This window comes from Raoultibacter massiliensis (assembly GCF_900199545.1).
Classification (GTDB): Bacteria; Actinomycetota; Coriobacteriia; order Coriobacteriales; family Eggerthellaceae; genus Raoultibacter; species Raoultibacter massiliensis.
Genome location: NZ_LT962670.1, coordinates 392,874 through 508,216 on the forward strand (window position 1 = coordinate 392,874; position 115,343 = coordinate 508,216).

Annotated in this window: 89 protein-coding genes, 1 pseudogene and 1 riboswitch (1 of these 91 only partly in view); of the genes and pseudogenes, 56 read left to right on the forward strand and 34 right to left on the reverse strand. The window is 59.7% G+C overall.

Annotation, left to right across the window (positions count from 1 at the left end):
• The 5 genes from C1719_RS01640 to C1719_RS01660 all read right to left on the reverse strand — a co-directional run.
• Positions 1 to 806 (reverse strand): ATP-binding protein (locus C1719_RS01640; protein WP_281255961.1); only part of this gene is annotated, 806 nt, incomplete at its 3' end.
• 22 nt (positions 807 to 828) lie between these two features.
• The gene (accB, locus tag C1719_RS01645; RefSeq protein ID WP_102373502.1) at positions 829 to 1,302 is read right to left on the reverse strand and encodes an acetyl-CoA carboxylase biotin carboxyl carrier protein; all 474 of its coding nucleotides are present in this window, start codon (positions 1,300 to 1,302) and stop codon (positions 829 to 831) included.
• A gap of 33 nt (positions 1,303 to 1,335) precedes the next feature.
• Entirely contained in the window at positions 1,336 to 2,403 is a 1,068-nt protein-coding gene (locus C1719_RS01650) for a 5-oxoprolinase subunit C family protein (RefSeq protein WP_102373503.1), read from the reverse strand.
• A 1-nt stretch (position 2,404) separates the two neighbouring features.
• Positions 2,405 to 3,133, reverse strand: a complete 729-nt coding sequence (gene pxpB, locus C1719_RS01655) for a 5-oxoprolinase subunit PxpB (RefSeq protein WP_102373504.1) — start codon at positions 3,131 to 3,133, stop codon at positions 2,405 to 2,407.
• A 203-nt stretch (positions 3,134 to 3,336) separates the two neighbouring features.
• Complete coding sequence (locus C1719_RS01660) at positions 3,337 to 4,800, reverse strand: response regulator transcription factor (protein WP_180963415.1); 1,464 nt, start codon at positions 4,798 to 4,800, stop codon at positions 3,337 to 3,339.
• Positions 4,801 to 5,009: 209 nt separating this feature from the next.
• On the opposite strand from C1719_RS01660, the gene C1719_RS01665 reads away from it, so the two are divergent.
• Positions 5,010 to 6,683, forward strand: a complete 1,674-nt coding sequence (locus C1719_RS01665) for an FAD-dependent oxidoreductase (RefSeq protein ID WP_102373506.1) — start codon at positions 5,010 to 5,012, stop codon at positions 6,681 to 6,683.
• Positions 6,684 to 6,764: 81 nt separating this feature from the next.
• Here the strand turns inward: C1719_RS01665 and C1719_RS01670 are convergent, their stop codons facing one another.
• Complete coding sequence (locus C1719_RS01670) at positions 6,765 to 8,288, reverse strand: response regulator transcription factor (protein WP_102373507.1); 1,524 nt, start codon at positions 8,286 to 8,288, stop codon at positions 6,765 to 6,767.
• Positions 8,289 to 8,448: 160 nt separating this feature from the next.
• On the opposite strand from C1719_RS01670, the gene C1719_RS01675 reads away from it, so the two are divergent.
• Both C1719_RS01675 and C1719_RS01680 read left to right on the forward strand, forming a co-directional pair.
• Positions 8,449 to 10,131: an FAD-dependent oxidoreductase gene (locus tag C1719_RS01675; protein WP_102373508.1), complete on the forward strand. Its 1,683-nt coding sequence runs from the start codon at positions 8,449 to 8,451 to the stop codon at positions 10,129 to 10,131.
• 206 nt (positions 10,132 to 10,337) lie between these two features.
• On the forward strand, positions 10,338 to 11,051 hold the full coding sequence (locus C1719_RS01680; RefSeq protein WP_102373509.1) for a sulfite exporter TauE/SafE family protein: 714 nt from the start codon (positions 10,338 to 10,340) through the stop codon (positions 11,049 to 11,051).
• Between the two features lie 400 nt (positions 11,052 to 11,451).
• Here C1719_RS01680 and C1719_RS01685 read toward each other — a convergent pair whose 3' ends face one another.
• Positions 11,452 to 12,903, reverse strand: a complete 1,452-nt coding sequence (locus tag C1719_RS01685) for a helix-turn-helix domain-containing protein (RefSeq protein WP_102373510.1) — start codon at positions 12,901 to 12,903, stop codon at positions 11,452 to 11,454.
• A 218-nt stretch (positions 12,904 to 13,121) separates the two neighbouring features.
• On the opposite strand from C1719_RS01685, the gene C1719_RS01690 reads away from it, so the two are divergent.
• Both C1719_RS01690 and C1719_RS01695 read left to right on the forward strand, forming a co-directional pair.
• Positions 13,122 to 14,876 (forward strand): FAD-dependent oxidoreductase, encoded by a 1,755-nt coding sequence (locus C1719_RS01690; RefSeq protein WP_102373511.1) that lies wholly within the window; start codon positions 13,122 to 13,124, stop codon positions 14,874 to 14,876.
• A gap of 30 nt (positions 14,877 to 14,906) precedes the next feature.
• On the forward strand, positions 14,907 to 15,404 hold the full coding sequence (locus C1719_RS01695; protein WP_146007819.1) for a cytochrome c3 family protein: 498 nt from the start codon (positions 14,907 to 14,909) through the stop codon (positions 15,402 to 15,404).
• Positions 15,405 to 15,529: 125 nt separating this feature from the next.
• On the opposite strand, the gene C1719_RS01700 is transcribed toward C1719_RS01695, so the two are convergent.
• The 4 genes from C1719_RS01700 to C1719_RS01715 all read right to left on the reverse strand — a co-directional run bounded on the left by C1719_RS01700 (position 15,530) and on the right by C1719_RS01715 (position 21,099).
• Complete coding sequence (locus C1719_RS01700) at positions 15,530 to 16,834, reverse strand: sensor histidine kinase (RefSeq protein ID WP_102373513.1); 1,305 nt, start codon at positions 16,832 to 16,834, stop codon at positions 15,530 to 15,532.
• A 51-nt stretch (positions 16,835 to 16,885) separates the two neighbouring features.
• Positions 16,886 to 17,617: a response regulator gene (locus tag C1719_RS01705; protein ID WP_180963416.1), complete on the reverse strand. Its 732-nt coding sequence runs from the start codon at positions 17,615 to 17,617 to the stop codon at positions 16,886 to 16,888.
• A 191-nt stretch (positions 17,618 to 17,808) separates the two neighbouring features.
• Complete coding sequence (locus C1719_RS01710; RefSeq protein WP_180963417.1) at positions 17,809 to 18,933, reverse strand: ammonia-forming cytochrome c nitrite reductase subunit c552; 1,125 nt, start codon at positions 18,931 to 18,933, stop codon at positions 17,809 to 17,811.
• Between the two features lie 390 nt (positions 18,934 to 19,323).
• Positions 19,324 to 21,099 (reverse strand): FAD-dependent oxidoreductase, encoded by a 1,776-nt coding sequence (locus C1719_RS01715; protein ID WP_102373954.1) that lies wholly within the window; start codon positions 21,097 to 21,099, stop codon positions 19,324 to 19,326.
• A gap of 235 nt (positions 21,100 to 21,334) precedes the next feature.
• On the opposite strand from C1719_RS01715, the gene C1719_RS01720 reads away from it, so the two are divergent.
• A complete protein-coding gene (locus tag C1719_RS01720) occupies positions 21,335 to 22,882 on the forward strand; it encodes a helix-turn-helix transcriptional regulator (RefSeq protein WP_102373516.1) in 1,548 nt (515 codons plus the stop codon).
• 292 nt (positions 22,883 to 23,174) lie between these two features.
• On the opposite strand, the gene C1719_RS01725 is transcribed toward C1719_RS01720, so the two are convergent.
• The 3 genes from C1719_RS01725 to C1719_RS01735 form a co-directional block, all read right to left on the reverse strand.
• Positions 23,175 to 23,618: a universal stress protein gene (locus tag C1719_RS01725; protein ID WP_102373517.1), complete on the reverse strand. Its 444-nt coding sequence runs from the start codon at positions 23,616 to 23,618 to the stop codon at positions 23,175 to 23,177.
• A gap of 83 nt (positions 23,619 to 23,701) precedes the next feature.
• On the reverse strand, positions 23,702 to 23,911 hold the full coding sequence (locus C1719_RS15620; protein WP_180963418.1) for a response regulator transcription factor: 210 nt from the start codon (positions 23,909 to 23,911) through the stop codon (positions 23,702 to 23,704).
• Positions 23,912 to 25,229: 1,318 nt separating this feature from the next.
• A complete protein-coding gene (locus C1719_RS01735) occupies positions 25,230 to 26,759 on the reverse strand; it encodes a helix-turn-helix transcriptional regulator (protein WP_102373518.1) in 1,530 nt (509 codons plus the stop codon).
• Positions 26,760 to 26,983: 224 nt separating this feature from the next.
• On the opposite strand from C1719_RS01735, the gene C1719_RS01740 reads away from it, so the two are divergent.
• The 4 genes from C1719_RS01740 to C1719_RS01755 all read left to right on the forward strand — a co-directional run bounded on the left by C1719_RS01740 (position 26,984) and on the right by C1719_RS01755 (position 33,015).
• Positions 26,984 to 28,738 (forward strand): FAD-dependent oxidoreductase, encoded by a 1,755-nt coding sequence (locus C1719_RS01740; RefSeq protein WP_102373519.1) that lies wholly within the window; start codon positions 26,984 to 26,986, stop codon positions 28,736 to 28,738.
• Positions 28,739 to 29,275: 537 nt separating this feature from the next.
• Positions 29,276 to 30,178, forward strand: coding sequence for an acetamidase/formamidase family protein (locus tag C1719_RS01745; RefSeq protein WP_102373520.1), 903 nt, complete (start codon positions 29,276 to 29,278; stop codon positions 30,176 to 30,178).
• Positions 30,179 to 30,209: 31 nt separating this feature from the next.
• On the forward strand, positions 30,210 to 31,625 hold the full coding sequence (locus C1719_RS01750) for an APC family permease (RefSeq protein ID WP_102373521.1): 1,416 nt from the start codon (positions 30,210 to 30,212) through the stop codon (positions 31,623 to 31,625).
• A 205-nt stretch (positions 31,626 to 31,830) separates the two neighbouring features.
• On the forward strand, positions 31,831 to 33,015 hold the full coding sequence (locus tag C1719_RS01755) for a pyridoxal phosphate-dependent aminotransferase (RefSeq protein ID WP_102373522.1): 1,185 nt from the start codon (positions 31,831 to 31,833) through the stop codon (positions 33,013 to 33,015).
• A 70-nt stretch (positions 33,016 to 33,085) separates the two neighbouring features.
• On the opposite strand, the gene C1719_RS01760 is transcribed toward C1719_RS01755, so the two are convergent.
• The gene (locus C1719_RS01760) at positions 33,086 to 34,111 is read right to left on the reverse strand and encodes a threonine aldolase family protein (RefSeq protein ID WP_102373523.1); all 1,026 of its coding nucleotides are present in this window, start codon (positions 34,109 to 34,111) and stop codon (positions 33,086 to 33,088) included.
• Between the two features lie 114 nt (positions 34,112 to 34,225).
• Positions 34,226 to 35,770, reverse strand: a complete 1,545-nt coding sequence (locus C1719_RS01765; RefSeq protein WP_245874246.1) for a helix-turn-helix transcriptional regulator — start codon at positions 35,768 to 35,770, stop codon at positions 34,226 to 34,228.
• 245 nt (positions 35,771 to 36,015) lie between these two features.
• On the opposite strand from C1719_RS01765, the gene C1719_RS01770 reads away from it, so the two are divergent.
• The 3 genes from C1719_RS01770 to C1719_RS01780 all read left to right on the forward strand — a co-directional run bounded on the left by C1719_RS01770 (position 36,016) and on the right by C1719_RS01780 (position 38,613).
• Positions 36,016 to 36,609: an iron-sulfur cluster assembly scaffold protein gene (locus C1719_RS01770; RefSeq protein WP_245874247.1), complete on the forward strand. Its 594-nt coding sequence runs from the start codon at positions 36,016 to 36,018 to the stop codon at positions 36,607 to 36,609.
• A gap of 6 nt (positions 36,610 to 36,615) precedes the next feature.
• On the forward strand, positions 36,616 to 37,650 hold the full coding sequence (locus C1719_RS01775) for a hypothetical protein (RefSeq protein WP_102373526.1): 1,035 nt from the start codon (positions 36,616 to 36,618) through the stop codon (positions 37,648 to 37,650).
• Positions 37,651 to 37,773: 123 nt separating this feature from the next.
• Positions 37,774 to 38,613, forward strand: a complete 840-nt coding sequence (locus tag C1719_RS01780) for an ADP-ribosylglycohydrolase family protein (RefSeq protein ID WP_102373527.1) — start codon at positions 37,774 to 37,776, stop codon at positions 38,611 to 38,613.
• Positions 38,614 to 38,671: 58 nt separating this feature from the next.
• Here C1719_RS01780 and C1719_RS01785 read toward each other — a convergent pair whose 3' ends face one another.
• Positions 38,672 to 40,801, reverse strand: a complete 2,130-nt coding sequence (locus C1719_RS01785) for an aldehyde ferredoxin oxidoreductase (RefSeq protein WP_102373528.1) — start codon at positions 40,799 to 40,801, stop codon at positions 38,672 to 38,674.
• A 312-nt stretch (positions 40,802 to 41,113) separates the two neighbouring features.
• Between C1719_RS01785 and C1719_RS01790 the strand changes: the two genes are divergently transcribed.
• The 7 genes from C1719_RS01790 to C1719_RS15625 all read left to right on the forward strand — a co-directional run bounded on the left by C1719_RS01790 (position 41,114) and on the right by C1719_RS15625 (position 47,519).
• Positions 41,114 to 41,842 carry a ferredoxin-like protein gene (locus C1719_RS01790; RefSeq protein ID WP_102373529.1) on the forward strand — a complete coding sequence of 243 codons (729 nt, stop codon included), beginning with the start codon at positions 41,114 to 41,116 and terminating at the stop codon, positions 41,840 to 41,842.
• A gap of 185 nt (positions 41,843 to 42,027) precedes the next feature.
• Positions 42,028 to 42,711: a molecular chaperone TorD family protein gene (locus tag C1719_RS01795; protein ID WP_180963420.1), complete on the forward strand. Its 684-nt coding sequence runs from the start codon at positions 42,028 to 42,030 to the stop codon at positions 42,709 to 42,711.
• Positions 42,712 to 42,809: 98 nt separating this feature from the next.
• Positions 42,810 to 45,011: a molybdopterin-containing oxidoreductase family protein gene (locus C1719_RS01800; protein WP_102373530.1), complete on the forward strand. Its 2,202-nt coding sequence runs from the start codon at positions 42,810 to 42,812 to the stop codon at positions 45,009 to 45,011.
• On the forward strand, positions 45,011 to 45,553 hold the full coding sequence (locus C1719_RS01805) for a 4Fe-4S dicluster domain-containing protein (RefSeq protein ID WP_102373957.1): 543 nt from the start codon (positions 45,011 to 45,013) through the stop codon (positions 45,551 to 45,553). Before C1719_RS01800 ends, C1719_RS01805 begins: the two co-directional genes overlap by 1 nt.
• Positions 45,554 to 45,559: 6 nt before the next feature.
• The gene (gene nrfD, locus C1719_RS01810; RefSeq protein WP_102373531.1) at positions 45,560 to 46,453 is read left to right on the forward strand and encodes an NrfD/PsrC family molybdoenzyme membrane anchor subunit; all 894 of its coding nucleotides are present in this window, start codon (positions 45,560 to 45,562) and stop codon (positions 46,451 to 46,453) included.
• A gap of 308 nt (positions 46,454 to 46,761) precedes the next feature.
• A complete protein-coding gene (locus tag C1719_RS01815) occupies positions 46,762 to 47,364 on the forward strand; it encodes a hypothetical protein (RefSeq protein ID WP_102373532.1) in 603 nt (200 codons plus the stop codon).
• On the forward strand, positions 47,361 to 47,519 hold the full coding sequence (locus C1719_RS15625) for a hypothetical protein (RefSeq protein ID WP_180963421.1): 159 nt from the start codon (positions 47,361 to 47,363) through the stop codon (positions 47,517 to 47,519). The genes C1719_RS01815 and C1719_RS15625 overlap by 4 nt, the downstream gene beginning before the upstream one ends.
• 1 nt (position 47,520) lies before the next feature.
• Here C1719_RS15625 and C1719_RS01820 read toward each other — a convergent pair.
• Positions 47,521 to 47,820, reverse strand: a pseudogene (locus tag C1719_RS01820) (peptide chain release factor-like protein); the annotation flags it as partial.
• Between the two features lie 119 nt (positions 47,821 to 47,939).
• Positions 47,940 to 49,994, reverse strand: a complete 2,055-nt coding sequence (locus C1719_RS01825; RefSeq protein WP_102373534.1) for an alkyl/aryl-sulfatase — start codon at positions 49,992 to 49,994, stop codon at positions 47,940 to 47,942.
• A 535-nt stretch (positions 49,995 to 50,529) separates the two neighbouring features.
• On the opposite strand from C1719_RS01825, the gene C1719_RS01830 reads away from it, so the two are divergent.
• A complete protein-coding gene (locus C1719_RS01830; protein WP_102373535.1) occupies positions 50,530 to 51,048 on the forward strand; it encodes a ferritin in 519 nt (172 codons plus the stop codon).
• A 66-nt stretch (positions 51,049 to 51,114) separates the two neighbouring features.
• Here the strand turns inward: C1719_RS01830 and C1719_RS01835 are convergent, their stop codons facing one another.
• The 3 genes from C1719_RS01835 to C1719_RS01845 form a co-directional block, all read right to left on the reverse strand.
• Positions 51,115 to 52,035, reverse strand: coding sequence for a MarR family winged helix-turn-helix transcriptional regulator (locus C1719_RS01835; protein WP_102373536.1), 921 nt, complete (start codon positions 52,033 to 52,035; stop codon positions 51,115 to 51,117).
• 98 nt (positions 52,036 to 52,133) lie between these two features.
• Entirely contained in the window at positions 52,134 to 53,765 is a 1,632-nt protein-coding gene (locus C1719_RS01840; RefSeq protein WP_102373537.1) for an FAD-dependent oxidoreductase, read from the reverse strand.
• A gap of 334 nt (positions 53,766 to 54,099) precedes the next feature.
• Complete coding sequence (locus C1719_RS01845; RefSeq protein WP_102373538.1) at positions 54,100 to 57,258, reverse strand: ABC transporter ATP-binding protein/permease; 3,159 nt, start codon at positions 57,256 to 57,258, stop codon at positions 54,100 to 54,102.
• Positions 57,259 to 57,851: 593 nt separating this feature from the next.
• On the opposite strand from C1719_RS01845, the gene C1719_RS01850 reads away from it, so the two are divergent.
• From C1719_RS01850 to C1719_RS01865, 4 genes are all read left to right on the forward strand, one after another.
• Entirely contained in the window at positions 57,852 to 58,628 is a 777-nt protein-coding gene (locus C1719_RS01850) for a tyrosine-protein phosphatase (protein WP_146007821.1), read from the forward strand.
• A 130-nt stretch (positions 58,629 to 58,758) separates the two neighbouring features.
• Positions 58,759 to 59,553, forward strand: coding sequence for a ZIP family metal transporter (locus C1719_RS01855; RefSeq protein WP_102373540.1), 795 nt, complete (start codon positions 58,759 to 58,761; stop codon positions 59,551 to 59,553).
• Positions 59,554 to 59,586: 33 nt separating this feature from the next.
• Positions 59,587 to 60,759, forward strand: coding sequence for an iron-containing alcohol dehydrogenase (locus C1719_RS01860; RefSeq protein WP_102373541.1), 1,173 nt, complete (start codon positions 59,587 to 59,589; stop codon positions 60,757 to 60,759).
• A gap of 9 nt (positions 60,760 to 60,768) precedes the next feature.
• On the forward strand, positions 60,769 to 61,383 hold the full coding sequence (locus tag C1719_RS01865) for a DivIVA domain-containing protein (protein WP_102373542.1): 615 nt from the start codon (positions 60,769 to 60,771) through the stop codon (positions 61,381 to 61,383).
• Positions 61,384 to 61,990: 607 nt separating this feature from the next.
• On the opposite strand, the gene C1719_RS01870 is transcribed toward C1719_RS01865, so the two are convergent.
• Positions 61,991 to 62,365 (reverse strand): phage holin family protein, encoded by a 375-nt coding sequence (locus C1719_RS01870; RefSeq protein ID WP_102373543.1) that lies wholly within the window; start codon positions 62,363 to 62,365, stop codon positions 61,991 to 61,993.
• Between the two features lie 288 nt (positions 62,366 to 62,653).
• Here C1719_RS01870 and rlmD point away from each other — a divergent pair, with 288 nt between their 5' ends.
• From rlmD to C1719_RS01925, 11 genes are all read left to right on the forward strand, one after another.
• Positions 62,654 to 63,916, forward strand: coding sequence for a 23S rRNA (uracil(1939)-C(5))-methyltransferase RlmD (rlmD, locus tag C1719_RS01875; protein WP_245874248.1), 1,263 nt, complete (start codon positions 62,654 to 62,656; stop codon positions 63,914 to 63,916).
• A 39-nt stretch (positions 63,917 to 63,955) separates the two neighbouring features.
• A complete protein-coding gene (locus C1719_RS01880) occupies positions 63,956 to 66,556 on the forward strand; it encodes an EAL domain-containing protein (RefSeq protein WP_102373545.1) in 2,601 nt (866 codons plus the stop codon).
• 136 nt (positions 66,557 to 66,692) lie between these two features.
• Positions 66,693 to 67,637: a cysteine synthase A gene (gene cysK, locus C1719_RS01885; protein ID WP_102373546.1), complete on the forward strand. Its 945-nt coding sequence runs from the start codon at positions 66,693 to 66,695 to the stop codon at positions 67,635 to 67,637.
• 67 nt (positions 67,638 to 67,704) lie between these two features.
• Positions 67,705 to 68,823, forward strand: a complete 1,119-nt coding sequence (tilS, locus tag C1719_RS01890) for a tRNA lysidine(34) synthetase TilS (protein WP_102373547.1) — start codon at positions 67,705 to 67,707, stop codon at positions 68,821 to 68,823.
• Positions 68,824 to 68,845: 22 nt separating this feature from the next.
• Positions 68,846 to 69,595, forward strand: coding sequence for a Maf family protein (locus C1719_RS01895; protein WP_102373548.1), 750 nt, complete (start codon positions 68,846 to 68,848; stop codon positions 69,593 to 69,595).
• A 217-nt stretch (positions 69,596 to 69,812) separates the two neighbouring features.
• Positions 69,813 to 70,364 carry a hypoxanthine phosphoribosyltransferase gene (hpt, locus tag C1719_RS01900; protein ID WP_102373549.1) on the forward strand — a complete coding sequence of 184 codons (552 nt, stop codon included), beginning with the start codon at positions 69,813 to 69,815 and terminating at the stop codon, positions 70,362 to 70,364.
• A 54-nt stretch (positions 70,365 to 70,418) separates the two neighbouring features.
• Entirely contained in the window at positions 70,419 to 72,803 is a 2,385-nt protein-coding gene (gene ftsH, locus C1719_RS01905; RefSeq protein WP_245874250.1) for an ATP-dependent zinc metalloprotease FtsH, read from the forward strand.
• Positions 72,804 to 72,806: 3 nt separating this feature from the next.
• Positions 72,807 to 74,126 carry a dihydropteroate synthase gene (gene folP, locus C1719_RS01910; RefSeq protein WP_102373550.1) on the forward strand — a complete coding sequence of 440 codons (1,320 nt, stop codon included), beginning with the start codon at positions 72,807 to 72,809 and terminating at the stop codon, positions 74,124 to 74,126.
• A 9-nt stretch (positions 74,127 to 74,135) separates the two neighbouring features.
• Positions 74,136 to 75,035, forward strand: coding sequence for a biotin--[acetyl-CoA-carboxylase] ligase (locus C1719_RS01915; RefSeq protein ID WP_245874252.1), 900 nt, complete (start codon positions 74,136 to 74,138; stop codon positions 75,033 to 75,035).
• Between the two features lie 267 nt (positions 75,036 to 75,302).
• Positions 75,303 to 76,760, forward strand: coding sequence for an MATE family efflux transporter (locus C1719_RS01920; RefSeq protein WP_425439799.1), 1,458 nt, complete (start codon positions 75,303 to 75,305; stop codon positions 76,758 to 76,760).
• Between the two features lie 81 nt (positions 76,761 to 76,841).
• Positions 76,842 to 77,465 (forward strand): biotin transporter BioY, encoded by a 624-nt coding sequence (locus C1719_RS01925; protein ID WP_102373551.1) that lies wholly within the window; start codon positions 76,842 to 76,844, stop codon positions 77,463 to 77,465.
• 134 nt (positions 77,466 to 77,599) lie between these two features.
• On the opposite strand, the gene C1719_RS01930 is transcribed toward C1719_RS01925, so the two are convergent.
• Entirely contained in the window at positions 77,600 to 78,376 is a 777-nt protein-coding gene (locus C1719_RS01930; protein ID WP_102373552.1) for a 4Fe-4S binding protein, read from the reverse strand.
• A 146-nt stretch (positions 78,377 to 78,522) separates the two neighbouring features.
• Between C1719_RS01930 and C1719_RS01935 the strand changes: the two genes are divergently transcribed.
• From C1719_RS01935 to C1719_RS01950, 4 genes are all read left to right on the forward strand, one after another.
• Entirely contained in the window at positions 78,523 to 78,966 is a 444-nt protein-coding gene (locus C1719_RS01935) for a rhodanese-like domain-containing protein (protein ID WP_245874256.1), read from the forward strand.
• Between the two features lie 187 nt (positions 78,967 to 79,153).
• Positions 79,154 to 81,394, forward strand: coding sequence for a molybdopterin-dependent oxidoreductase (locus C1719_RS01940; RefSeq protein ID WP_102373553.1), 2,241 nt, complete (start codon positions 79,154 to 79,156; stop codon positions 81,392 to 81,394).
• A gap of 4 nt (positions 81,395 to 81,398) precedes the next feature.
• Positions 81,399 to 81,734, forward strand: coding sequence for a 4Fe-4S binding protein (locus C1719_RS01945; protein WP_102373554.1), 336 nt, complete (start codon positions 81,399 to 81,401; stop codon positions 81,732 to 81,734).
• Positions 81,735 to 81,801: 67 nt separating this feature from the next.
• Positions 81,802 to 82,536 carry a hypothetical protein gene (locus C1719_RS01950; RefSeq protein ID WP_102373555.1) on the forward strand — a complete coding sequence of 245 codons (735 nt, stop codon included), beginning with the start codon at positions 81,802 to 81,804 and terminating at the stop codon, positions 82,534 to 82,536.
• A gap of 382 nt (positions 82,537 to 82,918) precedes the next feature.
• Here C1719_RS01950 and C1719_RS01955 read toward each other — a convergent pair whose 3' ends face one another.
• Positions 82,919 to 84,355: an SLC13 family permease gene (locus C1719_RS01955; protein WP_146007823.1), complete on the reverse strand. Its 1,437-nt coding sequence runs from the start codon at positions 84,353 to 84,355 to the stop codon at positions 82,919 to 82,921.
• 718 nt (positions 84,356 to 85,073) lie between these two features.
• Between C1719_RS01955 and C1719_RS01960 the strand changes: the two genes are divergently transcribed.
• A complete protein-coding gene (locus C1719_RS01960) occupies positions 85,074 to 86,498 on the forward strand; it encodes an SLC13 family permease (protein WP_102373557.1) in 1,425 nt (474 codons plus the stop codon).
• Positions 86,499 to 86,627: 129 nt separating this feature from the next.
• Here the strand turns inward: C1719_RS01960 and C1719_RS01965 are convergent, their stop codons facing one another.
• From C1719_RS01965 to C1719_RS01980, 3 genes are all read right to left on the reverse strand, one after another.
• Positions 86,628 to 87,989, reverse strand: coding sequence for a helix-turn-helix transcriptional regulator (locus C1719_RS01965; protein WP_180963422.1), 1,362 nt, complete (start codon positions 87,987 to 87,989; stop codon positions 86,628 to 86,630).
• 738 nt (positions 87,990 to 88,727) lie between these two features.
• Positions 88,728 to 89,714, reverse strand: a complete 987-nt coding sequence (locus C1719_RS01975) for a sensor histidine kinase (protein ID WP_245874257.1) — start codon at positions 89,712 to 89,714, stop codon at positions 88,728 to 88,730.
• A 75-nt stretch (positions 89,715 to 89,789) separates the two neighbouring features.
• The gene (locus tag C1719_RS01980) at positions 89,790 to 90,485 is read right to left on the reverse strand and encodes a response regulator transcription factor (RefSeq protein ID WP_102373560.1); all 696 of its coding nucleotides are present in this window, start codon (positions 90,483 to 90,485) and stop codon (positions 89,790 to 89,792) included.
• A gap of 102 nt (positions 90,486 to 90,587) precedes the next feature.
• On the opposite strand from C1719_RS01980, the gene C1719_RS01985 reads away from it, so the two are divergent.
• The 14 genes from C1719_RS01985 (at position 90,588) to C1719_RS02050 (ending at position 106,773) form a co-directional block, all read left to right on the forward strand.
• Positions 90,588 to 91,355: a type III pantothenate kinase gene (locus C1719_RS01985; RefSeq protein ID WP_102373561.1), complete on the forward strand. Its 768-nt coding sequence runs from the start codon at positions 90,588 to 90,590 to the stop codon at positions 91,353 to 91,355.
• A gap of 224 nt (positions 91,356 to 91,579) precedes the next feature.
• The gene (locus tag C1719_RS01990) at positions 91,580 to 91,825 is read left to right on the forward strand and encodes a hypothetical protein (protein ID WP_102373562.1); all 246 of its coding nucleotides are present in this window, start codon (positions 91,580 to 91,582) and stop codon (positions 91,823 to 91,825) included.
• A gap of 266 nt (positions 91,826 to 92,091) precedes the next feature.
• Positions 92,092 to 93,759, forward strand: coding sequence for a formate--tetrahydrofolate ligase (locus tag C1719_RS01995; RefSeq protein WP_102373563.1), 1,668 nt, complete (start codon positions 92,092 to 92,094; stop codon positions 93,757 to 93,759).
• Positions 93,760 to 93,845: 86 nt separating this feature from the next.
• Positions 93,846 to 94,460 carry a cyclodeaminase/cyclohydrolase family protein gene (locus C1719_RS02000; RefSeq protein ID WP_102373564.1) on the forward strand — a complete coding sequence of 205 codons (615 nt, stop codon included), beginning with the start codon at positions 93,846 to 93,848 and terminating at the stop codon, positions 94,458 to 94,460.
• Positions 94,461 to 94,467: 7 nt separating this feature from the next.
• Complete coding sequence (locus C1719_RS02005) at positions 94,468 to 95,322, forward strand: bifunctional 5,10-methylenetetrahydrofolate dehydrogenase/5,10-methenyltetrahydrofolate cyclohydrolase (protein ID WP_102373565.1); 855 nt, start codon at positions 94,468 to 94,470, stop codon at positions 95,320 to 95,322.
• A gap of 1 nt (position 95,323) precedes the next feature.
• Positions 95,324 to 95,905, forward strand: coding sequence for a 4Fe-4S dicluster domain-containing protein (locus C1719_RS02010; protein WP_219717779.1), 582 nt, complete (start codon positions 95,324 to 95,326; stop codon positions 95,903 to 95,905).
• Positions 95,906 to 95,908: 3 nt separating this feature from the next.
• Positions 95,909 to 98,260, forward strand: a complete 2,352-nt coding sequence (fdhF, locus tag C1719_RS02015) for a formate dehydrogenase subunit alpha (protein WP_102373566.1) — start codon at positions 95,909 to 95,911, stop codon at positions 98,258 to 98,260.
• Between the two features lie 60 nt (positions 98,261 to 98,320).
• Positions 98,321 to 98,917: a 4Fe-4S dicluster domain-containing protein gene (locus tag C1719_RS02020; protein WP_102373567.1), complete on the forward strand. Its 597-nt coding sequence runs from the start codon at positions 98,321 to 98,323 to the stop codon at positions 98,915 to 98,917.
• Positions 98,907 to 99,410 carry a 4Fe-4S dicluster domain-containing protein gene (locus tag C1719_RS02025; protein WP_102373568.1) on the forward strand — a complete coding sequence of 168 codons (504 nt, stop codon included), beginning with the start codon at positions 98,907 to 98,909 and terminating at the stop codon, positions 99,408 to 99,410. The genes C1719_RS02020 and C1719_RS02025 overlap by 11 nt, the downstream gene beginning before the upstream one ends.
• Before the next feature lie 152 nt (positions 99,411 to 99,562).
• Positions 99,563 to 100,045 carry a tRNA (adenosine(37)-N6)-threonylcarbamoyltransferase complex ATPase subunit type 1 TsaE gene (tsaE, locus tag C1719_RS02030; RefSeq protein ID WP_102373963.1) on the forward strand — a complete coding sequence of 161 codons (483 nt, stop codon included), beginning with the start codon at positions 99,563 to 99,565 and terminating at the stop codon, positions 100,043 to 100,045.
• Between the two features lie 72 nt (positions 100,046 to 100,117).
• Positions 100,118 to 102,688: a tRNA (adenosine(37)-N6)-threonylcarbamoyltransferase complex transferase subunit TsaD gene (gene tsaD, locus C1719_RS02035; RefSeq protein WP_102373964.1), complete on the forward strand. Its 2,571-nt coding sequence runs from the start codon at positions 100,118 to 100,120 to the stop codon at positions 102,686 to 102,688.
• A gap of 98 nt (positions 102,689 to 102,786) precedes the next feature.
• Positions 102,787 to 104,247 carry a helix-turn-helix transcriptional regulator gene (locus C1719_RS02040; protein WP_146007824.1) on the forward strand — a complete coding sequence of 487 codons (1,461 nt, stop codon included), beginning with the start codon at positions 102,787 to 102,789 and terminating at the stop codon, positions 104,245 to 104,247.
• A 138-nt stretch (positions 104,248 to 104,385) separates the two neighbouring features.
• The gene (locus tag C1719_RS02045) at positions 104,386 to 106,131 is read left to right on the forward strand and encodes an FAD-binding protein (RefSeq protein ID WP_219717780.1); all 1,746 of its coding nucleotides are present in this window, start codon (positions 104,386 to 104,388) and stop codon (positions 106,129 to 106,131) included.
• A gap of 105 nt (positions 106,132 to 106,236) precedes the next feature.
• Positions 106,237 to 106,773, forward strand: coding sequence for a GNAT family N-acetyltransferase (locus C1719_RS02050; RefSeq protein WP_102373571.1), 537 nt, complete (start codon positions 106,237 to 106,239; stop codon positions 106,771 to 106,773).
• A 12-nt stretch (positions 106,774 to 106,785) separates the two neighbouring features.
• Here C1719_RS02050 and lpdA read toward each other — a convergent pair whose 3' ends face one another.
• The 6 genes from lpdA to gcvT all read right to left on the reverse strand — a co-directional run bounded on the left by lpdA (position 106,786) and on the right by gcvT (position 113,794).
• Positions 106,786 to 108,192, reverse strand: coding sequence for a dihydrolipoyl dehydrogenase (lpdA, locus tag C1719_RS02055; RefSeq protein WP_180963424.1), 1,407 nt, complete (start codon positions 108,190 to 108,192; stop codon positions 106,786 to 106,788).
• 94 nt (positions 108,193 to 108,286) lie between these two features.
• Positions 108,287 to 109,333 (reverse strand): lipoate--protein ligase, encoded by a 1,047-nt coding sequence (gene lplA / locus C1719_RS02060; protein ID WP_102373573.1) that lies wholly within the window; start codon positions 109,331 to 109,333, stop codon positions 108,287 to 108,289.
• On the reverse strand, positions 109,330 to 110,799 hold the full coding sequence (gene gcvPB / locus C1719_RS02065) for an aminomethyl-transferring glycine dehydrogenase subunit GcvPB (protein WP_102373574.1): 1,470 nt from the start codon (positions 110,797 to 110,799) through the stop codon (positions 109,330 to 109,332). Before gcvPB ends, lplA begins: the two co-directional genes overlap by 4 nt.
• Positions 110,796 to 112,109 carry an aminomethyl-transferring glycine dehydrogenase subunit GcvPA gene (gene gcvPA, locus C1719_RS02070; protein ID WP_102373575.1) on the reverse strand — a complete coding sequence of 438 codons (1,314 nt, stop codon included), beginning with the start codon at positions 112,107 to 112,109 and terminating at the stop codon, positions 110,796 to 110,798. Before gcvPA ends, gcvPB begins: the two co-directional genes overlap by 4 nt.
• A gap of 105 nt (positions 112,110 to 112,214) precedes the next feature.
• Entirely contained in the window at positions 112,215 to 112,586 is a 372-nt protein-coding gene (gene gcvH / locus C1719_RS02075) for a glycine cleavage system protein GcvH (protein ID WP_102373576.1), read from the reverse strand.
• A 119-nt stretch (positions 112,587 to 112,705) separates the two neighbouring features.
• Positions 112,706 to 113,794: a glycine cleavage system aminomethyltransferase GcvT gene (gcvT, locus tag C1719_RS02080; protein ID WP_102373577.1), complete on the reverse strand. Its 1,089-nt coding sequence runs from the start codon at positions 113,792 to 113,794 to the stop codon at positions 112,706 to 112,708.
• Positions 113,795 to 113,950: 156 nt separating this feature from the next.
• A riboswitch (glycine riboswitch) is annotated at positions 113,951 to 114,029 on the reverse strand.
• Positions 114,030 to 114,388: 359 nt separating this feature from the next.
• Between gcvT and kdpA the strand changes: the two genes are divergently transcribed.
• A protein-coding gene (kdpA, locus tag C1719_RS02085; RefSeq protein ID WP_245874258.1) for a potassium-transporting ATPase subunit KdpA crosses the window boundary here: on the forward strand, positions 114,389 to 115,343 show its 5' portion. The gene runs 818 nt beyond the window's last position; the window shows 955 of its 1,773 coding nt (coding positions 1–955); it begins with the start codon at positions 114,389 to 114,391; the stop codon falls past the right edge of the window.

Sequence of the window (115,343 nt, forward strand, 5' to 3'; positions counted from 1 at the left end):
GTGTAGCCGACCGCCTGTGCGGCGCGGATGGCGGCTTCGTTCATGGCGGCTCGAATCTCATCGTCAACGAACGGAGACGGGCTTTCCTCCACCATTTTCTGATGATTGCGCTGCACCGAGCAATCGCGTTCGCCAAGCGAAACGATATTGCCGAAGGTGTCGCCGACGATCTGCACCTCCACGTGGCGTGGATTCAGGATGCACCGCTCGAGGTACATGCTGTTGTCGCCGAACGCGTTCATGCTTTCGCGCTGGGCGATGCTGAACATTTCGATGAAATCGTCCTCGCACGAACTGACGCGCATGCCCTTTCCACCGCCTCCGGCGCTCGCCTTTATCATGATGGGCCAACCTATTTCACGGGCTTTTGCAAGGCCGTCTTCAGCGGAGTGGATCGGGTTGCGCGTGCCCGGAACGACGGGCACGCCTGCATCCATCATGGTCTTGCGCGCTTGGCTTTTGTTGCCCATGCGGTCGATGACCTCGGGGGAGGGGCCGATGAATACGATGCCGTTGTCGCGGCAAAGCTTGGCGAACGTCGAGTTCTCGGATAAGAATCCGTATCCCGGATGGATGGCCTCGGCATGCGTCCCCTTTGCCGCGGATATGATCGAGGCGATGTTGAGGTAGCTGTCGCGCGCGAGCGGAGGTCCGATGCAGACGCTCTCGTCGGCGAGGTAGGTGTGCAGCGCGTGGTTGTCCGCCGTCGAATACACCGCGACCGTTTTGATGCCCATGGCTCGGCAGGCGCGGATGATGCGGACGGCTATTTCGCCGCGGTTCGCTATGAGGATTTTCTCGAACATAGGCTCTCGCTATCCTGCTCGGCTACTGGGCCAAGTTGCTGGTGGCTATGCGGAACAGGGGCTGGTCGTACTCCACCTGGGTTCCGTTTCCGGCGAGAACCTCGGTTATGATGCCCGGTACCGGTGCGGTGATCTCGTTCATCATCTTCATGGCCTCCACGACGGCGAGCGTCTGTCCCGAAAGAACCTCTTGGCCCGTCGTGACGAACGGGTCCTCGTCGGGGCTCGGCGATATGTAGAACATGCCGACGGTGGGGCTGCGTACGAGAATCGACGAATCGTCTTCCGTCTGGTCGGCGGCTGCGGCGTCGTTGCTCTGGTCTTTTCCCGCTAAAAGCGCGCTCACCCGTTCAGCCATGAGCGGAAGCGTTGTGGGGGAGAACGAGCTGTGGCTGCGCTCGAGTTCGATTTTCGTGTCGCCGTCATCGATGCGCAGGGCGGTGAGCTCTGCCTTGTCCATGATCGCGATCAGTTCTTCGATGGTCTTGGTATCCACGCTGGTCTCCTTAAACTTGCTTTGGTCCTGCTGCTAAGAACGGTCTATCCAGAGCTTCTCAGCCTGATTGCGGCGAGCCTGCTCCTCGAGGATCGGCTTGAGCCGCCGTGCGGTGCGTCGAGGTGAGATGCCGTCGGCGCATGGTCTTCTTACTATTTTGGCAAGGCCTTTGAAGTACTTGTACTCCTCGCGGTATAGCGCTTGGGCCTCTTGCACGGTGATGGGGGCGAACCGAATCTTGCTTCCCGGGCGGCACTGCACGAGCTTGGGTATATCGACCGAGGCGATGGTTCCGATTTTCGCATAGCCGCCGGTGGTTTGGCGGTCGGCGAGCATGATGATGGGCCGGCCGTGCGAAGGAACCTGGATGGCTCCGAATGCGATGCCGTCGGATATGATATCCGAGCCGTGTTTCGTCTCGATTTCGGGTCCGTCGAGGCGGTAGCCCATACGGTCGCATTTTGCGGTGGCCTCATAGGGTTGGCTGTAGAATGTTTCGATGCCCCGTTCGGTGAACATATCCTCTTGGGGGCCCGGCACGACGCGCACGATGGTTTCCTCGTTGCCGAACCCGTACGTTGCGTCGTACTCGATGCGGTGCGACCCGAGGTTTGGCAAAAAATCGAGATTCTTAGTCATGAACGGCAGATAGTCGCCCATCTGGAGGCTTCGACCGTGCCAGCCGCCGATACCGAGCTTGAGGCTGGTTGAGCGACTTCCCATCACTTCGGGTACGCGCACCGATCCTCCCGCGATGGCCACGTAGCCGTAGGCGCCGGTTCTCGGCGTCGCGAAATGAAGAATCGACCCGCGTTTGACCATGAGAGCCGAATACATCGGCACGGGCTCGCCGTCGATCGTCGGCGAGAAATCGCCGCCGGTGATGGCGATGAATGTGCTCGTGGTGAATCGCAGCGTGGGGCCGGCGAGCGCGAACTCGATGGCGCAGGTGTTGGGATCGTTCTCGACGAGCAGGTTCGCGATGATGAACGCGCGCCGATCCATGACGCCGCTCGGCGCAAAGCCGCTCCCCATGTATCCGATGCGGCCCGAGTCCTGGATGGTTGTCAGCACGCCGGGCTTTTTGACGACGAGGCCCATGCTACATTCCCTCCCAGATGATCTGGTATTCGTATGCGTTCGCCGAGAGCTGCGTTTCTATGGCGCTGTATTCATCGGCGGAGATCGGCACGAACCTCAGATATTCGCCCGCCGCGTACAGGATCGGCTCTTCCCGATCGGGGTCGTAGGGGCGAAGCGGAGTGCGGCCGATGATCTGCCAGCCGCCCGGCGAGGGCAGCGGGTAGATGCCCGTCTGAGTGCCGCCGATGCCGACCGAGCCCGCCTCGATGAGCGTGCGCGGCGTAGCGAGGCGCGGTGTGCAGATGCGCTCGTCGAGCCCGCCGAGATAAGCGAATCCCGGCAGGAACCCGAGCATGTCGATGAGGTAATCCTTCGAAGAATGGATGTCGATGACCTCTTGGACGCTCAGATGAGCATGGTTGGCTACCGTTTGGATGTCGGGACCGTATTCTCCGCCGTAGCATACCGGTATCTGCACTATCTTTTTCACGAATACATCGGCCGAGTCGAGTCCGCGCAGCTTTCCTCGCAGTCGGTACGACAGCTCGTCGAACGTGACTTCGAGCGGGTTGTAATACACCATGAGCGAGCAGAACGTCGGTACCAGTTCGACGATTCCCTCGATAGGGTCTTCGGTGAGATTCTGGGCGGCAATGCGGATCATGGTGCTGGTTTCGGGCGTGACGGTGTCGGCGAACTCAAGGTTGAGCGCCGAATCTCCTGCTATGGTTATGCTGAAGCCAGCCATGTATGTGCTCCCAGTGTGTCTCCTTGCATGAAAACGGTTGTTTGCCCAGAAAAACCGCATACCCGAAGTACTGTACCACCGTCTCGTTGCCAAAACGCCAGCCGTACTAGAATGGTAACCTTCATGCGTCGAACGGCCGAGGCATGCCGATGCGGCGCCCGACTCCGAATGATTCCGTGAGGGAATTTTAACATATAGGTTTTCTACAGGGGCTGTTCCTTGGCTCGAGCGGCTTCGACGATGTCTATCAGCTCCTGTTTCGAATGGATATCCAGTTTCGAATAGATTCGCTTAACGTGTCCTTTGACCGTGTTGCGCGACAGATAGAGGTTTTCGCACATGTAGTTGATGTCGCGCCCCTTGGAGTAGAGGCCCAGTATTTCGGTTTCCCGTCGGGTAAGGCCGTATTGCTGAGCGATCGAGAAGAACGCCTCGGATTTGTCGGCGGGCGATTCCTTCGCTTCGCCGCCCGTGTTTTCCGCTGCAATGTCGGCATCGGGTATGTCGGTGGACACAGATTGGTCCACCTTCCGATCTCTCCAGGTCAGAATAAGAGCAACGGCGAACACCAGGTATATCAGGAACATGAGGAGAGAGGTCGATTCGAAGTAGCTGCTATAGGAAGGAACGCCGAACATTCCGGGAACGTACAAACCGACGAGGAAGAGCATTCGCATGCATGCGTAGCCGAGCGACACGAGCACCATGGCCACCCGTCGTTGGCTTGACAGCTCGTCGAGGAGCAGCGAGCAGAGCAGGAGAAGGCTCAGTTGAAACCCAGCGCTCAGCACCAAGACGATGGCGTCGAACGCGGGAATCCAGAATACGGTGAGCAGAATCAGGAATATGGACTTGATGGTCAGGCCGTAGTTCCTGCTTTTGCTCGCGTAAGTCCATACGAGGAACACCGCTGAGCCGATGGGCGCCCCAAGGTAGGAGACGACCTCTCCGTAAGGGGAACCGTCGTGGCCCATGGCGATCGCTTCGGCTATCCCGTATATGAACACGATGAGGCAGAATCCGACGGCGGGGCCGAAGAGAACGCGGGAGAGCACTTTCCGATGACGCAGCACCTCGATACCCGAGCGAAACGAGGCGAGCGCCACGTTCGCATTCGATTGCGAAGGCGCTGTGCGGAGAGCCAGGTAAAGCACTGCCGAAACAAGGCACAGGGCCAAGGCGGCTTCGTTGGTGAATGCCTTGTTCAGAAGGGCGACGATTGCGAAAACGGATGATCCGAGGAAGGCTTGCCACCCGAAGACCAGCGCGCCCTTCCTCTCTTGAAAGCCGCTTATCGTTTCGAACCACGATACGAGTGAAAGGGAGAGTCCGGATCCGCATCCGATGCCTGCGCATATCGTAAGCGGCTCGGCGTGCGTTCCCAGCTGCATCCCCGTTGCGGCCAGTCCCGCAGATAAAGCCGCGTAGCCAAACAGGGCGATTCCCGAAGTCGTCCTCTCGCTGCATCGTGCGGCGGCGACCGCGTAGGCGAAGGCGGCGATTGCCGACGATAGGTACAGTGCTTGATTGAAGAGACGGTAGGTCGATTGGTCGGCGTCGGGCATGAGGGTGAGGGGGAAGAAGCATGCAACGAATATGACGTACAGGCATCCGAATCCGATGACGGAGCAAGCAGATGCGTATGTTCGAGATCGAACGATGTCCATGGTCCCTCTTGTGCGTCTGATCGTGCAAAGTTTTCTCACCATAGCACACAAGACAACGGCAATGAAATGGCAAAACCGCAATACCACCCTTCGTGGGTCTATCCGAAAACCGGCATGTTTTGAACAATGGGCCCAAGCGGCGCCGGCGAATCGACGCCGCCAAGGGATGCGTGCGGAAACGGATCGCATGCAGGAAGAGAGGATGAGCTATGAAAAACGGAAGGATATCCCGTCGTGCGTTTCTCGCAGGATCCGCAACGATGGGAGCTGCAACGGTTTTGGGCTTGAGCGGCTGCGCTGCACAAGGCGCCTCTGCCGAGAAAGCCGAATCGGGAAGCGAGAGCGTGCAGGATTGGGCCCGGTCTCTCAACGTCGACATTGCTTCGACGCTGCCGGGCAACACGTCTGAAGACATTGCGGTCGAAGAGACGAAGGAGTGCGACATCCTCGTAATCGGAGGCGGATGCTCGGGTGCCAATACCGCGATCAGGGCGGGCGAGCTCGGCAAGCGCGTCATTCTGGTCGAGAAGACGCAGACGATCGGCGGCGCCAGCAACAAATCGTCGGGGCCGGTTGCCTACAACAGCAAGTACGCCAAGGAGGCCGGCGTCGAAACCGACATCCTTCCCATCGTTAACGAGTGGGTGAAGGATTCTCATTGGCGCGTCGACGCGGCTTCGATCCAGCAGCTCTTGGGCACGGTAGGCGAAGCCATCGACTGGATGAGCGGCAACGGCTGGGAGTTCCAGCCGTGGATGGGGCCGACTATGGTAAAGCTTCCCGACTACGATGCTCGCGAGGACCTGTTCCTTGCGGCGCTTGAGAAGTTCGTAGCGCCGAGCGGAGAGGTTTTGACCGAGACGACCGGCAAGCAGCTCGTTGTTGACGAGAACGGAGTCGTCACCGGCGCCATCGTCGTAGACAAAGATGGCAAGGGCATCCAGATCAATGCTGGATCTGTCGTAATCGCTACGGGCGGATATGCGGGCAATCGGGAGATGGTGAAGACGGTCTTTCGTTTCGATGGCGTGCTCGGGGGGCTCCCCCAGAATATCGGCGAGGGGCTCGAAATGGCCTGGAAGGCAGGTGCCCAGAAACCGCAGAACTTCGGCGGCCAGATGCTGCATCAAACGCTCGCCCGTGCAACGGATGAGATCAAAGACGATTTCGATGACTTCCCTGCGAAGTACCCCATGATCCTCTGCTATGTTGCGCAGGTGCTTAACGTTGGGGCGACGGGCGCACGGTTTCGCAACGAGGAACTGGTTTTAAGCGCCTGCGACTCGGCAAACTCGAGCGCATACCAAGGGTCTTTCCATTACGTGGTCGTTTCGAAGTCGATCATGGACACTCTCGAGAGCCAAGGTCTTGCGGGGCTCGGCGTGGAAAAGAGCCCTGGTCTTCCTCCGGCGTACAAGCCCAAGTTCGAGCTCGACACCCCCTGGGAGGGCATCGCCGAGGTGCTGGACAAGATGGTCGAGAAGGGAGCCGGCTACAAGGGCGACACTCCGCAAGAACTGGCCGAGGCCGCTGGCATGGATCCCGATATCTTCCTGGATCAGATGGCCCGCTACGATGAGTACTGCGAAACCGGCATCGATTCGCAATTTGGAAAATCGGCTGCGAATCTCATCGCTTACGGGGAGGGCCCGTACTACATCATCATTTCGGAAGAGAACAGCCTTGGTTCGTGGGGAGGTTTGCTGACCAACACCGACTATCAGGTGCTGGACTACGATCGCTTGCCTGTGAAGGGTCTGTACGCCGTCGGAAACGAAGCGGGTTCTTGCCTGTACAACGACACGTACGTCGGATCGGGCGTTGCCATGGCCAACACGATCACCTCTGGTTATATCTGCGGTACGAAACTCGGAGAAAATTAAACATCCATTGCGGATGGGCCGCTGCGATCCTTGCCGGTTCGCAGCGGCCGAAATTCGCATGCGCACGTTTTGGCAGAGCCTTCACGAGAGGGATTCAACGAGATCGATGAGCTCTTGGTGGGTGTGCACATCGAGCTTCGTGTAAATATGCTTGACGTGAGCTTTGATGGTGTTGTAAGAAACGCAGAGTTCAGACTGGATGAAGACGCCTGTTCGCCCGCGCGCCAGCAGTTTGAGGACCTCTTCTTCCCGCTTGGTGAGCGAGTATTCGCGTACCAGCGTTTCGCACCGTTCGTAGATCGTGCTTTCAGTAACGCTGTCGGCTTCAAGCGTTGTTTTCGGGGCAACGCTTTCATGCACTTCGGAAATCGCCTTGTCGAAGCTGAAATCTCTGAGAACCGCAATGACGTAGGCGACGAGCGCGAATGTTATTGCGGCGACGACGATGATGACGACCTGGGAATCGTCGTGCCAATACTGGTTCGTGAACCGTCCCGCGTTGGCGCCGATGATCACGCCGATGGCATTGAGCGCGAAACCCCAGGCGAATACCGAGACCGCTCCGTGGGTGTTGCGGCGGGCGAGGGAGCAGAGCACGATCCAGTTGAAGACCTCGAATACCGCTATTCCGGAACTGATGAGGCCGTTGGGTACCGAGAAGCGAACGAGCTGCGAGGCGGGAACCAGGAGAAACCCTGCGATGGAAAGCAGCAGAGCGATGCGGAAGAGGCGATCGGCGGTAATCCATCCCGCCTTCCCCACGATAAACGCGAAGGCTATGGCGAATACGACAAGACTCCACAGCGAGTTCGCGGGTATGCCGCCTATTTCGCCGAACGTGAGCATGAAGCCGTATACGATTCTGAAGAGAAGAAAGCACATGAATATCTGGTGATTGAACGGCACGTACGAAGATGGTTGCGTAATGGCCTCGTCATGCGGGGATGGTTTCTCTCCGAGCTTGACGAGTACGTGCTGGGCCGCGGGATACGAAAGACCTATGATGGCGATGAGGCATGCTGCGTGCATCACGAGCATGATCGTGGAATAACCCGTTGGAAAAACAAGGCTCGCTGCCGTGGCTCCGAGTTCCGCTAAAACAATGCACGCGAGGGCTCTTTTGTCACTCAGTTTGCAGAGCAACAGCCCGACGAAGATCGTGCAGATGCCCCTTGCGATAGACGTGGCGCATGCTCCGGCGGTCAAAACGGGCAGCGATCCGAATACGTTTCCGGCATAGATCGTTATCGGCCCAAGCGCCGATCCTGCTATAGCGGCAAAGAGGAAAAAGCGGGCCTTCAGTATGCGGGGTCGCCATACCGAGGTGATGGCGATGAAAACGAGCGCAATGCCGTTTGCCGAGGTGCATAATTCCCGAATCGACGAGAGATGGACATCGTAGAGGGGGAAGAGGTGGTTGTTGAGCGACCAGTTGCTGAACACGAGCAGACCGAGGGCGCAGAGGCATTGAGCGAAAGTCCGCGTATCTTCGGTCGGGCCTCTTTTAAGGGCGTGTGCTATGTTCGACGGTGATTTCCCCATAACAACAGTGTACTTGATTACTTGGTTGCGCAAAAGGATGGTGGCCTCACATGATATAGGCATTGAACTGGGATTTTCTAAAAATTACCCACTGAGGGTGATGAAGGCGATCCGTTTCATCCGTAGTATCCGCTGCGTTCGGCACCTGCATCGAGCCTGGTTTCGGGCACGCGATGGCTGGTTGTCGTTTTGGATGGAGCCATAGCAGAGGAAGGGATGGGATATGGAATCATTGGGCAAAACGCCGTTTTCGAGGCGAGGGTTTTTGGCAGGCGTTGCGCTTGCCGGCGTTGGGGGAGCATTGGGGTTGTCCGGGTGCTCCCCGCAGGAGCAGAAGGGCCAAGGCGAGACGGCTTCGGCTGAATCGGCAGAGAGCTCGGCGAGCGATTGGCTTGGGTCTGAGCCTGAAATTCAGGAAGCCGACATCGTCGAGACGCTTGATACGGAGATCCTTGTCATCGGAGCGGGTACGGGCGGCCTGTTTGCCGCCTGCGCAGCCGGCGAGCTTGGCGCCGATACCGTTGTTTTGGAAAAGTTCGAAGGCGGGGTTGTGCGCGACGATGTCGGGGGAGTCAATTCTCGCTTGCAGCAGGAGAACGGGTACAGCATCGATAAGCAGGCGTTCGTGCGGGACATGTATCGATATGCGGCGGGCCAGTGCGATCTCTCGCTGTTCGACATCTGGTTCGAGAACTCGGGAAGCGTTGTCGATTGGTATGAAGAGGTTCTCGGTCAATACGGTGTGACGTTATGGCACGAGATGGCCGAAGAGAAGAACACCCCCAACTATCCTCATTGGGCAACGGGGCATTCGCCTGCATGGCCCCAGGATGGATCGCTTAGCGGCTTTTCCGTGCTGAGCGAGTATGCTGAGAAGACCGGGCACGTTACGTTTCGATATAACACCCCCATGGTCAAGCTGATCGTTGAGGACGGCAAGGTTGTCGGTGCTTACGGTAAAGGGGAACAGGGGTATGTGCGCGTAAACGCATCGAAGGGAACGCTGGTTTGCACGGGCGGATACGGGTCGAACGTTGCGATGCAGAAAATACTGCAGCCTCATACCACAACGATATACGGAAGGAACACCTCGCAACCCGGATGCGATGGCGATGGAATCAGGGCCTGCCTTTGGGCTGGGGCGAAGATGGACGAAACGCACACGAGCATGCTGTTTGATCGAACAGTTGTTCCCGTTGGCACCGAGGGCGGGTGCGATTGTACGGAAGGAACGCTGTTCTGGATGGGAAGCCAGCCATGGCTTAAGGTCAACCTGAATGGCGAGAGGTTCTGCAACGAGTCGGGAACATATGATTTCATCTTGCATGCAGATGCGTACCAGCCTTCTCATATGCACGTGACTTTATGGGATTCCGATTACGAAAGCTATGCGGAGCAGTTCGATATGCATGGCTGCTCTCGTCTGTTCCCCTTTGACAACGGAGCGGCACCTAATATCCCGCTCCAAGTCGTTCAAGGGATGAATGCTGATTTGCTTGAGAAGGGCTATATCCAACAGGCGGATACGATCGAAGAGCTTGCCGAGAAGCTCAAGCTTCCCATAGACGCGCTGGTGGCGACTGTCGAGCGAAACAACGAGAACTACGATAACCAATCTGATCCCGATTTCGGGAAAGAGGCGTTCAGGCTCTCTCCGCTCCGAAAGCCTCCGTTTTTCGGGGTTTACAACACGGGCACGTTGCTCTGCACTCTTGATGGCATCGTCATCAACACCGAGGGGCAGGCGCTGCGCGATGATGGGAGCATTATCGAAGGGCTCTATGTGGCGGGCAACGATTCGGGCGGTTTCTATTCCATGACGTATCCTAACCTGACGACGGGAAATGCCTGCGGTCGAACGGTAACGTTTGCGCGTATGATCGCCCAAAAACTCGCCTCATCGTAGAGCCCCGGGTGCTCTTCGCTTTTCTTTCCATGGCTGGATGCCGGAGCGATCTTGGCATCCAGCCGTTTCTGCTCGGACTTCGATCCCGACAGCGCATCAGGGCTTTCGCCTCGAACGATTCCTCTGGTCGTCCACCGAGAAAGGGAGAAACCGATCGAGTCCGATGGTACACTGGATGAATTCGATTTCAGTGGAACATGGAGACAATGGAAAAAGCCCTCTTTATAGCTGCATTCTTCTTTGCGTATACGGTGCAGGCGATCACCGGGTTTGCCGGCAATGTTTTCGCCATGCCCGTGGGCACGCAGCTGCTGGGGCTTTCGAGCTCGGTCGCCATCCTCAATGCGATGGGCTTTTTCGCCTGCGGTCTTCTGACGATCATGAACTTCAAAAGCGTCAACTGGCGAGAACTGGCAAAAATCGTCCTAACGATGCTTCCGTTCGTGCTCATCGGCATTTGGCTCGATACGGTGCTGCCCCTCCATATCCTGTTGCGTATTTACGGCGTGATCATCGTTGCAATCGGTTTGAAGAATTTGCTGCAGAAAAGGCAGAAGTTCCTTCCCGAATGGGCCTTGTGGACCATTCTCGCTTTGGCGGGGCTCGTCCAGGGGATGTTCGTGTCGGGGGGTGCGCTGCTTGTGATCTATACCGTGCAGAAGCTCCAGGATAAACAGCAGTTCCGCATGACGCTTTCTGCGACTTGGGCGATTCTCAACCTCATTTATGCAGTGATAGCGTTCGGCCAGGGGAGTTTCACAGGTGAAGTCGTTCAGATTGTGCTCATGTGCGTTCCCGTTGCCGTGCTGGCCACGTGGATCGGAAACCGCTTGCAGAAAAAGATCAGCCAGGAGAAGTTCCTGAAGCTCACGTACGTGCTGCTGCTGTTCGTGGGCGTCATGCTGCTTGTGAGCGCGTAGGCTGGCCAGCATTTTCGATCATCGATGAAGTTACGGCAGTGGGCGGAGGCGTGCCGCATGGTGCTTGCGTGCCACTCGGATGGGCACCGATCGAAAACAGGTAACTTCTTAATGTGCACACTTTTCCACGATGTGTTGCGTTTGCCGCCTGCTTGCGCTCGCTTGCGGCCCTCAGTTGTTGTCGCAAAGAAAATCGATCTGGGCAAACGCGGTGCATTCTGGACGATAGGGCGTTGTGCCGTCTTTCGAGCGCAACACATCGTGGAAAAGTGTGCGTTGGCCGTCCGCTCGTCGATCGAGGCTTCGGGCCGCTGCCATCGATAAGCTCTGGCTGTCTCTGCGGATCTTTCCCTGAACTAGGTTGGCGTTGGCGTTGCCCGAGCAAGGCGGGGCAATTCGGCTAGCCTTCCCTCGGCGTTTCGAACTGCGGGTCGATATCGCGCATGAGGTCGAAGAGCTCCTCGCGGTCGTGCACGTCGAGCTTCCGGTAGATGTGGCGTATGTGCGCCTTTGCGGTGCCCCGCGCGATGAACATGCCGTCGGCGACACCGCTTGCCGTCTTTCCTTCGAGCAGCAGCGAAAGGGCTTCCCGCTCGCGCGCTCCCAGACCTTGTTCCGCTGCGAACGAGGTGATGAACGAAGAAGATACGACGTCTTGTTCGCCCGGTTTGCCCTGTTGCTTGAAGCGGTATTTTGAATACAGCTGAATGGTTCTGTTGTTGAGCCCGATGAACGTACAGGCGATGATACCGACGATTAGACATATCGATAGCAATGTTCTGAGCGTGCCGCTCTGGTCGAGCGCGCTCATTGCCAACGCGACGGGGCGGCCGAGCAGGCATCCGCCGAATATCGAGAGAAGCAGTAGCGCGGCAAGCTTATGCGGGTCGAGCGCGAAGCGGCTTCCGAGGCTGCAGAATAAAATGATGAGATACGAGATGTTCACAGCGCATCCCATGGTTGCCAAAGAAAAGATGAACGACTCGTCGATATGGAGAAACGAGGCGAAGAGCATGCCTGCAACCACGAGCGTCAGCGCGATGTAGAGCAGCGAGGCGATGTTCACGCGCTTGGAGAACAATGCGACGATGCCGAGCACGAGCGCTGCGGGCCACAGCATGCTCCATCCTGTATCCGTGTGCCACGACTCCAATCCCACGAACGATACTGAAAGCATGAAGGCGAAGCTGAAGAGAAATGCGGTGAGCAGCGGTCCGGCAAGAAACGCGAACGAGGGCTTTTCGGCAGATTCCTTTCTTACAGCAGATTTCGGTCGTTTGTCGAGGGCGCGTGATAGCGTCCAGCCCGAGAGCAGTACCACGGCGGCGTATCCGACGAAGAGTCGATCCCACAGCATGCCGAGGAGAAACCACGATATAAGGCAGCCGATCACGATCGAAACGAGAAGAGAGAACGCGACGGTCTCGACGGCCTGCCCCACGAAAAGCCCGAACCAGAAGATAGCTACTGTTCCGATCAAAAATCCGACCGAGATGGCGGAGGCGATGAGGGCTATGCTGTAGAGGCCCGAAGAGATGGGCGTTGCGGTCATCAGGAACACGAAGCCGAGGGCGGCGAACAGCGAAGATGCTATCAGAATCGGCTTGCGGGCCTTGTCGAGGGCGTGAGGATTTCCGATCACCAAGGCTATCGCCGCTACGACGATGCTCGTGATGCAGATGACGTCGGCATAGGAAAGGCCGAGGGCGGTCGTCTTGTAGCCGTTCGCGTAGTGCGTGAGCGTTACGATCGCCACAAGAAGCGATGAGCCGAAATAGTACCATTTCGTTTCCGCCGCGCATGATTTCAAGGCGTCTTTTGCGGTCGACCACGCCCGATCGATTTTGTTCATAGCGATCCCCCAATGCTCTGCATTGTCCCTGCTTGTATTGTCCCACAGGCTTTCGATTCGCGACAGGAGCGATTGATTAACCTAGGGGGGTTAGCGGGTGGGGTTAGTCGCTTCGGCGAGATCGGCGTTGCTTGGGTCTGGGTTAACCAAGCGGGGTATTCCCACAATGATCGCTGTGAGGCACGAGGGGTGCCTCCCGATCACGGAGGGAGAGTCACATGTTGAAGGAAAGCGAGAACAAGGTGTCGTTGTCGAGGCGCAGTTTCCTTACGGGCGCGGCAGTGCTTGGTGCCGGTGCGGCGATGGCGGGTCTTGCAGGCTGCTCGTCGGGGGGAGATGCCGCCAAACCTGCGGCCGACGATGTGGCTGCGGAACCCGCTGCAAAATCTGCGGCGACCGAGGACGCTGCTGTATTGGGCCAGCAGCCGTGGGAGATTGCTCCCGAACCGATAACCGACGATCAGATTGTCGAGACGATCGACTGCGATATCGCCGTTTGCGGCGCGGGCATCGCCGGGCTGCCGGGTGTGGCTCTTGCTGCCGAGAACGGTGCCAACGTGCATGTGCTCGAAAAGGCTGGCACATACAGCACGGCGCGCTTGTGCACGTGCGGCTTCAACGCCAAGTGCCAAACCGATAACGGTATTACCTACGATCGCGACAAGTTCATTACCGATGTATGGAAGATCACCAACGGCAGCCAGGGTCGTATGTCCTCGTACGGCAAGTGGTTCGACAACAGCGCTCCGTACATCGATTGGCTGCAAGGCGTATGCCAGTCAGTCGGATGCGACATTGTCCCTCAGCAGGTGACGGGGTTCAAGGTTACCAACGACGGTGTCGGGCAGGTTGGCGCGAACGAGTTTTGGGCGACGTACGCCGCGATGATCTACTTCGTCGACAAGGACGGAAAGACGCTTGCCGACGGCGTGAACGTCGACTGGACTGGCATTCTTGCCGATTACGCCACCGACAAGGGTGCGACGATTCACTACAACACGCCTGCCGTACAGCTCGTTCGCGATGAGTCCGGACGCGTGACCTCGGTTATCGGCGAAAACGAAGTAGGCGAATACATCAAGATCAACGCCACGAAGGGTATTCTGCTCGCATGTGGAGATATGGGCGGTAACCGCGAGATGATGGGCTATTACAACACTTCGCTTCTGAAAACGCGCAGCGTAGCCGAAACCAAGAACACCGGCGACGGTCAGATGATGGGCATGTGGATCGGTGCCGACATGGACGATTTCGCCGCTGGTGACCTTTTCCCGTTCGTGGCGGTCGATCAAACCGGTGAGCGCCCGACCTCACCCGATGCGAAATCCTATGCGGCCGTTGCGAACCTGCCGGTGTTCATGGTGGACAACACGGGTCGCCGGCTCATGCCCGAGGACCTGCCGTTCCAGGCGTGTTCGGTCCCCAAGATCACCGCGACCGCAGACGGCTCGGCGTGGAGCGTGTGGGACAGCGCATGGCAGGAGAAGTTCCCCGAGGGCTTCCCTGCGGGCGACTACCTTTCCGAGAACTCGCCCGAGCAGATCGAGATCGACATCAAGAACGGTGTGACCATCCAAGCGGACACCATCGACGAGCTCGCCGACAAGATGGGTGTCGATCCTGACATCTTCAAAGAGCAGCTTGACCGCTACCACGGATTCTGCGAAGCCGGCAAAGACCTCGACTTCTACAAGAACCCGCTATGGCTCACCACCATCGACACGCCGCCGTTCTATGCATCGCGCCACGTTGTGAGCATCACAAGCACGCGCGGCGGTCTGCGCAACGACGAGCGCTGCCGTGTGCTCGACAAGGAGGGCATGCCGATCCCCGGCTTGTACGTGGCGGGCAATACGGCGGGCTCCTTCTACGGCAACGTGTACCCGCCCAACGTGATGGGCTCGGGCATCGGCCATGGCCAGTGCTTCGCATGGCTCGCCGTGAAGGACATGCTCGGCATGGAATACATCTAGTCGCATCGAGTGGACGGCGAGGAGCTAACCATGGATAAGAAGAAACGCGTTTCGCTGACGATAAAACTCGGGCTTGCCGCTGCGCTCGTCGTCGCCCTGATCGCCCTCTGCGCATGCGGCGGCTCAGGCGGCGAAAGCGGCGAGGGGGCTTCGCCTGATGCTGCGGCAAACGCCGATGCGCAGCCTAGCAGCATGATGGCGGTTCACACGCCCGACCAGCTGAAGCTTATCAACGGCGATTGGTCGAAGAAGAACTGCCTCGGTTGCCACTCACGTGATACGATCACGGCACTGACCGAGAACTACGGCGGGGCGGAGGGGTACAACCCCCACGCTGCCCATACCGAGGCGTACGATTGCGGCGTATGCCATTCGATTGAGGGAACGTCGGTTCTCGTGTGCAACACGGCGTGTCACGGCGGCTACCACGGTGAAGGCAATGGGTGGCCGGTTCCAGACGACTGGCAGGAGCCGACCGCCGAAGTACCGAGCGCCGACGGGTCGCCGATAGACACCTCGAAGGTGTAGGTCCGCGAAGCCGATCTTTGTACGAACGACCAACCAGGCAACACGCTGAATGCAGGGAGCCCCGCTGCTGCGCGGGGCTCCCTGTGCGGTTCCTCATACTTCTTGGCAGGGGCCGGGGGCAGACCCTAATCGTTCTTGAGGGGCAGCCAAACGCGGACGGTGGTTCCCTCGTCCTTCCTGCTTTCGATATCGATGCGACCCCCATGGCGCCCGGCGATCCATTGGGCAATGGGAAGTCCAAGCCCCGTGCCCTGCGGATTGACCTGTTGCGCCCGTTCGGAGCGGTAGAAACGGTCGAAGGCGTGGGCGATGGTTTCCGAATCCATGCCGATGCCCGTGTCTGCGATGACCAGTACAGCGTACTTGCCTTCGGGAGCGCACTCGATCGAGATCGTGCCCCCTGGTTGGGTGTAATGGATGGCGTTCTCGACGAAGACGGTTGCCAGCTCCTCGAGCCGATCGCGGTCGCCGAGGACCAACGCGCCCTTCTCGGTGCTAACTTTGAGCTCGACCTTTTGCTGGATGGCAAGCTGCTCGAAACCCTCGTGCATCTGCTCTACCACATCGCCCATATCCACAACCGAATACATGTGGTCCACCACGCTTTCCTCCACCTGGGTGAGCGTCAGTAGATCCGAAAGCGTGTTGCGCATCTTGTACGCATGATCCAGGCTCGTTTGGAGCGCGAGGGTTTCGTCGGCTACGCGGTGCTCGGGATGGCGAAGCACCATCTCTATGTTGGCGAGCATCACGGCAAGAGGGGTTTTGAGCTTATGGGAAGCGTCGGCAGAGAACTGCCGCTGGCGTTCCCAGGCATCGCGAATGGGCGCCACGGCGCGCTTTGCCATGAAATATCCTGCGGGAATCATCGCAACGAGGCTTAGCAGATACGTCACGATGCTGGCGACGATCAAACGATGGCGCGGCACTATCTCTTTGGTGATATCGCGAAACAACAGTATTTCCTCTACGTGGTAGGTTTGGTCCCCTTCGGTGATGGGGACGTCGCAGAGCGTATGGTGCACGCGGTAGAACCGACCGTCGATCTCGGCGGTCGAGTCGCCGAACGGCATATCGCGCGCCAGCAGCGTATCGATATCGTTCTGAGGTATCTCGTCGGTAGGGTGCAGGTTCAGAAGCTCTCCGTCGGCTGTTTTGATGTACAGCACGGGAATAAACGACGTCGACAGGCCGTAGGCGTGATCATCCGGCGACTGATGCTCGTCGATGAAGACTTGCGTCTGATAGTCGGAACGCGAGTCGATGGGAGCGAGTCCGAACACGTAGAACAGCACGTTGAGGATGAGGAGAACCGCGAACAAGACCACAGCCATAACGAGGCAGTTGGAAATCGTCAGCTTACGCGCTGTTTTGCGGGCAAGCGCCTCAGTCAGCCTTACCTGCACGCTAGAAGCGACCGTTGTGCCCATCGAGCAGCGCCTTTCCCCTCGGGTCTTTGGATCTTGCAACTCTTGATGCCGCTAAGCACTCGCAAACTTGTAGCCAACGCGCCACACTGTCAAGAGGTAGCGGGGCTCGGAAGGTACGGGCTCCATCTTCTCACGTATCTTGCGAACGAGCACCGTAATGTTGCGCAGGTCCATGCCGATGCTCTCTCCCCAGATATGATCGAGGATCTGCTCGCGCGTAAAAACCTTGCCGGGCGAGGAAACGAGCAACGCGACGATCTCGAACTCTTTGGATGTGAGCTTGACGGGCTGGCCCTTGAGCTTGACCTCGTATCCATCCAGATCGATTTCGAGGTCGCCGATGCGGATAATTTCTTGGGGCCCCTTTGCGCCGACGGCATGAGCGGTTTCGGCATCGCTCAAAACAGGCGCATCGGTATTGGAAGCGCAACGCCTGATCAGGGCCTCTGCGCGCAAGGAAAGCTCCAAAGGGCTGAACGGCTTGGTGAGGTAGTCATCGCAGCCTGCTCTGAAGCCCACGCTCTTGTCGACGATATCGCTTCTCGCCGACAAGAAGATGATGGGGGTGCGCACGCCGCGTTCGCGCAAGCGCAAGCAGGTCTCGAAACCGTCCATGTAGGGCATGGAAATGTCCAGGATGATAACGTCAGGGCGCTCCGCATCAATGCGATCGAGAACCTCGAGGCCGTCTTTTGCGCCGCAAAACTCGAATCCGTCTTCCAGCATGACGCGCTCGACAACTTTGCGCAGGTCGCCGTCGTCGTCTGCGAACATGACCTTCATGATGCGACCTCCCGTTCAAACATCGGTACCGCTCCGCGTCGTTTACGACGTCCCCCCGTCACGCCACGGTGTATTTCAGAGTATATCAGTTCCAAGGATTCTGATTGAAGAGGGGTCCAAACGAAAACCGGCGGTTCGCTCTGACAGCGAACCGCCGGAACCGCACGCGCTACCGTGCCTGTCCGTAAAGCTTAGGACAGCAGGTCGATGCCGTGTTGAGCGAGTTCGGCGGCCTGGGCGACGATCCCGTGCTGCTCTTCGGGATCATGGGCGACCTTGTTGCCGAGCTTGTGCTTGCCCTCGACGTAGGTCAGGTTGTAGCTGGCACGAGAGTAGTCCTCGCGCGCCTGATCCAGGGCTTCGGACTCCTCGCCGGCGGCCGTAGCCTCCTTGAGCATGTCGCCCAGCTGGTTGATCAGGGCACGTGCTTCTTCGCCCTCGGCGTAGAGCTCGGCCTGGGCGTTGCGTACGAAGTCGCGCATCTGAGCGGCATCTTCGACGCCCTGGGCAGTATGGCAGTCAAGGCAGGTTTCGAGCGCCTCGAGGTTGTCGGTCAGGCGTCCAGAGGCGTTGTGGTTGGTCATCGGCTGGCCGTTGGCGTTCTCGATGGTGGGCATGTGACAGTCGATGCAGGCGAGACCCAAATTGGCATGCGTGCTGTCGTAGAAGATCTCCACATCGGGATGGCCTGCGCTGATCTTCAGGGCACCCGTAGCCTCGTCGGGACCCTTTTCCGCGCTTTCGGCACCTCGCTCGGCGTAGATGGTGTCGATATCGAAGCCGGGGGTGTAGCCGGTATGGCACTGGCCGCACAGAACCGTACCTACGGGAGCATCGGGAATGTAGGTCTCGCGCTTGGTGTCGAACGAGCGGATGCCAGGATTGATCTCGAGGGTCTCGGGATCGGTGTGGCAGACGTAGCAATCGAAGAAGGCATTGATTTCGGGCACGAGATCGGCCAGCGGCGTCGAGCCATCATATACCTGAGACAGCTCGTCCCATTGCGTGGTCTTGCAGGACATGCAGTCGAGATTGGCATGGTCCCACTGCTGCATGTTCTGGAACATGTAATAGTGGCCGGCGCGGACGCCTTTGTCGACGTTCCACCCTGTGGTGGCGTACGAAGCGTACTGGTCGGGGTACATCTGCCTCCATTCCTCGATGGTCGCCCTCTCGTTGGTAGCAGCTGCGGTGCTGGCGTTGTCGGCGGCGGCCTTCCCGGTGCCGCTTGGCGCGCACGCGCTGATGCATGTAAGCGCGAGTAAAGACGCGGCGACGGCAGAAACGATCAGAACTTTCCCCTTGGGCTTAGCCATGTGAACTCCTCCTTTGTATCCCATGGTGCATTACATTTTGGAACTACAGACATTTTAGGAAGCGGGGGAGGTAATACTGATACCTGCTTTATTGAGTATAAGTTGCTTTTTTATTTCCCAATTATTGACACCGCCAAACGGACGGCGGAACCCTTTTTGGTTGCAGGGATTTGTTTCGATTCGCGTGATGGGAAGGGGCCTGGCGAACAAGGGGCGACCCGCGCTGGATGATGCGCGGGTCGCCTTGATGCCGTTTCGGCATGTGCAGGCTGAGGGAGGAGGGAGACAGCCCGCAAGAAATGGTGGTGTTCGTCTGCTCGGCGATGAGCTTCGAACGTGGTGCCCGGAAGCGTGCGGCTGGCAGGTGAGCAGCCGCACGCCGCAGCGATCTTACAGTCCGGCGAGCACGCGGCCGACGAGCATGCCGTGGGTGATGGCCATGCCGTGGCTGATGCCGGGGGCGGGCAAGGGGTAGTCCACGAGGAAGCGACCGCCCTGCGTGTTGCCGACCGCATAAAGGCCCTCGATCGGCTCGTCTTCGGTGTCGAGCACGTTGAAATCGACGTCGGTTTCAAGACCGCCCATGTTCACGAGGATTACCGTGTCGGTCAGCGGGTAGGCGTAGAACGGGCCTTCCTCGATGGGGAACAGGCGATCGGCGCGCTTGCCGAAATCGTCGTCGTGGCCTTTTGCGGCAAGCTCGTTGTAGCGATCGATGGTCGCCTGCAGCGTGGCGGCGTCGACGCCCATCTGCTCTGCAAGCTCGGCGATGCTGTCTGCGGTCTTGCCGAGTGCGTTGGCGCCTTCGAAGTAGCTCGTGAAGCCGGGGGTGTTGCCGTCCTCGTTGTTCTCGAGCGAGATGTAGGCGTTCTTGCCGTACGAGCCGTTCGGAACCTCGGAGCCGCTCTCGACATACCAGTTCACGTTACCGTGGCCGGTGTCCATGTAGCCGATCTGCTCGGTCCACTTCGAGTCGAAGATCTGCCACACCTGTTTCTTGGGGGCGCGGGAGATCTGGTTTTGCAGCGGTTGGCCGCCCACGTCTTCGTTCATGATGCGGTTGCCGTAAACGTCGGTGAGCAAAAACGCGTCCACACCGAGCGGTCCGCCTAAATGGTGGGTCATCGGGGCGTGGGGTCCGTCTTCCATCTTGGCGCCGATCCACATGCCCATCTGCTGGCCGTCGCCGGTGTTGGTCATCTCGCCCTTCGCATCGGTGTTGGGGAAAATGCTCATGAAGCGCGCAGCCCACGGCACGTAGTGCTCCATCATCTCGAGGTTCGAGGCGTAGTCGCCCGTTGCGAGCAGCACGGCCTTCGATGCGTTGATCCTCTTGTAATTGCCGTCCATGTCTTCGACGATGACGCCTTCGACGCGACCGGTGTTGTCGGGGCGTACGAGTTGGCGGGCGAACGTGGAGTACATGAAGGTGACGCCGGCATCTTCGCAGATTTTCACCATGGCCTCGATGTAGGGGCCGTTGTCGGGCAGGCAGATCTGGCAATCGTCGAAAATGGGGTAGTAATCATCGGCGACGTTTGCGGTGTCGGGGTGCGGCCAGTGCATCTTGCGCACGCTCATGCTCTCGCCGTCGTAGGGGTCGGATTCCGCTTCGACGACGTACTTGCCTTCGCTCGGCGCGAGGAACCAGTCGAACGCTTCCCCGGAGTTTTCGGCCCAGAGATTCAGGATGCGCTGGTTGGGGCGGTAGCCGCACTCCTTCATAAGCTGCGCGACGACGGCGTTCTTGTCGATTTCGATGCCGAGGTCTTTCTGGATCTTTCCTCCGATGCAGCCGACTTGGTTCGAACGGTACTGCCATGTCGTGCCCTTTTCGACGACCACGATGTTTTTGGCGCCGTTTTCAACCGCCGAGCGAACGGCGCTGATGCCCGAGATGCCTGCGCCTACCACGACGATCTCGGCATCGATGGTTTCGGCGATGTCGCTGTCGGCAATAGGATCGGGGGCGACGAGGAAGCTTGCGGTTCCAGTAGAGGCGGCAGCCGATCCGGCAGAAGCAGAGCCGCCCGAAGCGCTGCCGGTTTCCTTGGCTGCGGGCGAGCAGCCTGCAAGGCCTGCGCCGGCGATGACTGCCGCCGTGGCGCCGAGGCCGAGAAACGAGCGACGGCTGATGCCGTGCTTGGTCAAGGGGGTTTCTTTCATGGTCTCCTCTTTCTCTTGAACATCCCTCAATGCAACGATCGCACTGTATCCGCCTTTCGCGCCCTCCCGCACCGACTAAAAAGGTTGATTCATCGCCTTTCGATCAACATCAACTGAAAGGGTTGATGCCCGACCTCGGGAAACGCTGCAACTGTTGAAAGGCGGTTTCCGATTTGGCCTGAAAAATCCATTACAATAGGCAGGTTGGATATGCCGGACGGCATCAGGGAGGAACATGCGCGGCTTCTTCGATACGAGTCGAACGTTCACGGTGCGGTATGCGGGCCTGAGTTTTTATTGGGCTTGGGTATTTTTGTCCTTCAACTCATCCGATCTGACGGTGCAGGGCGGCTCCCACGAGATTCTTTCCGTTGTGCACATCGTATCGTCGGCAGCGGCTATGGTGACGTTTGCGATTGCGTTGGTTCTGTACCGCAGGATCATGGCATGCGACTCCAAGCGCATCGGGGTCGGGCTCGTGGCCGGTTCGCTCGTTTCCTGTGCGGGAACCGTGCTTTACACGTTTCCGGGGCTGGCGGGAAACGATGCCCTGTCGGTGCTCGGTGCGGTGATATCGGGCCTTACGTGCTCGGCAATCGTTCTGGGTTGGGGCGTTGCCTATCGCGATCTGGCTGCTCGAAACGCCGTTCTGTTTACTTCGATGACGTTTTTCGGCGCGGCTATCCTGTACTTTGCCGTTTCGCATATGAGTCCAGCTGCTTCGTCCATCGCCGTATCGCTGTTTCCGGTGCTCGCCGCGTCGTCGCTGGCTTACAGCCTGGCTAAACAGGGGATGAATCGGAGCGGCGAGCCTTTGGCGGCCGTTCGGCCCTCTTGGACGGGCGAGCTTGCAAACCTGTTGCGAACGGGGCTGTCGTGGCGCATCGTGGTCGGGCTTGTAGCCGCCTTGTTCGTATGCGGGGGCATGCGCGTCTATTTCGGCGATATCGCACCGGTGGTATATCGCGATCCGGTGCTCATGAGCCTGCCGATTGCGTTCGGTGCGGCGGTGTTCTTTGTTTACGGCATGTTCGTTTCCCGCGTAAGCCTCAATCTTGGGACGCTGTACCGCGTGGCGATGCCGCTGTTCGCGCTGGCCCTTGTGCTGATCGCGCTGTTCGGCGGAGATAACGCGTCGCTTGCGTTCTTCATGATGTCAACGGCGTCGGTGCTGTTCGAGATTCTTACCTGGGCGCTGCTCGTCGAGATAACGCGGACGACGCACTATCCGCCGCTGCTCATCTTCGCGGTCGGGCGGCTTGCGGTGCATGTTGGCATCGTTGCAGGCGAGCTGACGGCCTTTGCGATGATCGGCGATCTGATGGTCTTCGCCATTCTGGCCATCGGAATCCTTTTCGTATCGGCTGGATTTACGTTCGCCGATCGCGATACGACGTTTCTGTTCGAGCCGCCCACGCCCGAGGAGCTTGAGCGTCTTGGCGTCCCGGTCGGCGACGGTGCTTCGGCGTCGGGCCGCCCCAAAGCCGAACCCGCGGTGGAAGCGGATGTGCTTGGCCAGTGCGAAAGCATTGTCGACGAAGACCTTCTGATCCGTAGCAATCTAACCAGCCGCATCGATGCGATGGCGAGGGAGTATGGCTTTTCGCCTCGTGAGAAAGAGGTGTTCGCGCTATGGGTGACCGGACGCGGATCGAAGTACATCCAGGAGACATTCGTGATCTCGGAGGCTACGGTCAAAACGCACGTGCGCCACATCTACGAGAAATGCGACGTGCATAATCGCGCCGAACTCATGAGCAAGCTCGAGAATATTCCCGTATAGCCGCGCGCGGCCGCTGCATACGGGGCTATGCCAATGATGGCCTTGACGGGTAAAAGCACTTCAAATTGCACAATTTTCGCCAGATTCATACGTTCAAGATCTTTGTTTCGCTTGATGCGAGATCTAGGGCTTTGTTGAACTGGGAAAACGTCTCGCTGTTTCCGCGATTTCGAAAAAACTTAGGTTTCAGGGCCTTTCGCATGTATGAATCTGGCGAAAAACGTGCATATGAACCCATAGCCGCCGCCAAACCACCAAACCGCCGTGCGCTCCCATCGCGCGATCGCTTGCGCTAGTTCTGTTTTACGACCAGCACGTCGCAGCGCATGTTCCTGATGAGGAACGTCGAGACGCTTCCGACGAACGCGTACTTGATGTTCGAAAGGCCGCGCTCACCGCATACGATGAGGTCGGGATCGAACGGTTCGATCATCTGCTCGGCAAGCGTGTCTGTGATGCGACCGGCGCGCACGATGAGTTCGAACGAGGGGATGTCGGGGTTGTTGCGCGCCTCTTCCAGGGTGTCGGCGATGTCGTGTTCGAGCCGAGCGGAAACGTCTTCGCACAGAGCCTTGAAATCGGTGCCCGATGCTTCGTAGGGAACCGAGTCGATCACATGGCCGAACGCAAGGTGCGCATGGTTGTCTTCGGCCAGCGCGATGGCCCGAGCGGTCACGGCTTCTTGGGTTGATCCGCCGTCGAGCGCTGCGAAGATGCGGGTGTAATGTTGAGCCATGGGTCATCCTTCCTCGGGCATCTGTCCTGAGCCGGCGATCGCCTGTCGTTCGACCGCCGAAAACGGTTGGGAATATTGTAGCGCTAGTGCTCGCCCGTCTCTATCTCGCGGCACATTTCGATGATGTCTTGTTTCGAATGCACTTCGAGTTTACGGTAGACGTTCTTGATGTGCGTCTTGGCGGTGTTCTCGGAGACGCCGAGCGAGGAAGCGATGTCGGCGACCGAGCGGCCCTTCGATAGAAGGCCGAGCACATCGTGCTCGCGGTCGGTCAGATCGTGCTGCTCGGCCAATGCTGCGCAGGTGGCCTCGCGAGCTGCGTCGAGGGAGGTATCGGGCGGGGAAGCGAGCGGGGCGGCGGACGGATTGCCGGCTGCATCGACGGGCGCGACGGCACGTGCAGGCCCGCTGGTTGCGGGCGCCGCAGGCGGGGATGCGGAAACGACCGATCGGCGCGCGGCGCCCGCTTTCCGTTCGGGGTTCCTTCGGAACACGCACAGAGCGATAATCGAAAGCNGATCATCGAAAGCAGGTAGAGCGAGACAAGCGAAATCGCCGTGATGGAAAGATCGCCCTCGGTGAGCGTTCTGCCACCGAAGTATCCGAACGCTTTGCCGAGCGCTCCGGCAAGCGATGTCGTGCCGAGAGCAAGGCCGAAGCTTGTCGTTGCGCTCAGATCGTGTCGTCGCGAGGTGTCGGCGGCGAGGCACCACAGCACGATGCCCGCAGCATAGGAGCCCGCCCCCACAAATGCGTTCACGATTCCGCCGAAACCGTTCCATATGATGGGCAGCAGCAGAAAGCCCGTCGCCACGATGGGCAGGATCAGCTTGTAGATGTTCTCCAGGCGCATGTTCTGCTTGAGTACGGCTACAGGGGCGACGAGCAGCAGAAGCACGACGGCGCTGCTTGCGAGCGAGAACAGGCGCATGGTTTCGATAGACCCGTCGTATTGACCCGATATCCAGGGCATGAGGCCGGTGAGGAATGCGAATACCGAGGTGCCGAAGATCGGGCGCCACAGCTCGCTGAACGCTGATCGCAGGCGGGGACTGTCGAAGGCGACCGACGACCGATCGGGCAGTTTGATCAGGATGATTGCAACGGCGAGGATCGAGGCGATCACGGCGAAGACGAGGGCGATGCTGGGAATCACGAACGTCACCGCGTACAGGACGAGCGCGGCGGTCTGGCTTCCGAGCACGAACAGATATGCCGTGCGAAGCGGCAGCGCGGCGCATAGCCTGCCCCATGAGATGCTCATGAGCGCGTCTCCCACGCCGAGAAGCGTGCCCGCGGCGATGAGCTCGATAAGCGTTGCGAACGAGATGTCGCCGAAGCTTGTTGTCGAACCAAGTCCGGGCATGGCCAGGATGCCGACGATGAACAGCACGGCGCCCACCTTGCCGAATTGACGCTGCTTTGAGGTGCTCACCAGGGAAAAGAAGAAGCATCCGAAGTAGCCGAAGCCTTTGCTGAGCAGGCTTACCGTCATTACGGCGACGGCTATTTCCTGCGAGGCTCCCAAAAGGCCGGGAAACAGGATGGTGCCGTGGAAACAGATGAGCTCTGCGAAGAGAAACAGCGAAAACCCGAGCAGTCTCAATGCCATCATGCTCGCATGCCCCGCCTGTTCTTTACCGCGGAAACGAGCTCTGCGCGCGAATGGACGTCGAGGTGGCGGTAGATCTTCTGGGTGTGGTACTTCACCGTGCTCGCAGACAGGTAGAGATCCTGGGCGATGCGCGGGATCGTGCGTCCTTCGATGAGCTGTATGAATATCTGGCGTTCCTGATCGGTGAAGCCAAGCTCGTCGGCGATGTCGTCGAGGGTTGCGGGCTTCTCGCTCGCGGATGCGGTCGCTCCGTCTGCGGGAAGAGGCGTTTCGGCATCGGGTTGCTGCGCGTCGCGGCTCGCCCGCTGTCGCCCCAGAAACGATGATGCGGCGATGGCGATGAGGTAGAGGCTTCCCAGCCCGATGAGGGCAACGCCCGCACCTGCTTCGGAAAGCCGGGTGGCGAATACCGAGCCGATGCCCGTTCCAGCCAAAAGGCAGGAAAGCGTCAAGGTGTCGCTTCCCGCGAAAAGCGGCGCCGAAGGCACGTCGGCCGCCCGTGCGATTTCTGCGATCGTGCACGACAGTATGATGCCGGTAAGCATGTAGCCGGTCGTTGCCAAAACTCCGGCCACGGGGGTCGGTATGGCGGAAACGAGTCCGGGCAGAATGAGAAAGCCAAGAGCCGAGAGGGGGAGCGCTATCTTGTAGCCGTTTTCCAGCTTGAGGGGCTGATGAAACGCGAGCGCCGGAATCAGCATGATGACGATGACGGCGGCAGATATGCCCAACACGAAGAACTGCATGCCTACAGGATCGAGCGGATCGGAAGCATGGCTCGCAACCGAACTGACGAAACCGCTGAGGAATGCGAAAACGCCGACGGCCAGCACGCCCTTCCAGAGAAAAGGCGCAATTCCTTTGATTTGGGAACGGGCCGTATGCGCATGGGCTCTAAGCGGCGGGAGCATAACCGCGCAGATGTTGCCTCCGATCATGCATACGGCGAGTGCGGGTATGAGCAGCGAAGACGGCAAAAGCAGCACGAGTGCGCAGAGCACCGTTGCCGCGGCATGGCTTGCGAGCAGGTACAGATAGCTCGTGCGGTAGGTGAGCGAGGGGAGCGTGGTCAGCCATATGAGCCCCATGATTCCCTGAGCACCTCCGAACAGCATGCCTGCCAGGACGGTCGGTGCAGGCGACGCTTCGCTTGCGCTTCCGATGGCAAGCGCAAGACCGATGCAGGCGACTGCAGTGGCGATAGCAGGTGCGAGGCGGCGCGGCAGGGGATTGCGCAGCAGCCGCGAGGCGAACAGCGCGAAGGCAAGGAAGACGATTATGCGCGAAGCGATAGAGGCGTAGGAAAACGCTTCTGCAGCGGATTCGCCGAGGGCTCCGCCTCCGATGAGGGCCGTGTTCGAATGGAACGCCAGTATGTCGGCGAACAGGTAGAGCGAAAACCCTGCGTATGGGGCCGTGATCGTCTGCTTCATGGTGTTGCTCGTTTGCTGCGGCTCATGGTGCAGCGTACTCTTCCTCCCGTGGATGATCATCCCATGATACAGGTGAAGCGGTTTTTTCGCCATAAAGCGCCTCTCACCTGATCAGCCGTTTTGAAATTTAGCCGTTTCGGGTGAGGTGAACGAGCGCTTTTCGAGGCTTTGGATCCTTCGGGTGATGACGGTTTCGGTGCTCGTTCGTAAGCTAGGGGTCGTTATCGGGCAGGCAGACGGAAGGGCTGCGGATCGCTTGAACGGAGAAGGCGGTCGGATGCCCGATTGTGAGAACCGATCATCGAAAGGGGATCATTATGGAAGAAAAGAAACTATCGCGTCGAGCATTCCTGGGACTCGGAGCGACGGCAGCCGTTGTGGCGGGTGCCGGCATCGCCGGGTGCGCGCCGGCGGCCAAAGAGGGCGCGAGCGCTGCTGCCGGTTCGGGCGATGCCGCAGCATCGGCCGCTGCGACCAGCAACCCGACCGAGTTCGTGCCTTCGTTCATGAACGCTCCCGAACCGATCGACGAGTCGAAAGTCACCGAGACGATCGATGTCGACGTGTGCGTCGTGGGCCTTGGCCTTGCGGGCGTTTGCGCTCTGCGCGAAGCAGCCGACAGCGGCGCTAAGGTCATCGGCATCGATAAGGGTCCCGATGTGGGATATCGCTCGGGCGAGTTCGGCACGTTCGGCAGCGAGATCCACAAGCAGCTCGGCATCGAACAGCCCGAGACGCAGGAAGTCGTGAACGAGCTCATGAAGGTCATGGGCAACCGTCCCAACGCGCAGCTTCTGAACTACTGGATCGGCAACTCGGGAGCCGACCTCGACTGGTATATCGGCACCGCAGAGCACGAGCTGCTCACGAGCGATTCCGATACGCCGACCGACCCCGAGAAGCCCTACGTGTTTCCTGAGCGCTGCCCGGTGAACGAGAACTACAACTGGCGTGAGGAGAACTACCCCTGCTTCCCCGGTATGGTGCATCTGCTTCCCGATCACGGATGGGCCATGCACGGTACGCTCGAAGCCGCTCAGGCCTCCGGCGCCGAAGCGCGTTTCAACACCAAGGGCGAGCAGCTCATCAAAGAGGGCGACAAAGTAGTCGGCGTGTATGCGTCCGACGAAGACGGCAACATCATTCGCATCAACGCTTCGAAGGGCGTCGTGCTTTCCACGGGCGACATCTCAAGCGATACCGAGATGCTCACCTACTACGCGCCGCAAGCAACGAAGTACGGCGTGTTCTTCAGCTCGATGGATAAAAACGGCAAGCCCGTCAATACCGGCGACGGCCATAAGATGGCCATGTGGGCAGGCGCTGTCATGGAGGACGGCCCGTACGCCCCGATGACCCACAGCCTCGGCACCAATTCCATCGGCATCGATCCGTTCCTCATGGTGAACAAGCTGGGCCAGCGCTTTGCAAACGAAGACGTGGGAGCCCAGGAGCTTCAGAACCAGATCAAGCGCCAGAAGGATGGCATGACTTACCAGATCTTCGACAGCAAGTGGAAAGAGCAGCTTTCCGTTATGCCCCAGTGCTTCGGCGGCGTGACCCACTACATTCCGCCTGAGGAAGAAGAGCAGTACGCGCACGCCATCAACCATTTCGCTGCCGGATATGCTTCCGACGGCTACTTCCAGGGCGAGATCGAGGCCGGTTCGATCATCCCGGCAGATTCGATCGAAGAGCTTGCCGGCAAGATCGAGGTACCCGCCGACGCGCTCAAGGCGACGGTCGAACGCTACAACGAGCTTGCGCACAAGGGCGTCGACGAGGACTTCTCGAAGGTGTCGACGCGTCTGTTCCCGGTCGAGAACCCGCCGTTCTACGCGGTGCCGTTCGGCGATTCGGGCATGCTCGTGCTCATCGGCGGCATCGATTGCGATCCCGATTTGCATGCGCTCGATGCCGAGAAGAACCCGGTTCCCGGTCTTTACGTTGCGGGCAACACGATGGGCGGCCGCTTCCTGGTCGACTACCCTGTCACCGTTGCGGGCGCGAGCCATTCGATGGCCATGTCGTTCGGCCGCCTCGCCGGACGCAATGCAGCAGCAGGGAAGTAGGTTTCGCCTGCTGCGATAGCCGCAATGCCCGAGGCCGACGGGTGTAACGGCAGATGGATTTCAAAGCCCCGCTGCCAAAAGAGGCGGCGGGGCTTTGCGCTGTTTTGGGACCGGCCGCAACGCTTCGGGTTTGCGGAGGCGGCTTTTCGTCCTCATCCCTCCCTCGGGGGTGGTGGTGCACGCTTTTTGCCGATGTGTTGCGTTTGGCATCGCGTCCTACCGACTAATGGAGCATATTATATATTTTGAACTGGGGAAACGCTTCATGCTGACAGGAAGCAAGCCGGTTGTGGGGCGTCGATGGCCTTCAAAACGTAACACTTCGATGATTTTTGCTCAGTTTGGACCCCCGCCCATTTCTGCGAGGCGAAGATCCCCTCGTCGGCTGTTGCGCGCAAGGAGGCGCCGCTTTTTTGCGCTGCATCCACGCATTTCCGCGGATGGGCGAATCGGATTGACTTTCTTGTTGTCCCAAACTTCTCTGCGAGGGTAGAATATGTCCGGCATAGTAATAGATAAGCAAGGAGGTGAGGTACCATGAAGACGATCGAAAACCAGGTGTACGCGTTCTCGAAGGACAACGAGCCGTGCGAGACCGTGCAGCCAGGCGAAGTGCTGAAGTTCAAAACGCTCGATTGCTTCTCCAACAAGATAACCGGGGAAGATATCACCATGAACGATTTGGATTACGGTTACGACGTTGCGAACCCGGCTGCCGGTCCGGTGTTCATCGAAGGTGCCGAGGCAGGCGATGTGCTCGTCGTGGACATCTACGATATTCAGGTCGCCGATGAGGGCACCGTGGCGACCGACGACCATTGCGGACCGTTGTTCGAGACAACGGGCTACCGTACCAAGAAGATCAAGATCTCTGATGGCATGGCGGATTTCAACGGTGTGAAATTCCCCATAGATCCGATGATCGGGGTCATCGGCACGGCACCCGACGGCGAAGACGTCATCGACGGCTACGTGGGAAGCCACGGTGGCAATATGGACAACAAGCTCATCACGAAAGGCGTGCGCCTGTATTTTCCCGTACGGGTTCCCGGCGCGCTTCTGCAGATGGGCGATGTGCATGCCGCAATGGGCGACGCCGAGCTGTGCGGCACGGGTATCGAGATTCCAGCGGAAATCACGGTCAAGGTATCGCTCGTTAAGGGATTCGAGCTCAACTGGCCCGTACTCGAAACGCGTGACAGCTGGTATGTAAACGCGAGCGCGCAGGAGTACAACGAGGCGCTCGTCAACGCGAGCAAGGAAATGCAGCGGCTTTTGATGGGCGTCACCGGTTGGGATCCCGTCGAAACGTACATGTACATGTCGATCCAAAGCGACGTGGAGATCAACCAGGGATGCAAGCCATGCGAGGTGCAGCTGAGCTTGCGGCTCGGCACGCCGAAGCTGCCGCAGTTCCCGCCGCTGGTTCCGCAGCCGTAAACCATTCCGATCAATGAAGGAAGAAAAGACAATGGAAGAAAAGAAATCATCGGCGACTTCGACTCAAGCAGCCGGTGCGGCGCGCGGTGAGAACATAGAGCAATTCGGCTACAAGCAAGAGCTTCGCCGCGGCATGGGCCTGTGGGACGTCGTGTTGTACGGCGTTTTGTTCATGGTCATCATAGCCCCGCAGTCGATTTTCGGCGCCATTCAGCAGAACAGCCATGGCATGACGCCGCTTGTGTACATCATCGGCTTCATCGCCATTTTGTTCACGGCTATGAGCTACATGCGCATGAGCAAGCGATTCCCCATCGCGGGTTCCGTGTACTCCTACGTACAACGCGGCATCAACCCGCATGTGGGCTTCATCGCCGGTTGGCTCATCCTGCTCGACTATATTTTGGTGCCGGGACTGCTCATCGTCATGGTGATGAACTGGGGCGTGGCGCTTGTTCCCGGCAGCCCGGCATGGCTGTGGGGCGTCGCCTTCATCGCGTTCAACACGTTTGCGAACATTCGCGGCATCCAGATGAGCCGTGGCGTCGACTGGGTTATCTTCGTGGTCGAGATCCTTGCCGTCATCGCATTCGTTGCGCTCGGTTCCATGTTTCTTATGAACGGCGGTGCGAACGGCTTCACGATGGCTCCTATCTATCAGCCCGGCGAGGTCGATGCGCACTTTGTAGCCGCAGGCATCTCCATCGCGGCGCTGTCGTTTCTCGGCTTCGACGGCATGTCGACGCTTGCCGAAGAGACGCACGAGCCCGAGAAGAACATCGGCCGCGGCATCCTGATCGCGCTGTCCATCATCATCGTGGTGTTCGTGGCGCAAACCTATATCGCCGCCGCCGTCCAGCCCGACTGGGCGAGCACTGATCCTGACATGGGATTTTTCGACTCCGTCATGATCGTTGGCGGTGAGCCGTTCTACAAGATCATGCTCGTTGTGAACATCGTGGCTGTCGGTATCGCGAACATTATGAATGCGCAGATGGCGTCTTCGCGCCTTTTGTACTCCATGGGTCGCGACGGCGTGATCCCGCGCGTGTTCGGCAAGGTGCACCCGAAGTACCAAACGCCGTGGTTTTCCGCTGTGTTCCTCGGCGTAGTTACGCTCTGCCTCGCGCTGCCGCTCATGGACCGCATGAGCGATCTCGCCGAGTTCGTGAACTTCGGCGCGCTTTCGTCGTTCATCCTCATCAATATCGCCGTAATCGTGTTCTTCTTCGTTCGCGAGAAGCAGCGTAAGACGTTCGGCGATGTGATGAAGTATCTTATCTGCCCAGCTATCGGCATTGCCATTCTCGTGTACGTGTTCACGGGCTTTGCGTTCATGACCTATGTGGTGGGCATCGCCTGGCTTGTCATCGGGCTCATCATAGGAGCGATCAAATCGAAGGGCTACAAAGAAGTGCCCGATGCCTTCAAGAACCTGGAAGTGTAGGATTTCCGGGGCAACGGGGCAACGGGGCAACGGGGCTTGCGAGCGCGAGGGGGAAGGCGCATGCGATCGAGGACCAAAGCAGCCTACCCTAGCCCAAAAGCCCGCCTCTTCGAATCGAATACCGGTTGCACGAGTCGCCCGTCTTGTTGCGGGCGACTCGCTTGTGTATTCTATCGAGTGCATGAAACGAGCAGAGGAGCAGCGCATGGTGAACGAGAAGATGTACGATCTGGGAAGCGAACCGTCGGCTATACGCGAGCTATTCGCCTACGGGTTGGCGCGCAAAGCCGAGATCGGTGCCGACAAGGTATTCGATTTCAGCTTAGGAAACCCGAGCATTCCTGCTCCCGATGCCGTTAAACAGGCGATCGTCGAGCTGCTTGACGAGCCTCCCATCTCCCTTCACGGCTACACTCCCGCACAGGGAACGCCAGGCGTTCGCTCGGCGATTGCCGATTCGATCAACCGTCGCTTCGGCATGAAGGCGACCTCCTCCAACATTTACATGACAGCGGGAGCCGCGGCTTCGCTCGCCATTTCCATCAACGCCGTTGCCGACGCAGGTGACGAGTTCATCGTGGTTGCGCCGTACTTTCCCGAATACCGCATTTGGATCGAGGCGGCGGATTGCACGTGCGTCGAGGTCATGGCGCGCGAGCTTGATTTCCAGCTGGATCTCGCCGCCATCGAGGCAGCCGTCACACCCAAGACGAAGGGCATCATCGTCAATTCGCCTAACAATCCGGTGGGCTCGGTGTATTCCGAGGAAAACCTGCGCGGTTTGGCCGATGTTCTGCGGGTCAAGCAGGAGGAATTCGGCAGCGTCATCTACCTGATCTGCGACGAGCCGTATCGCGAGATCGTCTACGAGGGTGTAAACGTACCCTATGTTCCTGCGCTCTACGACAACACGATCGTATGCTATTCGTATTCGAAATCGCTCAGCCTGCCCGGTGAGCGCATCGGCTACATATACGTTTCGGAGCGGATGCCCGAATGGAACCGCGCGTACGCTGCCATATGCGGTGCGGGTCGCGCGCTTGGGTTCGTGTGCGCGCCGTCGCTTTTCCAGGGGGTCATCGAGAAGTGCGTGGACGTGCCGACCGACGTTGCGGCATATGCCGAGAACCGCGAGCTTCTGTGCCAAGGACTCGCCGGCCTCGGCTACGAATACGTTGAGCCGCAAGGGGCGTTTTACCTGTGGGTAAAGGCTCTCGAGCCCGACGAGCAGGCATTCGCTGCTCGTGCTAAAGAGCACGAGCTTCTACTGGTGCCGTCGACGAGCTTCGGGTGCACAGGCTACGTGCGCATCGGTTATTGCGTGAGCAAAGAGACCATCGCCAATTCCATGCCCGCGTTCAAGGCGCTCATGGAGGAGTATCGGGGCTAGCGGTTTGGCTGCGTGGCGAAGCTTTCCGATACGTTTTTCCCTGCCGCGTTTCGCGTGATCAGCGGATGTTCTACAGAAGCTCGATGAGCGCATCGACGTCCTCTTCGCGCGTTGCCCAGCTCGTGGCGAACCGGACGACGGTTCGGTTGGCATCGAGCGCCTCCCAGAAGCCGAACGACACCTGCTTCGACAGTTCATCCATTTTTGCATTGTCGAGCACGACGAACTGCTGATTGGTCGGTGAGTCGATATGGAGCGCGTACCCCGCATCGATGAGCGCCGCCTTGAGTTTCATCGCCATGTCGATGGCGTGTCGCGAAATGTCGAGATAGCGGTTTTCGGTGAACAGGGTCTCGAACTGGATGCCGAGCAGCCGCCCTTTCGCAAGCAGCGCGCCATGCTGCTTCATGAGCGTGAAGAAGCCTTTTGCAAGCTCGGGCTTGGTGAAGACGACCGCTTCGCCGAACAGTGCGCCAACCTTCGTACCGCCGATGTAGAATACGTCGCAAAGGCGGGCGATGTCGGCAAGCGCGAGATCGGCGCCTTCTGCAGCGAGTCCGTAGCCGAGCCGCGCGCCGTCCATAAACAGCGGGAGCTTGAATTTGCGGGCAACGTCCGAGACCGCTTTGAGTTCCGAGAGCGAATAGATCGTGCCGTATTCGGTAGGATGGGAGATGTACACGAGGCCCGGTTCCACCATATGCTCGTAGTTGGCGTCGGCGTAAAACGTCGTGCAGAACGAATCGATCGCTTCCGCATCGATTTTGCCGAGCGTATGGGGGATCGTGATCACCTTGTGGCCGCTCGCCTCGATGGCGCCGGCTTCGTGGGTTGCGATATGCCCCGTATCCGCCGCTAAAGCACCCTGGGTCGAGCGAAGCAGCGCATCGATGATCGTTGCGTTGGTCTGCGTACCTCCTACGAGGAAGAACACCTCGGCTTCGGGGCACCCGCATGCTTCCCGAATCAGCGCACGGGCTCGTGCGCAATAGGCGTCGGTGCCGTAGCCCGGCGTTTTCTCCTCGTTGGTTTCCATGAGCTTTTCGAGGATCGCGGGGTGCGCGCCCTCCATGTAATCGCTGTCGAAGTGCTGCATGATGGCCTTTTCTCGTTCATTGCATTTCGGCCGATCTCTTCGGCCGCTGCGTTTCGGATGCGTTCTCGCGTACACAGGACCAGTATACTCGAGTACCGCATGACGGTGGGTTCTCTACGATGTGTACTGCTTCATATAGTCGAGGATTTCCTGGCGCGAATGGAGGCCCGTCTTCGCGTAGATGCGCTTGATGTGGGCGTGCGCAGTTCCCTGACTGATGTAGAGCTCGTCGGCCACGCGCTTCTGCGTGAAGCCGAGCGCATAGAGGGAAAGCACTTCGATCTCGCGTTCGGAAAGCAGGAACTGCCTGCCCATCTCCTCGGCGTTGTGCTGCATGGTTGCCTGGCGCATGCCCGAAAGGCTTTCGTTGCTATCGAGTCCCATGATCTTGACGAGGGCGCTTTGGCGCGAGGTGATCTTCTCGTGCTCGTCTTCGTTTTCGCGTTTCGCAATGTAGATGAACTGGACGAATACCGATTGGGCGGAAATTACCACCAGCACGCCCATAAGCGTGCCGACGAGCATGTCGTTTGCCGAGAGAGGGTAGATCTCAAGCAGGACGATGCGCGCGACGGCCCTGCTGCCAAGCCACACAAGCCAGCAGGCGATGGCGTAGTAGTACGGATCTCGCCATCCGTAGCTCATGAATGCGACGACGGCATACCAGGTGAAGCCGACCATCATGGCGTTGAGCGTAGTGGTGAACACCGCACCGATATCGAGGCTTTCGGGAAACGCTGCATATGCGACCAAGGCCAGGCAGGCAAGCGTTTGCATGATAATCCAAATGCCGACGGTCATCACCTGCCCCTTGCCCTTTACCGCGAACACGATGATCGCTGCGGATAGGGCCATGGTCAACAGCATGTAAGCGACCCGCGTCGCGGTCGAAAATGCGATGGGGGCTCCGTCGGGATAACCGCGCAGCAGGCCGATCACAATCGAGAGCAGTCCGATGCCGATTCCGGTGACTGCGAGAAACTGCTTGTTGGATACGAGCGATTTTGCAAATCCGAAGTAGTCGTGCGCTTTCGTATCGGGCGGAGCGAGAAGAAGCTTGCTCCGATTGCGCGATGCCACGATGCAGGGATACTGCGCGACGACGAACAGGGCGCCGACGGTGTAGGCGATCGCGTGGGGCAAAAGAGCGCAGATGTAGATGATTATCTCGCTGAGGAACAGCGCGGCGAACACGTATACGGCGGTGATGGTGGTTGTCGAGCCGCGCGCCCTGCGAAGCCAGTAGTACAGGGCAAGGGAGCCGAACAGCGTGCACCCGGCGCACAGCGCGAGCTTGATCCCGTCATGCTGGATGCCGAGCACCTCCATGGCGGTCAGCCCGACAAGCGTCGCCGCTTCGAGCGCCGTGCTTGCGGCCATGAGCGCGCCGACCTGCTTTCTGCTGCACTTGGTTTTGCGCACCGCCGAGATGATCCAGGAGATTCCCAGAAAGGCGAGCGCGATGAGCATGCCGCCATCGGTGAATACGCCTTCGTCGGTTTGCGTATAGCTGCCGTAGCTGGCTACGATGAGGCCCGAACGCGCGAATGCCAATCCGAGCACGAAGGGCCAAAGCGGAAGATAGGCTTTGAAGACGTCGGCGAATCCGCTTTTGCCCGGAATCTGATGAATGGTTTCTTCCTGCTCTCGTTCTGCCAAAATTCCTCCCGTTTCATTTGGCACAGCGGGCCGATGCTCATCCCCAAAAGGCTCGGCAGACATCCATTGTAGTGCGCTTTCGGTTTTATACCAGACGCGCATCCACGTTGTGGCTGAACTGTTTATACAGGTAGTTGCCGCTTTAGTAAACGGGCAAACGTGAAAATATCCTCAAAGAGGGGATGGTGGTTTTTGGCGTTCGGACATCATGGGAACATCGAAACGAGCGGAGAAACGAGGAGCACGTGTCGGAAAGAAACGTCTATATCGAACCCGAGGAGCGGGCGGTCATTCGCACCGCCGACGTCTATCAAACCGAAAGCGAAATAGGGACGACGGGGTATTCGGACAAGCTCCTGTCGGTTGTCGCGACGTTCAGCAACAGCGGCGCGCCGGAAGGGTTCAACGCGCAATGCATGGTGGGAAAATCGAAGCGCGGAGAAGTTGCCATGCGCCTGTTCGCCATCGTCGATCCCGCCGAGGATCGGTTTGTGCGCGTTGGGTTCAAATCGCGCGGATGCCTTGCCATGACGGCATGCGCGAGCACGGTGTGCTCGATGCTCGAGGGAAAGACGCTCGACGAGGCGCTTTTCGTGACAGGCGACGATATCAAAGAGGCCCTCGACGGCGTTCCGTGGGATCGCATTCATACCGTGTACTTCGCCGTTGAGGGGATACGGGCTCTGGTCGGCGATTATCTGATGCGCCAGGGTGCGGATGTCGACGAGCTCGACCGCCGCGTGCCATGCGATACCTGCGGCGTCGGATGCATCATGACAGAGCATTGCTCGTTGCGCGACGGGCGCATCGAATTGCAATTCGGACGAGCAGCAGGGTAGGTTGCCATGGAAGAAGAGTTTGCAGTGCTGCAGGAAGGCGCGGATGCGGCAGGTGTGGAGCAGGTTCGCGAAGAGGATTTCACCCCTGAGGAAATCGCCGCCTTTGAAGAGTCCGATCTGCATCATGCCCTCGCGTCGCTTTTCGAAGCGGTGCGCATCTGTTCGGCCGACGGGCGTCTGTCGGCGCCTGACGAGTGGGAAGAGGCCGGCGTCGTTCCCCCTCACCTGAGCGCCGAGGATTTCGAGATGTACGTGTACGACTACCTTGAGGAGCGCAGTGCTTCGCCTAAGGATGAAGCGTCGGCAGAAGAGCCTGCGACGACGTATCGGACGGCGACCCGTGCCGTCGGCGTGCCCCAGCCCATCGCCGCCGCTTCATGCGAGCGCGCTGCGGGCGAGGATGGCGAAGATGCTCCTGAAAGCGAAGACGGCGAAGATTCGGTTCGGTTTGACGAGGCTGGTGCCGAGAGCAGGGGGGAAGGCCTCGACGGCGACTTAGGCGGCCGCGGCGAATGCGAGCACGGCGAAAGCGACTGCAGCGGCGATAGCGGCGACGATCTCGGGTTCGATGTTCCCGAGGGTTTCGAGCTCGTTGAACTCGAAGGGGAGTTGACGCTCGTGCCGATCGAAGGCGCGGACGAAACCGATGAAATCGCATGCGACGACATGGCCGTGCTCGTTGGCAAGCGCAGCTACTATCTGTACTCGAGAGACGTGATGACCGACCGCTACGCGCATTGGGCGTTTCTCGCACGGGAGGACGATCGCATCGTCACGTTCGTCGAATGCGTTCGGGACGAGTCGAGAACCTACCCGCGCCCCATGTCGATCGACGGATTGAAAAACGAACCGTTCAGTATGACCGACGAGGAGATTGTCGAGACATGGGAGGCGATCAAGGAATCGGGCGCTTATCCCGATATCGAAACCACTGCGGCATCGAACGGCGATGTGTTCTTCTATTCGACGGAATACCTCAACCCCGCGTATGCCGCATCGCTGGCTGAATGGCATGCGGTCGAGCGGGGGATGTACCTCTGATCGCCCGGCCGGCGAAAGGGCTTTTTGCGAAACGCCCGACAATGATATGATCTTGGATGCACGGCCCGCTGCGCCCGCGCGGAGCCGGTGCTGCGTTGCCGGCGAGCGAACGGGAGGCGGGACATGTCTTTGGGCAGGCGAACGGTTCGGGATGCGGTGTACGGCGTTGCCGTGGGCGATGCGCTCGGCGTGCCGGCTGAGTTCAAGGCGCGCGATACGTATCGCATCGAGGGAATGACGGGGCGCGGAACCTACGATAAGCCCGTGGGAACGTTTTCGGACGATACGAGCCTGACGCTGGCCACATCGAACAGCATTCGCATCTGCAAGGGAATCGACATCGACGATATGCGCGAGCGGTACCGTGCTTGGCTGCGCGATGGCGCATACGTGCCCGACGGTGAATCGTTCGGCGTCGGGCGCACGACGGCCGCCGCGCTCGATCGCGGACGCGGTCTCGATGGCGAACGCGATAACGGAAACGGCTCGCTTATGCGCATCGTGCCGCTCGCCTTCGTAGACGGGGTGACCGACGGCCAGATCGAAGCGGTATCCGCCATCACGCATGCTCATGCAATCTCGAAACGAGCCTGCGTCATCTACGTGCGAATCGCACAAAGGCTGCTTGCAGGTGCATCCGTCGCCGAGGCGATCGAAAGCGTTGTCGAACCCGAGGCAAAGCCCCCGTTCGATCGCCTGTCGTGCATCGCCTGTCTTTCGCGCGACGAGATCAGGTCGAGCGGCTACGTGGTCGATACGCTCGAGGCGGCGCTGTGGTGTTTGGCTGTCACGGATCGATTCGAGGATGCGGTGCTCGCCGCGGTCAATCTCGGCGATGACTCCGATACGGTGGGCGCCGTTGCGGGTGGTCTTGCGGGCATCGCATACGGATACGATGCCATACCGAGCGAATGGGTTCGGGCGCTGCGCGGGCGCGGGATGCTCGAGGCAAGCCTGTTCTAAGGGAAAAGCCCCCGTTCAACGGGGGCTTTTCACAAGAAGGGGATTTCGGCGGGTCGCTTTACGGCAGCAGCCCGAGCGATTCGAGGTCTTCCTTCACGTCGGTCATGCCGTAGCCTTCAAGGCATTCGGCCGTGGGGCAGCCAAGCGTTTCGTCCCAGCCGAATTTGCCGTACACCATGGTGAGCGCGGTCTGGAAATCGTCGCGATCGATTTTGATCGTGCCCTCGGTGAAGGGTTCGAAATCGGGGTCGTGATCGAATACCCAATCGGTGATGCGATCGTGGTCGTTGCGCAGGTCGTTGTTGCCTATCGAGCCGTCGGCCTTCGTCATGCCGCGCACGGTGTTGGCGCGTTGCAGCGTCATGATGCGGGCGCCGGCCTTGTACAGATCGTCGGTCGTCACCTCTTCGCCGGTGACAGCCTTGTAGAATTTCGCTTCAAGATCGAGGTCGCCGCGGTAATCGCGCTGCTTGGTGGGACTCATGGTCATCGGCCATACCCAGTTGCACAGCGTGAGCGAGTCGTGCAGCACGTCGGTTACGATCGACCACCAGCAGAAGTTCGCCTTGCTATCGTTCATGGGCGTGTAGTTCTTGTCGGGGTCGATTGCGTCGGCGCCGCCCCAGACCTCTTCGGCTATCTGCTGTTTGAGCTCGAAGGGCAGGCCGCATCCCTGGAAGTTCACGGCGGAGTGGATCATGTCATCGCGGTTGAACATCATGTTGTAAACGCCGCCCACTTGGCCGAAACATTCGGTTGCGTGGTGCACGGGCCAGCCGCGGTAGTTGATGAGCGCGCTCGGCTTCTGGTTGAACCAGTCGGTATCGTCCCAGCGCTCGGCCCAGACGTAGGGTCCGTAGGCGAGATAGGCGATCTCGGAATCGTTCTGCGCGATCTTGTTGAGAACCTCGACCATGATGGTGGGATCATCCTCGTAGATGCGGTTCCAATCGAACAGAGCCTTCTCTTCCTCGGGCAGCACGCGGTCGAACACGCCCGCCTTGATGCAGTGGGCGAAATCGCGCCAAAGCTGCGCGTAGTTGCACCAGAGGCCCAGTTCGTCGATGGTCGTGCCGATGATGGTGTTCCAGAGGATGCCCGACTCGGTGTCCTCTTTGATGTCGGTTGCGAGGATGCCGTTCATGTATTTGAAGGGGAAGTTTGCCGCACATGTGTTGCCGGCGGTCGCCTTGCCGCCGAGTTCGCCCGTGCGGTCGATGCGCAGATCGGAGTAGCAATGAATCGGGCAGCTGTGGCAGCCGTTCATCTTGACCGTGTACTTTTCGGCGACCTCCCCGAGGTCGTAAACCGATTTCATGCAGCGGTAGCCCACGGTGTTGAGTTCGCCGGGCTTCGGCTCTCCCACATCGATGGCGCCGCCTTCGGCGATGCCCCATGTAAGGCCTTTGCGGGCGGACCAGCGTGAGCCTTTGTCGTAGTATTCCGCCCATTCCTGCTGGGTCTGGGGTACGACGTGGTTGTTGTTCGATCCGATGATTTCGCGCAGCATGTAATCGGAAAGATCGGCAACCGCTTGCGGGTCGGCAACGTTCACCGAGCCATCTCCTTCGACGACGAGCGCTTTGCACATCTTCGACCCCATCACCGCGCCGACGCCCGCTCCACCGGAGTGGTTGCGCGAGTTGATGATGCAGGAGTAGGGGAGGAGATTCTCTCCTGCGGGTCCGATGGCTGCCACGCATGCCTTGGTGCTCTCCTTGCGGCAGAGCGCCTCGGTGGCTTCGCGGGTTCCCATGCCCCACACGTCGCGTGCATCTTTGATCTCTACCTTTTCATTCACTATGTTGAGGTAGACCGGGTGATCCGATGCCCCCTCCACGACGATCGCGTCGTATCCGGCGAGCTTGATCTTTGCGCCGATCATACCGCCGCAGTGCGCGTCGACGATCAGGTGGTCTTTGGTGAACGTGGAGAGCGAGCAGATGGTCGTGCGACCCGCCAGCGGCACGCCTGATGCCGTTAGGGGTCCCACGGCGAATACGATCTTGTTTTCCGGGGACAAGGGATCGGTGCCCGCGGGCACTTCGTCGTACATGATCTTGTTGGCGAGGCCCATACCCCCGATATAGAGCTTATACGGATCGGTCGGCTCGGTGGTGATGGATCCCGTGCTCAGGTTCACGCGCAGGATCTTCCCGGCCCATCCATACGATTTCTGGTCAGCCATGTTGATATCTCCAAATCTCTTGAGTCCTTGGTTGTGTGAGGAGCAAACGAGATATTGGGCAGCATGGACGAAAAATCGTCGCTTGCGAGTATGCGACCGGGGATGCCCGGCACATCCCCTCTTTGAGGGTAATTCCTCTGATCTGCGACTTTACTCCTAAAGAGGGTAATGCCGTTTTGCACGGGCAGGCACAATCTGCAGTGTTGTGTGAGAAGGCGGACGGGTTTTAAGGGAGGAAAAGGACCCGCGGACGCGGGTTGAACCAACGAAAACGACACTCACAGACGAGTACGTGAGGGGGAGTAAGAGACTATGTCAGATAGCAATCTGCACGATCAGGTTTCACCGCAGCAGGCACCTGAGCCCGAGACGGTTACCGAAACCGAGGCCGCGGAGAAGCGCGCGCGGAAAACGGTGACGCGCCGTCAGGTTCTCGCCATGGCCGGATGCGGCGTTGCGGGCCTCGTTGTCGGAGGCGTTCTTGCAACATGGGGGGTAACCTCCGAGTCGATCGCTTCGGGCCGCATCACCATCCGCACCACGCCCACCAAGATGATCGTGACCGATCGCGCCCGCTGCTCGGGCTGCCAGCGCTGCGAGATGATGTGCACGCTTAAAAACGACGGTCGCGTGTGCCAGAGCATCGCGCGCGTTCGCGTGTGGCCGAACTATAACTACGGTCACGGCGTCGACACCAAAGACGGCGTTTTCGACAACTGCCAGTTCACCATCGAGAGCTGCAAGCAATGCGAAGATCCCCAGTGCATGAACTACTGCCCGGTCCACGCGATCTACTGCGATGAGGAATCGGGCGCGCGCGTGGTCGACGCGGACGTATGCATCGGCTGCGGCATGTGCCACGCGGCCTGTCCGTGGAACATGCCGGTCGTCGATTCCGAAACGGGCGTTTCGACGAAGTGCATTTCGTGCGGCCGCTGCGCAGAGCAGTGCCCCAATGGAGCCATCAAGTTCATCGACTGGAAAGATATCGCCGACCAAGTCATCGCGCAGGGCGTGGTGTCCACGGCGACCATCGTATAGGCGTGCGCGAAGCGTCGACGCGGTGTCGAAGCAGCAGCGGGATGCGCTTGCATGCAACATGGGAATGCTGCAGGTCAAGGCGAGCGAATCCGCACTGCTTTGCATCAAAGACGCATCGGTACGGGTAAGCGCTACATTACGTTGATACAGCGATACACTGCAGGGTTTGGAAGGAGAAAAGGGCGATGATTGAGGACGAGGCCATCTTTTCGATCATGTCGAAATGCTTCGCTCCAATCGATGAGCGCGAGTGGCAAGCGCTCGCGAAAGGCGCGACCTGGTCGGGCTTTCTCGATGGAGTGCGCCGCGCCATGCAGGACGAGAAGACGTTCGGTTGTTCGACCGGCGCGTTTCAGCGCGCAGCCCGGCGCTGCCCGCTGCAGGATTTTCTCTCTGCCGGCGAGGTGAGGGCCCTGTTCGCTCCTCCGAGTTTCGATGAGAAGCGGCAGTTTGCAGCACGCCATTTCGCAGGCGGGTTGCCCGAGTCTGCCGTTCCGGTCGAATCGCTTTACGTTCGATGGTCTCAAAGCGTTTCGAACCAGGCTCCCTTTTCGCATGCGAAAGGTTTGTACCGCGGCGATTCGGCTCTTTACATGAGCGAGTTGATCGAGCGGCTCGGCCTGACGCTGCCCGAGCCATTCGCTTCGTGCCCCGATCATCTTGCCATCGAGCTCGATCTCGTGGCGGTGCTTTTGCGATCGGGCATGCGCGAAGAGGCGCGCTGCTATTTGGCCGAGCGTTTCGAATGGCTGACGGCTTACCGGATGCGCCTCTTGGCCCTGGGAGAAGAGGCGAGCTTTTACGTCGGCTTGGTGGATGTCATTTTGGGCATTCGCGCTCAGCAGGGCGTTCGGCAGGCGAGCGCATAGCGAAAGCGATGGGAGGCCGTTCGGGAGATGGGCGGCGCGGAAGAGAGCCTACGAAAACACGCGACCAAACGCGTGCAGTGTATAGAAGGGAAACAGTTATGTCAGAAAACGCAGTAACCAGGCGAAGCTTCCTGGCCGGCAGCGCGGGCGCGGCGGCGCTCGTCGCGGGTGCCGGGTACCTGAGCTTCGATGCCTGGGAGCAGGCGCATGCTGACGAGCAGGATGCGCAAGGTCAAACGACGACCGCGCATTCGCTCTGCAACGCCTGTTCCACAAAATGCGGGTTCACGGCTTATGTATCGGACGGGCGGTTGTCGAAGTTGATCGGCGACCGGGATCATCCTTATGCGCAGGGCAAGCTGTGCGCTCGCGGGTACGGATATTCCCAAATCGCCTATTCCGAAGACCGCCTGACCGACCCGCTCAAGAAAATGGAAGACGGAAAATTCGAAGCCATCTCGTGGGAACAAGCGTACAGCGAGATCGCCGACAAGCTCATGTCGCTTATCGATGCGAACGGCCCCGAGGCCGTTGCGCTCGTGCAGGATCCGAGGCCGTCGGGCAAGTACTACACGAAGCGCTTCATGGATGCGATTGGGAGCCCGAATTTCTACACGCACGGCGCCGCGTGCAATCTGTCGAAGGAAAGCGGGTTCACGCAGGTTATCGGCAAGGGCAACTACGAATCGGATATAGAGAACGCCAAGATGGTCATGTTCATCGGGCGCAGCTACGCCGACGCGATCCGCCCGAGCTCGGTGATCGCGCTGCAGAAAGCGCATGAAAACGGCGCCAAGGTGGTCATCGTCGATCCCCGGTGCAACAACACGCGCATATTCGCCGACGAATGGGTGCCTATCAATCCGGGCACCGACCTTGCGCTCGTGCTTGCGATGTCTCAGGTACTCGTAAGGGAAGGCCGCTACGACAAGGAGTACGTGGCCGAGAACGTGAGCGGCTTCGACGAGTGGGCCGCCCAGGTTGTCGAATACACTCCCGAATGGGCTGAAAAGCAGACGGGAATACCCGCCAACACCATCACGAGGCTCGCCCTCGAGTTCGCCGATGCCGCACCGGCTGCCTCGATCGAGCCGAGCTGGCGCGGGGCTTTCGGCTGCGCATACCAGAACTCCGGCGAGACGGCGCGCGCCATCTGCGTGTTCAACACGCTTTTGGGCTGCTGGAATCAGAAGGGCGGCGCTCTGTTCACGCCGAGCGTTTCGGCGGGAAAGGTCGACGAGGAAAAGTTCCCGCCCGTTCCCAAACCCGAGGGCAAGCAGCTCGGCGCCGCGGAATATCCGCTCGCCCTTGCAGGCATGGGATCGAACGTCTACGCTGCCCAACAGGCGAAAGAGGGCGCGATCAAGGCCATGATCTTCTACAACTCGAACATGGCCGCCGGGTATTCCAACACGCGCTATCTTGCCGAAGCGCTCAAAAACCTCGAGCTTTGCGTGGCGATTGACGTGCAGATGTCCGAGACGGCGATGCTCGCCGATTACGTGCTGCCGGAGTGCAGCTACCTCGAGCGCATGGAGCTTCCCGAGTTCATCGGCGGCATCGTGCCCGCCGTTGCCCTGCGCGATCAGGTGATAAAGAAGGTGCATCCCAACACGAAATCGGTCGATGAGATATTCTGCGAGCTCGCAGAAGCATGCGGCGTGGGCCAGTACTTCGGCTTCACGGTTGAGGAGTTGGCCGATGCGCAGCTCCAAAGCGTGGGCCTTTCGCTCGATGCGCTCAAGACGACGGGCGTCGCGTATTTCTCCGATAAGGAGTTTTCCTACGGCAAGACGCCCGAATGGAAGACCCCGACCGGAAAGATCCAGTTCACAAGCGAAGCCGTCGAGGCGGCGGGCCTGCCTGCTGCGCCGATGTGGATGGAGCCGGCCGTTATGCCGATTGGATTGCAGCTGCGCCTTGTGGGCGGCAAGCAAGCCATTCACAGCCACACCCAGACGGCGAACATCGAAGACCTCATGCAGATCACCAAGGATTACGATCTTACCCGCGTGTGGATAAACGCCGACGTTGCCGAGCAGCTGGGCATCGCGGATGGCGATGAGGTAGAGGTTTCCAACGAGGAGCATACGGGACGATGCCGTGCGAAGGTGACCCAGCGCATCAACCCGACGGCGCTCTACATGCCGAGCCACTACGGTTGCTCGTCGCCCGATCAGCACACCGCTTACGAAGTCGGGCTTCGCCAGATGGATTTCGTTCCGTTTAGGATCGAACCCGGATACGGGGCGGCGTGCACGCAAGAGGCGCTCGTCTCGGTGAAGAAAGTAGGTGCATGATGGCCCGCTACGGAATGCTGATCAATACCAAGAAGTGCATCGGGTGCTATGCATGCCGAGTTGCGTGCCAGCGGCAGAACAAGCTGGGTCCCGACGAGCCGTTCATCCGCTACGAAGAACATGAAACGGGGGCCTATCCCGAGGTGGGCATCGAGACGGTGCCGCTGCAGTGCATGCACTGCGAAGACGCCCCGTGCGTATCGGTCTGCCCGACAGGCGCCGCCTACAAGGGCCCCGACGGCATCGTAGGCGTCGATCATGGACGCTGCATCGGGTGCAAGTACTGCATGGCGGCATGCCCCTACCAGGTGCGTGTGCATAGTCACGAGACAGGGACGGTTGACAAGTGCCGCTTCTGCGTCGTGAGCTCGGCTGAATCGGGAACAAAGATGTCGACCTGCGTCGATGCGTGTCTCACCGATGCGCGCATGTTCGGCGATCTCGATGATCCCGAAAGCGATATATCCAAGGCAATCGTGAAGGAGAACGCCCAGCCGATCGCGGGCGACCTCACGAAGGCCAAGATCTTCTATGTGAGGTGATGAGCGATGTCTTTCGAACCTGTATGGGGTGCCATCATCGCGTGGTATCTGTTCTTGGCGGGTCTCGGCGGCGGCGCTTTCGCCACCTCGGCCTTCTTGGGGTGGAAGCACCCCGAAGCGGTGAACATGCGCAAGATCGCGCATATCATAGCGCCCGTCGTCGTGATCATCGGCTTGCTGCTTTTGATGGTGGATGCCGAGGGCGGCCTGCATAACCCGCTGCGCTTTGCCTTGCTGCTCACGAACTTCGGATCGGTCATGACATGGGGCGTGGTGTTCCTCGCCGGATTCGTCGTGATCTCGCTTGTGGCGGTTGTGCTCGACTTCCTCAAGCGCTCGATCCCGGTGTGGCTCGACATCGTGGGTACGGTGTTCGCGGTGTGCGTGGCCATCTACACCGGTGTGCTTCTGGGCGTATGCAAGACGTTCCCGCTGTGGAACAACGCGCTTCTGCCCATCCTGTTTCTCGTGTCGGCGATGTCGGCGGGTGCGGCGGCCGTGCTGCTCGTGTCGGTGTTTCGCCATGCCGACGAGTTCAACATGGTGGGCGTGCTCAAGAAATTTCACTTCTGCTTCCCGATCATCGAGCTCGTGCTGCTCGCGTCGCTCATGTTCATCACGTCGTTCAATTCGGAAGCGGGCTGGAATTCGGTCATGAGCCTGCTCATCGGCGAACATGCGCTGCTGTTCTGGATCGGGCTTGTGGCAGTGGGCCTTGTGATTCCGACTGCCCTCGAGACGTGGTTGCTGTTCTTCAGCCCGCGTGAATTCGAGGAGAGCCGTAAAGCGCACTACCTGTCCGCCGCGTCCGATGTGGGCGTGCTCGTGGGTGGTTTCCTATTGCGCTATCTGATCGTGATCGCCGCGTTGCCGGTGACGATTGTGGTGCCGATGCTGTAGGCGTTGGCAAGCTTCGGGCTGCCCGGTTCGTCCGGGCAGCCCGGGTGCGTTCGGCCGGGTTGGGCACGTTCGGACACGGCTGGCTGAGTTGGGCGCATCCGGGCAGTCCGGGTGGCCTCGGGCAGGGCCAGGCGCCCTCGGCGCTCCCACGCACTCCCGTGCCCTACGGGTTTGGCGCCCCGGACGACCCGGCTGTCTGGACCTGTCGGTTTGACCCCGTTTGCCGCGTTTCCGAGGCCATGCTGGCACAAAAATGAGTTTTGGCATGGTTTTTGTTGTTTGGAAAATAATTGACCTGCGGTTATGGTATGGGTAAGTACCGAGGATCATCGAGGTTTTTGATTGCCCATAGGGTGAAGCCCAATCTGCCTCAAAACGCCATTCTCGATACGATGAACGGCTTTTGCGTGTGTTCCCCCGAATTCACTTTTGTTCAGGCGGCTGCGATCTGCGAGCTGCCGAAGCTCATCGAGATCGGCTACGAGCTGTGCGGGACGTACGACTTGTCAGAAGGAAGGTATCGCGAATGCGCACCGCTCACAACCGTCGAAAGGCTGACGGCGTTCGCAGGTGCGGCGGATGGGGTGCACGGGGTGAGGAAGGCGCGCCGCGCTTTGAGGTATGTCGCGGAACGATCGGCATCGCCGCGGGAAACCGTTCTGACCATGCTGCTCTGCCTGCCGTATGGATTCGGTGGCTATGGGATCGAGATGCCGCTTTTGAACCATCGGGTCGATGTCGTCGGCGATGCCCTCAAAATGACTTCCAAGAAGTACTGCGTTTGCGATCTTTTCTGGCCCAAGGCGAATCTCGTTATCGAGTACGGGGGGAGGAGTCGCACACCGGGATCGAGCGCGTATCGAAAGATTCGATGCGCCGCGACGCGGTGGCGGCGATGGGGTACACGGTGATAACTGTAACGAAATGGCAGATCAACAGTGGAAAAGACATCAACGGGATAGCGCATGTGGTGGCAGGGCGCTTAGGCAAGCGATTGCGCTATAAAGATCCGGAGTTCACGCACAAGTGCCTTGAGCTGCGCCGGTTGCTGCTCGGCAGGGAATAGCTCAGTCCACCTTCTTCCGTGCGGCTTTCTTTTCGCTCGTCATACGCTTGTCTTGCAGCCGACGCTCTTTGGCGCGGCGGGGGATGCGCGTCTTCTTGCGGATTTTCGGCGGTTGGGCTTTGCGCTCGAAGATCATCCGCAGCTTCTGAAGGCAAAGCTGGCGGTTCCGAAACTGGCTGCGCGATTCGCGCGCGGTAACCGTGATGCCCGTGGGCAGGTGCTTCATGCGCACGGCGGAATCGGTGGTGTTCACCCCTTGGCCGCCGGGCCCTGTGGCGCGAAAAACCGACACCTCGCAATCACGGGCGACGTCATCGAGCGATTGCGAGGCGAAGCGGGCGAAATCGCGATATGTCGGGCTCTCGTTGTCCATTCTCCTATGGTAGCAGGTTGCGGGGTGCCATCGCCAAGCTGCTACGGTTACGGCTCTACGATATTGAAGAAGAAATCGTAGGTTACCAGATGCTCGGTGAGCTTTTCGATTACGGTGGGATCGCCTTTTATCTGGACGCTCTTTGCGATCGAGTCCTCGTCGTTTGTCAGGATGGCGAACATTCCGAGGCGCGGCAAGGTGAGCGTCGCGTCGGCATCGTCGGACTGTACGCCGCGCTGATACAGGACAACTCCAAAGCGCATGGTGAGCAGATAGGGGTCGTCATCGGTGAAGGCAAGGTTCACGGTGAGATCCGTGCTTGCAGCGGCGTTGGCGTCGATAAGAATGCCCAGATAGTCGAGCATCATGGCCACGGGCATTGCGCGCTGAACGTCGGCCGAGCCTTTTGCGCGATAGGCGTCGTCTTGCGTGGTGCCTTCGCGAAGCTCCTTGGCGCCCGAGAGATACACGTTTCTCCAGGTGCCCGATTCCGCTCGGTAGGCAAGCTGTTCGAGCGCGTCGGCGCACAGCAGGCGAGCGCTTGTGTTGGATGGATCGGCGAATACGAGCGTGTTGGTAATTTGAGCAACCCATTGGTATTCGCCTGCGTCGAAATCCTTTTGGGCGCGTGCGAGAACGGCATCCGTGTCGCCGAGGTACTCCACCAGCTTCTTGGCTGCGTCTTCGGGTGCGAGCGGGTGGAGGTTCACGGGGTTCGCGTCGTAGAAGCCCATGTATTTCTGATAGACGGCGCGTGCGTTGTGCGCAACCGTGCCATAGTACTGTCGCGTGTACCATGTACGCGCAAGCGCGTCGGGCAGCTCGATCATGTTCGCTATTTCGGTGGAAGTGTAGCCTTGGTTCAGATACATGAGCGCCTGGTCGGCGATGAACTTATAGACGGCGGCGGTGTTTTCGAGGTACTCGTTCACGACGTCGTTGCCGAAATGGGGCCAGTTGTGCGATTGGAAGGTGAGTTCGGCTTGCGATCCGTACCGGGCCTTCGTTTCCATGAGGTAGTTCGCCCAGGCGTTTCCGTCGCGAACCTCGGCGCCGCGCAGCGTGTACAGGTTGTGCAAAGTGCCCGTGCAGTTTTCGGCAACCCACAGCGCGCGGCGGCCGGGAAACCACGTGTTCATTTCGGCAGGGGCCTCGGTGCCGGGCGTCATCTGGAATTCCATTTCGATGCCGTCGATCGTGCGCGTCTCGCCCGTGTAGGTAATCGTATCGTTCGGCGACAGGTAGGAGACGGTGCCCGTTGACTGCCCGAGTCCGATGCCGATGGAAAGCGCGCCCTGTTCCCCGCGGTCAAGGAACGCTCCGTACTGATAGCCTGCGCGGCGCCCCATCGCGTTTCCCGCGTACACGTTTTCCGCAACCGCATGCTCTTCGAATCCAGATGGCACGATGATGGGAATCGCACGTTCGGCCACTTCTTCTTCGGTGACGATGCCCTTGATACCGCCGTAGTGGTCGACATGCGGGTGGCTCATCACAATGCCCATGATCGGGCGCTCGCCCAGGTTTTCGGTAACAAGCGCGAAGGCGGCTTTGGAGCACTCGACGCTCATGAGCGGATCGAACACGATCCAGCCGGTTTCGCCGGCGATGAACGTGATGTTCGTCATGTCGTAGCCGCGTACCTGGTAGATTCCGTCCATCACTTCGAAGAGGCCGTACAGGTGGTTGAGCTGGGCGTTGCGCCAAAGACTCGGGTTTGCCGTATCGGGCGCGCCTGCGGGGGATCCGTCCTCGGCATCGAGGAAGGCGTACGCCTTTTGGCTCCAAACAACCTTGCCGCTCTCGTCGACGATTTCCAGTTCGGCGGGGGCGGCGATGAGGCCCTGGGTGGCGAAATCGCGTTCGCGCTCGTCAGAGAAATCGAGCAGCGCGTAAACGGCGGCGTTGGCTTCGGCCGTGGTGTCGGTGGCGCCTTTGGCATCGGCTGTGAGCTCAAGCGGGGAAGCTTGCGTCGGTTTTCCATCCGCGTTTTTGCTTTCGCCGTCCGCGCAGCCGCATAAAGCGGCGCCCGAGGCGACAAGGGCCCCGGTTGCGAAGGCTCCGGTTACGAATGTGCGTCGATCGATGGCTGTACGGGTCATAGCTGCTCGCTTTCGTTCGGTGCGGTTGCGCAGATGCCGCTTGGCGGTTTTCCTGCCCAACGCTTGCCGGCCCTGTCCTTGTGCTTGGAGTATCGCACGGCTGCAAGGCCCGAGATCGTGAGGCCCAAGGCAGTGACACCAAGGAAGAAGGCGAGCGGCGGCGTTCGTGTAGGCGGCAAGGCGGGCTAGGGGTTGCTTCTTTATACGAACATTCCTTTGGGAGGTCCTGGCTGAACGCGGTCCTCAGCTCGAGGCGGCGGCGCTTGCCGATGCGCTCGGCGTGCACAGCGCCATGGATGCGGTGCTTAAGGCTCGCGATTTGGGGCTGATCGAGTAGGGGTGCGCTCGGGCGTTTCCGCATATTCTGCGAGCCGTTCGCTGCGCATGCGGCTCAACTATTTGCTGCAATTGTGAGAATCGGCGCAGAGTCCTTTCTTTCTAAACGATAATAGGTATCATTAAGAAATACGCAACAGATAACCTGAGTGCAGCCGATGCAAGGTAGCTGCACGCCAACGAAAGGAAGGGATTGACGATGGACGAGAAAGTCTACGAGCTTTTGAACGACCAGATCAACAAGGAGCTGTATTCGGCGTACCTCTACATGTCTTTCGCAGATTACTACGAGGACGAGGGGCTGTCCGGGTTTGCCAACTGGTACATGATCCAGGCTGCCGAAGAGCGCGACCATGCGCTGATCTTCCGCAACTACCTGCTCGACAACAGCTGCAAGGTTCAGCTCAAGGCCATCGATCAGCCCGACAAGACCTTTTCCGCCTACATCGAGCCGCTCGAGGCTGCGCTCGAGCACGAGAAGTACGTTACTTCGCTCATCAACGACATCTACGAAGCTGCCCATGACGTGAAAGACTATCGCACCATGAAGTTCCTCGATTGGTTCATCGACGAGCAGCTTGAGGAAGAGGCGACCGCCGACGACATGATCACGCGCATGAAGCTGTTCGGCCAGGATGCGAAGGCACTCTACGAGCTCGATCAGGAATACGCTGCTCGCACCTACACCACTCCGAGTCCGCTTGCGAGCGAGGAATAGCTTCAAAGCAATTCGACATCGCACTTCGAGGGCGGGAGACGCAGTCTGCGTCTCCCGTTTTTCTAGCTACTTCACAGCTTTGCTCTGTTTGCGCCGATGCTTGCGCATATTGCTGAACATGCGGGCGTACCACGCGCTGACGACACCGGAATCCTCCTCAGCCATTCCTGAATGGATATCGCGCGTGAGGGCATCGAGCTTTTCGAACATCTGCTTGGCGAGGTGCTTTCCTTGCGGCGTGCATGAGAGTACGACCTTGCGTCCGTCGCCTTCCTCCTCCTGCTCGCTTACCAGCGTGCTCTCAAGAAGATGGCTCTTGCAGAGCGAAAGGGCGCTGCGAGGGAGGAGGAGCGCATCAGCGATCTCGCTGGATATCAGCTTCTCGCATTCAGACAGATAATAGAGCACGCAAAAGTCATTCAGCGAAAGATCGCTTTCGTCGCGAAGGGTTCGGGTCCAGCGATCGACGATGATGCGCCAGAAGATGAAGTGGTCGACTGAGATGGGCAGATCGGTGTGCGGGAGGTCTCCGAATGGTTCGACCGCGAATCCCCTGATGTGGTTCACATCGTGGCGCATTCCCTTTTTGAGCACGTCTTCGAAGTCGCTTTCGGGGAGTGCTTCCCAAAGGGATTCTTTCATCAGCAGGTAAATATCGCGGTTCGCGCGCTCGGCTACGGTGCGGCCATGTTCGGTGAGCTGGACGAGCATGAATCGCCTGTCTTCCGGATCATTCAGCTTGGATACGAAACCTTTGTCTTCAAGATCGAGCAGCATTGATCGTACGGTTCGGGGTGAGAGCATAAGCAGTTCGGCAAGCGGTTCGAGAGCGAGCGGCTGCACTGCTTCATGCATGGCGCAAAGAAGCGTAAGCTCGCTGTAGACCAGTTGGCCTTCGGCCCGCAGATAGCCGGTGAATAGACGATCTTGCTCGGCAAAAAACGTGCAAAGCCGAACGCTGAATCCTATGGAATCTCCTATTCTCATGACCCCTCCCGTCCTTGCATTATGCCATACATGTGTGCCGAGACTACGGACTGCCATGCAGTTCGTAGTCTCGGCGAAAGAGGCTTCAACCGATTGGGCTAGACAGCCTTTATATACTCTGCGGCGCTATTTGCTGCTTTGCGGCCTGAATTCACATTGTTGCCCATCTGCGTGCCGGGCATATTCTGCGTGTAGACGTTGCGCCAGAGCATTGCGCCGTCGAGTCCGACGGCGTACAGCCCGGGGATCGGCATCTGGCTGCTATCCAGAACTTCGGCGTGCTTGTTGGTCATGATTCCTCCGTCGACGACGACGAGCAACGGGACGACTTTCGCCATGTAAAACGGGCCGGTTGTAAGCGGCAGCATGAATTCCGGGCTTTTGCCGAAATCGAGATCGGAACCGATTTCGCAAAGCTTGTTGTAACGTACGACCGTTGCTTCGAGTTCGTCGGCATCAAGGTCGAAGTGCTCTGCAAGTTCGCTGATTGAATCAGCTTGGAAGATGCTGTCGTCGTTATCCCCTGAAAGCGCCGCTGCGGCTATCTCGGCATCGGCAGGATCTGCGGTACAGGAATCGAGAAGCGACTGATCGAAGATGGCATACGTTTCGCGATTGCCCTTACATGCTGTGGCTTGGGCTGCCATGTTTATGTAGCCAAGGTCTTCGGGCGTGAACCGGTCGCCTGCTTGATTGACCCACAGGCACGGGCCCATCGATGTCAATCCGAAACCGCCGTTCAGGGGGCTGTTATACGGGGCAGAGGTGTCGGTTCCGAAAGCTTTGATGGCGTTGAACACTTGATCGGCAGAATTACTCAGGTAGTCTTTGGCACCCGCCGACATGGCCATACGGTAGCCGTCGCCTTCGACCGATGGCACACATTGGAAGAGCATCTCATCTACCTGCTCTTGAGACCAGCCCTGCTGCATCAAAAGCTCTCGATTGCCGCCAATTCCGCCCGAAGCCAGTATGATCGCCTTTGCGTTTATTTGGATAGACTCCTTTGCGGTGTTTTCAGCGTAGAGGCCCGTTGCGATGCCGTCCGCTATGATGAGCTGCTTGGCGGTCGTGCCTGTTCGGATTTCGACACCTGCCGCTTTAGCGGCTTCTTGCATGGGCGGAACGTATCCGACGGCAGCGCATTCGCCTTCGAACCAGTGCGCGGTTTCAAAAAGCCCACCGGGGGAATAATTGTCAACGGTGCCGTTGAATTCCACGCCGCATTCTTCCAGCCAATCGAAGTTGGCGGCCGAACTGGTTACCATATCGATCCAAAGCGACCCGTCGACGCGATATTGCGATTGTTCAAGTTCTTTAGCGACGATGTCGACGGGGTCGATTTCAATCCCCTTTTCCCGCTGAAGCCGCGTGTCTATGGCAAATATGCATTCGGTGCCCATGCCGTTGCCGCCGATTTCCCCCGATTTCTCCAAAAGGATCACGCTGTTTCCGTTTTGCCCCGCTTGCACGGCGGCGGCTAAGCCTGAAATGCCGGCGCCGACAATGACGATGTCGGTATCGATCGTCTCGACGATGTTGTCTGGAGCTGTCGATGTCGCTGCTTCCGCTTCTTCTTGCTTGGCGTCGCCTGTGTCAGAATCGGGCTTCCCGGTTGAGCAGCCTGCAAGCCCCCCGACCAGCAGGGCGCCTCCCACGGCTAATCCGGATAGAAATCCACGGCGCGAGAGGCCTTCTCGCATGGCTTCGGTGTGTTCAAAATCATTCATAATTCCCTCCTGTATTCCTCGGTACGCTGCGGGCTTATCTGAGAGTCCCTGAGCATTTCTAACGATACGGAGGATTCGCGGTTTATTCCATTGTCGGATATCGGACTATCGGCTTTAAAAACACCTGTTCAAAGTACCGAAGAAGAAATCAGAACTCACAGATGGTTCAGATGCGGGTCGTATTTGCCGCGCATGCTGAGTCCGTGCTGCACACTGCCGCGCGCTTTGCACTTTGAACTTGCTTAAGAAGAGCAGGTAGGTGGGTATAAAAGCCCGATCGCTAACGCCGCGATCGGGCTTTGGGCCAAGGCTTGATGTGGTGGATCCAGTAAACCTATTCGCTTCTCAGCGCTTCCACGGGGTCTTTCCTGCTCGCTGCGCGCGAGGGAATGAGGCCCGCCAAAAACGTGAGCAGCATGCTGATGGCTACGAGGATGAGCGCGGCCTCCCAGGGAAGCGATGCCACATCCTTCACATCGAAGAGCGAGTAGACGATGGCGTTCGCGGGGATGCAGGCGAGTGCGGTCACGCCGATGCCGATGGCTCCCGCCACGAAGCCGACGATAAGCGTCTCGGCGTTGAACACGCGGCTGATATCGCCTTTGCTCGCGCCGATGGAGCGCAGGATGCCGATCTCCTTCTTGCGTTCGAGCACCGAGATATAGGTGATGACGCCGATCATGATCGAGGAGACCACCAGCGAGATGGCCACGAAGGCAACGAGCACGTAGCTGATCATGTTGATGATATCGGTTACCGAGCTCATGAGCGCGCCCACGAAATCGGTGTACGTGATCACCTTGTCCTCTTCGCCGTCGGCTTTCATTTTGTCGTTGTAGCCGTCGAGGATGTCGATGATCTTCGCTTTGCTCTCGAAGTCGATGGGGTAGATGTCGATGCCGGAGGGCTTGTCGAAGCTTGCATATCCGAGCTTCTTCAGGTTGTTGTCGTAAGAATGCTCTTCGACTCTCATGAGCGACATCATGAGCTCGGTGAGCTCGGTTTCATCCATGTTCATCTGGAAGGCGTTCTTGAACGCTTCCTCGTCGATGTGCATGGCGTTGGCCATGTTGGAAGCCATCTGGTTCATCGATTGCTGCAATGCCGATGTCACCTGCGATTGCAGCGACTGCGCCATGAGGTTCATGTAGGTGGTCATGGTCGTCTGCACGTAGTTTTGGAGTGCTCCCGCAACCTGGGCTTCAAGCTGATCGGTGTCGACCATGCCCTGGAGCCCCGCTGCGATCTGCGCCTGCACTTCAGGGCTTGCAAGATACTGTTCGGCGGTCATCGGGTTGTAGTCGGGATTGGGGATGAGGTTGCCCGAAGCGGGATCATCCGGATCGAGGATCATCGGCGGCACCTGCGTGGCATACTGCTGCAGGTACGCTGCATAGCTCTGCATGATCTGCGCCATCATGCTCGCCACTTGATCGGTGGGGATGTCGATGTCCATGGCATCGACGATGGAGCCCATGTCGGGTTGGGGCGCATCGGGCAGATTAGCCGCAGCGCTTTGCAGGTCGAGCGAATTGGACATGTCCACGGCAAGGGCGCTCTCGTCGATGACGAACGCCGATTGCAGCGCGTCGCCGTCGATGGTGAACAGCGAGTTCATATCGAAGCTGTTGTCCGCTTCCTCGTCTTCTTCGGTAAACGATTTGCCCGAGAACACGTCGATCGTCGGATCGGCAAGCTGATCCTTCACGATCTGCGTGTCGGCGGACTGCTCGATCACGTGGTCGGTGAGATCCGACGTGTAGTAGATGCCGGTTGAAAGCGCGGTGATGGTGGCATCGGGCTTCGGCATGACGATGCCGCTGATTTTGAGGTTTTCCCCGGCGTTGACGATGTCCTTCATGTAGGCGGCATCATCGGTCTTGTCTTTCCAGACGCCGTATTCTTCGTCGTATTGGTAGTATTCGGTTGAGCTGACCAGCTTGAACGATACATCGAGAATGTCGTCGTAGGAAATCGCCATGCGATCTTCGGGAACCTCGACGTCCTCCTCTGCGGCGAACTGCTTCACCATCTCGTTGAGCTCGTCGGGATCGCGCAGCCCGAGCGTGTACAGCAAGAAGTCGCTTACATTGCCGTTGCCGGTGAGCACGACGACCAGCTCGTCATAGCTTGTCGGCCACGAGCCCGCTACCACGTCGTACTGTTCCTCGATGAGACGGCGGTCGTCGGCCATCTCGTAGAACGTATCGGTGCTCATCGACATCGACATGAGGCTGTTGGAACTGGTGTCCGATCCGAGGCCGAGCGCCGAGAACGATTTGTCGGGGTTCACCTGGCGCACGCCGTCTTCGGTGTCGGCGCTGAAGATCTGGGGCGTGACGTCGTAGGAGTACTGGATGGAATTCACGTATTGGTCGATGTCGCTCTGCCCGCTATCGAGGTATTCCTTGAGGGAGGCGAGATCGTTGCTGCCGATGCTCGAGAACATGCGCGTGATCATCTTGGTCTCGCGCACCTGGCCTTCTGCCGTATCGGCATCATCGTCTTGGGTGGCGCCTGCGGCCGAGCCCATCATCATGGAGGTCAGATCGAGCCCGGTGCTTTGGATTTGCAGCGGGTACTGCGAAAGCGTGTCCTCTTCGACGCTCTTGATGTAGTTGTTCACGCCGTTGGCGAGCGCGAGGATGGCTGCGATGCCGATGATGCCGATAGACCCCGCGAACGCCGTCATGAGCGTGCGGCCTTTTTTGGTCATGAGGTTGTTGAACGAAAGGGAGAGTGCGGTGAAGAACGACATCGAGGTCTTGCGCGGCGCCTTCTCGCTTTGGTGCTCTGCAATCTCCTCTTCGGTGGGATCGTACGGGTTGTTGTCGGAAGTGATCACGCCGTCAGCGAGGTTCACGATGCGCGTTGCGTACTCCTCGGCGAGTTCGGGGTTGTGCGTGACCATAATGACCAAACGGTCGTTGGCGATCTCGGTCAGAAGCGCCATGATCTGCACGCTCGTTTTTGAGTCGAGGGCGCCCGTCGGCTCGTCGGCAAGCAGGATCTCGGGATCGTTGATAAGCGCACGCGCGATGGCGACGCGCTGCATCTGGCCGCCCGAGAGCTGGCTCGGTTTCTTGTCCATGTGGTCGCCGAGACCGACCTTCTTCAGCGCTTCGGCCGCGCGCTCGCGTCGTTCGGCGCGGGAAACGCCCGAAAGCGTGAGTGCGAGCTCGACGTTGGCCAGCACGGTTTGATGGGGGATGAGGTTGTAGCTCTGGAACACGAATCCGATGCGGTTGTTGCGATAGGTGTCCCAGTCGCGATCTTTGTACTGCTCGGTCGAGATGCCATCGATGACGAGGTTGCCCGAATCGTAGTGGTCGAGGCCTCCGACGATGTTGAGCATGGTGGTTTTGCCTGAGCCCGACGGCCCGAGGACGGCGACGAATTCGTTGTCGCGAAAAGATATCGAAATGTCGTCGAGGGCAACCTGCGAGAAGCTCGCCGTGGTATACGACTTGCGGATATCGATGAGTTGGAGCATGATGCGCCTTTCCGGCTCGGGATGCTTGCATATGGTCAACCGGCTCGAGCCGGATCTGTTGTTCGGGAATCCGCATTGTTTCGTTGCGGCTGCGGCACCAAAGGATCGGCACCGGGCTCGCGTTACAAATTCCTCAAAGGCTGGAGTTCATCCTAAACCGAACAGTTTAGTGGCTAAACTACTTTTGGCCGTGTGTGGCAAAACTACACAGATTTGTCGCTCGTTTGTTACCAAAGTGCAACTTCGGATGATCGAACGTGCGGCAGGAGGGTGTCGGCGGCTATGCGTCAACGGTTTGGCGAGTCGAGGTAACAAAATGGGCGTTCTCCCTTTAGGTTCCCGAGGAAACGGGATATAATCGGCCTGCCCGACAGTGTTTCAAATAACGCAGTTTTATAAACAAAGACTATCTTCGCCAAGTTAGTGTCTGAGCTTTATAACCTGCAAACGCCCGTCGCTTCGGCGGGGGCTGGTAGGCAGTAGAGCGCGATGAAAGCGTACTGTCGGTATTCCTTTCGGCAAGGCCGGGCTTCGTGCCCGGCCTTGTTGTGCAAGACGATGTGGTAGACGATTGCTGCGGGGGTAGCACGGTAATGGATCGTAGTGGGGAAAACGGCGCGCTGCCGCCGGAAGGCGCGGGTGCAGGGGATGCTTCGGGCGGTGCGGGCGTCGAGCCGCCTTTTGCAGCTGCCCCCGAATCTCTTCGAAACGCGTTCGGCTTGCGCCGTTGCGCAGGCGTCGAGCGGGTGCCGCTGTACCGTTCGCGCGAGCTGACCGAAGCGACGGCAGACGACATCCTCCTCATGCGAAGCCTTGGTATCGCGACGGTTTTCGACCTGCGCAAGCAGGCGGAGCGCGATTTATCTCCCGAACCGGCTATCGTGTGCGAAGCGTTCGACGTGCGCATCTGCACCGTCGACTTGCAGGATGACGAGAATCGCACGCGCGCGACGATGGCGCCCAACGTGAAGGCCGCGTACGGCAAGCCGGGACAGCGCATGATCGATCTGTACGGCATCATGGCGACCCATGCCGGCGAAGTGCGCGAAATCGTTCGGCAGATCCTTTCGGCAGACGAGCCCTGCCTGGTCCACTGCGCGAACGGCAAGGACCGCGCCGGCATCGTGTGCGCCTGCGTCCAGCGCTTCTACGGCATCTCCCGCGAAACGATCGTCGAAGACTACCTTGCTACCAATGTATGCAACGAGGCGATCAACCGACGCGATTTGAGGCGGTATGCGGGCATCATGCAGCCCGAGGAAGTCGAAGTGCTCGCGGCTATGTTCGAGGCCCGCATCGAATATCTCGATGCGTTCTTCTCTGCGATCGACGAGCGCTACGGTTCGTTCGGGGCATGGATGGGCATGTAGGAGCTTGGCTTTCGCCGCCGAGCCCGTGCCGAACCCCTGAAAGCAGGTAACACGAGGGTAAACGCTTGCGCGATCGCGTTTTGGAAGGCGTACACTGGCGTGCATACGGAAATGCGAAGGAGGTGCGGCGTTGCAGGATGCGCTTGTGTGGGCTGCGGCTGGAACGGGCTTTACGTTTCTCATGACGACGATAGGCGCCGCCGCCGTGTTTTTGTTCCGCAAGAAGGACAGCGCTCTCATGCAGCGGCTGTTTCTCGGATTCGCAGCCGGTGTCATGATTGCGGCATCGGTGTGGTCTCTGCTCATTCCCGCCATCGAGTCCGCCGAAGAGGCGGGTCAGATCGGATGGATACCGGCGGCGGGCGGATTTGCTCTCGGCGTGGCTTTTCTCATGGGGCTCCATGCGCTTCTTCCCCATATTCATCCTGGCGAGAAGAAGCCCGAGGGTCTGCCTTCGAAGTGGAACCGGCCCACGCTGCTGTTCACGGCGGTGACGCTGCATAATATTCCCGAAGGCATGAGCGTCGGGCTCCTATTCGCAATGGCGGCTCAGTCGGGCGGCGATCCCGCGATGTTCGGCATGGCGGCAGCCCTTGCGCTCGGCATCGGCATCCAAAACGTTCCCGAAGGCGCGGCCGTTTCGCTTCCGTTGCAGCAGGAGGGCATGAGCGCGCCGAAGGCGTTTGCCATGGGAAGCCTGTCGGGACTGGCTGAGCCCGTGTTCGGCATCCTCGTCGTGCTGTTCGCGGCGGCGATTTCGCCGTACATGCCGTGGATGCTCGCCTTTTCCGCAGGCGCCATGATGTACGTTGTCGTGGAGGAGCTTATTCCGGAAGCGCATCTCGGCGATCGTTCTAATGTGGGTACGCTGGGCGTTATGCTCGGTTTTCTCGTAATGATGATCCTTGATGTTGCATTAGGGTAGAATGCCTGAAACGTTTGTATTGGAAGGAAACCCATGGAAGATTTCGAATTCGTATCGCCGACCCATTTCGTATTCGGACGCGATGCCGAGCTCAAGGCGGGGCGTATGCTCGCCGAGCGCGGTGCCCGCAAGGTGCTGCTGCACTACGGGGGCCGCAGTGCCGTTGAAAGCGGGCTCGTCGACCGCGTGAAGTCTTCGCTTGCCGATGCCGGCGTCGAGTGCGTCGAATTGGGGGGCGTGCGGCCCAATCCCGAGATAACGCTTGTGCGCGAGGGCGTGGCGCTTAGCAAGGAGCACGGCATCGATTGGGTGCTCGCCGTGGGCGGGGGATCGGTAATCGATTCGGCCAAGGCCATTGCCGTGGGCGCGCATTACGAGGGTGACGTGTGGGATTTCTTCGAGACGAAGCAGCAGACCGATGACGTGCTGCCCATCGCCGTGGTGCTCACCATTCCGGCTGCAGGAAGCGAGGCGTCGAAGAACACGGTGGTTTCCAACGACGAACTCGGGCTCAAATCGGGCTATCCGAACAACGCGCAGCGTCCGAAGATCGCCTTTATGAACCCCGAGCTCACCTTCACCCTTCCTCCGTATCAGACCGCCGCGGGCCTCACCGATATGTTCTGCCATCTGCTCGAGAGGTTCTTCGACGACGTTGGCTCCGTTCCCGTGACGGACAACCTGAACCTTTCGCTTATGAAGACGGTTCGCGCAGAGGCTCCTCGCGTGCTCGTCGATCCGGAAAACTACGATGCACGCGCGAACGTCATGTGGGCGGGCATGCTCTGCCATCAGGGGCTTGCCGGTGTCGGTCGCCACGAGGACTGGGCGACGCACGGGCTCGAGCACGAGCTTTCGGCGCTCGACCCCGACATCACGCACGGGGCGGGCCTCGCGGTCATGTTCCCCGCATGGATGGAATACGTGTACAGCGAGAACCCCGCCCGCTTCGCTTATTACGGACGCGAAGTCTTCGGCCTTGCGCCGACGGGGGACGTCGAAGACGACGCCCTCTCGGCCATCGACGAGACGCGCGGTTTCTTCGCCTCGCTCGGCATGCCGACCACGCTTGCCGAGCTCGGTATCGAAGAAGCCGATATAGAGCGCATGATCCCCACCCTCAAGGCAAACAAAGGCGAGCCGTTCGGAAGCTTCATGAAGCTTAGCATGGACGATGCTCGCGAAATTTATCGGCTGGCGTTGTAGGAGGCAGGTATGGAGCAGCCCGAAACCGTTGAATCGTATTTGAGGACCCTCGAATTCAAGAAGAAGAGCTTCGGCGGATGCGACGAAGAAGATGCCCTCGCGAAGGTTCATGAGGTTGCGGCGCTCTACCAAGCCGAGCTTGATCGGCTCGACCGGCGTGCGAAAGCGGCCGAGCAGCGCGCCGCCGATTACGAGCGCCGCCAGACCGAGGTTCGGCAGCTCATGACGGCTGCTCAAAACATGAAAGATGCCATGCTCGAAAAGGCCGGGGAAGATTCGCGGCTGGCTGTTTCCAAAGCAGAGAGCGAAGCGCAGAAGATGATTGATCGCGCCGCTTCGGATGCCGAGGACATTCTTGCCAAGGCAACGGCCGATGCCATCGTGATCGTATCCGAGGCGCGGGATCAGGCTGAGGGCATGCGCATTCGGGCCGAACAGGAGGCCGAGGCGTCGCGGCGAGAGCTGCAGGAGACGACGGCGGCGTTGCTTGAGGCCCAGATGCAGGTGAAGGCTGATGTCAAGCGCCACACCGATACGGCGTACGCGAAGGCCAAGGTTGCAAACGACAACCTGGGAAAGATCGTCGAAGCGCTCGCCGAATTGCGCGACAGCATCTCGTCGTAGCGATGGGAGCCGTTGGCCGCGCGCGGCTTTTGCGGTGGTGCGCCGCGATTTTCGCGACATGCGGATAGGCGGTGCACGGTTGCGCGGCTTTTGCGGTGGTGCGCCGCTCGGCCGCATAGGCGGGCTCGGAGTGGCCTGTTCGGTGCGATTGCGTCGGCGGGTGCGGCTGTTGGCCTGCGCTGCGCGGTTTGCGGTGTCGCTGCATGCGTCGCCCGCTCGAAGCGCCTCGCGGAGCAAGGGAAGCTCTTCCTTAGCTAAAACGCCGCTCTGAATGGCGGTCAAGGCAAGCTTCTGTCGAGAATACGCGCCGTTTCGGGCGTTTCGGGGAGCGCCTTCGCGATTCGGGTTTTCGCGACCTGCGCAAACGTCGGCAAGAGAGCGATCCGGACGCGGCGAGGCCGACAGAAGCTTGCCTTGACCGCCATTTTTGGGCCTGTTTTCGATAGGGATGATCTTATCGAATTATGAAAGGGTGCGATGGCGGTCGTCGGCAGCAGCAGATGCCATCGCACCTCCCCCTCGTTTCGCGCTGAGGGACGTGATGTTTCACGTGAAACATCTGTTCGTGTTTCGTATTGGAAACAGGCGACGAAGCGGCGAGTGCGTGCTAGTCTTTGTTGCTGCCGAGAATGGCGTTGACGATCCCCGAGACGATGCTGATGACGATGCTCGCCACGAAAGCGCTTCCGAATGTTGCGATCTCGATGCCCGATTGGAAGATGCCGTTCGCGAGCCAGGCGGCGATGTAGATCATGAGCGTGTTGACCACAAGGTAGAAGATGCCCAGCGTGAGCACCGATATGGGCAGGCTCAGGATTTGCATGAGCGGCTTGATGCTTATATTGATAAGCGAGAGGATCAGCCCGAATATGGCGATGGAGACCCATGCCTCGTTGCCGCCGACCGTATCGATGCCGGGAACGAGCCAGACGGCGACGCCGACGGCGATGGCGGTGACAAGCCAGCGAATGATGAACCTCATGGAGTCCTCCTAACGATGAATGCCCAGGATTATGGCATGCAGCACTCGGCAGCGGTGCGTTTGGTTTTCTAGCCGTTACTTCGCGCGATGACGCGCGCCCGCTCGCCGAGCCGGTCCGTTTGTGCCACAATAGCCGCTATGAATACAAAGAAGACATCACGCAAGCAAACCGGGTCGGGGGGCAAGAAGCGCTCCCGCGCATCGGTGCAGCAAAACGGCGGCCCTGCGCAATCTCGATCGAAAGGCGCCTCGGCCAGGTCCCGCGTTGCAGCTGGAGCGCGGCCGCAGGTGGCAAAGGAAGCACCGGCTTGTCCCGTTGAAGACCGCTGCGGCGCATGCCAGCTCCTGCACGTTCCCTACGAGCGGCAGCTGGCAAAGAAGCAGGAAGCCATGGCCGAGCTGTTCGACGGCCTTGCCGTCGAATCCACCGTGATGCATCCCATCGCCGGCATGGGAGAGCCGTATCATTACCGCAACAAGGTCGTTTCCCCCTATGCGCCCGGCAGGCGAATCAAGCCGAAAGCGGCAAAGGCGGCGAAAGGCGACAAGCGCGCCTCGACGCGCGAAGACAAGCACGCGCCGACCCATGAGATACTCTGCGGCATGTACGCGGCGGGCACGCACCGCATCGTCCCCACCGATGCCTGCCTGATCGAAAACCGCACCGCGAAGAAGATCATCCTTGCCGTGCGCGACCTCATGCCTTCTTTCCGCATCGAGCCGTATCGCGAAGATGCGAACACGGGATTTCTACGCCACGCGATCGTTCGGGTGGGCCACACGAGCGGCGAGGTACTCGTGACGCTCGTGACGAACGGAAGGCAGTTCCCGGGCTCCAAAGCGCTGGTGCGCGAACTGGTCAAGCGATGCCCCGAGATAACCTCGATCGTGCAGAACGTGAACACGCGGCAAACCAACGTGATCCTCGGCACCGACGAGATTCGCCTGTACGGCCCCGGGTTCATTCTCGACAAGCTGTGCGGCTTGAGCTTCCGCATATCATCTCAATCCTTCTACCAGGTGAACGCATCGCAAACCGAGGTGCTGTATCGCCGCGCCATCGAGCTCGCCCGCCTGACGGGTGACGAAACGGTGATCGACGCGTACTGCGGAACGGGTACGATCGGCCTTGTCGCCGCTTGCGGCGCAGAGCAGGGGAAGGGTGCCAAGCGGGTGATCGGCGTCGACGAAACCGTTTCAGCCATCCGCGATGCGCGCGCCAACGCCCAGCACAACGGCATCGAGAATGCCGAGTTCGTGGCGTGCGATGCGGGGATTTTCATGCGGGATCTTGCTGCGGAGGCAACCGAGCGGATCGATGTCGTTCTTATGGATCCGCCGCGGTCGGGCGCGACCGAAGACTTCCTCAAGGCGCTCGTTGCACTGAGCCCCCAGCGCGTCGTTTACATCTCCTGCAATCCCGAAACGCAAGCTCGCGATGTCGCCTATCTCGTCGAACGCGGATATGCGGTCGAAGCTGTTCGGCCCGTCGACATGTTTCCCCATACCGAGCATGTAGAGAATATCGTGGTATGCTGCAATAATACGTAAACCACTTATATTTAATGGGCTTTGCGAAAGGCGCAGCACATGGCAGAAGGCAACAACGGGGCAGCCGCCCACGGCGGCGAGAAACGCTCCTCGCAGGCTGATGACGATAACCAGGCAATCGAAGGATTCGTGCTCAACGCCGTCATGGACGGCATGAAATCCAACGTCTACATAACCGATCCGAAAAACGATCGCATTCTTTTCATGAACAGAACCATGAAGGAGGATTTCGGCCTCGAGCACCCTGAAGGCGAGGTGTGCTGGAAGATTCTGCAAAAAGGCCTGCGCGAGCGCTGCTCTTTCTGTCCGGTGACCGAGCTCATGAAGCGCGGGGCTCCTTCCGTCATCCAGTGGGAAGAGGAGAGCTGCGTTACCGGCCGGTCCTATCGCAACTACGACAGCCTGATCTCGTGGCTCGATGGATCGCTCGTCCATCTGCAGCAATCGATCGACATGACCGAATGGAAAACGGCGAACCTCGACGAACTGACCGATATGATGACCCGCCGTGCGGGCAAGGAGGCGCTCCAATCGTCGCTCGAGACTGCGGCGAAGGGCAACCGGGTCATTTCAGTGTGCTTGTATGACATCAACCATCTCAAAGATGTGAACGATCGGTTCGGACACGCCGAAGGGGATCGTCTGATCCGCGTGATCACCCGAGCCGTGTCGAAGGTGTTCAAGAGGGGCGATTTCGGGTTCAGGTTGAGCGGCGACGAATTCATCGCCGTGATAAACGCCGATGCCGTTGAAGCGAAGCGGCTCCTTGAATCGGTGCTCGCCGAGCTGTGCGGACTCTCGCGCACGCAGGCGTATCCCTACCAGGTGAGCTTCTGTTTCGGAATCGTCGAGGTCCTGCCTGGATCCGATCTGACTTTGGCAGAGGCGATCGCCCGTGCCGATCAGCGCATGTACGATCAAAAGCGCCGGTTCCATATAGAAGAAAGCGAGCGCAAGGCGCTTGCCGAGCAGCCGACGCCTTCGGATGTCGAGACGTTCGAATACAATGCCAACCGTTTGCTCGACGCTCTCGTGAAGAGCACTGACGATTACATCTACGTATGCAATATGAAGACCGGGATCTTCTGCTACCCTAAGGCGATGGTCGAAGAGTTCGATCTTCCCGGCCAGGTTATCGAGAACGCCGCCGCTATCTGGGGTGCGAAGGTCCACGAAAACGACAAGCGGGTCTTCCTCGAATCGAATCAAGAGATTTCCGACGGGCGGACGACCTCGCATTGCGTCGAATACCGCGCAATCAACCGCCGCGGCGAATGGGTATGGCTGCGCTGCCGCGGCCATCTTGTCCTCGATGCGCGTGGAGAACCCGAGCTGTTCGCCGGGATCATCACCAATCTGGGGAAGAAGGAGAAGATCGACCATCTGACCGGGCTGCTTTCGCGCTACGAGTACGAAGAGGCGGTCAACTGCCGTATCGACGATTATCCCGACCGTCCGTTCGGCGTCATGGAGCTGGGCATTGACGATCTGCGCCACATCAACGATCTGCACGACCGCACGTTCGGCGACGAGGTCATACGCATCACGGCGCAGAAGATCCAATCGCTGCTTCCGCCGACCGCATCGGTATACCGCCTCGATGGCGACGAGTTCGGCGTTATCATCGACGAGGCAGACCACGAGGCGCTCCATCGGTTCTACGGCGTGATTGACGAGAGCTGCCAGAGCTTGCAGGAATTCGAGGGCAAGCGCTTCTACTGCGCGCTTTCGGCAGGATGCGCCTGCTATCCCCGTGATGCCGATAACTACCTCGATCTCGCGAAGTACTCGGGTTATTCGCTCGAGTATGCAAAGGCGCATGGCAAAAGGCGCTGCGTGTGCTTCTCTCCGGAAATACTCGGAGAGCGTGCGCGCGAGCTCAAGCTGGTCGAGCTGCTGAGGGCGAGCATCGAAAACGATTTCGATGGCTTCAGCCTGTGCTATCAGCCCCAGATCGATACGAATTCGGGGACGGTCACGGGCGCCGAGGCGCTCGCCCGCTTCCAGTGCGAGGAGTTCGGAGCGGTGTCGCCCGTCGAGTTCATCCCGCTGCTTGAGAAAACCGGCCTGATCATCCCCATGGGGAAATGGGTGCTGTGGACCGCCGCGACCCAGTGCAAGAACTGGATGGCGATCGACGGCGATTTCGTGATGAGCGTCAACCTGTCGTATCGCCAGATCGACAGCGATTCGCTCGTCCCCTTCATCGAGGATACGCTTCAGGAGACGGGTCTTCCGGCGAAAAATCTCGTCATCGAGATGACCGAAAGTTATTTTGCCTCCGATGAGGATCCCGTGCGCACTGTGTTCGACCAGATCAGAAGCTTGGGCGTGCGCGTTGCCATGGACGATTTCGGGACGGGTTACTCGGCGCTCGGCATGTTGAAGAAGTCTCCGGCCGACATCGTGAAGATCGACCGCATGTTCGTGACCGATGTCCAGGCGAGCACCTTCGATGCGACGTTCATCAAGTTCGTCGTCGAGCTATGCCATGACGTCGGCATCGAAGTATGCCTCGAAGGCGTCGAAACCGACGGCGAGTATGCGGCGGTGAGCGCCATGGGTCTCGACTACATCCAGGGATTTCTGTTCGGACGCCCCTATCCGCCCGACGAGTTTCGCCGCCGATTCTTGCCGTAGAGCCGTCTTTCGATAGCCATCGGGCCGAAAGGGCCCGCCTGATCCGATCGGCGGGCCTGCTTGTTTCATGGGTTCACAGTGGTATGCGCATGCGGGCGTGCGGTACAATAAGGGCTTCGATGAGACAGGAGCCCGCATGGATGAACTATCGCACGCAATTGGCAAAACGCACCTGATCAAACTCAACAAGCTCTCGGATGAAGTCGGGGCATCCGTGTACGTGAAGTACGAGGCGGCCAATCCGGGCGCATCGGTAAAGGATCGCGCGGCCCTTTCGATGCTCGATCGTGCCGAAGAGCGGGGAGAGATAGTTCCGGGCAAAACAGTGCTCGTCGAGCCGACGAGCGGCAATACGGGCATCGCCATCGCAATGCTTGGAGCGGCGCGCGGATACGAGGTCGTCTTAACCATGCCCGAATCGATGAGTCGCGAGCGCAGGGCGCTTTTGGCCGCATACGGTGCGACGCTTGTGCTGACGCCCGCCGCTGCTGGCATGGCGGGGGCGGTTGCCCGTGCAGACGAGATCGTTGCGGAGAACCCGAACGCATGGGTGGTCGGGCAGTTCACGAATCCCGACAACCCGCGTGCGCACGAAGAGCATACCGGTCCCGAAATCGAGCACGACCTCGGGGCGGCTCCCGATTTCATCGTGGCGGGGGCGGGCACGGGGGGAACGATTTCGGGTCTTGCCCATTATTTCCTTTCGCGCAACGCGCAAACGCGCTGCTATGCGGTCGAACCAGCCGAAAGCCCGCTCATATCGCAAAGCATGCATGGCGATCCCATCGAGCCTGCCGCCCACGGAATACAGGGCATCGGGGCGAACTTCATCCCCGCAACGCTTGACATCGCGGCTCTCGATGGCGCCTTGGGCGTTTCCACCGAAGACGCTATCGGGCAGGCGCGCTGGCTTGCCGTCGAAGAAGGTCTTCTCGTCGGTATTTCGTCGGGGGCCAACATCGCAGGAGTCCGCAAGCTTGCGGCCGAGCACCCCGAGGCGGCGGGATCGACCATCGTCACGATTGCGGTCGATACGGGCGAACGCTACATCTCGACGCCGCTTTTCGACGGAATCGGGTAGCGCCGTCGAGTGCCGTGCGCCGGGCGGGATCGGGCGGGAACCAGTGGGAAATCGAAAGGAAGGGCATATGGGATACGCCGAGGATATTTTCGAGCAGGCGAAGCGAACGATCGCCGAACATGAGCTTGCATCGGGTGATACGCCGGTGCTGCTCATGGTTTCAGGCGGCTCCGATTCGACGGCGCTCGCCTACCTTGCCCGCGATTTGCGCGACGCAGGGGAGGTTGGGCCGATCGCCATGCTGCACGTGAATCATCAGCTGCGAGGCGATGATGCCGACAAGGACCAGGCGTTCGTCGAAAAGCTTGCCGAGCTGCTCGACATACCGTTGTTTTCCTGCGAGATCGATATCGCAGGCGAGGCGCGCAGAACCGGCGAGAACGTCGAGGCGGTGGCGCGCCACGAACGCTATCTTGCGGCGAACGAAGCGCTTGAAAGCCTGTGTCTGCACGGGGCAGCGCCCCTATCGGATGGACGCATATTCACGGCGCACACGCAGGATGATCGCGTGGAGAACTTCTACATGCGCTCGATCGTGGGCACGGGTCCGGGCGGCTTTCGCTCCATGCTGTACCGCAACGGCCCCATCGTTCGGCCGCTCATGGATGCAAGCCGTGCCGATCTGCGCGCCTACCTGGAAGAGCGGGCGGAATCGGGCCTTCCGACGCTGCGTGACGAATCGGGCGACCTGTGGCGCGAGGATGCGACGAACGCCCATACCGACCGGTTCCGTGCGTTCGTGCGACACGAGATCGTCGCGCGCGCCAAAAAGCGCAATCCTCAGCTTCTCGATACGCTTTGCAGGACCATGAACCTGATCGCCGATGAAGACGATATGCTCGATGAGCAGGCGGCGAAGATCGTCGAGCGCCAGGTGGCGTGGTTGGAAACCGACGAGGCCCTCGGCACCGACCATTCGGCGGGCTGTGTTCTTTCGCCCGAATTCGGCTGCGAGCCCGTGCCCTTGCAGCGGCGCGCTTGCATGGAAGTGCTTCAGCTCATGCTCGGCGCCGACGCCCGTGTGGAAACCGCGTCGGTCGAAAGCGTGCTCGCCGGCTTTGCCGAAGGCGCGCCCATCGGGGGTTACACGAACAACATCCAGGGCGATCTTGCCGTGAGCGCCAACAAGCGCGGCGTACGCATCGAGCCGATGGCCGCCTATCGAGCCCGCCGCAAGAAAGCGTAAGGGTTGCGCTACAATAAGGCCTATGGATACCGAACAGAACAACCAACCTGCCGACGCACCTCAGTCGAGCGCTGCTTCGTCTGGGGCTGAAAGCCCCGAATGCGCGGCTGCAACCGACGGCTCCGCGCCGGCCTCCCAGCCTTTCGAACCCGATCGCATCGATGTGATCCTCGCTTCGGGAAGCCCCCGGAGAAAGCAGTTGCTCGAAGAGGCGGGCGTTCGCTTCACCGTGCATGTCTCCGAGGTCGACGAAACGCTCGAGCCCGACCTGCTTGCCGAGCCGGCCGAGGGGGCTAAGAAGCTCGCCGAACGCAAGGCAGGCGCCGTAGTGCAGGAAGTGCTCGCGAGCGATTACCGGGGCGCTGCCGTTGTGATCGGCGCCGATACGATGGTGGTGCTTGACGGGACGATCTTCGGCAAGCCTCGCAGCCTTTCCGATGCAAAGGGCATGCTGCGCAAGCTTTCGGGCAACACCCACGAAGTGGTGACTGCCGTATCGGTTTGGATGGTCATGGCTCCCGAACCCGAAAAGGTTTCGCTCGGCTTCAGAACGTTCAGCGATTCAAGCCTCGTCACGTTCAAAGATTTGACCGACGACGAGATCGCAGCCTATCTGAAGTGCGGCGAATCCTTCGACAAGGCGGGCGCTTACGCGGTCCAAGGCGAGGGTGCGAAGCTCGTCGAGCGTGTGGAAGGCGAACTCGATACGGTTATCGGGCTTCCGGTCAAGCGGCTTATCAGGGAGTTTCCCGACTTGCTCGAAGGCGAATAAGCCCAGCACAGTAAGGCAGGAGCCCCTAAATGTGAAAATCGTGGGGCTGGTGCCGTGTTACCGGATTGTGAATTAATCCCAACATCGTAATGATACACTTATCGCTTGTGAAGGAAGGCGGAACGACCGGTGTCGGAACTGCGGTTTTCGTTCGGGTCCCGGCTCGTCGTTCTGAAGGCCCGCGAATGCGGGCTCTTGTCATCGAAGAGGGCTGGCAGTGCACGAAGACATACAGGAAGTTTTGTTCTCAGAAGAAGAGATCGCCGCACGGGTGGCTGAAATCGGCGCCCAGATCACGAATGATTATGCGGATGCCGTGGCGCAAGACGGACAGGGCGTTATCCTCATTTCCGTACTGCGGGGCGCTGCAATCTTCATGGCCGACCTCGCTCGCCAGATCGAACTGCCGCTCGAGATGGACTACATGGCCGTCTCTTCGTATGGAAACGGCGCGAAGAGCTCGGGCGTCGTGCGCATTCTGAAAGACCTTTCGTCCGAGATCGAGGGACGCCATGTCATCGTGGCGGAGGATATCCTGGACAGCGGTCTGACGCTCAAGTACTTGATGAAGAACCTTGCTTCGCGCAAACCCGCATCGATCGAGGTTGCCACGCTGCTTCGAAAGAAAACGCTGCAGCAAGCCAAGATCGATTGCAGGTACATCGGTTTCGAATGCCCCGACCAGTTCATAGTCGGCTACGGGCTTGATTTTGCGGAGCGCTATCGCAACCTGCCCTACATCGGCATTTTGAAACCCGAGGTTTACTAGGCATTTACATCTGCTTCGGCAGAGCAAACTCGGCAAAAGAAAGACATAGGCTACATGGCAAACCAACAGCAAAGACAACCGCAACCGCCTAGCACGAGAACAACCATAATCTCGGTGGTTCTGTTCATGGTCGTCGCCTTCTTCGTAGGCAGCCAGTTCATGAACATGTCGAATACAACGCAAACCGATTCGCTCATCACGTCGGAATTCGTCCAGGCGGTAGAGCAGGATCGCGTCAACAAGGTTATCTACAACGCCGGCGATTACACGGTAACCGGCACGTATTATCCTGCGATCACTTCGGGATCGACTGCATCCGCCGCGTTCAATTCGGCGTTCGATGCGCTCAACGCGAAGCTCGGCATGGTGAAGAACCCGCTCGACGGCAAACCTCTGACGGGCGTAGCCACCGAAGAGCTTTCCATCAAAACGCTCGGCACCGAGCGCAACTACACGTCGACCTACGTCGGCCAGGATTCCCTGGGCCAGCTGCTGGCCGCCCACCCGAACATTCAGTACGAGATCAGGCTGCCTTCCGGCTTGCTCGAGGTTCTCGGCACGTTCTTGCCGTTCATCCTGCTTGCTGCGCTCCTGTTTTTCTTCTTCACCCAAATGCAGAAGGCGAACAACTCGCAGATGTCGTTCGGCAGGGCGAAAACCAAGAAGACCGCCGAGGAGCGTCCCGACGTCAAATTCTCCGATGTAGCCGGTGTCGATGAGGCCGTGGAGGAGATGACCGAGATCAAGGACTTCCTCGCAAATCCGGCGAAGTACCAGTCGATGGGTGCGAAGATCCCTCGCGGCTGCTTGCTCGTGGGCCCCCCGGGCACTGGTAAAACCCTGCTTGCCCGCGCGGTTGCCGGCGAGGCGGGCGTTCCGTTCTTCAGCATTTCCGGTTCCGATTTCGTCGAGATGTTCGTCGGCGTCGGCGCCTCGCGCGTGCGTGACTTGTTCCAGCAGGCAAAAGAGGCATCGCCTTCCATCATCTTCATCGACGAGATCGATGCGGTCGGCCGTCAGCGCGGCGCGGGTCTCGGCGGCGGCCACGACGAGCGCGAGCAGACGCTCAATCAGCTGCTCGTCGAGATGGACGGCTTCGACTCGAACGATTCGGTCGTGCTCATCGCTGCAACGAACCGCGCCGACATTCTCGACCCGGCGCTTCTGCGTCCCGGCCGCTTCGATCGGCAGATCGTCGTCGACGCGCCCGATGTGAAGGGTCGCGAGAAGATCCTCAAGGTTCACTCTAAAGACAAGCCGATCGGCAGCGATGTCGATCTCGCCAAGGTCGCCAAGCTCACACCCGGCTTCACGGGCGCCGATCTTGCCAACCTCATGAACGAAAGCGCGCTTCTGACCGCCCGTCGCGGCAAGAAGATCATTACGCAGCAGGAGGTCAGCGAATCGATGGAGCGCGTTATCGCCGGACCTGAGCGCAAGGGTCGCGTCATGGACGAGAACACAAAGCGGACGATCGCCTACCACGAAAGCGGACATGCGCTGATCGGGCACCTGCTTCCCAAGGCCGATCCCGTGCATAAGATCTCGATCATCTCGCGCGGCCGTGCTCTCGGCTACACCCTGTCCATCCCGAAAGAGGACAAGGTCCTCAACAGCTTGGGCGAAATGCGCGACGAGCTTGCCGTGTTCCTCGGCGGGCGCGTTGCCGAAGAGCTGTTCTGCGAAGACATCACCACCGGCGCATCCAACGACCTCGAGCGCGCAACGAAGATGGCGCGCGCCATCGTAACGCAGTACGGCATGAGCTCCGACCTTGGCACCCAAGTGTTCGGCCAGCCGAACCACGAGGTGTTCCTCGGCCGCGATTACGGCAATACGCAGGATTACTCCGAGCAGACCGCGCGCCGCATCGACGACGAGGTTGCCCGCATAATGAAAGAAGCGCACGATCGCGCCTACGACATCCTGTCTAAGAACCGCGAGCAGATGGACCTCATGGCGAGCGTGCTGCTCGAGCGCGAAACCGTCGAGGGCGAGGCGTGCGAAGCGCTTCTTGACAACACGTGGTCCGATTACCTCAATCGCGAGAAGGACATCATCGCGAAGAAGGAAGCCGAAGAGGCCGAAGCGCGCCGCAAGGACGAAGAGGCGATGGCGGCGGCCGAAGCTGCCCGCAAGGCCGAAGAGCAGGCGCGTCTTGCCGATCCGAACTGGCGCAGCGCCGAAGTTGCCCCTGGCGACCAGGATCCCAACGACCCCGGTCGGCCGGCAGCACCGGGCGGTCAGGGTTTCTTCAGCGAGCTTGAGAACCGCTTTCAGGAAATCCTCGACGATTCGGCGATCGATCCGAACGCGAAGAAGCCTGCCGGCAGGCCGCAGGAGCAAGCGGGAGAAAATCCAGCCGAGACTCAGCGGGAGCAGGCGGACGACAAGCTGGAAAGCCCGAGCGAGAAGAGCGAGAAAGATGGCGATAAATAGACGATGATGTGGTCGTGCTCTGATTTCGAATTCGATACAAGGATGCCCATTTTGATGGGCATCCTCAACGTTACGCCCGATTCGTTTTCCGACGGGGGAGAGCATGCCGATTTCGAGGCCGCCCTGTCACATGCGATGTCCATGGTCGAAGAGGGTGCCCGCATTATCGACGTGGGCGGCGAATCGACGCGTCCCGGTTCTGACGAGGTCCCTCTTGAAGAGGAGCTTTCGCGCACGGTGCGGGTGGTAACCGAGCTCGCCGCACGCGGAATCTGCGTGAGCATCGATACGCGTCATGCCGAGGTCGCCCGTGCGTGCGTCGAGGCTGGCGCATCGATCATCAACGACGTCTCGGGCTTTCGGGACCCTGCGATGATCGAGGTTGCGAAGCAGTGCGCCGCGGGCGTCGTGGTCATGCATATGCAAGGCGAACCGAAAACCATGCAGGATGCCCCCGTCTACAACGATGTGGTCGAAGACGTGAAGCGCTACCTTGCCGAGCGTGCGGCAGAGCTCGAGGCTGCGGGAATCGCGCATGAGCGCATCTGCATCGATCCGGGTCCCGGATTCGGCAAGACTCCGAAGCAGACCAACGAGCTGCTGCTGAACATGCAGGAGTTCGCCCGTCTCGGCTACCCATTGATGGTGGCGGTTTCGAGAAAGAGCCATATCGGCGCGCTCTACGGCATCGACGACCCGAAAGAGCGGGACGAGGTTTCGGCTCGGCAAGCTCTTGCGGCCGTCGAGCTGGGCGCAAGCATCGTGCGTACCCATAACGTTGCGTGCACGCAGCAAGCGCTCAAAGATCTGAGGCCCTATTGTTTCCTGGGACTCGGATCGAACGTTGCGCTTGTCGGCAACCCCGGGGAAGAGCGCGAAGCGAAGATCGCCGTATTGAACGAAGTGATCGGGAGTTTGGTGGCCCTGCCCGATACCCAGCTCATCGATGTCTCGAGCTTCTACGAAAGCGAACCCGCCTATCTTGAGGACCAGGATTTGTTCGTGAATGCGGTCGCTCTTATCCGCACGGGCATCGGCCCTCACGACCTGCTCGCCTACCTGCATGCGATCGAAGACAGGTTCGGGCGCACGCGCACCGTGAAAAACGGTCCGCGCACCTGCGATATCGATATCCTCGATTATCAGTGCTACGTGTGCGACGATGAGAAGCTGACGCTTCCGCACCCGCTGCTTGCCGAGCGCGATTTCGTGGTGAAGCCCCTGCTCGAACTGCGCCCCGGCCACGTGCTTGCCGACGGTGCTCCGGTTGTCGAGGATACCGTTTCGGTGGGGCGCGCCGTCAAGCTCGACCAGCGTTTCTAAGGTTAATCCATGCTCGATGCCCAGGCGATAGCGATGGCTGCGAGACCGACTCGGATTCCTTACGCATGCCGCTGCTTCGACGAGATCGATTCGACGAACGAAGAGGTAAAGCGCCGCATCGAGAAGGGCGAACCCGAAGGCACGGTGGCAACTGCGCTCGTGCAGACGGGCGGGTACGGCCGCCAGGGCAGGCGCTGGGCGAGCCCTGCGGGAAGCCTGTATCTTTCGCTGCTGCTTCGCCCGCTTGATCACGGTGTTGCCGCGAAGGATCTTCCCACGCTGAGCCTTGCCGTTGCGCTTGCGGTCCATGACGTGCTCGCATCTTTTTCCGACGATGCGGGCGTTGTCGTCAAATGGCCCAACGACGTGCTGTGTTCACAGGGAAAGCTCTGCGGCATCTCGCTTGAGGCCGTGCGGCGGGCTGTGTGCATCGGTATCGGCATCAACGTGTTCGAGCCTGCCGAAGTGCCCGAGCTGACCGGTTCGTTCGGGCCTGCGTATCTCGAGCGCATCGCCGATCTCTCCGTTTTGCATCGCCTTAAGGGCGAGGACGCCTGCTCGGATGCCTTGCCATTCGGTGGCAAACGCGCCTGCGCAGCTGCATTCGATGACGCAGGGCGCTTGTCCGTTGGCGCCTGCAGCGTGCTCGAAGATGTTGCCGGGCGTTTGCTTGCTTCGGTCGATCGCCTGTACGCGCAGTGGTTGCACGGGGGGTTCGCCGCACTTGTCGACGAGTACAACGCCCATGCTTATCTGACGGGCCGCTCGGTCGGCATCTCCTCGATGAACGGAGACGTCGTTGCTCGAGGCGAGGTCGTTCGCACGAACGAGCGGGGCTGCTTGGTGCTGAGGGATGCCGGGGGAGCCGAGTGCGCAATAGCGTCGGGCGAGGCGCACGTCGTTCTGTAGCGCCGCCGGTGGGGCGCGATGTGAACGGAGGCGTTGCCCGCATGTTCGTCCGAGGGGTTCTTGCGATTCGCTTCCATATGTCCATCCGCTTCCCGAAACCATCCGAACATCGATGTGACGAGGGTTGATGCGCTGCATTTCTTCCAATCCGCACGCAGAAGAGTAAAATAATGTTTTTCGGAGAAGAACGCATGCACAGCACGGAGGGTACCGAAGCATATGTCAGCCGCAGCAGCACAGAAGCCGTCGACCGACGCGCAAACGTCGATGGATCAGTCCGGTCCCGAATCGGGAAAGCCGGTGCGCGATGATAAAGTGGGGCGCATGGGAACGGCCTCCATCCCACTGCTTATCACAGAATTCGCCGTTCCCGCCATACTCGGAATGCTCGTCAACGGAGCCTACAACGTTATCGACTCGATCTTCCTCGGACAAGCCATGGGGGAGATCGGCCTTTCGGCTGCGACGGTAGCCAACCCCATCATGACGGTGTTTCTGGCCATTGCGATGCTGGTCGGAAACGGCGGTAACGCGCTTGCGGCATTGAGGCTTGGCCAGGGCAGGCGCGACTCCGCGGAGAGGAGCTTGGGAAACACGGTTTCTCTCAGCATCTTCTTCGCAATCGTCATTGCGCTGTGCGCAGCGAGCCCCGTAGTCCTCGACTGGCTGCTCACGCTTTCGAGTGCAACCGACGAGGTTCGTCCTTACGCAGCTTCGTTCATCCGAATCATCTGCTTCGGGTTTATCTTCCAATGCATCGGCATGGGTGTGAACAATTTCATCCGTACAGCAGGCGCACCGAACCGCGCGCTCGTGACTATGCTGATCGGCGCCGTGTTTTGCACGGCGTTCAATTATCTGTTCGTTATCCGATTCGGTTGGGGCGTCGAGGGAAGCGCGCTTGCCACGATCTGCGGGCAGGCCATCTCGTGCGCCACCGTTCTCTGGTACTTCATTATGACGAAAAACGTGCCGCTCAAGTTGAAACTGAGCGCCATGGCCCCCGACCTCAAGGTCATCGGCACCATTCTTTCACTCGGTTTGGCGAGCTTCGTCGTGCAGGCAGGCATGGCGATCGTCAGTTTCGTGATAAATCTGCTGTTGGTGAAATACGGAGCCATGAACCCCATCGGAGCCGATGACGCCCTCGCCTCGATCGGCGTAGTGCAGCGTGTTGCGATCTTCGCTACGCTTCCCCTCGTGGGCGTGTCGATTGCAATCCAGCCTTTGCTCGGGTTCAACTACGGAGCGAAGCTGATCGGTCGCGTGCGCAAAACGTTGTGGTACGGCATTGCGGCCGCTACTTCGATCGGCGTGTTCATGTGGGCGATCGTTCATCTGTTCCCCGAGGCGATCGTCGGGGCCTTCGGCATCAAGCATGCAAACCTTGTCGAATTCACCGTGTTTGCCCTGAAAGTGCAGCTTATGATGATGCCGTTCATCGGTTTTCAGATCGTGGGATCGAACTATTTCCAGGCAACGGGCCAACCGCTCAAATCGATCATTCTCTCGCTGACGCGCCAGATCCTGTTCCTCATTCCGTTGCTGTTCGTTCTGCCTGAAATGCTTCCGCAAATGCTCTCGCAGTTCACGAGCCTCGATGCGATTTACTTTGCAGCCCCCATGGCGGATTTCCTGTCCATTTTCACTACGGGGGTCTTCATCGCATTCGAGATGAGGCGCCTTGGGCGGCTCGAGCGAGGTGAAATCAAGGCGAAGTTCTAGGCCTCGCGTCACCCTTGGCGCGCTTTCGGGCTTGCGGTCGGATCCGCCTTCTGGGAATATGCGTGCCCGAGGAGGCACGATATGGTTGAGTTGCATACGAAGAAAAAAACGGCGACGCGTGCTCGGTCGCTTGCGTTTTGCGGGTTGACGATTGCGCTTATGGCGGTCTCGGCGTGGATATCCGTTCCGCTTGGACCCGTTCCGTTCACGCTTCAGACGTTCGTCATGGTATTCGCTCTGATTGTGCTTACACCGGGGCAATGCTTGGCATCGATCGGGTGCTATTTGGTTATCGGCGCCATCGGAATTCCGGTGTTTTCATCGATGCGCGGGGGTCTTGGGGTCGTTCTGGGACCAACGGGCGGGTTTCTCTGGGGGTTTTTCGTCGGGGCCGTCGTGGCACTTGCGGTTATGCGCATCCTCGAAGGCTCGGCCCGAAAAGAACAAAGCGCCTTGAGCGCCCGCTTGGATCCGCAAACGGGCGCGCGCGTTCGCCGGAGCAGGGAGCTTGCGGCGAGTTTCGTCGGCGCTTTTCTGTTCGTCGTCGTCATGTACCTATGCGGATGGGTGCAGCTCATGGCTATATCGGGCATGGGTCCTGCGGCCGCCTTCGTTACGGCGGTGGCGCCGTTTATCGTGGTCGATCTTGTGAAAACGATCGTGGGTGTGCTGACGGCCCGGGCTGTAAAGCGGGCGATTCGATAGAAACATGCAACCGCAGCATGCTGCCGTGCCGCCTCTTCCAGCTGCCGGCATCTTGCGGATTGCCTGCTTGCCGCCTGGGCGAAGCGCTGCGGGGCGGATCGCTTCGCCCGGGATGCTTTGGCGATCTTGTTCGGCTACACCCACATTTGGTTCGGCTTGCGAACGCCGGCAACCGGTCCGAGCTTTTCGGAAATCATGGCAGCGACGGGAGCGGGAAGGCTCCGCGCGTCTTTCGGACAGACTGCAACGCAGCGCATGCATTGGAAGCAGCCAGCCTCCGTGGTGTTCGGCGCACTGCGCGGGATCGCTTCGACGGGACACTGGGCCGCGCAGATGCCGCATAGTATGCAGTCGTCGGAAACGGTGGGAACCCATGCGGCACCAGAAGCTTCCTTGTAGGGGCGATTGCCGGGAACATCGGGGGTCGAAAGGGCATCCTTCGCTGCCGCTTTTTCGGCAACAAGGCGAGCGAATTTCGAGACATCCTCAAGGTCGCTCGCGTCGGGGCGCTTTGCCGCAACCGACGGGAGCATGGAGTGCCGGGCAACGAATGCGCCCGATGCGATGATTGCGAAGCCTTGGCGCGTGAGCACATCGTTGAGTTCGATAAGCGCATCGTCGAAATCGCGGTTTCCGTAGACGACTGCGCTTGCGGCGACAACTCCCTTGCCATCGAGGCGCTCGATCGCTTCGATGGCCGGGGCGGGCACTCGCCCGGCAAATACGGGAACGGCGAAAAGGGCGAGGGAGGTTTCATTCTCATCGGGATCGGGGATCGGGCGGCTTCCCCCATGGATGCCAGGGGCTGCAAGATCGACGAAGGACGCATTTCGGTCGAGCGCTCGACCGAACGCCAGCGCGATCTGCTTTGTCGATCCGGTAGGGCTGAAGTGGTAAACGGACACGCTCATGCGCTTTTCCTTTCGAAACGGCATCAGTTTGCTTCGATGATTCCATCACTTATTATACTCCGAAGCGTATTGCGCGTTGACAAGCGAAAACAATGTTATGTAGTATATGAAACTATCATGTAGGTACTTGCAGAACGGGGATGCCTTTGAAGAAGGCCCTTCTCATGGTTCTCGGTGCGGCGCTGTTTGCATCGGTGTTGGCGCTGCTCGGCTGCGCATCTGACAATGCGGCCGAAGCCTCGGGAGCCCAGGGCGATGCCAACGCGCCTCTTTTCAGCAGCATCACCGCCGAAGAAGCCAAGCGCATGATCGACGAGGGCGGAGTGACCATCGTCGACGTTCGCAGCGAATCCGAATATACCGAAGCTCATATCCCCGGGGCGATTTCGATACCCTTCGACGAGATCGGATCGAACAAGCTGGGCGTACTGCCCGATTATGGCGAGCGCATCATCGTGTATTGCCGCACGGGTGTTCAGAGCAAGCTTGCCGTGGGCAAGCTCGAGGATATCGGGTACACCGATGTTTACGATTTGGGCGGGATTAGGGATTGGTCGTACGCAACCGAGCGGAGCGGACCGATCGGCTAGCTTCCACCAGCCATAACGTATGCGCAATGGGGATACTAACCAGAGTAGTATGCCCCATTGCGGCTTTCCTCACCTTATTTTTCGTATGCACTCCGCCGTTTTTCATTTCATGCTCTCGATTCGGACGCATCGACGTTGGCGGATGCTGTCATCAGCGTTCACGACGAGGAAGGATGGGAGTGAGAGTATGGATAAATCAGAAGGCATCAAGGTTCCGCACGAAAAGCCGTATCGCTATCAAGAGGGCGAATACACCGTAACGCGTGGGAGCGCTTGGTCGGGTCCGGGATGCCATCTCGGCTGCGGTGTGCTTCTCTACACCGATAAGGACGACAAGCTCGTCAAGGTTGAGGGCGATCCCGAGAATCCGTTTACGCAGGGCCGTTTGTGCGTGCGCTGTCTGGACATGCCCGAGATCGTCAACCACGAGGATCGGCTCAAGTACCCGATGAAGCGCGCTCGCGAAGACCGCGGCAAGAACAAATGGGAGCGCATCACGTGGGACGAGGCGTACGATATCACCGTCGAGGAGTTCACGAAGATCAAGGAAAAATACGGTGCCGAATCGGTCGTGTTCATCCATGGCACCGGTCGCGATATCGCTCCGTGGCAATCGCGTTTGTGCTGGTCGTTCGGTTCTCCAAACTATGGAAACGTGCTTTCGGGCAACGCCTGCTACCTGCCGCGCGTCGCGGGCATGGCTGCGACAACCGGATCGTTTTGGGTGGCAGACGTCTCGCAGCATTTCGTGGATCGCTACGACAATCCCGATTGGGTCATGCCCGAAGTGATGTTCATCTGGGGCAACAATCCGATCATCGCCAATTCGGACGGGTTCTTCGGCCACTGGGTGATCGATCTGATGAAGATGGGGATGAAGACGGTGGTCATCGACCCGCGCGTCACGTTCCTGGCGGCGAAATCCGATCTTCATCTGCCTATCCGCCCAGGCACCGATGCCGCACTCGCCCTCGGCATGCTCAACGTCATCATCAACGAGGAAATCTACGACAAGGAGTTCGTGGATCTGTGGTGTTACGGCTTCGAAGAGCTCAAAGAGCGCGTCCAGCAGTTCCCGCCCGATAAGGTGGCGGAGATCACCTGGATCCCCGAAGAGAAGATCGTCAAGGCAGCCCGCATGCTTGCCGAGTGCAAACCTGCGACGCTGCAATGGGGTCTTGCGATCGACATGACGCGCGAGGCGATTCCCGCCGGTCAGGCGATTGCCGCGCTCTTCCAGATTACGGGCAACGTCGACAATCCGGGCGGCATGGTGCCCCCTGCGGAGATCATGGCGTATTCCGGCGGATGGGGACGCGACCTCTTGCCCCCCGAGCAGGAGCCCAAGCGCCTCGGCCTCGACCGTTACAAGCTGCTCCAGATGGGCTTCAAGCAGTCTTCGCCCGACGTGCTGATCGAAACTCTTGAGACGGGCGATCCTTACGAGATCCATGGGGCTCACTTCCAGACCACCAACGGTCTTGCTTGCATGGCCGCCGATCCCCAGCGTGTGTACAAAGCGTTCAGCAAGTGCGATTTCATCGTATCGGTCGACCTGTTCATGACGCCGACGATCATGGCGCTTGCCGACGTGGTCATGCCTGCGGCGACGTTTGCCGAACGCAACGGCATTCGCGTGGGCGACGGCCCGCAGCGCGGCGAGGTCATCAACAAAGTCACGCAGATCGGCGAATGCAAATCAGACATGCAAATCAATCTCGAGCTTGGCAAGCGCCTCAATCCCGAGGCGTGGCCGTGGGATACGCCCGAGGAGATGTTCACCGAGCTTCTGAAGCCGACCGGGTTCACCTATGAAGAACTGCGCGAAGCGGCTCCGGTGTACCTGCCTGTCGAATACTACAAGTACAAGACCGGCAAGATGCGCGCAGACGGCCAGCCCGGCTTCCAGACGGCTACCGGCCGCATCGAACTGTGGTCGACGTTCTACAACGCCGCCGAACTCGATCCGCTGCCTTACTTCGAGGAGCCCGATCCGGGTCCGGGGTCGACGCCCGAGCTGTTCGAGCAGTATCCGCTTGTTTTGACGACCGGCGCTCGCAACTGGAATTACTTCCATTCCGAGCATCGCCAGATCGAGCGTTTGCGCAAGATGCATCCCGACCCGATCGTGCAGGTTCACCCCGACAAGCTCAAGGAACTCAACATGGTCGACGGCGAGTGGGTATGGATTGAAAACCAGAACGGCCGCGCTAAGATCAGGATCGAAGAAACTCCCATTCTGACCGACCCGCGCATCGTGGCCTGCGACCACGCGTGGTGGATGCCGGAGGCGGATCCCGAGAAGTTCTTCGACGTGTTCGAGTACAACATCAACAACCTTATGGTGTACAGCCCGGGTAAGAGCGGTTTCGGCTCGAATTACAAGACGAGCATCTGCAAGCTCTACAAGATCGAGGATGGTGAATAGTCCCATGACGAAATACGGTATCCTGATTGACTACGAATGGTGCACCGGTTGCCACACCTGCGAGTTCGCGTGTCAGATGGAGCATCAATACCCCGTTGGACAGACCGGTATCCTTGTGAACGAAATCGGTCCTTGGAAGATCGAGGAAGATGTGTGGCAGCTTGCCTACATGCCGGTTCCGACCGATCAGTGCGATCTGTGCGCCGAACGCACCGAGATGGGGAAACTGCCCACGTGCGTATCTCACTGCCAAGCGAAATGCATGGAATACGGGACGCTGGAGGAGCTTTCCGCCAAGCTGGCTGAGAAGCCGAAGCAGGCGGTATTCGCTCTCGACTAAGCTTTAGTGAGGCGGGTGCTGCATTTCCCGAAGGGATGCGGTGCCCGCCGTTGCGAAAGGAAACACGATGGACACCATGGTTTTGGTGGTAGCGGCGATAGCGGTCTGCGTCGTGATAGAGATGATAGGATTTCGAGCCTACAAGCGTCACAAGGCTAAAAAGGAATCCCAGTTCACGAAAGAGCATCTTGCGGAAGTCTACGATGATCTGCAGGCTGCGCGCGCATTTTGCCTGGCGGCCAGACGTCAGTACAAAGAGCTTGCAGCGTATGCCCGCGCGAATCATCGCATGCGCGACGCCGCCGTTCTCGAAGCCATGGAAGAGGGGGAGAAATCCCATTTGTCCGAAATAGAAAGCTTCCGAGAGCGGTTGCATGCCGAATCGATCGATCCCGCAATCATGCAGGTTGCGGGATCGTCGCTTGACGATGCGCTGCGTTCCTTCGCCAAGAAGATAGACGAGTGGGCAACGGAGACGTGCTCCAATTTTTCGGCGCGTGCCCGCTTGCGCGGATACGGCGATATCGCACGCATGTACAAGCGCATGCAAGAGGTCGAGAGCCTCTACGCGGGTATCTGCCTCGACATCGCCGAGGGCGTGGATGACGGGTTAAACGATCTGTCCCGATGCCCTACCTGTGGAACCATCGTGACGGGAAGACGTCCTGCTTTTTGCACCGTCTGCACGCAGCCGGGCTTCGAGTTCGTCGCCGTGCCTCCATCGGAGGATGAGGGGGATGCTTCGGGCAAGCAGGAAGACCTTTCGGCAAAAGCGGTCGGCTGCGCATCGGCGTCTGAATAGCAGTTCGATTCGAAGGGAAGGCGGACAACCCGCCTTCTTTTCGTATTCTGGGGCCGTTCTCCCCTCTTTCCCGCTGTTCGGCTGATGCGCGAAGGCGGGCTCGTTTCGGCTTTTGCCGGTTGCCTTCTGAGGAGGCCCGATCCATGGATGCCGTTCAATTCGAGGATGTTGTCCAATTCGAGCGGGTTGCCCAGCCTGGGATGTTGTCCTGTGCGGTGCTCTTTCGGGTTGGATCATCCATCGTATCGCATCGTATCGTCCTGGCTATTGCACCCAGCGGGTTGCGCGCTAAGGCCGGGCGTGCTCTTAGCCCGAAAGAAGCGACCCCGGACATTCAGGAAAGTCCGGGGTCGCGCTGTTCGTCGGGCTGTGCGGCTTGCGGTTAGTAGCCCAGCATGCTCACGATCGGAGCGAGGATGGTCGCATGGAGAACGACCATCGCGATGGTGGGGATAATGCCGGCCTTGAAGAAATCGGCCATCTTCCACTGGTTGTACTTGAAGGTCATCATGTTGTTGCTGTCCACGCCGAGCAAGAACGTGCTGTTCGCGTTGAAGGCGATGATGACGGCGAACACTGCTGCGGATACGCCCATGCTCGGGCCCATCGCTGCAAGCGGAATGAGGCTGATGGCGATCAGCGCCGGTCCTACGGGAATGATGAGGCGCATGAGCGGCAAGGCGATGGCGGTTGCCGCAACCACTGCGAAGGCGCTCACGGCGAGCTTTCCAACGGTTGCGCCGAACAGCCAGCTTGCAGCGCCCTGTTCTTTGATGCCGCCTGCGATCGATTGGACGCAGCCGATCAGAAGCACGATACTCCACTGGACGCTTGCGATGTACTCTTTCCAGTTGAGGACGTCGATGCCGGGGAGGAAGAACACGGCGAGGCCTGCAACGGCGATGGCGGTGGCATCCCAGCCGGTCCAGTTGCTTGCAATCCATGCCACAATCATGGCAAGCAGGATGACGAGAACCTTCTTGTCGAATCCATCGAGCTTGCCGATGGAAGCGCCGTTCTTCTCGATGGCCATCATGGTCGCTTCGGAAATGCGGTCGGTTTTGAAGATGAGCGAAACCGACAGCCAGCTGACGATCAGGACGATGATTGCGATCGGGGCGCAGATGATGATCCAGTCGAGGAACGAGATGGTGAACCCGGCGTTGGCGGCCAGCATGTTGAGCGTCATGATGTTAAGAGCAGACCCTGCGGGCGTGATCATGCCGCCCATGATCGACGCGTAGGCGATACCGATCATGAGTGCCTTGCCGAGGTTCGCGGCGTGTTTCGCATCGCCGTTCTGCTTCTCGAGATCGATGATGCTCGACATGGCGATGCCGGCGAAGAGCGCCGTGCAGGGCAGGTTGGAGACAAACGCAGAAACGACGGCTGTGGCGAGCATGAATGCGAGCACGGTCGTTTTTGCATTGCCCTTCGTGAGGTGCATGAGCGCGAAGACGATCTTCGTCGGTATCTTCGTCTTGAGGAGCGCCGAAGTGATGCCGAACGACGCGAGGATGAAGAAGATGACGTTGCTGATGAAGTTGGCCCAGACGCCCGGGGTGCCGTTGTAGGCGAATATTCCAAATCCGGGCATAAGGCACATCAGGGCGAGGCCCGATATTGCCATCGGTATGGGCTCGGTGACCCACAGCACGATGCCGGCGACCATGATTGCGATGGCCATCTTCCCCTCGTAGGTCAATCCCTCCGGAACGGGAAGGAAGTGCGCGATGATAAGGATCACGATTGCGACGCCTATCAAAGCGAGGCGCTTGCCGAGCGATTTTTCTTGCGTGTTTTGTTTTGTTGCAGCCATGTGATCGATCAACCCCCTTAATAGATTAGTACACGGACACTGCTTGCACTGCGGCTACCCGTCCCCTTTCTCGCACGCCGCCGCAATGGCGCATTCTTGATGCATCTACTTTCCGTGTTTTCGCCCTCGAGTGAATCCGCTTATTCTCACTAAAACGTACGACGATCATCAAAAAATGCGCCTGATAGCTCGAAGCGAGATAAATCCTACTCTCGGTAGTACGGTTTTCGGAGCGGATTTTGCAGGAGCGAGATTCGCGCTTGGGGCTGCCTTTCTTGTTCAGATCCGTTCCGCTTGGCCTCCGTTCGCCCGGTTCTTGGCAGAGCTGGTTTTGCCATTCGGTTCCGATGCGTTTCGAAGTCGATCCGCGCCCGTTCGATGCATGGTGCCGATTGATTGGGAATATGATATATTGTGCGACTCGGTGGCGTGGGGGTTCGGCGAGTGCTTTGATGGGAGAAGATGGGTGCGCTCGTGCGCATGTGAGGCTTTTAGCGCACTGTTTGCACAGGTCATTGCTTACTACCTTCGGTAGTATCCCCGTGTTTTCCCGCGATGGTACTCATTTTGCGATGGAGCAGGAGGTGTTTTCCGTTTCCAAGCCTGATTCGTCGCCGACCGCTCGCGGGTATCGTTTCCTTCGGAAAGCCTTGGCATAAGTTCTCTTTGTCCAGAGCCGTTCACGTGTTGCACGACGAGTAGGGAGGATCGATCTGCAATGAAGGAAAAACGTTATGCGGCAGATGGTGGGTCTTCGGTTGCGAAGCGGACGCTTTGCATCGGCATCGCGGTAGTTCTCATTCTCGCGGCATGGCTCGGTCCTACTCCCGAGGGGTTGGGCGAGGCGGGGAAGATGTCGCTTGCGCTTATGGTGGCGGGCATTTTCCTGTGGGTAACCGAACCGGTGCCCGTGGCCATTTCGGGCTTGGTCATCATGATCCTCATGCCGGCATTCGGCATTCTCGAATACAACGCCGGGGTATGGGCGGGGTTTGTCAGCAGCGTCATCTTCTTCATCATGGCATCGTTCGGCATCACGGCAGCGCTTCTCAAGACGAAGGTGCCGACGAAGATCGTCTTCGCGCTCATGCGGTTGACGAAGGGCAATTCCCGAGCGACGGTGCTCGCATTCATGGTGGCTGCCGCAATCCTGTCGTTCTTCATTTCCGATCTGCCCTGCACGGCGCTGTTCGCCGGCATCGCGGTGAGCAGCATCCTTGAGATCGAGGGGTGCGAGAAGGGCTCGTCCAAACTCGGCAAAGCGCTCATGATCGGAATCACGTACGCATCGGTGGTCGGCGGGCAGGCCATTCCGTCGGGCAGCGCGATGAACATCATGGCCATGAACGTGCTCGAGGCTAATACCGGCATTGCGATCTCGTTTCTCGATTGGACGCTCATCTGCATGCCCATCGCCCTTGTCTTGTTGGTCGTATGCTGGTTCTCGGTGACGCTTGTGTTCAAGCCCGAGCCGATTTCCGAGAAGACGATCGCCTGCATCGAGAAAAAGGGTAAAGAGGTGGGGAGGTTCGAGGCGATCGATTGGAAGGTGCTTGCCGTTATGGCCGTCGTCTTCAGCCTGTGGATTGCAAGCAACTGGACGGGCTGGGATGCCACCGCCATCGCCGTGCTCGCCCTCATCCTCTTCTTCGTACCGGGAATCGACGTTCTCGATTGGCGGGAGTACGTGGCCGCCGTTTCGTGGAACATCGTGCTTCTGATCGGCTGCGTGCAGTCGATTTCCGGCGGCGTGAAGGAGCAGGGTGCGGCGAGCTGGCTGTTCGGTTCCACCGTCGGCAAGGTTGCGCTCAGCGGGACTGCCATCGTCGCCGCGTCGGCGGCGTTGCTTCCGCTGCTGCGCCTCGTCATCCCCGTGGGGCCGGCGTTCATCGCGATCAGCCTCATCCCGCTGTGCACCATAGCCGGCGCGATCGGCGTGAGCCCCGTCGTATTCGCCGTCATCGTTGCGGTGAACGCATCGACGACGTTTCTCATGGGCGTCGACGGAAACAACATGCTCTCGTACCGATACGGCTATTGGAAGATGGTCGACTTCTTCAAGGCCGGGGTCATTCCGACCGTTGCCATGGTTGCCCTGCACGCAACGGTGCTTATGCCGCTGGTGGCTTTGGCGGGATACTAGGGTCGTTTCGGTTGCGGCACCCTGCAGCGTAGGCAGGCACCGCTCGCCGCGCTTCAGCGGGGCATTGCGAGGCCCTCGCATCGGGCATGCTGCCTCTGATGCGAGGGCCTCTTTGTCCTTGGACCGTTTCTAGCGAAATACGACTTCGGTGGAATCGACGATGGTGATGAGCTCCTGTTGGGAATTGACGCCCATCTTCTGATAGATGTGGTACACGTGAGTTTTGGCGGTGTATGCGGAAATATTCAATTGTTCGCTGATGAACTGGGCGTTGCGTCCTTTGGCGAGGAACGAGAGTATCTCGGTTTCTCGATTGGACAGGCCGTATTCTTCGGCTGCCTTCGTGCATCGCTGCTTGAAATGCCCACCTTCGGCGATTTCGTTGTCGAAGCTCTTATCGGCAAATGCGTTGTCTTTGAACGGGACGAACGCCGCAAGTATTGCCAAGGCCAAAACAAGTCCGAGGCCTACAAAGGGAGCGAAATCGAACAGGGCGGCATCGGCGCCTTGGATCGCAAGGCATGCAGCCCAGCTGATAGCCATGCCGAGCGGCAGCACGAGTTGTCCGCGGGCGATGCGCCAAAACGGCGAAGGTTGGCCGCTTGCGAACCCGACGAGAGCCGCAAGGTTCGCGAAGTCGAAGTAGATGTAAGAACCCAGTAGAAAGAGGCAGCATGGCGTTTGAAACGACTCGTCGAGAAAGGCGAGGCCGAGAAACCCTATCGCGACGAACAGGAGCGTGAGTTTTTCGGCGATTCCGAAGGGAATGTAGCGCTTGATGAGCGTCGTGCAACCCATCTGCACCAATCCTCCGATGGCAATGGCGAGCGCCGCAAGGGCCGGCTCGAGGCTTTCGATGTTGTAGGAGAGGTGGTAGATTGCGAATCCGAACAGAGCGCCGAAGACCGCAACGGTGAATCCGGTGAGAGGGAAGAGCTTGGTCTGTTCGACAGGTTGCTCGGGCATTTTCCCGCTGCCCGCAATGTGCGCGCGCAGGTATGCGAACGTGCCTAGCGAGCAGATGGGAAGCAGCAGCAAGGCGGCTTCGCCGTAGGGCGATGCAAGGTTGCAGGAAAACAGGTAGATGATGGCTCCGAGAACGGCACCCGATGCGAGGAATGCGCCGACATCCTTTTGCCAGGCGACCATGAACACCTTGGGCCATTCGAGAAAAATAAGGGAAAACCCGCCGCCCGCAAGAGCCCAAACGGCGATATCGAACCCCACGGGAGCCGATCCTGGGCTGGCGATGAGGTTCAGTACGCCCAGTGGGAGCGTAAGGGCAAGAGCGATGAGCGGTATCGGGTCGGGGCTATGCCGATCGAACAGGTTTCGCTTGAGGTAGGCGAGCATCATGACGGCGAGCATGCCGATGAGAAATGCCAGCTTGACCGCCATGGACGCTTCGAGTCCGAGGTGCTGCGCGGTGCCTGGGCCGAACATGAGCAGGTAAAACCAAGCCCAGAAGAACGCAAACCCGACTGAAGCCATGGGGAGCATCGTTCTGACATGTGCCTTTTTGAGATTCAAGTCAATCAATGGCATAAGCTTCTCGCGTATCAGATAGTGGGGATCGTCATTGATGATTATAGCCGATTGCCATCATGTGTTGTCGAGCTATCGAAGCCTGGGCACATCGGCCGGAAGACCCTCTGTGCCCAGGGGATGATGCGAACCAAAAAGATAGTTTGAACAGCAGATCTACAATTTCATCTACTGCTTCGGGGGAGCGGCGGGAGCTTGGGGAGCCCCAGGAGCTTTGGGTGCCCCTGGGGCAGCGGGTGCTGCTCCCGGTGCACCTGGAGCACCGGGCATGCCGGGCATAGCGGGACCCGAAGGGAGCTCTGCGCCGCATTCGGGGCATGTCGTGGTTCCCGCGGGGCAGGTTGCTCCGCATTTCGGGCAGGTCGCATCAAGGGATACTGCAGCTGGTCTGAAGCACATGGTTTTCTCCTTGCATCGGTGACTGACGGATTGCTTCGATGCTAGGTGCTTTGCCGCGTTCCCGAAACGCAAGGAAAGAGGTATTCGTTCTGCACGGGATACGAATGTGGGTAGTATGAGGGGGTAAGCAAGGTATCACTCTGGGAATATGAATGATTTGAAATGGGAAAACGCAACTACTCCGACGCCTGTCTTCCGCCGTTGGATCTGGCTGCCTCGCAGAATGCCTTGAACAGCGCGCCGTCGTGTTCGGTGCGGGTTGTCGTGATGCCGATTATCATGGCGCTACGATACGGCGATCGAGGGAATGGCGACGATGAAGCAGGCGCCGCCATCGGGCAGGTTGAGCGCTTCGACGGTGCCGTCGTGCGCCTCGACGACCGATTTGACGATGGCGAGGCCGAGGCCCGTGCCGCCCGTGCCTCGACTGCGCGACGTATCGGCGCGGTAAAAGCGGTCGAACAGACGCTTCGGATCCACATCGCCGAACCCGGCGCCGTCGTCTTTGACGGCGATCACGGAATTGCCGCGTAGGCCGAACAGCTCTATGGTGATGTGTCCGCCCGGCTCGATGAAGCGACTCGCGTTCTCCACGAGGTTTGAAAGCACCTGTTTGAGCCGATCGGGGTTGCCGAGCACATCGGGTGCTTCGCCGATTATCTCGGTGATCGCGCCCCTGTCGCGCAAGATGGGATCGAGCGCATCGAACACTTCTCGCGACAGCATTTTGAGATCGACGCGTTGCAGCTCGTAGCGCACGCTGTCATCCTCGATGAGCTGCAGGGTGAGCAGGTCGTTTGAGAGACGGCCGAGCCGCTCGCTCTCGTCGATGATGATCTTGCAGAATTTGTCGTGCAGTTCGGGCGGCAGATCGGGGTCGAGCAGCATTTCGGCATTGCCGTGGATGGCGGTCAGCGGCGTGCGCAGCTCGTGGGCGACATCGCTGATGAATTCGGCTTGGCGTCGTTCCCGGATGGCGAGATCGGACTGCTGAACGAGCGCTTTTCCGGCAAGCTCCCCGAAATTTTCGGCGAGGCAGTCCGCCTCGTGCAGGCGTCCGTCGGGGACTATGCGCACGTTCGTGCTGCCCGAACAGAACGCCTTGACCTCTGCGCAGAGTATACGCAAAGGCTCGGAGAGGAAGTGCCCGATGAGCAAGCTGATGACGAAGGTGATGCAGGCGGCGGGCAGCAGCAAGACGAATGCCTTGGCGGGCGCATCGAAAGCGATGACGCAAACCAGCACGACGATCGTGCAGGCCAGAAGCGTCAACAGCGTCGAAAGGAGCGAAAAATATGTCTGCAGCCGTTTGATGGCGAGCCTTGACGCAGCGTCGGGCTCGGGCGGCTATTGCTTGAAACGGTACCCGTAGCCACGCACCGTTTCAACGAGGCCGGGATCGTAACCAGCCGCACCGATTTTGTCGCGCAAGCGCTTGATGTGGGTATCGACGGTCTTCGTTTCGGTCAGGTACTCCCATCCCCATGCATCGCGAAGCAGGTCTTCGCGGGAAACGACCTTGCCGGCGCTCTTCATAAGGCTGGCAAGCAGTTCGAACTCGCGCGGCGTCAGATCGATTTCGCCGCTTTCACCCGAGGCGGTATGGGCGTCTTCGTCGAGGGTGATGCCGCTTGCGGTGATGGCATGGGTCGTGCCCGGGAAGTCGCCGCCGTTGCCGCGACGCAGAAGGGCGCGGACGCGCGCGATGAGCTCGCGGACGCCGAAGGGCTTGGCGAGGTAGTCGTCCCCGCCGATTTCAAGGCCGACAACCTTATCGAGTTCGGTATCGCGTGCCGAAAGAAACAGAACCGGCGCAGTCGTTTTGGCGCGAAGCCTGCGGCACAGCTCGTATCCGTCCATGCCCGGAAGCATGATGTCGAGCACGAACAGATCGTAGGGGTTCTGCATCGCGAGGGCGAGGGCGTCTTCTCCGTTGTCGACGACATCGGTGTAGAAACCCTCCTTCTTCAGGGCGTAACTTACGAACTCGGTGATGGACGGTTCATCATCCACCACGAGGATGCGACTGGGAGATTCGTTCATGTCCGACCTTTCTGAACAGGTATCAACGCCGATGGGCGTCCAGTGATTGCTATAATAGCACTATAGACAGAATGGTTCTCGCCCGGGGGGATTGTCAAAAACATGTTACTTGCTATAGACGTTGGCAACACGCAAACGGTATTGGGCCTGTACGCTGGCGATAAGCTGCTTCATATGTGGCGCGTGGCCACCAACAAACTGCATACTTCCGATGAGCTTCGCATCAAGGTCAAGCCGCTGTTCGAATCGGAGGGCATCGATGCATCCGAGGTCGACGGCGCAGCCCTCGCATCGGTGGTCCCCACGCTGACGGAGTCCTGGCATGATGCCATGGTGACCATGCTCGGCAAGGAGCCGGTCGTCGTCGACGCCCAGATGGCGGGCGATCTGTTCAAATCGACCTATGCGCATCCGGCTGAGGTTGGAGCCGATCGCGTCGCCGATGCCGTGGCGGCGAGGGTTCTGTTCGGCCCCCCGTGCGTCGTCGTCGATTTCGGCACGGCCACCAACATCGAAGTCATCGACCGAGACGGCTACTTTATCGGCGGCGTCATAGCCCCCGGCGTAGAAACGTCGGCGAACGCCCTGTTTTCTCGGGCAACCAAGCTTGCGGCCATCGACCTCGTTGATCCGAAAACGGCGATAGGCGGTTCGACCGAGGAAGCCATTCAGGCGGGTATCGTGTACGGCGAGGCCGATCGCGTCGACGGGCTCATGCGTCGAATTTTCAAGCAGCTGGGTTACCAGACGCAGGTTATTGCAACGGGCGGCTTGGCCGAATCGGTTGCCCGCATCTCCGAGACCATCACCGTGGTCGTGCCCGAGTTGACGCTTGATGGCCTTCGACTCATCTACGATGCACGCAGGTAGCGGGATTGCGGGAACGGCAATCGTCTGCGCGAGGATGGCTGCAGCGGAATTCGGAGGCAGAGCCGCTGCGTATGCTGAAAAGCGCATCGATGCGAAAGACCGCTGACTTCGCTCTTCGTGGTGCGCTTGCACTCTGATTGCCTGTACTGCTGTTCTTTTGTTGTATGCCCCTTCCTATACTTTTCCATGCTCGCCGTACTGAACATAGTGGAAAGGAACATGTAATGAAAGAATTCTCGGGACTCGCCAAGGTCGGTTACTTTTGCATCGGGCTTTTCGGCGGCCTTCCCGGCGTGCTCGTTGCCTGGCTTGTCGGCCATGACGGCTGGGGTTGGAGCGAAGGCGGCAAGAAATTCGCGTGGTTCGGCTGCCTGTTCTTCTTCATCGTCGCCATCGTCCTCTCGCTGACGGGCGGTCTCATGGCGCTCATTGCCGTGATGACGGGCAACGCAACCGTCACGGTGTCGTAAAAGCTGCAACGGCTTTCGCTTCGATTCCGGCGCCGCGCGTGATAACACGGGCGGCGCTTGTCTTGCGGGCAGCTCTTGCTTCGCATGGGCGCAGGGCGGCGCATGGCGCGCTGTTGGCGGCATCTCGTTCCCCCTCGGCTGGTCATCTTGTGCGCTTGGTGGAATATGGTGTGCGCATTGCATACCGAACAAGTAGAATTGCCTGTATCCAGTGCCCACGGTTTTGGGCGTTCAGACGAGAAGAAACGAGAGAGTGAGGGCTCGACGTGTTGAGCGACATTGAAATTGCCCAAGCAACAACCCCGAAGCATATCCGCGAGATCGCCGAAACCGCCGGCGTTCCCGAGCAGTACCTCGAACTGTACGGAAACTATAAGGCCAAGGTCGATTACAACCTGCTTGCCGACGAGGAGCGCGCTTCCGGAAAACTCGTGTTGGTGACGGCGATCAATCCGACGCCTGCGGGCGAGGGCAAGACCACCACGACAGTCGGCCTTTCCGATGCGCTCGCTCAGCTCGGGAAAAACGTGGTCGTCGCCTTGCGCGAGCCGAGCCTCGGTCCGGTGTTCGGCATCAAGGGCGGCGCTGCGGGCGGCGGATACGCCCAGGTTGTTCCCATGGAGGACATCAACCTTCACTTCACGGGGGATTTTCATGCGATTGGCGCGGCGAACAACCTGCTTGCGGCCATGATCGATAACCATATCCAGCAGGGCAACGCGCTCGGCTTCGACGTGCGCAAGATCTCGTGGAAGCGCTGCGTCGATATGAACGATCGCCAATTGCGCTACGTTGTCGACGGGCTTGGCGGCAAGACCAACGGCATGCCGCGCGAAGATGGCTTCGATATCACGGTTGCAAGCGAAATCATGGCGATCTTCTGCTTGGCGACCTCCATCACCGACCTCAAGGAGCGCCTTGCGCGCATCGTGGTCGGCTATACGGGCGCCGACGAGCCCATCACGGCGGGCGATCTGCGCGCGCAGGGCGCGATGGCCGCTCTCCTGAAAGACGCTCTCAAGCCCAACCTCGTGCAGACGCTCGAGGGCACGCCCGCATTCGTGCATGGCGGGCCTTTCGCCAACATCGCCCATGGGTGCAACTCGATCATGGCGACGCGCATGGCCATGGCGCTTGGCGATTACTGCGTGACGGAAGCCGGTTTCGGCGCAGATCTGGGGGCCGAGAAGTTTCTCGATATCAAGTGCCGCCTCGCCGGGCTCAAACCCGATGCGGTCGTGGTCGTCGCCACGGTGCGCGCGCTCAAGAACCACGGCGGCGTGTCGAAGGATTCGCTCAACGAGGAGAACCTCGAAGCCCTCGAGGCGGGTCTCCCGAATCTCCTTCAGCACGTCGAGAACATCACCGGCGTTTACAAGCTGCCTTGCGTGGTGGCTATCAACCGGTTCCCCACCGATACCGAAGCAGAACTCGCGCTCGTTGAAGAGAAATGCATGGAGCTCGGCGTGAACGTCGCCCTTTCAGAGGTGTGGGCCAAAGGCGGCGCGGGCGGCATCGCGCTTGCCGAGGAGGTCGTGCGTCTGTGCGAAGAACCGAACGATTTCACGTTCTGCTACGAGGACGATCTCTCGCTTGCCGAGAAGATCGAAGCGATCGCCGCGCGCATCTACCATGCCGACGGCGTCGATTTCACGCCAGCGGCAAAGAAGGAGATCGAGCAGCTCGAATCGCTCGGATTCGGTGCAATGCCGGTGTGCATGGCGAAGACCCAGTACAGTTTCTCCGACGACGCCTCGCTGCTTGGGGCGCCGCGCGGATTCCGCATTACGGTCAAGAAGGTCAAGGTGTCTGCGGGCGCCGGGTTCGCAGTTGCCCTCACGGGCGATATCATGACGATGCCGGGGCTTCCGAAGGAACCTGCGGCGTGCCGCATCGACGTGGACGAAACGGGGAAGATCTCGGGACTGTTCTAATCTGCATCATCGCCCGTTCGATCGGGCTCTTGAAAACGGATGCCGCTTTCGGGCGGCGAATCGACCGAGCACGACAGGAGACGAGCATGCTCGATACGACATTCATCATGGATTTGGCAAGCAAGGCGCCAACGCCGGGCGGCGGAGGCGCGAGCGCCTACGTCGGCGCCCTTTCGTCGGCGCTCGGTTCGATGGTGGGCAATCTGACGGTGGGCAAGAAGCGCTACGAAGCCGTCGAAGCCGATACCTACATCGTGCTGGAGAAGCTCGCCGACGAGCGCACGCGGCTCATCGGGCTCGTCGATGAGGATGCACGCGCGTTCGCGCCGCTTGCCGCGGCGTACGGCATGCCGAAGGCGACGCCCGAGGAGCTGGCCGAAAAAGACAGGGTCATGCAGCAGGCCCTCGTCGGCGCCTGCGAGGTTCCGCTCGATATAATGCGGTCGTGCGCCCATGTGATCGACCTTTGCGAGTTTCTCGCGTACAACGGAAGCCGCATGGTGCTTTCCGATGTCGGCGTTGCGGTTGCCTTTGGGAAGGCGGCGCTGCTCGGAGCGAGCCTCAACGTGTTCATTAACGCGAAAGACATCGCCGATCGCGGGCGCGCAAAGGCCTATATCGAAGAAGCCGACCGGCTCGTAGACGGCTCGGGTGCGCTTGCCGACAAGCTGTACGCATACGTGCTCGACGAAATCAGATAGGTGGATCATGGCTGAACGTCTTGCCGGGAAACCGGTTGTCGAAAAGATCGCCGAGGAGCTGGGTTCTCGGATAGGTTCTCTTGCGGAGAGGGGCGTCGAGTGCGGGCTGGCTCTTCTGCGCATCGGCGAGAGGCCCGATGACTTGTCCTACGAGCGGACGGCGGTGAAGCGCGCCGAATCGCTTGGCATCAAGCTTCGCAGGACCGTGCTTGAGGACGGCGCGTCGCAGGATGAGATAGAGGCGGCGATCGATGGCATCAACCGAGACGCATCGGCGCACGGATGCCTTATGTTTCGCCCCCTTCCAGGCGATATCGACGAGCAGGCCGTGTGCGATACGCTGAAAACGGAAAAGGACATCGACGGCATCTCTTCCGCGGCGTTGGCCGCCGTGTTCATGGATCGCGACTTCGGTTTCGCCCCGTGCACGGCTGCGGCGTGCATGAGGATGCTCGATTTCTACGGCATCCCTCTCGAGGGTGCCCACGTGGTCGTAGTTGGGCGCAGCCTGGTAATCGGCAAGCCGATTGCCATGATGCTCTTGCGCCGCAACGCGACGGTAACGCTGTGCCATTCGAGGACGAAAGACCTTGCGTCCACCATGCGCGCGGCCGATATCGTAGTGTGCGCGACGGGTCGTGCGCGCATGTTCGGCCCCGATTGCTTCTCGCCGGGTCAGACGGTGCTCGATGTGGGCATCAATTTCGATGATGACGGGAATCTGTGCGGCGATGTGGATTTCGATGCAGTCGAGCCGATCGTGGGCGCCATCACCCCCGTGCCAGGCGGAGTCGGATCGGTGACGACCTCGGTGCTGATGGCCCACGCGGTCGAGGCTGCCGAGCGCAGCGTCGGCGTCTAGCATGTTCAGCAGGAAATTCGTCATAGCGGATCCCGGTAAGTGCATCGGGTGCAAAACGTGCATGGCGGCATGCTTGCACCGTCACGATGTCGAGGGCGACGTGCCCGTGCCGCGTTTGCAGCTCGTATTGACGCGTACCGTTTCGGCGCCGGTGGGGTGCCATCACTGCGTCGATGCGCCCTGCGTCGAGGCGTGCCCGACCGGGTGCCTGTATTCCGATGACGAGCGCGTGGGCGTGCAGAGGGAAAAGTGCATCGGCTGCCGCAACTGCATCCTCGCGTGTCCGTACGGCGCGGTCGACATCGCCACCGAGCTTCTCCCCGCTTCCGAAGAAGATGGGGAAGGGGAGACGAAGAAGGCGAAGCGCCGCAGAAACCGCAGGAAGTCGACCGTTATCAAGTGCGACCTCTGCGAGGGTTCGGCGCAGGGATCCGCATGCGTGAAAGCGTGCCCGACGCATGCTCTCAGGCTCATTGACCAGCGTTTTCTGGAAAAGGGCGCTCAGAGCAAGCGCAAGGAGGCGGCGAAGGCGACGGCTGCGTACTCGACGCTGCGCCTGAACGAAGATTTGGGCGGAAGGTAGGCCATGGAGAAGCACATAACCGTATGTCCGTACTGCGGAGCGGGCTGCAAAATGAATCTGATAGTGGAAAACGGCTATGTCGTTGAGGCCGAGCCCGCCGATGGCGTTACGAACCAGGGGGAGCTTTGTCTGAAGGGCCTGTACGGCCACGATTTCATCAACGATACCAAGATACTCGTACCCCGCATCCTCCACCCGATGATCCGCCGGGAAAAAGGCGGCGAACTTGAACGGGTAAGTTGGGACGAGGCGCTCGACTTCACGGCTGAGCGCCTCAAGCGCATCATCGAGGAGCACGGAGCCGAAGCCATCATGCTTACCGGTTCGTCGCGCGGTCCGGGCAACGAGGCGAACTACGTGATGCAGAAGTTCGTGCGCGCATGCTTGGGCACCAACAACATCGATAACTGCGCGCGTACCTGTCACGCCGCTTCGGTCATAGGGCTCATGGAATCGGTTGGGTCGGGCGCCATGAGCGTGAGCATTCCGCTGCTTGAGGAAACCGATTGCATCATGCTCATCGGGTACAACCCGGCGGCCAGCCATCCCATCGTCGCAAGCCGCATCGTGAAGGCGAAAGAGAGGGGTGCGACGTTGATCGTCGCCGACCCCCGCGTTATCGAGACCGCGCGAATCGCCGATCTGTACCTTCCGCAGAAGAACGGCTCGAACATCGCGCTCCTCAACGCGCTCGCCTACGTGATCGTTGCGGAAGATCTGGCCGACTGGGAATTCATCGAGAACCATACCGAAGGGTTCGACCGATGGTGGGAGGTCGTGCAGAATTACGCTCCTGAAACGGTTGCCGAAGCGGTGGGCGTGCCGTCTGATCAGATCCGACAGGCTGCTCGCATGTACGCAACGGCCGAAACCGCCGTCATCGGGTGGGGCATGGGGGTCACGCAGCAGCGCCAAGGCGTCGACAGCGTGCACGCCATCGCGGCGCTTGCGCTTATCACCGGGCATATCGGCAAGCATGCGAGCGGGCTTGCCCCGGTGCGCGGTCAGAACAACGTGCAAGGATCGTGCGATATGGGCATGTGGCCGAGCCTCTATCCCGGATACCAGCGCATCGACGACGAGGCGGTGCGCGAGAAGTTCGCCCGCGCCTGGGGCGTGCCGGTTGAAAAGCTGTCTCCCATCGAGGGTCGCAAACTCACCGATCTGCCGCACGGTGTGGCCGATGGCAGCATCCGGGCGTTCTACAATTTCGGCGAAGACCCGTTGCAAACCGAACCCGACACGGCCCAGATGAGGCGCACGCTTGAGAGCCTCGATCTGCTCATCAGCCAGGATATCTTCATGACGCAGACTACGGCTTTGGCCGATGTGGTGTTGCCCGCTACATCGTGGGGTGAGCACGAGGGCGTGTTCACCGCTTCCGACCGGACCTTCCAGCGCTTTACCGCCGCGGTGCCGCCGAAGGGCGAATGCCGCCACGATTGGGAGATATTCCAGGATCTATCGTGTCGCATGGGCTATCCCATGGCGTATGGGTCCACCGAGGAGATATGGAACGAAATCCGCGAGCTGTGCCCGTTGTTCTTCGGTGCCACCTACGAGAGGATGGAAGGCGTCGGTTACGCCCAGTGGCCCGTTCCCGAGCTGGACCACCCCGGGTCGCCCGAGCTGTACGCGGGCGGTGCGTTCACGACTTCAGACGGAAAGGCGCATTTCTTCGCGACCGAGTACGCTTTGCCAACCGAGTTGCCCGATCGGGAATACCCGCTTGTGCTTTGCACGGTGCGCGAAGTGGGGCATTATTCATGTCGCTCGATGACCGGCAACTGCAAAGCGCTTGCGGCGCTTGCCGACGAGCCGGGTTACGTGCACATGAGCCCGGTCGACGCCGAAGCGCGCGGAATCGACGAAGAGCAGCTCGTCTGGGTGTATTCGCGACGCGGCAAGATCATCTCGCGGGCGGCGGTCGATGAGCGCATCAACGAAGGTGCGGTGTACATGACCTACCAATGGTGGGTCGGCAAATGCAACGAGCTCACCTTGCATGTGACCGATTCGCAGTCGGGCACGCCCGAAGACAAGTACAGCGCATGCCAGGTGGAGCCCATCGCCGATCAGCTGTGGGCCGAGCGCCATATGCAGGAGCTGTACACCCAGCTCAAGGATCGCCTGTTCAAAGAGGCGTCCCACCAGGATGCATCCGCCGAACCAGGGGAAGGCGACGCGCCGTGCGTCGAACCTGCCCGCGAAGGCGCGAGCGATCAAAGCGATGTGACCAGGGCGCGCGAACAAGCGATCGCCGAGGCCGAGAAGGCAGCGCGCAAGGCCGTCGAGGCCCAGAACGCCCGACTGGCGCTTGAGCGGGCGTGGGGATCTGAGGAGACGGCCGTTTAGGCGGTCGAGAGAACGGCTGCTCGGACAGCCTTTGGGCGAAAGGGAGAGCGAGGTGGGAGTGTGAACAGGTTTGTTATCGTCGATCCTCATCGGTGCATCGGATGCGACGCTTGCATCGTCGCATGCAGCGAGGGTCATCGAAAGCTTGCCCTCCGTCCTGCCGCGCGCATATCGCTTGTCAAAACGCGCGACATCTCGGCTGCCGTCACCTGTCACCAGTGCGAGGGATCGCCCTGCTTGGCGGTATGCCCCTCGCATGCCATCGTCCAGGAAGACGATCGGCTGCAGGTTGTCGAAGAGCTGTGCACGGGATGCCTCGTCTGCGCTCTTGCGTGCCCGTTCGGTGCCGTTCATCCGTCGATGCCTTCGACTTCGAGGCCGCGCGGCGAGCTGTTCGGGCAGACATCGACCTCTCGCTCGTCGGGTCTGCTCCGCCAAAAGGAGACGGGCGATTATTCCTGCGTCGCGATATGCGATCTCTGCGCCAAAACGCAGGGTGGACCCCGGTGCATAGCGTCGTGTCCTACCGATGCCCTTTCCCTGGTCGACGAGGAATCGCTTGAGCTTTCGAATCGGAAAAAGAGGCTCGGGGCCATCGACAAGATGATGGTTGCCCTGCGCGGGGCCGATCGGGGGGTGGCGGATCATGGTCGATGAGGTTGGAAGCGGATCTTTTCCCTTTCGGGAAAAAATGCTCCGCCCCTGCGCCAAGGGCAGGCCCCATCATGATTTCGGCGCCTGCATCGCGTGTGCCGCATGCGCGGTTGCATGCGAGCCCCGGGCAATCGGCATCGTCGTCGACGAGGACGAGGGAACGCTTGTGTGGGCGCTTGATTTCGAGCTGTGCACCTCATGCGGTGCGTGCCATCGCGTATGTCCGACCGGGGCGATGGGCCTTTTGCCCGATACCGATCTGGCCGACGAAGCCGAGCCTCCGAAACGGTGCGTGTTCGCGCTTGCGGAGTGCGACGAGTGCGGTCGTTACTACGCATCGCGAAAGGAGGTCGCATACGCGAATCGATTGCTTTCGCGGCTCGACCACGCTGATGCGGCCCTTGCCCGCTCGATGACTGCGATATGCCCCGAATGCAAGCGGATCCGCGATGCGAAAGCTGCCGACAGACGAACGGGCATGGGCGGCGTTCGGTAGCTTTTGTGCTGCATGCGGTACGGAAATCGGCTCCGGCACCGTTCGGCTTGCGTTGGAACCGAACGGCAGCAGACCATGCTGACCTTGTGCAAAGCTGGCCTAGCGCTGGCGGTTGTCGTATCATAGCACCCATGGCAAACGGACTGACATACGTGAGGCAAACCACTTCGACCGAAGCGACCAAGCAGCTGGCAGCTACGCTTGCGCCGTACCTCAGACCCGGCGACGTGATCGTGCTCAACGGCGATCTCGGCGCAGGCAAGACTCAGTTCGTCCAAGGGGTGGCGGCGGGCCTTGGCATAGGCGGCCCCGTTACAAGCCCCACGTTCAACATCCTGCTGAGCTACATGGACGGTGCGCTTCCCCTGTTCCATTTCGATCTGTATCGGCTCGATGGTTCCGATCAGCTTGAGGACATCGGCTATTTCGAGACGGTCGATGGGCCGGGCGCCACTTTCATCGAGTGGGGCGAGAAGTTTCCCGAGGCCTTGCCTTACGGATATCTCGAGATCGATATCACCGTCAACGAAAGCGGCATACGGCTCGTGCAGGCCCATTCGTTTGGGGAGCGCGCACGAAACCTGCTGTTCGTTTGGGCGAAGGATTCGAAATCCCGCCTTGCGCAGACTCAATAGGATGAAGCGCGCAATGTACGTCGGCCGATGCGCCGCAACTTCCGAAACAACAGAATCGAAGACGTGAACACAATGAGCGAACCAACCCATTCTTACATTCTCGCGTTCGACACCGCAAACGAGGTTATCGCAATCGGGCTCGGCGTTGCCGACGAAGCGGATCGAAGCATTTCCGCCGTCTCTTCGGTGGAGGTCGAAGCTCGCCGCGCATCGAACACGCAGCTGCTGCCCCGAATCGATGCGCTGCTTGCCGAGCAGGGCGTGTCCAAAGGCGATATCGTTTGCGTCGTCTGCGGTCGCGGGCCGGGTTCGTTTACCGGCGTGCGCATCGCCATGGCCACGGCAAAGGGCATCGCATCGGCCCTCGAGGTTCCCCTGTACGGCGTTTCGACCCTTGACTCCATAGCGTGGAACCTGCACGATGCGGGGTTGCGCGGCCCGGCCGTCGTGGTTGCAGACGCCATGCGCAAAGAGGTGTATCCCGTGCGCTACGAGCTGGTTGACGAGGGCATCGAACGCCTGGAAGCCGACAGCGTGGTCAAGGCGGAAACGGCGGCCGAGATGCTTGCGGTTGGAAGGGGAGCCGCTTCGGCCTCCGCCGATGGAGGCGGTGTTGCCGGGTCGTCCGATTCGGTTGTTGGCGCGAACGCCCCGGCTTCGATCATCGCGGGCGATGCGCTCAAGAAGTACGCCGAACTGTTCGAGCTATGCGGCGCATTCGCCGACGAGGCGCTTTGGACGCCGACGGGAAAGGGCCTTTTGCGTGCGGCGCAGGAGGCGTGGCGCGCAAATCTGCTCGATCCGTTCGATGCCGCCTTCGGCAACCCCGCCTTTGCGCTTCCGGTGTATACGCGGCTTTCCGACGCCGAGGAAAACGAACGCATTCGCCTGAGTAAAAACGAACCGAAGAACCTGCGCACAGGCGTTCAGAATGCCGGCGTTCGGCGCGACCAGCAGCCGTCTGCGCATGATACGGCCATCGAAAACGCCCGAGCGGATGAAAGCGGCATCACGTACCGCCCGCTTGATGCGGCGCATGCGCATGCCGTCGCCGAGCTTGAATCCGAGCTGATGGGCACCGACGCGTGGAGCGAGGCGCTCGTTCTCGACGAGCTGCCGCGCAAGGATCGCGTTTGGTGGGCCGCCTACGGTACGGATGACATGCTTGTCGGATATGCGGGGGGCTGGATCGTCGACGGTCAAGTGCAGGTGCTCAAGGTTGCGGTTGCGCCGGCTCAGCGCCGCCGCGGCATCGCGCGATCCCTGCTTGCCCGAATTGCAAGCGATGCCCGCGATCTTGGAGCTAAAGCATGCTCGCTTGAGGTGCGCGCGTCGAACGAAGGCGCACGGGCGCTGTATGCATCGCTTGGCTTCGAATCGATTGGAACGAGGCCGAAGTACTACTCCGATCGGGAAGATGCGGTCATCATGGAAGGCCCTCTGCCGCTCGATCACCATGATGTTGCGGGTATGGAGTTGCAGGTTCACGGCGGGAAGGCTCTTCGCGTCGAAGATGGCTGCCCGCCTGTTCGATGCGATGCGGAACGGAGGCTCGACGTCTTTGCCGCCGCATCCGATGGCCGTGGCGAGCGCATCGAGGCAGCGGCACCTCTCGTTCTCGCCATCGAAACCTCGTGCGATGAAACGGCGGCTGCCATCGTCGACGGATCGGGCCAGCTCGTTTCCGACGTGGTTGCTTCGCAGATCGATTTCCACGCACGTTTCGGAGGCGTGGTTCCCGAGATCGCAAGCAGAAAGCACATCGAGGCGATCTGCGGCGTGACCGACGAATGCCTCGATGTCGCGGCCGCTCGAATCGGCGTGCCCCGGCTCAGGTGGCGCGATCTTTCCGCAGTGTCCGTGACCTATGCGCCCGGGCTTGTGGGCGCGCTTGTGGTGGGGGTTGCGTTCGCGAAAGGCGCTGCGTGGGCAGCGGATCTGCCGTTCATCGGAGTCAATCACCTCGAAGGGCACATCTATGCGAACAAGATCGCCACGCCCGATATCGCGCCGCCGCTCGTGGTTTCCCTCGTTTCGGGAGGCCATACCATGCTCGTGCACGTCAAGGCTTGGGGCGATTACGAGACGCTCGGCTCGACGCTCGACGATGCGGTGGGCGAGGCGTTCGACAAGGTTGCCAAAGCCATGGGCCTCGGTTATCCGGGGGGTCCGATCATTTCGAAGCTTGCCGTCGAAGGGGATCCCGGGGCGATTGATTTTCCGCGGGCCATGCTGCATTCGGGCGATCTCCGTTTTTCGCTTTCGGGTTTGAAGACGGCGGTGATCACGTATCTCAGAAACGAAGAGGCGGCTGGCCGCGAAGTGAACAAGGCGGACGTGGCGGCGTCGTTTCAGCAGGCGGTCATCGATGTGCAGATAGCGAAAGCGGAGATGGCGCTCAAGCTTACCGGCGCAAAGGAGTTTTGCCTGGGCGGCGGCGTGGCGGCCAATCCTGCGCTTCGCGCCGCCTACGGAGTCATGTGCGAAAGGCTTGGCGTGCGCCTGACGCTGCCCCCGATGAGCGCCTGCACCGATAACGCCGGCATGATCGCCCTTGTGGCGCTCGACCGTTATCGCGAGCAGAAGTTCTTCGGCCTCGACGCCGACGCCCAAGCTCATGTAAACCTCGATGAGCCGTACTAGGCGAATCGGGAGAATGCTGATGGCGAAACGATGCTTTCGATGCACGGTTTTGAAGCCGCTTTGAGGATGGGCCGTGCATCGGATCGGTAGGAGGCCTTGTGCAGGAAGCGTTTGACTCTGAAAAAGAACACGGGAGGGCTTTATCTGCCCGGACCATGGAGGTGCTCAAGGGCAATCTGCTTCTGATTATCGGAAGCATCGCCTGGTGGGGGAGCCACTATCTGTTGCTCTGGAACGCCCGTATCGCCTCGGCCGATTCCCTGGTCAGCGGATACGATGGCCGATTCGTGTTGACGATCGCGGGGACCGTCGTCGCCTTGGGGCTGGCAGCCCTCGTTTCTCGGCGCAAACCGCAGTTCTCGTTTGCCGGCTGGCGCGGTTCGTATGCGATCTTCGCCGTATGCGCTTCGGGTGCGCTCGGCCTGCTTGTTCTGCCCACGCTAGGCGAGGCGAGCCCTTTGGCAACGGCGGCCGGTGCAGTGCTTTCGGGCGTAGGGAACAGCTTCATGCTGCTTCTTTGCGGCGAATTGCATGCTCGCATGGGGGTGCGGTTCATGCCGCTGGCTTTTGCGATCGAGACGGTCGCCGGAGTTGCGGTGTTCTTTCTTCTTTCCTGGCTGCCGGTAGTTGGGGAGATGGTTGCGTCTGCCCTGCTTGTGATAATAGCCGCGGTGCTTTACTATGCCTACGCCCGCTCATCATGCGTTTCGTCGGCTGACTCGGCTCGTGCAAAAGTCGATATGACCGTGAAGCCGTTGGTGGTTCTCGCCATGTTGACTGGGTTTGCCTATGGGCTCGTTCGTACGTTTGCAATCGGTGGCCTTGGATCATCCGGAACATCGGCGGGCATGGAATCGGAATATATAGGCACCTGCATCTGCGCGCTTCTTCTGGTTGCCGTTTTCCTTCTTCAGGATCGGCAATCTCTCTTCGAGCAATGCCTTCTTTTCGTCGTGCCCCTTGTTGCCACGGGTATGCTTTTGGTTTCGCTGCACGGCGTCATCGATGTCGTGCCGACGGCCATCAACACGGGAGGATTTGCCTGTTTCTTCAATCTTATGTGGTACTTCGCCGCAGTGCTGGCTGTACACGATAAGAGGAATCGACTTCCTTTCCTGATCGCGCTGCTGTTCTTCAGCAGCCAGCTCGGTCAATTGCTCGGCGCGCTCGTGCCGGCGCAGTTTTCGAATGCGTTTTCGAGCGGACTGACGTATCTTCTCCTGTTGGTGTCGACGCTTTTCATGTACTATCGCGCAAAAACCGCTCAGAGAAGCATACGCAAAGACGACGTTTCGGAAAGCGCGTTTTTGGCCGGGACCGAAGATCGCTTGGAGGACGGTGCGGCCGATCTGTGGATCCAACGGTTCGGATTCAGCTCGCGCGAGGCGGAGATAGCGATGCTGCTGGTGCGCAGGACGCCCTACAAGCAAATCAGCGCCGGATTGTTCATTTCGGACAATACGGTGAAAACCCATGTTCGCAACATTTACCGGAAAGCGGGCGTATCTTCGCGCGAGGAGCTTGTCGAGACGTTGCGCGACATCGCGAAAAATGGGTGAAAGGGCGCAGTAGAGCTTGGATATTCCCAGCTCAAAGGGCTCGGGGAAAATCACACGTAATTCGCGATTGTCGGTGGTCGATCCCGTTTCTAGAATCCTTCTGCAGGTAATGGAACACACCGAATGGAGGGATTCGCCATGCGTGAAACCAAAGGAAACCTTGATCGTCGCACGTTCATGAAAGGCGGCATCGTTGCGGCTGCCGCCGCAGCAACGGGATCGTTGCTGGCATCGTGTTCGCCGCAGGCAACCGGGGGTGCTGCAAGCGCTGACGGCAATGCGGAAGATTCGAAAGCCGCGGCTTCGCCGGTTGCGGTCGGGTATGCCAACCCAGATGGGATCGGCATACCCGTTACCCCGGATTCTACGGAAGATGTGGATGTCGTCGTGATGGGCTCGGGCATGGGCGGCTTCACGGCGGCTATGCTCACCAAAGAACAGGATCCCGATGCGACGGTGGTCATGCTGGAGAAGCAGAATGCGTTGGGCGGCAACACCAATTTCGCCGAAGGCGGCGCCGGATATCTCAACATGTCACCCGAAGAGGCGCGAGCTGCGGTCCAAGCCGAAATGATCCAGCGCAACTTCGTCGTCGATCCCTCGCTGTTCTACGCGCTTCGCACGCAGCAGGGGGATTGCGCCGATTGGCTGTTCGGCAAGCATGGGGTTAAGATCGAAGACTACGGTAGCGGCCAGCCTCTCTACGAAGGCGGTACAGGGGCTTCGGCCATCGCCACCTTGACGCCTCAGGCTCAGGAGCTCGGTGTTGACATACGTACCGAAGCGCGCGCTTTCGCGCTTGTGTTGGACGATGATTACACCGTTTCGGGTATCCAGTACAAAGCGGCCGATGGCAGCGTGATTCAACTCAACGCAAAGGCTGTCGTCATCGCTTCGGGCGGCATGAACACCAACCCTGAGTTGCTCGACCTCTACTCGAACGTGGATTTGGGCAAGGTCATGCCGTTGGGTACCGGACAAGATGGGGACGGGCATCTTATGGTGGAGCAGACGGCGCATGGTCGAACCGGGTTGCAAACCATCGACGGATTCTTCGCCGGCATCGGTACGGCCGACGATCCGTGCGGCTTCAACTCCGATCTCAATACCGCTGCAGGATTTCAGTTTTCAAGCATGTTCGTGAACCAATACGGCAATCGGTTCTACGACGAGTCGTTCGGTTTCAACACCGGCTCCCAGCTGTTCTTCACCTGTATCCCTCAGGTCATCCTATCGCAAAGCCAGGCCTTTTCGGTGTTTGACGAATCCTATATTCAGAAATGGGAAGATGGACAATGGCAGAACGGCCATAACGGTTTCGACAGCGCTACGAAAACGGGCACGCCGCTTGAGATTCGTTCGGAAATCGAGAGGGTGAAGGATAAAGACTGGTTCTACCAAGCCGACACGATCGAAGGTCTTGGAGCGGCGATCGCCGCCGATGTGGAAAGCTTCGATGTCGATGCGTTCGTCGAAACCGTCGATGCCTACAACGCCGCTGCAGATGGCGCCGCAGATGAATACGGGAAAGCGCAGGAGTTCGTTTGGCCGCTTCGAACCGCCCCGTTCTATGCGGCGAAAGCTGGCGTGAACGCCTACAACACCAACGGCGGAATCCATATCAACGCCCATGCGCAAGTGGTGGATCCCGACGGAAAAGCCATTGCGGGCCTGTACGCTTCGGGTATCGCCACTGCTGGCTGGGACAGCCAGGTATACGGCGGCGGAACCAATCAGCCGGTGGCCCTTTGGTGCTCCTGTGCGGCGGCGCGCCATATCGTGGAAAACCGCCTTGGAAAGACAGTTGCCGAAGACTGGATGGGCGATGTGCCCATGACTTCGATTCTCGGCGAGGGCTACACTAACGCCAATCCTCTCGGTTAGGCTATACTCTGGAACGAAATCGCACGAATACGGAGCAGCCGATATTTCGCTTGCCGGCGAATCGGCTGCTTCGCGGTTGATGACGTTCGGGGGGGGGGAGGCCGTATGACCGAGTGGGTTCTTGAAACGGAGCGCCTTGGGTTGCGCAAGCTCGCCGAAGGAGATTTCGCCGATCTCTGCGCCATTCTGCAAGACGAGCAGGTTATGTACGCCTACGAACATGCGTTTTCCGATGAAGAGGTTCAAAAGTGGCTCGATAATCAGCTCGGGCGATACGATCGAGACGGCTTCGGGCTTTGGGCGGTGATCCTTAAAGAGGGGGGATCGTTTATCGGCCAATGCGGCCTTACCATGCAGGAATACGGGGGCGAGCGCGTTGTGGAAGTTGGCTATCTGTTCGCGCGGGCGTATTGGCATCGGGGGTACGCAACGGAGGCGGCGCGGGCTTGCCGCGATTACGCCTTCGCAGAACTCGGCGTCAACGAGGTGTTTTCTTTGATCCGAACGACCAATGAAGCCTCGAAGCGCGTTGCCGTGCGAAACGGTATGGTGCCGCGAGGCGAGTTCTCGAAGCACTACCACGGCATCGATATGCCTCACATTGCCTATTCGGTTACCCGCGCCGAGGCAGGGCTCGTGTAGCGCCCCATTTTCTCATCGGGGTTTCGGCATGGCGTGGATCGCGCCGCCGGCAAACGCCTCGAACGCTTCGCCGATCGCCTCTTCGAATGTGGGATGAGGGCGTATGGCGGATTTCATCTGCTCGATCGTGAGGCCGTTTGCCACGGCGAGCGAAAGCTCGCCGATCATATCGGTTGCGCGGCCGCACATGAGCTGGGCGCCGATGATCCGATCCGATTCGTCGGCCACGATCTTCGCAAAGCTTCTGCCCTGTCCGGTGATCACCGATTTGCCGTTGCCCGTCATGGCGAACTTGCCCGCACGTGCGGCGATGCCCGCTTGCTTCGCCTCCGCCTCGGTCATTCCCACGCTGGCGATTTCGGGGGAGGAGTAGACGCAGGAAGGTACGAGTGCCGGGTCGAACGAGACATCCGCTCCCGCGATCGTTTCGACGGCGACGATGCCTTGGGCCGATGCGGCATGTGCAAGTTGCGCTCCCGCTGCGGCGACGTCTCCGATTGCGTAGATGCCCTCGGCCGATGTCTGCATGCGTTTGTCAACGGCTATGCGGCCTCGGTCGAGTTCGAGTTCGAAGCCTTCGGCGAAAAGGCCGCCGATCGCGGGTGCTCTTCCGGTCGCGACGAGCACGGCATCGGCATCGACGGTTTCGGCGGCGTCCTTTACGGCGTATCGGACCGAGAGGGATCCGTCGGCGGCGCGTTCGATGGATTCGACGAGCGCGTTTGCCGCGATGGCACAGCCTCGCTTTCTGTATAACATCGCAAGGCTTTGGCCGAATTCGCGATCCATGGTCGGCAGGATGCGCGGCGCGGCTTCGAGCACGGTGACATGGGTTTTGAGCGCCGCGTAGATCCCCGCGAACTCCATCCCGATGACGCCGCCGCCGACTATGACGAGGCGTTTGAGCTCCGGGATGGTTTCGAGCATGTCGTCGGAGGTGAGAACCCCATCCTCCCCGATGCCCGCGATGGGCGGCTTCGCCGGGGCCGATCCCGTTGCGATGATGAGGTGGTCTGCGGAGATTTCGGCTATGGTGCCGTCGGGCTGGGAAACCGTGATGCCGTCAAGCCCTGCAACCGTCGCCGTTCCCCGCATGAGCGTGATGCCATTGGCTGCAACGAGGGTTTCGACGCCGTCTCGAAGCGATTCGCGCACTTCGGCGGTGCGCATGCGGAGTGCGTCGAAATCGACGGCAGCTGATTCGATGCGAATACCGAGGGCTTCAGCATGGGATATCTCGGAGAACAGCTTGGCGGTGTGGAGGATGGTTTTGGTGGGGATGCATCCGCGGTTGAGGCACGTGCCCCCAATGTCGTCGCGTTCGACCAGCACCGTGTTGATGCCGAGTTGAGCGGCTCTGATTGCGGCGACGTAGCCGCCGGGGCCGGCTCCGATGATTGCGAGTTCGAAGTGTTCCATGCGATTGCGTCCTTTCGGTCGTGCTGTGTTTTGCATCGATGTCAATGCGTGCATTATGCGAGGCCTATCGTGCCGGTGCGCAGTGCGTGCCGTGTCAGAAGTCGCTGCGGAATAGCCCGAGGCAATCCGCGCGCATCGTCTGCTGTTCATCTGTTTCCGGCTCGAGGGCCTCCAGGCATTTCCCGATGCCGTCTTTGTCGTAGCGGCAGCCCTCGAGGGAATCGGATAGCCGGGCGATGAATTCGGCATCGAGGGCATCGGAGAAGATGCTGGCGTGTTCGATCTCTCCTCCTTTGATGGAAAGCTCGATGTCGAGGTTTCCCCAGGCGAAGCGATCGCCGAGCGCATGGTTGAACGGCGCGGTGTGCCCGAAAATCCATGCGTGCGAAGCGAACCGAGCGCGCCTTTGCTCTATGTTGCACTCGTCGAGCCGAGCGGGATCCAGCGGTTTTGCAGGTGTTCCGCATGCTTCCGAAAACGCCTCGACGAGTGCGATCGAGAGCGTTTCAACGGTGACGCGGGAATTGAGCGAGGCGAGGTTCACAACGCGCGAGCGAACCGATTCGACTCCCTTGGCGGCGAGCTTCTTCGAATCGGGTTGCAGGTAGCGGGCAAGTTTTCCGGTATCGACATCGATCATGAGCGTTCCATGGTGGCACTTCCTCTCGTTCGAGCGGAAGAATGCATTGCCCGAGAACTTCGCCCCATCGACGGTTGCATCGTTGCGACCCGATACGCGCGCAGCAAGTCCGAACGACTGCACGGCGGCGCACATGACGTTCATATGCCGAGACACGTCATAGGCCTCGCCGCGTGCGACGAAGGTGAAGTTCAGGTTGCCTATATCGTGAAAGACTGCGCCGCCCCCTGAAAGCCGACGGGCGATCCTTCCCCCGTCGGCTTCGAATTCGGCGATACGGCATTCTTTCCAGGGGTTCTGGTTTCGCCCTATGACGATGGTGTTCTCGTTCTGCCAGAGAAACAGGATGCATTCCCCGGGCAAAGCGGCATCGACGAGGGCTTCTTCGGTGGCGATATTGCGATACGGATCGGTTGACTCGCTGATGAGAAAGCGCGGCATCGGCGCATGGTCGAACGCGGAGCTGCCCGGCGCCTTCGTCGTTTCGTCGTGGGCCGTCATCCTTTCGCGCCGTCGCTTCCGCCGAAATCGCGCGCATCGGGCATCCAGCGCACGACGGGGTTGCGTGCTGCTCGCACTTCGTCGGGTCGGCCGATGCGGGTAGTCAGGGGCGCGTTATGGAGCGCTTCGGCGTTGTCGTGCGCTTCGTCCCAAATCGCAAGGAACGCTTCGGCGGCTGCATCGAGGGTTTCGCGGCTTTCCGTTTCGGTCGGTTCGACCATGAGCGCTTCGTGAACGATGAGCGGGAAGTACATCGTGGGCGGGTGCATGCCGAAGTCGAGGAACCGTTTCGCGACATCGAGCGCGCTTGCGCCGGTCTCTTCTTTAAGCGGACCGATGTCCATGACGAACTCGTGCATGCAAGGACCGGCAAAGGGGATTGCGTAGCGGTCTTCGAGTTTGCTCATGAGGTAGTTCGCATTGAGGACGGCGGTGCGGGCGGCTTCGGGGATGCCGTCTTTGCCGAGCGCGAGGATGTAGGCGAGTGCTCGGATCGCCACGCCGAAGTTTCCGTAGAACGATTTCATGCGGCCGATCGAGCGTTCGGGGTTGACGAGCGCGTATGCTCCGTCGCGCTTTTCTACGATGGGTGCGGGCAAAAAATCCTTCAGGTGCGCTTTGCATCCGACGGGGCCCGATCCGGGACCGCCGCCGCCGTGGGGCGTCGAGAAGGTTTTGTGCAGGTTCAGGTGCACGCAGTCGAATCCCATGTCGCCGGGTCGTGCGATTCCCATGATGGGGTTGAGGTTCGCCCCGTCGTAGTAGCACAGGCCGCCCGCTTCGTGCACGATCGAGCATATCTCGATGATGTTGGGATCGAACAGGCCGAGCGTGTTGGGGTTGGTGAGCATGAGTCCGGCCGTATCGGGTCCGACGGCTGCCCTCAGCGCCTCAAGATCGACGCCGCCGCTTTCGTTCGAAGGCACGTTGACGGTGTCGAAGCCCGCCATCGAAGCGGTCGCGGGGTTGGTTCCGTGGGCGGAATCGGGCACGATGATCTTGGTTCGCGCATCGTCGCCGGCCGCTTTGTGATAGGCGCGTATGAGCAAAAGGCCGGTGAATTCACCCTGAGCCCCCGCTGCGGGTTGCAGGGTGACCGCGTCCATGCCGGTGATCTCGGCCAGGAGGTCGCATGCCGTTGCCATGGCTTCGAGTGCGCCCTGTACGGTGCCTTCGGGTTGCAGGGGGTGTATGTCGGAGAATCCGGGGAGCGCAGAGACCTCTTCGTTGATGCGCGGGTTGTATTTCATGGTGCATGAGCCGAGCGGATAGAAGCCGTTGCACACGCCGAATGCCTCGTCTGCCAAGCCGTTGTAATGGCGGTCGAGATCGACCTCCGCCACCTCGGGAAGCGCGGGCGCCTCGGCTCGGCGGAATGCCGCATCGGGCAGCGCTTCGGGCACGTCGCATTCGGGCAGAAGGGCAGAGGCGCGTCCCTGCTTCGAGAGTTCGAATACCAGCTTCATCTCACTGCGCTCCTAACCATGTCAACCAACTCGTCGATCTGGGTTTTCGAGTTTAGCTCGGTGGTGCACCACAGGATGCCGTGCTCGGTTGGCAAACCTGCAAGCACTCCTCGTTCGGCGAGTCCTTGCTCGAGCGCGTGCGGATCTATCGGGCAGGAAGTCATGAACTCGTTGAAGAACGGCGAATCCCAGACAAGCTCGAATCCTGGGATTTCGGCTAGACGTTCGGCGAGGTAGTGGGCTTTCGAGCAGCTGAGCTCGGCGGCTCGGGCAAGACCGCGGGGTCCCATGCATGCGAGGTAGGTGCCTGCGGCCAACGCGCAGAGCGCTTCGTTCGAGCACACGTTCGACGATGCTTTCTCGCGCCGAATATGCTGTTCGCGTGCTTGCAGGGTCAATACGAAGGCGCGGTTTCCCCTTGCGTCTTCGGTTTGGCCGACGATGCGCCCCGGCAGCTTTCGCATCAGCTGCTTCGTGCAGCAGATGATGCCGAGGTACGGGCCGCCGAATGAAAGCGGCAAGCCGAGCGATTGCCCTTCCGCAACGCAGATGTCGGCGCCCATCTCGCCGGGGCTCGCGAGGATGCCGAGCGAGACGGGGTCCGCCGACACGATGGCTTTCGCGCCGGCTTCGTGAATCGTCTCGATGATCTCCCCAGTGTTTTCGAGCACGCCGAAGTAGTTGGGCTGCTGAACGATCGCGCACGCCGTTTTGTCGTCGAGGGCTTCGGCGAGCGCCTGCATATCGGTTGCTCCGTTTCTCATGGGAACCACGACGACTTCGACGTCGCGCCCCTCGCAGTACGTCCGCACGGTTTCGATCGTCTGCGGATTCACGGTTTTCGAAACGACGACGGTCGAGCGCTTTCGGTCTTGGCACATGAACACCGCTTCGGCCGCCGCCGTGGCGCCGTCGTAGAGCGATGCGTTCGACACGTCCATGCCGGTGAGCTCGCAAACCATGGATTGGTACTCGAATATGGATTGAAGGACGCCCTGGCTGATCTCGGCCTGGTAGGGCGTGTACGCGGTGACGAACTCTTCTTTGGCGATTACGGTTTTGACCAGTGCGGGCACGAAGCGCCGATAGGCGCCTGCCCCCCGAAAAACCGAGCGGAACACGGTGTTCTTCGCTGCCATGGCGCCAAGGCGGTCGCGAAGCTCGAGCTCGCTCAGTCCTTCCGGCAGCGCGAGGTCGCGCACGCGGGCTTCGGCTGGCACGACGGCATAGAGGTCGTCAATCGATTCGTAGCCGAGGTCTGCGAGCATCTGCTCTCGCTCGGTCGAGGTTGACGGGAGGTAGTTTCCCATACGGCGAACCCTTTCTGAATTCTTGTTTCGAGGCGCAGCGCGTCAGGCGCCTGCGAAAACGCACCGCATGCGACCGAAGGCCGCGCTGCGCTGCGGTCGCATGCGCTATTTCGAGCAGAGCTCTTCGTAGGCGGGGGCGTCCATCGTAGCGACGGCTATCGTTGCGGGCTCGACGCGGATGAGCCAGGCGTCGTAAGCCGATTCGTTGATGAGCGCGGGGTTGTCGAGCAGTTCCTCGTTGATTTCGGTTACCGTTCCGTCAACGGGGCTGACCACCTCCGAGACCGCCTTGACCGATTCGACGTCGGCGAACGATTCGCCTCCCGAAACCTCGTCACCGGGCTCTGGCAGGTTGACGAACACGAGATCGCCAAGCTCGCTTTGCGCGTACTCGGTCAACCCGACGGTTGCGGTTTCTCCGTCAAGTGCGACCCATTCGTGCGATTCGGTGTACATGCGGTCAGCTGGATGGTTCATGTCGTTCCTCCTTCGGGTTGCCGGGTATTCCGGCTGCTGTCAAAACGTGCTGTGAATCCGGTGCGCATCGGGCTTTTCGCCCTGCTTCGCGATGAGCGGCTTTCGCTTGTGCGCGAGCGCTAGCGCTTTCTTTTGTAAAACGGCATGGGCACGACTTTCGCCGCGATTTTTCTTCCGCGCACTTCGACTTCTATTTCGTCGTCGATTGCAACCGAACCCGCCTCGACGAGCGCCATGGCGCAGGCCTTCTTCAGAAAGGGACAGTACGTGCCGGAGGTGGTGTTCCCGATGGCTTTGCCGTTTGCGAATACCGGTTCGTGCTCGCGGACGATGCCGCGCCCGGTCGCCTCGATCCCGATGCGCATGCGGGAAGGCTCGCCTTTCGCGGCGATGGCTTCCTTGCCGATGAATGCGGGCTTGTCCATCTTCACGCCGAAAGAGAGGCCCGCCTCCATCGGATCGACGGTCTCGTCCATTTCGTGGCCGTACAAAGGCATGCTCGCCTCGAGGCGCAGCGTGTCGCGGGCGCCGAGTCCGCAGGGGATCAGGCCGTCGTCTTTTCCTGCGTTGACAAGCGCTGCCCAGATTGCGGGCGCATCGTGCGGGGCGCAGTAGATTTCGAAGCCGTCTTCCCCGGTGTATCCCGTGCGGGAAACAAGGCAATCGCGGCCGGCAACCGAAACATGGGGCTCGAACGTGTAATACGCATCGGGCAGCGTCGCCCCATCGGCGATACGGGCGGTGATCGCCGATGCGAGCGGGCCTTGGACGGCGATTTGAGCCACCTCGTCGGAGAGGTCGCGCATCTCGGTGTCATCGAGCAGATGCTCTGCCATCCAGGCGATATCCTTGTCCTTGTTGGCGGCGTTCACCACGGCCAGGAACCGTTCGTCGTCGAGGCGGTACACGATGAGGTCGTCCGCCATTCCGCCGTCTTCGTAGCAGAGCGCCGTGTAGCGGCAGCGCCCGTAGGCCATGTTGCTGAAGTCGTTCGTCATGAGGCGGTTGAGGGTTGCGAGCGCGCCCGACCCCTCGAACAGGACTTCTCCCATATGGGACACGTCGAAGATTCCGCAGGCGGTGCGCACGGCAAGGTGTTCTTTCATGAGGCCGGTAGGATACTCGATAGGAAGCAGATAGCCGGCGAAGGGCACGATCTTGCCCCCTGAGGCAATGTGGACGTCGTACAGGGGCGTCTTCTTTTCCATAAGCCAAAACCTTTCAGGTCGGTGGGCTGTACGCAAAAAGGCGCGCTCGGGATATGCCCCCGAGCGCGCCTCTGTCTCCATACCTGAAAGATGAACCGTGCGGGCGAACCCGCGGGCTTGCTTCTTCGGTGCCGATCGAACGGCTTTCCAGAGGTTTGTCGGATTCCAGTCCTTTTGCCTGAGAGTTTCTGCCCCTTCGGCTTCCGCGAAAGCGGATATCTCCCGGAATCGTCATCCAAACGCTTTGTGCGCGATCAGAATACCACGCCGGATGCGTGTCGGGAAGCGGTTGGGTCGCGAACGGTTCGCCATTGGCACCATCGGGGAGCGGGCAAGGCGGGCGGTCGCCGCGCGCATCGCCCCGTCTTTATCCGATCTTAATGCGAGCGCCGTTACCTTAACTTCGCCCTAATGTGCAAGGCCCTAATCTTGAAACCGGCTCGGGCACCCGTGCGCACTGGCGCCCGACACGCAAGTGGAAAATTGGAAAGGTTGGAATGAGATGGAAACAGTTGCCGGAATCATCGGCGTTCTAAGCATCGTCGCGATGCTTTACCTGTTTTACGTGTTGTTGAAAGGCGGTGATGAGCGGTGATGGACGAACTGCTGGAATACGGCATATACCTTGCCCTCCTCGTTGCCTTGGCGATCCCTTTGAGCGGATACATCAACAAGGTGATGGCTGGCGAGAAAACGCTGCTCGGCCGCGTGCTCGTACCGGTCGAAGGCGTCGTGTACCGCATGATCGGCGTCGAAAAGCGCGAGAACATGGGTTGGAAGCGCTATCTGGTCTGCGCTCTCGCGTTTTCGGCGGTCTCTTTGCTCGTGCTCTGGATCATCCTCATGGCGCAAGGTGCGCTTCCGTTCAACCCCGAAGGGTTGCCGGGGCAGACATGGGACCTCGCGTTCAACACGGCGGTGAGCTTCGTGACGAACACGAATTGGCAAGCCTATAGCGGCGAAAGCTCGCTCAGTTACTTCTCGCAGGCCATAGGCCTGACCGTTCAGAACTTCGTAACTCCGGCCGTCGGCATGGCGGTTCTGTTCGCGCTGTTTCGCGGCATGGTCGCCGAAAGCAGCGAGGGTCTGGGATCGTTCTGGGTGGATGTAACGCGCGGCGTTCTGTATGTGTTCATCCCGCTGTGCCTGGTCATGTCGATTGTAGGCATCGCCCAGGGCATGCCGGAGAACCTCTCTGAATACCAGGAAGTCGATCTGGTGGAACCGGTTGGCATCGATGCGGACGGCAACGCCGTTTCCGCCGACGATCCCGCTGCGGTCGACATCGTCGACAAGCAGGTCGTTCCCATGGGCCCGCAGGCAAGCCAGGTCATGATCAAGCAGCTCGGCACCAACGGCGGCGGCTATAACGGCGTGAACTCGGCGAGTCCGCTTGAGAATCCGACTCCGCTCACCAACATCATCCAGTGCATCGCCCTTCTGCTCGTACCCGTTTCGCTGCTCTTCAGCTTCGGACGGTTCGTGAACGACCGCAAGCAGGGCAGGGCCGTGTTCGCTGCCGTGTTCGTCCTGCTCGTCGTGGCACTCG

Bases quoted from the DNA above. Each gene is read 5' to 3' on its own strand.
- C1719_RS01650 (WP_102373503.1), bottom strand. From the start codon at position 2,403: ATGGGCCTCGTCGTCAAAAAGCCCGGCGTGCTGACAACCATCCAGGAC.
- pxpB (WP_102373504.1), bottom strand. From the start codon at position 3,133: ATGGCTGGCTTCAGCATAACCATAGCAGGAGATTCGGCGCTCAACCTT.
- C1719_RS01660 (WP_180963415.1), bottom strand. From the start codon at position 4,800: ATGGACATCGTTCGATCTCGAACATACGCATCTGCTTGCTCCGTCATC.
- C1719_RS01665 (WP_102373506.1), top strand. From the start codon at position 5,010: ATGAAAAACGGAAGGATATCCCGTCGTGCGTTTCTCGCAGGATCCGCA.
- C1719_RS01670 (WP_102373507.1), bottom strand. From the start codon at position 8,288: ATGCCTATATCATGTGAGGCCACCATCCTTTTGCGCAACCAAGTAATC.
- C1719_RS01675 (WP_102373508.1), top strand. From the start codon at position 8,449: ATGGAATCATTGGGCAAAACGCCGTTTTCGAGGCGAGGGTTTTTGGCA.
- C1719_RS01680 (WP_102373509.1), top strand. From the start codon at position 10,338: ATGGAAAAAGCCCTCTTTATAGCTGCATTCTTCTTTGCGTATACGGTG.
- C1719_RS01685 (WP_102373510.1), bottom strand. From the start codon at position 12,903: ATGAACAAAATCGATCGGGCGTGGTCGACCGCAAAAGACGCCTTGAAA.
- C1719_RS01690 (WP_102373511.1), top strand. From the start codon at position 13,122: ATGTTGAAGGAAAGCGAGAACAAGGTGTCGTTGTCGAGGCGCAGTTTC.
- C1719_RS01695 (WP_146007819.1), top strand. From the start codon at position 14,907: ATGGATAAGAAGAAACGCGTTTCGCTGACGATAAAACTCGGGCTTGCC.
- C1719_RS01700 (WP_102373513.1), bottom strand. From the start codon at position 16,834: ATGGGCACAACGGTCGCTTCTAGCGTGCAGGTAAGGCTGACTGAGGCG.
- C1719_RS01705 (WP_180963416.1), bottom strand. From the start codon at position 17,617: ATGAAGGTCATGTTCGCAGACGACGACGGCGACCTGCGCAAAGTTGTC.
- C1719_RS01710 (WP_180963417.1), bottom strand. From the start codon at position 18,933: ATGGCTAAGCCCAAGGGGAAAGTTCTGATCGTTTCTGCCGTCGCCGCG.
- C1719_RS01715 (WP_102373954.1), bottom strand. From the start codon at position 21,099: ATGAAAGAAACCCCCTTGACCAAGCACGGCATCAGCCGTCGCTCGTTT.
- C1719_RS01720 (WP_102373516.1), top strand. From the start codon at position 21,335: ATGCGCGGCTTCTTCGATACGAGTCGAACGTTCACGGTGCGGTATGCG.
- C1719_RS01725 (WP_102373517.1), bottom strand. From the start codon at position 23,618: ATGGCTCAACATTACACCCGCATCTTCGCAGCGCTCGACGGCGGATCA.
- C1719_RS01735 (WP_102373518.1), bottom strand. From the start codon at position 26,759: ATGGCGAAAAAACCGCTTCACCTGTATCATGGGATGATCATCCACGGG.
- C1719_RS01740 (WP_102373519.1), top strand. From the start codon at position 26,984: ATGGAAGAAAAGAAACTATCGCGTCGAGCATTCCTGGGACTCGGAGCG.
- C1719_RS01745 (WP_102373520.1), top strand. From the start codon at position 29,276: ATGAAGACGATCGAAAACCAGGTGTACGCGTTCTCGAAGGACAACGAG.
- C1719_RS01750 (WP_102373521.1), top strand. From the start codon at position 30,210: ATGGAAGAAAAGAAATCATCGGCGACTTCGACTCAAGCAGCCGGTGCG.
- C1719_RS01755 (WP_102373522.1), top strand. From the start codon at position 31,831: ATGGTGAACGAGAAGATGTACGATCTGGGAAGCGAACCGTCGGCTATA.
- C1719_RS01760 (WP_102373523.1), bottom strand. From the start codon at position 34,111: ATGCAGCACTTCGACAGCGATTACATGGAGGGCGCGCACCCCGCGATC.
- C1719_RS01775 (WP_102373526.1), top strand. From the start codon at position 36,616: ATGGAAGAAGAGTTTGCAGTGCTGCAGGAAGGCGCGGATGCGGCAGGT.
- C1719_RS01780 (WP_102373527.1), top strand. From the start codon at position 37,774: ATGTCTTTGGGCAGGCGAACGGTTCGGGATGCGGTGTACGGCGTTGCC.
- C1719_RS01785 (WP_102373528.1), bottom strand. From the start codon at position 40,801: ATGGCTGACCAGAAATCGTATGGATGGGCCGGGAAGATCCTGCGCGTG.
- C1719_RS01790 (WP_102373529.1), top strand. From the start codon at position 41,114: ATGTCAGATAGCAATCTGCACGATCAGGTTTCACCGCAGCAGGCACCT.
- C1719_RS01795 (WP_180963420.1), top strand. From the start codon at position 42,028: ATGATTGAGGACGAGGCCATCTTTTCGATCATGTCGAAATGCTTCGCT.
- C1719_RS01800 (WP_102373530.1), top strand. From the start codon at position 42,810: ATGTCAGAAAACGCAGTAACCAGGCGAAGCTTCCTGGCCGGCAGCGCG.
- C1719_RS01805 (WP_102373957.1), top strand. From the start codon at position 45,011: ATGGCCCGCTACGGAATGCTGATCAATACCAAGAAGTGCATCGGGTGC.
- nrfD (WP_102373531.1), top strand. From the start codon at position 45,560: ATGTCTTTCGAACCTGTATGGGGTGCCATCATCGCGTGGTATCTGTTC.
- C1719_RS01815 (WP_102373532.1), top strand. From the start codon at position 46,762: ATGGGTAAGTACCGAGGATCATCGAGGTTTTTGATTGCCCATAGGGTG.
- C1719_RS01825 (WP_102373534.1), bottom strand. From the start codon at position 49,994: ATGACCCGTACAGCCATCGATCGACGCACATTCGTAACCGGAGCCTTC.
- C1719_RS01830 (WP_102373535.1), top strand. From the start codon at position 50,530: ATGGACGAGAAAGTCTACGAGCTTTTGAACGACCAGATCAACAAGGAG.
- C1719_RS01835 (WP_102373536.1), bottom strand. From the start codon at position 52,035: ATGAGAATAGGAGATTCCATAGGATTCAGCGTTCGGCTTTGCACGTTT.
- C1719_RS01840 (WP_102373537.1), bottom strand. From the start codon at position 53,765: ATGAATGATTTTGAACACACCGAAGCCATGCGAGAAGGCCTCTCGCGC.
- C1719_RS01845 (WP_102373538.1), bottom strand. From the start codon at position 57,258: ATGCTCCAACTCATCGATATCCGCAAGTCGTATACCACGGCGAGCTTC.
- C1719_RS01850 (WP_146007821.1), top strand. From the start codon at position 57,852: ATGGATCGTAGTGGGGAAAACGGCGCGCTGCCGCCGGAAGGCGCGGGT.
- C1719_RS01860 (WP_102373541.1), top strand. From the start codon at position 59,587: ATGGAAGATTTCGAATTCGTATCGCCGACCCATTTCGTATTCGGACGC.
- C1719_RS01865 (WP_102373542.1), top strand. From the start codon at position 60,769: ATGGAGCAGCCCGAAACCGTTGAATCGTATTTGAGGACCCTCGAATTC.
- C1719_RS01870 (WP_102373543.1), bottom strand. From the start codon at position 62,365: ATGAGGTTCATCATTCGCTGGCTTGTCACCGCCATCGCCGTCGGCGTC.
- C1719_RS01880 (WP_102373545.1), top strand. From the start codon at position 63,956: ATGGCAGAAGGCAACAACGGGGCAGCCGCCCACGGCGGCGAGAAACGC.
- cysK (WP_102373546.1), top strand. From the start codon at position 66,693: ATGGATGAACTATCGCACGCAATTGGCAAAACGCACCTGATCAAACTC.
- tilS (WP_102373547.1), top strand. From the start codon at position 67,705: ATGGGATACGCCGAGGATATTTTCGAGCAGGCGAAGCGAACGATCGCC.
- C1719_RS01895 (WP_102373548.1), top strand. From the start codon at position 68,846: ATGGATACCGAACAGAACAACCAACCTGCCGACGCACCTCAGTCGAGC.
- ftsH (WP_245874250.1), top strand. From the start codon at position 70,419: ATGGCAAACCAACAGCAAAGACAACCGCAACCGCCTAGCACGAGAACA.
- folP (WP_102373550.1), top strand. From the start codon at position 72,807: ATGATGTGGTCGTGCTCTGATTTCGAATTCGATACAAGGATGCCCATT.
- C1719_RS01915 (WP_245874252.1), top strand. From the start codon at position 74,136: ATGCTCGATGCCCAGGCGATAGCGATGGCTGCGAGACCGACTCGGATT.
- C1719_RS01920 (WP_425439799.1), top strand. From the start codon at position 75,303: ATGGATCAGTCCGGTCCCGAATCGGGAAAGCCGGTGCGCGATGATAAA.
- C1719_RS01925 (WP_102373551.1), top strand. From the start codon at position 76,842: ATGGTTGAGTTGCATACGAAGAAAAAAACGGCGACGCGTGCTCGGTCG.
- C1719_RS01930 (WP_102373552.1), bottom strand. From the start codon at position 78,376: ATGAGCGTGTCCGTTTACCACTTCAGCCCTACCGGATCGACAAAGCAG.
- C1719_RS01940 (WP_102373553.1), top strand. From the start codon at position 79,154: ATGGATAAATCAGAAGGCATCAAGGTTCCGCACGAAAAGCCGTATCGC.
- C1719_RS01945 (WP_102373554.1), top strand. From the start codon at position 81,399: ATGACGAAATACGGTATCCTGATTGACTACGAATGGTGCACCGGTTGC.
- C1719_RS01950 (WP_102373555.1), top strand. From the start codon at position 81,802: ATGGACACCATGGTTTTGGTGGTAGCGGCGATAGCGGTCTGCGTCGTG.
- C1719_RS01955 (WP_146007823.1), bottom strand. From the start codon at position 84,355: ATGGCTGCAACAAAACAAAACACGCAAGAAAAATCGCTCGGCAAGCGC.
- C1719_RS01960 (WP_102373557.1), top strand. From the start codon at position 85,074: ATGAAGGAAAAACGTTATGCGGCAGATGGTGGGTCTTCGGTTGCGAAG.
- C1719_RS01965 (WP_180963422.1), bottom strand. From the start codon at position 87,989: ATGGCTTCAGTCGGGTTTGCGTTCTTCTGGGCTTGGTTTTACCTGCTC.
- C1719_RS01980 (WP_102373560.1), bottom strand. From the start codon at position 90,485: ATGAACGAATCTCCCAGTCGCATCCTCGTGGTGGATGATGAACCGTCC.
- C1719_RS01985 (WP_102373561.1), top strand. From the start codon at position 90,588: ATGTTACTTGCTATAGACGTTGGCAACACGCAAACGGTATTGGGCCTG.
- C1719_RS01990 (WP_102373562.1), top strand. From the start codon at position 91,580: ATGAAAGAATTCTCGGGACTCGCCAAGGTCGGTTACTTTTGCATCGGG.
- C1719_RS02000 (WP_102373564.1), top strand. From the start codon at position 93,846: ATGCTCGATACGACATTCATCATGGATTTGGCAAGCAAGGCGCCAACG.
- C1719_RS02005 (WP_102373565.1), top strand. From the start codon at position 94,468: ATGGCTGAACGTCTTGCCGGGAAACCGGTTGTCGAAAAGATCGCCGAG.
- C1719_RS02010 (WP_219717779.1), top strand. From the start codon at position 95,324: ATGTTCAGCAGGAAATTCGTCATAGCGGATCCCGGTAAGTGCATCGGG.
- fdhF (WP_102373566.1), top strand. From the start codon at position 95,909: ATGGAGAAGCACATAACCGTATGTCCGTACTGCGGAGCGGGCTGCAAA.
- C1719_RS02025 (WP_102373568.1), top strand. From the start codon at position 98,907: ATGGTCGATGAGGTTGGAAGCGGATCTTTTCCCTTTCGGGAAAAAATG.
- tsaD (WP_102373964.1), top strand. From the start codon at position 100,118: ATGAGCGAACCAACCCATTCTTACATTCTCGCGTTCGACACCGCAAAC.
- C1719_RS02045 (WP_219717780.1), top strand. From the start codon at position 104,386: ATGCGTGAAACCAAAGGAAACCTTGATCGTCGCACGTTCATGAAAGGC.
- C1719_RS02050 (WP_102373571.1), top strand. From the start codon at position 106,237: ATGACCGAGTGGGTTCTTGAAACGGAGCGCCTTGGGTTGCGCAAGCTC.
- lpdA (WP_180963424.1), bottom strand. From the start codon at position 108,192: ATGGAACACTTCGAACTCGCAATCATCGGAGCCGGCCCCGGCGGCTAC.
- lplA (WP_102373573.1), bottom strand. From the start codon at position 109,333: ATGACGGCCCACGACGAAACGACGAAGGCGCCGGGCAGCTCCGCGTTC.
- gcvPB (WP_102373574.1), bottom strand. From the start codon at position 110,799: ATGAAGCTGGTATTCGAACTCTCGAAGCAGGGACGCGCCTCTGCCCTT.
- gcvPA (WP_102373575.1), bottom strand. From the start codon at position 112,109: ATGGGAAACTACCTCCCGTCAACCTCGACCGAGCGAGAGCAGATGCTC.
- gcvH (WP_102373576.1), bottom strand. From the start codon at position 112,586: ATGAACCATCCAGCTGACCGCATGTACACCGAATCGCACGAATGGGTC.
- gcvT (WP_102373577.1), bottom strand. From the start codon at position 113,794: ATGGAAAAGAAGACGCCCCTGTACGACGTCCACATTGCCTCAGGGGGC.